Genomic DNA, 106,371 nt, shown 5'->3' with positions numbered 1-106,371 from the left:
TCGACTTGGTCGACAACCGACAATTTAAAAGTCAGCGTGTAATCGCGTTGACTGCGTTTTGCGCCCGAATCCATTGCACACTCCTGATAAGAAGCCAGAAGGTGTAAACCTTATTCAGGACGAGACAGCCGATACAAAAAAGCCCCTGTCACTGACGAAGTGACAGGGGCTTTTTCATGCCCGCCGATCAGGCCCGATCGCGGATCAACAGCGGCTTGAGGTAGTGCCCGGTGTGAGATTGCTTCATCTCGGCCACTTCCTCCGGTGTACCGGTGGCGATGATCTGCCCACCTTTCGAACCACCCTCGGGGCCGAGATCCACCAGCCAGTCGGCCGTCTTGATCACGTCGAGGTTGTGCTCGATCACCACCACGGTGTTGCCGTGGTCGCGCAGGCGATGCAGTACGTCGAGCAATTGCTGGATATCCGCGAAGTGCAGACCGGTGGTCGGCTCGTCGAGGATATACAGGGTCTTGCCGGTATCGCGCTTGGACAGCTCGCGAGACAACTTGACCCGCTGGGCCTCACCACCGGACAGCGTGGTCGCCGACTGCCCGAGCTTGATGTACGACAGGCCCACATCCATCAGCGTTTGCAGCTTGCGCGCCAGCGCTGGCACCGCGTCGAAGAACACCCGCGCTTCCTCGATGGTCATTTCGAGGGTTTCGTGGATGCTCTTGCCCTTGTATTTGATCTCCAGGGTTTCGCGGTTGTAGCGCTTGCTCTTGCACACATCGCACGGAACGTAGATGTCCGGCAGGAAGTGCATTTCCACCTTGATCAGACCGTCGCCCTGGCAGGCTTCGCAACGACCGCCCTTGACGTTGAACGAGAACCGCCCCGGGCCGTAACCACGGGAGCGGGACTCGGGAACCCCGGCAAACAGTTCGCGGATCGGCGTGAACAGCCCGGTATAGGTCGCCGGGTTGGAGCGTGGCGTACGGCCGATCGGGCTCTGGTCGATATCGACGACCTTGTCCAGATGTTCCAGGCCTTTGATGCTGTCGTGGGCTGCGGCTTCCAGGGTGGTCGCGCCATTGAGTGCCGTTGCGCTCAGCGGGAACAGCGTGTTGTTGATCAGCGTCGATTTGCCGGAACCGGAAACACCCGTCACGCAAGTCAGCAGGCCGATCGGGATTTCCAGGTCGACGTTGCGCAGGTTGTTGCCCCGCGCACCCTTGAGCGACAGCACCTGCTTCTTGTTGCGCGGTGTGCGCTTGGCCGGCACTTCAATCTTCACCCGGCCCGACAGGTACTTACCGGTCAGCGAGTCTGGATGCGCCATGACTTCGTCCGGCGTGCCTTCGGCGACGATCTGTCCGCCATGAACGCCGGCGCCCGGGCCGATATCCACTACATAGTCGGCCAGACGGATCGCGTCTTCGTCGTGCTCGACCACAATCACCGTGTTGCCGATGTCGCGCAGGTGTTTGAGGGTGCCGAGCAGGCGATCGTTGTCGCGCTGGTGCAGACCAATGGACGGTTCATCAAGGATATAGAGAACACCCACCAGGCCCGCGCCGATCTGGCTGGCCAGACGAATCCGCTGTGCCTCGCCGCCAGATAGCGTGTCGGCACTACGATCCAGCGACAGATAGTCGAGACCGACATTGACCAGGAATTGCAGGCGCTCGCGGATTTCCTTGAGAATCTTGTCGGCGATCTCGCCACGGCGCCCGGTCATCTTCAGCGCGCCGAAGTAATCGCAGGCGTCGCCGATCGGCAGGTTGGTCACCGCCGGCAGGGTTTTCTCGCCGACCCACACGTGCCGCGCTTCGCGACGCAGGCGGGTGCCACGGCAATCCGGGCAGGACTGAGTGCTGAGGAACTTCGCCAGTTCTTCGCGCACGCTCGCCGATTCGGTTTCGCGGTAGCGGCGCTCGAGGTTCGGCACGATGCCTTCGAACGGGTGCGAGCGTTTGACGATGTCGCCCCGGTCGTTGAGGTATTTGAAGTCGACGTTCTGCGAGCCGCTGCCGTGCAGGATGTACTTCTGCTGATCGGCCGGCAGCTCATTGAACGGCTGCTCCAGGCTGAAACCGTAGTGCGCGGCCAGTGAGCCGAGCATCTGGAAGTAATAGACGTTGCGCCGGTCCCAGCCGCGGATCGCGCCCTCGGCCAAGGTCAGCTCACCGTTGACCAGTCGCTTGATGTCGAAGAACTGCTTCACACCCAGACCGTCGCAGGTCGGGCAGGCGCCGGCCGGGTTGTTGAAGGAAAACAGCTTGGGTTCCAGCTCGCTGATCGCGTGGCCGCAGATCGGGCAGGCGAAGCGCGCGGAGAAAATCATCTCTTCGCCCGGCTCGTCGTCCATCGGCGCTACCAGCGCGATGCCGTCGGCCAGCTTCAGCGCGGTCTCGAAGGACTCCGCCAGACGCTGCTGCAGGTCGGCGCGAACCTTAAAGCGGTCGACCACGACTTCAATCGTGTGCTTCTTCTGTTTATCCAGTTTCGGCAGTTCGTCCAGCTCGCAGAGCCGGCCGTTGACCCGGGCCCGGACGAAGCCTTGGGCGCGCAGCTCTTCGAATACCGACAGGTGCTCGCCCTTGCGCTCGCGAATCACCGGCGCCAGCAGCATCAGCTTGCTGCCTTCCGGCTGGGCCAGCACCAGGTCGACCATCTGGCTGACGGTCTGGGCTTCCAGCGGAATGTCGTGATCCGGGCAGCGCGGCGTACCGACGCGTGCATAAAGCAGACGCAGGTAGTCGTAGATTTCGGTGATGGTGCCGACCGTGGAGCGCGGGTTGTGCGAGGTCGACTTCTGTTCGATGGAGATCGCCGGCGACAGGCCTTCGATGGTGTCGACGTCGGGTTTTTCCATCATCGACAGGAACTGCCGGGCATAGGCCGACAGGGATTCGACATAGCGGCGCTGACCTTCGGCGTACAGCGTGTCGAAGGCCAGGGACGACTTGCCGGATCCGGACAGGCCGGTGATGACGATCAGTTTGTCCCGTGGCAGGGTCAGGTCGATGTTCTTCAGGTTGTGGGTGCGGGCCCCACGAATCAGGATCTTGTCCAAAATGGCCTCGCTCGGCGGGCGTCGAAAACACAGGAGTATACGGCCAAATACTGGATGGATGCACACTATCAAATGAAGGGTTTTTTGCCTTACATGAAGAGAGTTTCATCTGTACGCGTCAAAGCGTCGCGATATACCCCGTCTCTCGATGGGACTGGTAGAATCGCCGCCGGTTCACACGAGGTTTTTCCATGCACGATCCCCACAGCGAACGCATGAGTGGCAGCGAGACCCGCGCGGCGAGCGGTCTGGCCCTGGTGTTCGCCTTCCGTATGCTTGGCATGTTCATGGTGTTGCCGGTACTGGCGACCTACGGCATGGATCTGGCGGGAGCGACCCCGGCCCTGATCGGGCTGGCGATCGGCGCTTACGGCCTGACCCAGGCGATTTTCCAGATTCCGTTCGGGATCATTTCCGACCGCATCGGCCGGCGTCCGGTGATTTACCTTGGGCTGATCGTCTTCGCCCTTGGCAGCGTGCTGGCGGCTCAGGCCGATTCGATCTGGGGCGTGATTGCCGGGCGGATCCTGCAGGGCGCCGGCGCTATTTCCGCAGCGGTCATGGCCTTGCTTTCCGACCTGACCCGCGAACAGCACCGCACCAAAGCCATGGCCATGATCGGCATGACCATCGGCCTGTCGTTCGCCGTGGCGATGGTCGTCGGCCCGCTGCTGACCCGTGCGTTCGGCTTGTCCGGCCTGTTCCTCGCCACCGGGGGCATGGCACTGGTCGGGATCGTGATCGTGATGTTCATGGTGCCGAAATCCACCGGGCCGCTGAGTCATCGGGAGTCCGGCGTCGCGCGCCAGGCGTTGATGCCGACGCTCAAGCACCCGGACCTGCTGCGGCTGGACCTGGGCATTTTTGTGTTACATGCGATGTTGATGTCGAGCTTCGTCGCACTGCCCCTGGCACTGGTTGAAAAAGCCGGTCTGCCCAAGGAGCAACACTGGTGGGTCTACCTCACCGCGCTGCTGATTTCTTTCTTCGCCATGATCCCGTTCATTATCTACGGCGAGAAGAAACGCAAAATGAAACGAGTTTTGCTCGGCGCCGTGATGACGCTGATGCTCACTGAGCTATTCTTCTGGCAGTTCGGTGACAGCCTGCGGGCTCTGGTGATCGGGACGGTGGTGTTCTTCACCGCGTTCAATCTGCTGGAAGCTTCGCTGCCGTCACTGATCAGTAAGGTTTCACCGGCAGGTGGCAAAGGCACGGCCATGGGCGTGTACTCCACCAGTCAGTTCCTCGGTTCGGCACTCGGCGGTATTCTCGGCGGCTGGATGTTCCAGCATGGCGGTCTGTCGGTTGTGTTCCTCGGATGTGCCGGGCTGGCTGCACTTTGGCTGGCCTTTGCTGTTACCATGCGCGAACCTCCCTACGTGACGAGCCTGCGCCTGCCGCTGTCGCCCGAAGCGATCCGCGAAGCGGGTCTGGTCGAGCGTCTCAAGGCCCTCGTAGGGGTAACTGATGCAGTGATAGTCGCTGATGAAGCGGCGATCTACATCAAACTGGACACCGAATTAATGGATCGCACCACTCTCGAACGCCTGGTGAACAACCCGGCGCAGACTGCGTGCGAAGCCTAGGAGAACGTTATGGCCCGTGGGGTTAACAAAGTCATTCTGGTCGGTACTTGCGGCCAGGATCCCGAAGTACGCTACCTGCCCAACGGTAACGCCGTGACCAACCTGAGTCTGGCGACCAGCGAGCAGTGGACCGACAAGCAGACCGGTCAGAAGGTCGAGAAGACCGAGTGGCACCGCGTATCGATGTTCGGCAAGGTTGCCGAGATCGCCGGCGAATACCTGCGCAAGGGTTCGCAGGTGTACATCGAAGGCAAGCTGCAGACCCGTGAGTGGGAAAAAGACGGTATCAAGCGTTACACCACCGAAATCGTGGTCGACATGCAAGGCACCATGCAACTGCTCGGCGGCCGTCCACAACAGGGCGACCAACAAGGCGGTGGCAACAACTATCAGCAGCAGGCGCCACGCCAACAGGCTCCGCGTCCGCAGCAGTCGGCACCTCAGCAGCGTCCGGCCCCGGCTCCACAGCAGGCCGCACCGCAACCGGCTCCGGATTTCGACAGCTTCGATGACGATATTCCGTTCTGATTCGCTGCTGTATCCGCGCTAAATAAAAAAGGCCCGTCGCTTAACACGACGGGCCTTTTTCATGCGCGCAGGTTTTTTCAGTCAAGAATCAGATGCGGCAGAAACCGGCTCGAATCCTTGGTAATCAGACTATTGTCTTCCCGCACACCAATCCCCGCCGCCTGATCACCGATTACCCACGAACCGATCAACGTGTAGCTGTCGTCGAACTTCGGCAAAGGGGCAAATTTCTGCAGGATGAAGGGCGCATCGGTGTAGGGCCCATCCTCTTTGACGATCAGACCTTCGGCGGTCTGCAACTCGATGTTGGCGCCTTCCCGGGAGAAGTACGGTTTGCGTACCCAGCCCTTGGGCACCGCACTGCCCGGGTTCGGATCGAGGTGCGCGGCCAGCAGATTCGGGTGGCCCTTGTGCAACTCCCACAGCAGGGGTAGGGCGCCCTTGTTGGAGAGGATCGACTTCCACGCCGGTTCGAAAAACTGGGTGTCGCATTCGGCAATTGCCGCGCCGAACGGTTCGTGGAAGATGAACTCCCAGGCGTGCAGTTTGAACAGGTGCGGGATCCAGCGATCCTCGAGATCCACGAAACGACCCTCAGCGCTCAGGCCGATGTCTTCGATGTCGATGTGCCGCGATTCGATGCCGACCTTCTCTGCGATCAACCGCAGGTAATCCGTGGTGCCCTTGTCTTCCACCGAGTCTTTCATCGAGGCGAAGTAAAACGGCCGCGTGAGTTTCAGTTGGGCAAAGGCTTCGTGCAGCCGGGTGTCGATGCTGTTGAACTGGTCTGCATGGCGCGGCAGCATCCCGCGCTCGATGCATTGTTCCAGCCAGCCCCACTGGAACGCCGACGCTTCGTAAAGACTGGTCGGCGTGTCGTAGTTGAGTTCGAGCAGCTTCGCCGGGCCGTTGCCGTTGTAGGAGAAGTCCATGCGCCCGTACAGATGCGGATGACCTTCCAGCCAGGACGTTCGGATCATGTCGTAGTACGGCGCCGGAATGCTCAGACGATCCAGCAGTTCTTCGCTGTGCACGACGCGGTCGACCAGGTCCATGCACATCTCATGCAGCTCGGTGGTCGGATCTTCCAGGTCGTTTTCGATCTGCGCGAGCGTGAACTGGTAGTAGGCGCGCTCGTCCCAGTACGGCTCGTCGTCGATGGTGTGAAACAGAAAACCGAGGCTTTCGGCGGTCTGTTTCCAGTCGTGGCGCTCGGCGCAGTGGATCTTCTTCATGGTCAGCTGCTCGAACGGCCCCAGCCGCCCCAACCGCTGCGTGCGCTGGACTGGCTGCCGAAACCGCCACGGGAGGTGGAGGAGGCGACGTTGACCGGTTTGCGGTAATCGCTGTCGTAGTCCCGCTGACTGCGGCTTGGTGCCGACTCGATCCGACGGTTCAGCGTCGAGGTGTCGTAGGTCTGGCGGGTATTGCGCTCGCGATAAACCGGCCGCGAGTCGCTCGCGCGGTTGTTGCTCATGGCATTGCCGATCAGCCATCCGGTGAGCCAGCCGTTGCCTGCACCGCTGGACGAGTGCGAAGTGCTGGTCTGATTGCTCTGTACGGCAGCCGCATCGCCGGCAGGCATCTGCGCATTGGCGATCGCATCGAGGTTCTGCGCCGGCTCACCGTCCTGCGGCACCTTGAAGCCACCGAGTTTCGGCACGAAACGGCCGGCGGAATTTTTCTGACACCAGTCAGCGGCAAAGTCCGCGTCGCAGGCAGCCTTGTCGTCGTAGGCCGGGGAGATCCGCCGGTGTTCGGCCAGGGCCGCGACGTACGCGTTCGAGCAGACATCCGGTGCCAGTTCGGCGTCGACGCATTGTTCGACGCTCTGGAAGTTGCGTTGCTGTTCCTGGGCGGCCACTTCACCGGAAATCGCCAGGGCCACCGAAGCGGCCAGCGACAGTTGAACGTACTTGCTTCGTTTCATCTCAGGCTTCCTGCCGATCAGTAGGACGGGGTCATGCACGCGGCGTTCAGCATGCCGACGCTGATCGCCACCGCCGCCACATAGATGCCCGCAGCGATTTCACCGTTGGCGATGCGCTGGGACGTGCCCTTGAGCACCAGCCCGGTGGCCAGGAAGGCCAACAATTGCACCACCGCTGCGATCACCGCCCAGAGGACGAAGTCGAGGACGTTGATCGAATGGGCGATCACGTTGCTCGCCGGAATCGCGAAACCGATGATTGCGCCGGACAGGGCAATGGCGGCGGCGACGTTGCCGGAACGGATCAGCTCGAATTCCTTGTGTGGCGTGACGCGGGTGTAGACGAACTGAAACAGCATGAACAGCAGCACGGCGCCGATCAGGTAGGCAACGAAACCGACCAGCGCGGCTTTGTTCAGGGAAATGGACAACGCTTCCAGCATGGAAAACTTCCTTTTAAATGGTGCTCAAATCGGTGGTGTACAGCGAGATGCCCAGCGACGTGCTCAGGCTGACAGTGCCTTCCTCGTCCTGTTCGACGGAGAACAGCAAGAGCTCGCGGCGATCGGTCAGGCCGGTCTCGCGGGCGTAGAGCATCGAGTGATGGTTGATGGTGTAGGACTCGTCCGGGTTGATCACCTGTTCGGTGAGCGGCACCAGTTCGGTCTGGCCGCGTTCGGTGCCCCATTCACGGGTGTATTCGACACCTTCGTGGCGATAGGTCGGCAGGCCGATCTGACTGTTCGGGCCGGCCAGGCGCTGCAGTTCGGCGTCACTGTTGACCGTCACGTAGCTGACGTAATTGAACAGCGTCACCGACTCGATCTGGTCGTCGCCCGTGACATGGATCTGTACCCAGAATTCTTCGTCGTTCAGGTAGTAGCGATGCAGTTTGTTCGACTGACCGAGGTCGATCCAGCCGGCGCTCCAGATGGCCTGGGCGTCGGGAACTCGCACCGAGGTGCTGCCGTCGAGCAACAGGCCGAGGGTCGTGTCGAAGCGGATCGCCTTGCCCTGCGCCAGTCCGAGCGGGCCGCCGGCAGACCCGGACGCCGGCGCGGCCGACTGCCAGTTGCTGGTGCCGAGCAAATCTTTGAACCATCCCATGGGTACATTCCTTGAAGCGGGTGGAGATATTCGTTGGCAAAACGCCGCTAGTGTACCGGCCTCGTGACAAACGAGCAGGCAAAAAAGAAGGGCACCCGGTGCCCTTCTTTTTTCTCGCCGCCGTTACTGGGCGGACTTCTGCTTCAGACGCTCAAGGATAGCGTTGGCGCTGCCTTCGTTCGGCGTGATGCCGGCTTCGCGCAGCTTGCGATCCAGGTCGTTGCCGGTCGACGCATCGGCCAGCTCGTCGGCAGCACTCAGCTCGGCAGCGCGTTGCTGCTGCTTGGCTTGCAGACGGTTCAGAGTGCCGACAGCGGTTTCCAGCTTGCCGTTGGCGCCGCCGCTGGCGATCGAGGCGCTGACCTGAGCCTTCTGCACGCTTTCACGGGCCTTGGCCATGTCCACTTGCTGGCGCAGGCTCTTGATTCGCGCTTCGGCCTTGTTGATGTCCTTGCGCATGTTGTCGGCGTAGGTGCCGAACTCGTCGCTCTGCTTCTTCTCGACGCCCAGGTCGTTGGTCAGGGTCGAGATCGCTTCGGCCACTTCCAGCGCCAGGTCTTCACGGCCGGCGTTCAGGGCGGAAACGGCCTTGGCTTCCAGGTCCCTGATCTTGGCTTCGTACTCGCTCACGCGGTCGGCGGAGAGTTTGTGCTTGGCCATGATGGTGACCAGTTCGCGACGGGCGTTGGACAGCGCGCTGTCGGCGTCACGGATTTCCTGATCGAGGATGCGCAGGGCCTGTTGGTCGGCGATCGCTTCGCCGACTTCGTTGGCGCCGCCGCGCAGCGCGGTGAACAACTTGCTCCAGATGGACTGAGTCATTGGATATTCCCTGTTGATTACTTGAAGAAGTGTTCGAAGGCTTCGCTGGCGCGCTGCACGTTGTCGACCAGGGTTTTCACCTCGGTGACCACGTTGGTCAGGCTCGAGTCGGCACTCAGTGCACCGAACATGTTGTAGACGGTCTGGCCGTTGGGCATGGTCTCGATGCCGATCGACGACAGCGGGAACATTTCCCGGCTGCGCAGTACGGCGTCGTTGAACGCGCGCACGTCGGTGATCGAATCGATGTCCACCAGCACGGTGTCGACGATGATCTGCTGACCGGCGAGGGCGATGTGAATCGGCAGACCGCCGAATTCGTTCATTTCCAGCTTGAGGCTGGGTTCGGAGCTCTGGATCAGAGACAGCGTGATCTCTTGCGAAGCCACCTCGTCCAGCGCCTTGAAAGCGTTGTAGAGGCTATCGATGTTCCAGTTGTTGCCTGCGCTCATGTAATTCTCCGACATGAATGAGCCAGCCAGAATCGGTTGGCGTAGCTGTTGCTCCATTTGCTTGAGCAAGCTTCGGTTTTCCGGAAGCACCCAAGTTTCGTGTTTCACATAACCGGCGGCAGCCAGGCCCGCGCGCATCTGCTTCATATAGAAGCTCGACGGTTTTTTTGCGGACGGTGTCGAGCGCACTCCCTTTGGGCTCTCTGACTTAGTGGCAGGGGAGCGGCTTTTCATGGCGATGACTCCGTTATGAACATCTCACGCGTGAGCAACACTACAACCAATTCAAAGTGCCATCAATGGCTCACGCGTGAGATTTTTATGACACGCGAAAAAACGCCCGCAGCGAGGCGGGCGCAGATTTTTCTGGTTGTATCAGAGCAGGGCTTAGCGGCTGGCAGCGAGGAACTCGTCGGTGGACACCACGCTGGCGTAGGCAAACCCCAGCGCCGACATGAATGCCGCATGCACGTGGGCGGCCGGCACGGTCAGGCCGTTGAATTCCAGGTCACGGCTGGCGCAGGCATCGTGAATCACCGTGACGCTGTAGCCCAGATCTGCCGCCGCACGGGTGATGCCGTCGACGCACATGTGGCTCATGCTGCCGACCACCACCAGCTCCTTGATGCCCTGTTCGTCGAGGATCGATTGCAGCTCGGTTTCGCGGAACGAGTTGACGAAATGCTTGAGCACCACCGGCTCGTCGGCGCGGTTGAGCACTTTCGGATGCAGCTTGGCGCCCTCGGAGCCCGGAGTAAAAAACGGCGCTTCGGGCGAGGTGAATTCGTGGCGGATGTGCACCACCGAATCACCGGCCTCGCGGAACGCCGCGATCAGCCGGGCGGCGTTGTCGGCGGCGGCGTCGGCACCGGCCAGCGGCCACTTGCCTTGGGGGAAGTAGTCGTTCTGGATATCGACTACGATGAGCGCTTGCTTGGCCATGGGTGTGTCCTCGAAGTGAACGTTGGGTGTGGGCTCAGTATTGGCGCCGACCACGTTTTCGAGGATTGGCCGCACCGACAATACACAGGGGAAAACTGACAATGGACGCGAAACCGGCAGTCGTCGAACTGGGTGTGCTGATCTATCCCGGCGCGCAGCTGGCGGCGGTGCATGGGTTGACCGACCTGTTCGCGGTGGCCAACCGGGTCGCTGCCGAGCACCAGAGTGCGCAGTTGCCACGCTTGCGGGTCAGCCATTGGCAGGTCGAGGGCGATCAATCGCCGGTGCGGGTCCACGACAGCGACCCTGGCGCCGAAGCGGGTCTGGTGGCGGTCGTGATTCCGCCGTCCATTGGCGGTTTTTCGGCAGCCCAGGTGCCCACCGGGCTGATTCACTGGCTGCGCGAGCAACACGCCCGCGGCGCCACCCTCGGCGGGGTGTGCGTCGGTTCTCTGCTGCTGGCCGAAAGCGGTCTGCTCGACGGTCGCAGCGCCACCACGCACTGGACGTCAGCCAAGGCGTTCGCGGAGCGATATCCACACATTAAACTCAAAGCCGACACACCGATTGTCGATGACGGCGACCTGATCACCACGGCCGGTTTGATGGCCTGGTCGGAACTGGGGCTACGGCTGGTCGATCGTCTGCTCGGGCCGAGCATCGCCAGCGCGACCGCGCGATTCCTGGTGGTGGAACACAGCGACAGCGCCAGTGCCTGCGGCAGCAATTTCGCCCCGATCCTCAATCATGGCGACGGGGCGATTCTCAAGGTTCAGCACTGGCTGCAAGGCAATGGCGCGACCGATGTCTCGCTGACGGCGATGGCCGAACGCGCGGGCCTCGAAGAACGTACTTTCCTGCGCCGTTTCCGCGCGGCGACCGGCCTGAAACCCACCGAATACTGCCAGCACCTGCGGGTCGGCAAGGCCCGGGAAATGCTCGAGTTCACCAACGGCACCATCGACAACATTGCGTGGACGGTGGGCTATCAGGATCCGGGAGCCTTTCGCGCGACGTTCAAGAAAATCACCGGGCTGGCGCCGAGTGAATACCGCACGCGATTCGGCGTCAGTCCGCCGCCGGCCGTGGCGAAGTAGTAAGCACCTGTCGTGCAAAATGCCGGAGCCCACAGTGCAGTCGTGCAGATTGAAACAGGCGCGGTGCCAGCACGGGTTTTTCAAGTGGCTGATTTGCAGGGCGTTTCAGGCAAGCCCCGGTTGGCCTGATCTCTGCACCCTCTGACCTACATTCAACCCGCCGTTGGAAGGGGGACGCATGACCCCGACATCCCGCAGGAAAGTGGTCGTCGCCCACTCGGTTCGACCCGGCGCGCCACAACATGAAGTGCAGACCAACAAAGCCCTCGCGCGATGGCTGGCGCAGATCCTTGGCCTCAAGTTCGGCGGCAGTTACGACGCCGAAAAGCATCGCGGCCGGGATATTTATCTGTTGCCGACCCAGACCCTCGTCGGCGCGGCGGCCCGCGAACTGGGCGTGAGCGGTCCGGATGATTTGTGGGGCGGTTTCGTCGAGCACGATTTCATCTGCACCAAAGCCATCAGCCACGGTTTGCGCAGCCATCAGGCCCATGCGCCGCAAGGCTGGTCGCCGCTGTTTTCCGAGCGGGTGCGCAGCGTGGTGCTGGACGGGCTCAGCGTCTTTGCGCTGGAGGATGCACGGCCCGCCGCCGAACATCTGTTGTACAGCGGACCGATCCGGATCAAGCCGATCCACGCCTGCGCCGGGCGCGGTCAGGAAGTAATCAAGAGCCTGGATGCGTTCGACGAAATCCTCGCCCGACCCGAGGCCGGAGAACTGTTCAGCGATGGCGTGGTGCTGGAGCAGGATTTGAGTCAGGTGGTCACCCACAGCGTCGGCCAGTCGTTCATCGGCGACCGGGTGCTGAGTTACTGCGGTGATCAATACTTGACCAAAGATGCCCACGGCGAGGAAGTGTACGGCGGCTCGAACCTGCTGGTGGTGCAGGGCGGTTATGAGGATCTGCTGACGCTGGATCTGCCCGACGACGTGCGTCTGGCGATCCAGCAGGCGCAGGTCTTCGACCGGGCGGCGGACGAAGCCTATCCGCGTTTTTATGCCTCGCGGCGCAATTACGACATCGCCCAGGGCCTGGACAGCGAAGGCCGGCCGCGCAGTGGCGTGCTCGAACAGTCCTGGCGCATGGGCGGCGCCAGCAGCGCGGAAGTGGCGGCGCTGCAAAGTTTCGTCAACGATCCCTCGATGCGCGCGATCCGCGTGTCGTCGGTGGAAACCTATATCGATCAGGCCCTGCCGGCGGATGCCATCGAGGTGTATCGCGGGCCGGCCGAGAACAGCGACTTTCTCCTCAAATATGTAACGGTTAAATCCTATGACGGCTAGAAGCGAAAGCATTCAAATCGACATTGATGATGAACAGATGAGCGGGACGTTCCTCAGTCCCAAATCGAAAGTCCCCGGCGTGTTGTTCGTGCACGGCTGGGGCGGCAGTCAGGAGCGGGATCTGGAACGGGCCAAAGGCATCGCCGGCCTGGGTTGCGTGTGCCTGACGTTCGACCTGCGCGGGCACACCGGCGGCACCGGCATTCCGCTGAGCCGGGTCACCCGTGAAGATAACTTGCGCGACTTGCTGGCGGCCTACGACCGACTGCTCGCTCATCCGGCGCTGGATACCTCGGCCATTGCGGTGGTGGGCACCAGCTATGGTGGATATCTCGCCTCGATCCTCACCTCGCTGCGCCCGGTGCGTTGGCTGGCGCTGCGGGTGCCGGCGTTGTACCGCGACGAGCAATGGCACACGCCCAAGCGAGATCTGGACAAGGCCGACCTGCGCGATTATCGCGGCACCCTGGTGCGCGCCGACAGCAACCGCGCCTTACACGCCTGCTCGCAATTCACCGGGGACGTGCTGCTGGTGCAATCGGAAACCGATGACTACGTGCCCCACGCGACGATCATGAGTTACCGCGCCGCGTGCCAGCAGACCCACTCGCTGACTCACCGCATCATCGATGGCGCCGACCATGCCCTGAGCGACCCGACCTCGCAGCAGGCCTACACCTCGATCCTGGTCGACTGGATCACCGAGATGGTGGTGGGCGAGCGGTTGAGCATCATTCAGTCGCGCTGATCAGGATTTGGGTTTCTTCTCGATCCGCAACGCCTTGGCCTTGGCTTCCACCACCAGGTACATCAGCACGGTGATCAGCAGCGGCAGCAGGAAATAGATCGCCCGATAGGCCAGCAATCCTGCCACCAGACTGCCCCGGGAAGCCTCGTGTTGCAGTAGCGCCACGAACACCGCTTCCAGCACGCCGAGCCCGGCGGGAATGTGGGTGATGACCCCGGCAATCGCGCTGATCAGCAGCACCCCGAGCACCAGTGGATAGTCGAGCTTGCTCGGCAGCAAGGTGAAAATCACCGCCGCCATCAGCGACCAGTTCAGCGCCCCGAGCAGTAATTGCAGGACCGCCATGCGCAGCGACGGCAGGTTGATTTCTACCCCGCGAATCGACCACTCGCGCCGCCGGGAAAACTGGCAGGCGACCAGATAGCCGACACTGACCAACAGCAGCAACACGCCAATGCCCTGCAACGCACCGCTGCTGATTTTCCAGCCCGGTGGCATCCGCACCAGCCCGCTAGCGAACACCACGCCGGCGATGGTCATGTAGCCGAACCAGTTGGTCGCCAGGCTCAGGCCGAGGATCTTGGCGATGTTGCTTTTGCTCACCCCGAGCCGCGAATACAGGCGATAGCGCATGGCGATCCCGCCGACCCATGCGCTCAAGTTGAGATTGAAGGCGTAGCTGATGACGCCCACCGGCAGAATCTGTTTCCAGGTCAGATCCTGACGAATGTAGGTGCGGCCGATCAGGTCGAAACTGGCGTACACCAGAAAGCTCAGCAGGGTCAGGCTGGAGGCAATGATCAGCGTGCGCACCTTGAAGTCGGCGAGAGTTTGCAGCACCTCGGCCCATTCGATGCGGCTGGCGAACATCGTCAGCAGCACGATCAGCGCGAGGAAAAACAGCAGGGTCAGCGGACGCTTCCAGCGGCTCCAGCGGGACTTGCCCGCCGGTGCCGGATGCACCGCCGCGTGGGCTTCGGATTGGCTCATGACGGATCGCTCCCGGCGGCGTGGGTGAAGGGTTTGAGCCGTGGCTTGTGCGCCGGCAGCCAGCCGGCCATCGCCGGGAAATGCCGCAGGAAGTGAAACACCAGAAAGCCCACGGTCATGTGCCAGATTCGCCCGCGCGGCGACTTCGCGGCGTCCATCGCCTTGCAATGGTTGTGGCTGAGGTCTTCGAGGCGCTCGAACAAGTGGCGATTGAAGGCGCGGTCGCGGATCAGCACGTTGGCTTCCAGGTTCAGCGACAGGCTCAGCGGGTCGAGATTGCTCGAACCGACGGTGCTCCATTCCTCGTCCACCAGCGCCACTTTGCCGTGCAGCGGCCGCTCGCAATATTCGTGAATCTGCACCCCGGCCTTGAGCAGGTAGTCGTAGGTCATGCGCGCGGCGAGTTTGGCCACCAGCATGTCCGGCTGCCCCTGCAGAATCAGCCGCACTTCGACTCCGCGCCGGGCCGCGTTGCGGATTTCGCGCAGCAGGCGATAGCCGGGAAAGAAGTAGGCGTTGGCGATCACCACCCGCCGTTGGGCGCGGCGCAGTACCTGCAAATAAACGTCTTCGATGTCGGTGTTGTGGCGATCATTGTCGCGGAACACCAGACGCACCTGACCGTCGTGGTCATCGAATGCCATCTCGGCGCGCCGCTGTCGACGGCGTTGCCACCAGAACCTCGCCCGCCCCGGACGGCCGCTTTGCAGCAGAGCGAAATGATGGATGTCGGCCACCGCCGGGCCCTGAATTTCCACCGAGTAATCCTGCTTCGCTTCGGGACCGAAATCGGCCAGGTGATCGCCGGAAAAATTGATCCCGCCGATGAACGCAACCAGCCCGTCGACTACCACAATCTTGCGGTGCAAACGGCGGAACCAGTTGGTGCGAATGCCCAAGCGTTTCGGGGCCGGATCGAAGATTTGCAAATGCACGCCGGCATCGCTCAGCGCGGTCAGATAACCGGTGCTCAGTTCGCCACAACCGAAGCCGTCGAGGCTGACGGTGGTGCGCACGCCACGCCGGGCGGCATCGATCAGGATTTCCTGCAATTCCATGCCGACCTTGTCTTCGAAGACGATGAAGGTCTCCAGCAGGATTTCGCTTTTCGCCGCGCGCATCGCTTCGAACACCCGGGGAAAATATTCCTCGCCGTTTTCCAGCAGCTCGAGCCGGTTGTTGCCCTGCCAGCGATACTCGACATCGACGGTGCCCGGCTCGCGCACGGGCGGGGTGATGCTGACTGGTTCCACGGCGGATTTCTCCAACGGTGCACTGCTCATAGTTCAATCTCCACCGATAGCGGTGCGTGGTCGGAAAGGTGTGACCAGGGACGGTTCGCCAGCACTTTGGGTTGACTGGCTTTTAGGTTGCGCACGTAGATCCGGTCCAGGCGCAGCAGCGGCATGCGCGCGGGAAAACTGCGCGCCGGTTTGCCGTGATGCGCCGCAAACACTTCACGCAGGCCACAGGGTTCAAGCAAGGCATCGGCGCGCTGGCGCCAGTCGTTGAAATCGCCGGCGACGATCACCGGCGCGTCACCGGGCAACTCGGAAAGGCGTTCTCGCAGCAAGCCCAGTTGATCGTTGCGATGGCTTTCGCGCAGGCCCAGATGGACGCAGATCGCATGTACTTCACGGTCGTCTCCCGGCAGGCGCAGCACGCAGTGCAACAGGCCGCGGTTTTCATGTCCGCTGATCGAAACGTCGAGGTTGTCATGGCGCACGATCTGGAATTTCGACAGCACTGCATTACCGTGATCGCCGTCCGGATACACCGCGTTGCGCCCATAGGCGAACTGCGGCCAGAGGCTGTCGGCGAGAAACTCATACTGCGGCATCGTCGGCCAGTTTTCGTAACGTTTGGGATGGTGCTCGTGGGTGCCGTGGACTTCCTGAAGAAACACCACATCGGCGGACACGCTGCGCACCGCTTCGCGCAATTCCGGCAGGATGAAACGCCGGTTCAGTGCGGTGAAACCCTTGTGGGTGTTGACCGTCAGCACGGTGAAACGGCGCACCGTGGTGATGACCGTGGACTGCTCGTCGGTGAAGCCGAGCGGCTCGGGAATGCTCATGCGAGTACCCCTTCGTCGGCCGGTTCACCGGGCATGGTTTCGAGGTTTTTATCCTGTTCGAAACGCTGCAACAGGCTGCGGGCATCGAACGGCGCGCGGACCTTGATGTCGTTGTCGAAGTAGCAGAAAACCTCGCGGGATTTACGGGCACGAGGCTTCAAGCGCGGCGCGATCAAATGGGCGTCGCCCGGTTGCCGGCCATGGTGCCAGGCGTCGATCCGTTCGGCCCAGCGTTGCAGCGCGGCACGGGTGTAACCGCTGGCGTAGAGCTCTTCGGCACCGTGCAGGCGCAGGTAGACGAAATCGCTGGTCAGGTCTTCGCGGTACGGCCATTTCCCGGCGGTGTCGGCGATCACCAGAGCGGTGTTGTAGCGTTTGAGCAGGCGCACGAAGTCGGGGTCGATGAAGCTGTCGTTGCGGATTTCCACGGCATGGCGCAGCGGTTTTTTGCCGTAGGCCTTCATGCTGGCGTGGCCGTGCAGGTGTGAATCGTGCTGGCGGGCGAGGGCGGCGGCAGCCTGGGTGTCGTGGGGCAACTGATCGAGAAAAGCTTCGAAACGCTCGGGGTCGAATGTGAAGTTGGGCGGGAACTGCCAGAGGATCGGGCCGAATTTTTCCTTCAATTCCAGCACCCCGGAGGCAAAGAAATTGGCCAGGGGTTTTTCGATATCGCGCAGGCGGCGGATGTGGGTGATGAAGCGCGGCGCCTTGATGCTGAACACGAAGTCGTCCGGTGTTTCGGCGTACCACTGGGCGTAGCGTTCGGGCCGTTGCAGGGCGTAGAACGATCCGTTGATTTCGATGCTGTTGACCGCCCGTGAGGCGAACTGCAATTCGCGTTTCTGCGCCAGCCCCTTGGGGTAAAAGTCCCCGCGCCACGGGGCGTAACGCCAGCCTGAAATACCGATATGAATCGTTGCCATGCCGCCCTCCCGTCGAAAGTCCCCGTACGGCCTCTGTCTGTGGATGACTGCGGGCGGTTCGGGAAAGTTTCGACAGGATTACGGACGGTCGGGTTGCGCCGGATTAGTGCCCGGTGACGATTCGGGTCGAGCCTTCGGCGGGTTCGGCGTACACCGGGCCCAGGCGATCGAGGCGACCGCTCCATACCGTCAGGGCCAATGCCACCAGCACTACCAGGCCGCCGATCCATGCAGTGTGAATCAGGCCGATGTGCTCGACGATCAAACCGCCACCCCACGCACCGCCGGCAATCCCGAGGTTGAACGCGGCAATGTTCAGGCCTGATGCCACGTCCACGGCGTGCGGCGTGTGATGTTCAGCCTGACGCACCACATACACCTGCAAGCCCGGCACATTGCCGAAGGCGACTGCGCCCCAGACCAGCACGGTGGCCAGCGCCAGCCATGGGTTGCCGGCGGTGAAGGTGAGCACGAACAGCACGGCGGCGAGCAGGGCGAAGATGATTTTCAGCGCGCTGATCGGCCCGCGTTTGTCCGCCAGTTTGCCGCCCCAGATGTTGCCGGCGGCCACCGACACGCCGTACACCAGCAACACCAGGCTGACGGTGCCGGCGCTGAAGCCGGAGATGTCCTGAAGGATCGGCGCCAGGAACGTGAAGGCGATGAACGAGCCGCCGTAACCGATGGCGGTCATGGCGTACACCAGCAACAGGCGCGGTTGCTTGAGCACCTGCAATTGCTGCAACAGCGACGCCGGTTTGCTGTGGGCAATGTTGTTCGGCACGTACAGCAGGCTGCCGATGAACGCGATGACACCCAGCGCCGACACGGCGAGGAAGGTTTCACGCCAGCCGAAGTGCTGACCGATGAACGTGCCCAGTGGCACGCCGGTGACCAGCGCCACGGTCAGGCCGGTGAACATGATCGCAATCGCACTGGCGGCTTTTTCCTTGGGCACCAGGCTGGTGGCGATGGTCGAACCGATGGAGAAGAACACGCCATGGGCCAGACCCGTGACGATTCGCGCCAGTACCAGCGATTCATAACTCGGCGCCAGCCAGGCCAGCAGGTTGCCGAGGGTGAACAGCACCATCAGCGACAGCAGCAACAGTTTGCGCGGGACTTTGCCGGTGAGGGCGGTCAGCACTGGCGCACCGATGGCTACGCCGAGGGCATACAGACTGACCAGCAGACCGGCGGACGGCAGGCTGACGCCGAGATCGGCGCCGATGGTGGGAAGCAGGCCAACGATGACGAACTCGGTCGTCCCGATGGCGAAAGCGCTGAGGGTCAGCGCGAGCAGGGCAATGGGCATGACGGCACTCCGGTTGAGGATTGAATGGAGCGCAGTGTCGGGGTTTGGCGGGGGTGGAAAAATACGGGGATGGGCATTTGATATTTGCGTGCGACGCAAATATCAGCCCTAACGCTGATCGTAAGGTGATCGTTCCCACGCTCTGCGTGGGAATGCCTCCGTGGACGCTCTGCGTCCGCTCTTCGAGACGCGGAGCGTCTCTGGCTGCATTCCCACGCGGAGCGTGGGAACGATCAACGAGGGGAGTGGAGCTTGGAAACGATCAACCGCAAAAACCGAACTTGCCGGGCCAAAACCGATCAGTTCCTTACAGGTTCAACCAAGGGAGCTCTGCGTTTTGACCAGGTTCAGGATCGCGATTCTATTGGGGGCATTGCTGTTGTTCGGCGGCAATGCAGTACAAGCCGCCAGCCTGCCGGGCGTTCCGGCGGCCAGTGAAGAGCCGGCCGAGCCGGAACCGATCGTGCAGGGCGGACTGCTCGGCGCCATCAGTTCCAGCATCGACGACGTGCAGGACAAACTCGATCTCAACGAGCATCTGGTCGACGCCTGGCGCCTGCGCGCCGACCGGGCGGCGGATGAAGTCGACAGGCTGGTCAACCAACCCTCGAACCGCTCCGGCTGGAGCGTGGCGGGGGATTTCCTGATGCTCTCCGGCGTGTGGCTGGGCACGTTTGCCGTGTTGACGGTGCTCGGCAGCGTGCTGGGCAAACGTCTGCGGGAAGGGCGCTGGCTGCGCACCCGCCAACGCAGTCAGGACCTGCTCGGTTACCTGTTGCCCTACACGCTGCCCGCGCTGATCTGCCTGCCGTTGACCCTGTACGTCAGCCATTTTCTGTCGGCCTCGGTCGGTCGCGCGCTGGCGCTGTGTTTTGCCTACGCCACCAGCAGCGGGATATTTTCCACGTCGATGCTGTTGTGCGTGGTGGTGATGTTCAACGTCGGCCACAAGCGCCGTGCGGTGCAGATCATCCGCGACTACTGCCCGAAACCGCTGTTCCTGATCGGCTTTCTCGCTGCCCTCAGCGATGCCCTGACCAGCCCGCAGATCGCCCGGCAACTGGGCGGCAACATCACCAGCAGCATCGCGGTGTTCACCGGTCTGCTGGCCTCGATCATCTTCGGTCTGCTGGTGATTCGCCTGCGTCGGCCGGTGGCGCACCTGATCCGCAATCGCCCGCTGGTCCAGCGTCTGAAACAGCCGTCGTTGCAGGAGTCGCTGCGGATTTTTTCCGGGCTCTGGTACTGGCCGATCGTGCTGATGGTGCTGGTCTCGGCGGTCAATCTGATCGGCATCGGCGAGGACAACCAGAAAGCCCTGCGCTGCGCGTTGCTCACCACGGTGTTGCTGATCGGCACGGTGTTTCTGAGCACCGTGCTGCAACACCTGTTCAAGTCGCGCAAGGCCGAGGCGATCCAGCGCAGCAGTGCCTACAAGGAACGCTTTCTCAGCCTGTTGCACGCCTTATTGCGGATCATCATCGCGATCGCGTTCATCGACATTCTCGGGCGGATCTGGGGCGTGTCGCTGCTCGACTTCGCCCAGAGCAGCACGGTCGGCCGGGCGATCAGCAATGCCCTGAGCAGCATCGGCCTGATCTTCCTCGTGACATGGCTGCTGTGGGTGGTGCTCGACACGGCGATTCAGGAAGCACTAAAACCGCCGGTCAGCAAACGCTCGGCGCGCCAGCCCAGCACCCGGGTGAAAACCATCCTGCCGCTGCTGCGCAACGCGATCAAAATCATCCTGGTGGTGATCTGTGCGATCACCACCATGGCCAATCTGGGGATCAACGTCGCGCCGCTGCTGGCCGGTGCCGGGGTGGTCGGCCTGGCCATCGGTTTCGGCTCGCAGCAACTGGTGCAGGACGTGATCACCGGGCTGTTCATCATCATCGAAGACACCCTGTCGATCGGCGATTGGGTGGTGCTCGATTCCGGGCACGCCGGCACGGTCGAAGGCCTGACCATTCGCACCTTGCGCCTGCGCGATGGCAAGGGCTTCGTGCACTCGGTGCCGTTCGGCCAGATCAAGGCGGTGACCAACCAATCGCGGCAGTTTGCGTTCGCGTTTTTCTCGGTGCAGTTCACCTACGACACCGATGTCGACAAGGCCATTGAGCTGATCCGCGAGGCGGGGGATTCGATTCGCGAAGACCCGTTCCTCAAGTACAACCTGCAAGGGCCGCTGGATGTATTTGGCGTAGACAAGATGGACCTGAACGGCGTGGTGCTGACCGCGCAATTTCGCACAGTGTCGGGCGGGCAATATGCGGTGAGCCGCGCGTTCAACCAGCGTTTGAAAAAGCTTGTGGATAACAGCCCGTGGGTGCATTTCGCCCAGACTTATCCACAGCAGGTTTTGCTGCCCAAACGCCAGGAAGAAGAGGTGGCGCCGGTGCATTCGTCGGTAGTGTTGCCGGAGCAATCGCCGACTCAATAGGCGTTCTTGTAGTGCATGTGCCGGCCCTTTCGCGGGCAAGCCCGCTCCCACAGTAATTGGGCGGTGCCTGCTATTTCGGCATCACAAAGAACCCTGTGGGAGCGGGCTTGGTCCGGGCGGCGATCCGACGAAGAGGCCAGACCGGTTTACATCAATGCCGGATCAGTTTGCTGCGCACCTGCTCCATGGAAACCTGATCCAGTTCCACCCAGAATTGCTGCTTGCCCGCGACCTCGGCAGCGACCGGCAGGCCGTCGCGATACACCAGCCGATTGCTCGCCAGCGCCGGCACTTTCGCCCCCGGCAACAAGGTGCCGGCGAGGTTCAGCGGATCGACGCCGCACACCGCAATCAGGCTGCCGTCATGGGGGCGACGGCGGACTTCGCGCAACAGCGGAATCGCCTCGGGCAGGGCGAATTGCTCGCCCGCCAGACCGCTGACAAACCGCCCGCCACGAATCTCGCCCCGGGCTTCCAGCCGATGGAATGTGCGCAGCAGTTCGCGCCAGCTCGGCAGCCAATCAGCCTCACGTTCCAGCAGGCGCCAGAACACCACGCCATAGCGACGCAACAAGGTCATGGCGACGTGTTCAAGCGTTTCGGGCGACGCTGTTTGACGGTTTTCCGCAACCGGCCCGCGACGCAATAACGCCCAGCGCCCGGCATCGTCCATGCCCCCGACAAACGCCCCGCGCCCGCGTCGACTGCTGCGCTGCTGGCGCTTGCTCGCCGGGGTGATCAGCGCCCGCAATCCGGCAAAGCTGTCGGCATTCACCAGGCCGGCGCCGACCAGTTCCTGCAAGGCGATTTCCAGCTCGGTGCGCAGCAGGCGCGCTTCATGGATCAGCTCATCGAAAAACAGCGCGCCGTGCTGGCTCAGTGCGTCGAAAACCTTGCGGGTCTTGGGCGACAGTTCACTGACCGGCGTCTGCTCGGCCAGTGCACTCCACAAGCCAACCTGACTGCGCGGCAACAACACGATCGGCGTGCTGCGCAATGCCGTGCCGCTGATGTTTTGTCGGGCGCTGAGTCGCGTCCACACGAGTTTTCCGCTGCGGCACAGATCATCCAGCCAGCTCGATGAATAGTCCTTGAGCCGCGCGGAAAGGAGGTCGCTATCCCACGCCGAAGCAGCAGCCGGATAGCCTTCGAACTGACCGACAATCGCCGGCAACACAGTGCTGCCCTGACCACGGGTTGACGGGGACAAGTGCTGCCAGTCGAACAGAAACCGCATGAATTCCTGCAACGCCACCGGCTCGATTTCCCGGCGCAGACGCTTGACCGTGTAGCGATGAATGCGCGCCAGCAGATGCCGCTCGCACCATTCCTCAACAGTCGACCCCGGCGTGAACTGGCCGCGCAGTACATAACCTTCGCGCTCCAGATGAGCGAGGGCTTGAAGAGCAGAGGCCGGCATCAAGGCCAGGGGTTCGGCAATCGCCGCCAGCGGTAGCGGACCGAATGCGCCGAGCCGCGCGCGGATCACTTCGATCAGTGCGTCATCGGCCGTCCATGCTTCGTCGAAACCGGGTAACGCGGGGAGTGCCGAATGCGCCTGTGGATAAAGCGCTTGCAGACAGGTCAGGCGTTCTCTTGCCTGCCACAGTGAATGCTCGGGATCGATCTGCAATCGGCAGGCTCGCCCGGTATTGGCCAGAGCATTCAGCCAATCGCGCCACTGCGGATTGGCCTCGACCTCGCGGTCGCTGATGCAGGCCAGGCTCATCAGCGCTTCGTGCATTTCATCGGCGCTGTTTGGTGTCGGCCAGGCTTCTTCGCGCACGGCGTTGATCGCGTCGGCGTCCAGCGCGCCGAGGTCATCAGTGGATTGCGGATCGCTCCAGCGGCGGTTGAGCACGGCCTGGGTGCGACGCTCTTCCAGCGGCGCATCGTCGAGAAAGGTGTAGGGGCGGGCGCTGAGGATTTCCGCCGCCAGCGGCGAGGGCGCCGGAAGGTCACGGGCGATCAGGCGCACTTCGCCGCGCTCCATGCGCCGCAGGAGTTCGAGCCAGCCTTCACTGTCCATCGCCTCGTGCAGGCAATCGTCGAGGGTCTGTTCCACCAGCGGATGCTCGGGGACTTCCCGTTCACCGGCGAGGTTTTCCAGGCAGGCGATCTGATCGGGAAACACGCTGGCGATCAGGTCTTCGCTTTTCATCCGCTGCAATTGCGGCGCGACCTTGCGTCCGCCGGTGTAGCGCGGCAGGGCCAGCGCCACGCCGGCATTCCAGCGCCAGCGCACGCCGAACAGCGGCGCATCCAGCACCGCTTGAATCAGAATGTGCTCGGCGCTGTTGCTGTGCAGGTAACGCCAGACCTCGTCGAGTTCGAAACTGTGGCTGGTGGACAGCGACAGCACGATCGCGTCTTCGCTTGCGGCGGCCTGCAATTCGAAGTTGAAGGTGCGGCAGAAACGCTTGCGCAGGGCCAGGCCCCAGGCGCGATTGATTCGGCTGCCGAACGGCGAATGAATGATCAGCTGGGTGCCGCCGGACTCGTCGAAAAACCGCTCCATCAGCAGCGTGTCGCGCGACGGCAAGGCGCCGAGGGCGAGGCGGGCGCGGGCCAGGTAATCCACCAGTTGTTCGGCGCTGGCCAGGTTCAGACCGAGGGTGTCGGTCAGCCAGTCGAGGGCCGGTTGCAGATTGCCGGGGCTGGCGCTGAGCAATTGATCGAGTTGCGCGTGCAGGCGCGCCACGGCCGCCGACAACTCATCGCTGCGTCCCGGTGCTTCGCCGAGCCAGAACGGAATGGTCGGCGGCTGGCCGTGGGCATCTTCGACCCGCACCTTGCCGGTTTCCACCCGCAGGATGCGATAGGAGGCGTTGCCGAGCTGGAACACGTCGCCGGCAATGCTTTCCACGGCGAAGTCTTCGTTGACGCTGCCGATGTTCAGGCCCTGAGGTTCGAGCAATACGCTGTAGTCGGCGTTGTCGGGGATGGTGCCGCCGCTGGTGACGGCGGTCAGCCGGGCGCCGCGTCGTCCGCGCAGGGTTCGGCTGACGGCGTCGCGGTGCAGGTAGGCGCTGCGGATGCCCTGGCGGCCGTTGTAACCCTCGGCGAGCATGCTCAGCAGCGCCTGATAATGTTTTTCGTCGAGGCGGGCGTAGGGTTCGGCCCGGCGGAACAGCGCGAGCAAATCGTCCTCGGCCCATTCCTGGCAACTGACCTCGGCGATGATCTGCTGCGCCAGCACATCCAGCGGCGCTTCGGGGATGTGCAGCGTATCGAGTTCACCCCGGCGCACGCAGTCGAGCAGCGCGGCGCATTCGATCAGGTCATCGCGGGTAGTGGCGAACAGGCGCCCCTTGGGCGTGCCGCCGACCTGGTGCCCGGAGCGGCCGACCCGTTGCAGAAAACCGGCAATCGAACGCGGCGAGGCGATCTGGCACACCAGGTCGACTTCGCCGATGTCGATCCCCAGTTCCAGCGACGCGGTGGCGATCAGCACTTGTAGCTCGCCACGCTTGAGCCGCTGCTCGGCGTCGAGGCGAAATTCCTTGGCCAGACTGCCGTGGTGTGCCGCCACCGCGTGTTTGCCGAGGCGTTCGCTCAGGTGCCGGCTCAGGCGCTCGGCCAGACGGCGGGTGTTGACGAAAATCAGCGTGGTGCGGTGTTCCCGGGCCAACGTGGCGAGACGGTCGTAGACCAGTTCCCAGACATCATTGGCCATCACCGCCGACAACGGCACCGGCGGTACTTCAATGCCCAGATCCCTTGGGCGCGCGTGGCCGATGTCGATGATTTCGCACGGGCGCTCATGACCCACCAGAAAACGCGCCACCGCATCGATCGGTTTCTGCGTGGCCGAAAGACCGATGCGGGTCAGCGGTTCAGGACACAGCGCCTGCAAGCGTTCGAGGCTCAAGGCCAGGTGACTGCCGCGTTTGCCGGCGGCGATGGCATGGATTTCATCGACGATCACCGTGCGCGTGGTGCCGAGTATTTTTCGGCCGGATTCCGAGCCGAGCAGCACGTAGAGCGATTCCGGGGTGGTCACCAGAATGTGCGGCGCGCTCTTGCGCATGGCGGCGCGGTCTTTCTGCGGGGTGTCGCCGGTGCGCACGGCGGTGGTGATTTCCAGCGCCGGCAGGTCCATTTGGCGTAACTGGTCGGTTATTCCGGCCAGCGGATTTTGCAGGTTGATGCGGATGTCGTTGGACAGCGCCTTGAGCGGCGAAACGTAGACCACCAGGGTTTCGTCCGGCAGACCGTCCGGGGTTTCCAGGCCACGGTGGACCAGATCGTCGAGCACGGCGAGGAATGCGGTGAGGGTTTTCCCAGATCCGGTGGGCGCAGCGATCAGCGTCGAGCGGCGCTGGCGGATCAACGGCCATGCGCGGGCCTGGGCGGCGGTCACCGTCGGGAATGTGCTGCTGAACCAGGCGCTGACGGCGGGGTGAAAGCCTGCCAGCGCCGCGTCCTTGGGGAGGGGCAGATTCATGGCTTCAGTTATGCGGGTGGGCGGGCGAAGTTGCAAGTACCGCTCGGGATCTACACTTTACGGGTGACGGTTGCGCACTAAACCCGCAAAATGCAACGATTCCGGCAATTATCGACGACGCTGTACCAAACATCGTCGCCAAAGCCATCGTTCCAATCAGACTGGGCCTGCTGACTCTATGCGAATGCGCCTTATGTTACTGGGCGGCGGAAATGCCCTTGGGCAGGCGCTGATTCGCCTCGGTGCAGAGGAAGACATCGGTTTCCTCGCCCCCCGCCCGCCCGAAGACGGCTGGGATGCCGCGAGCCTGACTCAACTGCTCGACGACACCCGTCCCGATGCATTGATCAACCTTGCCTACTATTTCGACTGGTTCCAGGCCGAGGCCGTCAGCGAAAGCCGTCTGGCCGGGCAGGAACGCGCCATCGAGCGACTGGCCGAACTGTGCCAGCACCACAACATCGTGCTGGTGCAGCCGTCCAGTTATCGGGTGTTCGACGGTTCCCGCGCCACCGCCTACAGCGAAAAGGACGAACCGGTGCCGTTGGGCCTGCGCGGTCAGGCTCTGTGGCGGATCGAGCAGAGCGTGCGTGCCACCTGCCCGCAACACGTGCTGCTGCGCTTTGGCTGGCTGCTCGACGACAGCCCGGAAGGCACCCTCGGGCGCTTCCTGGCCCGTGCCGAACAACCGGAAGAATTGCTGCTGGCCGATGACCGCCGTGGCAATCCGACCCCGGTCGACGATGCCGCGCGGGTAATCATCTCGGTGCTCAAACAACTCGATTGCGCCGCGCCGCTGTGGGGCACTTACCACTACGCCGGCCACGAGGCGACCACGCCGCTCGCGCTGGGCCAGGCGATTCTCACCGAAGCGCGCGGCCTGCACCCGCTGGCCATCGAAGCGCCGACCGCCCAGGCCCACGCCGCGCGGCCGGATGCCGCCGAAGAACCGCAACACGCGGTGCTCGCCTGCAAGAAAATTCTGCACACCTTCGGGATCAAGCCGCGCGCCTGGCGTGCCGCGCTCCCGGGCTTACTGGATAGGTTTTATCGCCATGGCTGACGGCCCTGTTTTAATCACCGGCGGCGCCGGTTTCATCGGCTCGCACCTGACTGACGCGTTGCTCGCCAACGGCCATTCGGTGCGGATCCTCGATGATCTGTCGACCGGCAAGCGCAGCAACCTGCCGCTGGACAACCCCAAGGTCGAACTGATCGTCGGCGATGTGGCCGACGCCGCTTTGGTCGCGCAGGCGATGCAGGGTTGCAGCGCTGTCGCCCACCTGGCTGCCGTTGCGTCGGTGCAGGCGTCGGTGGACGATCCGGTGAAAACTCACCAAAGCAATTTCATCGGCACGCTGAACGTCTGCGAAGCCATGCGCGAGGCCGGCGTCAAACGTGTGCTGTACGCTTCCAGCGCGGCGGTCTACGGCAACAATGGCGAAGGCGAGTCGATTGACGAAGACACGCCCAAGGCGCCGTTGACGCCTTATGCGTCGGACAAACTGGCCGGCGAGCAGTACTTCGATTTCTATCGCCGCCAGCACGCTCTGGAACCGGCGATCTTCCGTTTCTTCAACATCTTCGGCCCGCGTCAGGATCCGTCCTCGCCGTACTCCGGGGTGATCAGCATCTTCAGCGAACGCGCGCAGAAAGGCCTGCCGATCACCGTGTTCGGCGATGGCGAGCAGACCCGGGATTTCATGTACGTCGAAGATCTGGTCGATGTGCTGGTGCAGGCGATCGAAAAGCCGCAAGTGGACGTCGGTGCGGTGAACGTCGGCTGGAATCAGGCGACCAATCTCAAGCAGATGCTGGCCGCGCTCGAAGCGGTGGTCGGCGAATTGCCGCCCGTCAGCTACGGCCCGGCGCGCTCCGGTGACATCCGTCATTCGCGGGCGAACAACAGCCGGTTGCTTGAGCGATTCAAGTGCCCGACGCCAACACCGATGAACGTCGGCCTGGCCCGTTTGCTCGGCCGCTGAGCTTCTCGCAGACATGAAAAAGGCGCCTTTTGACAGGCGCCTTTTTCACGGCCGGAATTCGGGTTTCACACCGGTTTCCTGTAGCGAGGGAGCTTGCTCCCCGGTCGATGGCGTAACATCGCCGTCAGTTCTGAGCCTGCCCGCTACCAAGCCTCATTCACCACCACGTGAACGTTCTTTGATTGCTGCTTAGAACTTGTAGCCCAGACCGACCATGTACACAAATGGATCGACGTCGACATTCACTTTTGCGCGAGTGCCCGGAGCCACGGCGTTGTTCTCGACGGTGGCGCGGGTATCGATGTCGATGTAGCGCACCTGGGCGTTGAGCATGATATTGTCGGTCAGCATGTAGTCGGCGCCGACCTGCCAGGCCAGGCCCCAGGAGTTTTTCGCCTTGAAGTTGCTGAAGCCGTTGGACTGGGCTTCGCTGCCGACGTGCTCGTCGTAGATCCAGGTGTAGTTGATGCCGCCGCCGATGTACGGCTGGAAGGCCGATTTGGCGTCCAGCGGGTAGTAGACGACGCTCAGGGTCGGCGGCAAGTGTTTCAGAGTGCCGAGCTTGCCGTTGGCGGCTGGCAGGGCAGTGCCTTTGAGCTTCACGTCATGTTCGAACGGGGACGCGGCCAACAGCTCGATACCGATGTTGTTGGTCAGCATGTAAGCGAAGTTCAGACCCAGTTGGGTGTCGCTGCTCATGGTCGCCTTGCCGCCCAGGTTGGTGCCGCTCAACGGACCCTGATCGACCTTGACGCTGGAGCTGTCGGCCTTCGGGTTGACGGTGATCGCACCGGCACGAACGATGATGTCGCCGGCTTCGTGGGCGTGGGCGAGCGGGGCTGCGAGCGCGAGGGCAAACAGCGAGGCGCTGAGCAAGGACTTGTTCATGGAAGCTCCCAAAGGACGTTAAAAATGTTTGATGTCCTATGGTACGAATCCGTCTGATACGGTCTTTTGACTCAGCTCAATGAAACAGTGATGGCGGGTTTATTTGTGGAACCTTTGCCGGCCCCTTCGCGAGCAAGCTCGCTCCCACATTAGAGCTCGGTCAACTGTGGGAGCGAGCTTGCTCGCGAAGACAATGGGCCAAACAGTACAGAATTACCGGAGTTACTCCGGCAGTTCGTAGACGTAAATCTTGTCCGCATCCATCTGATACCCGGCATCGGCCAGTTCGCTGGTGGACTGCTTGACCTGCAATGGCCCCTCCACCCAGTACGGCTGATACAGCTCGTCGAGCTTCACGCCGAGTTCGCTTTTCACGTGCACGATCTGGTTCGACGGCGGTGGCGGCACGTGGATGCAGGCGCCGAAGTACGGCACCAGCAGGAAGTCCGTGGTGCGACCTTCCTCGCTGACTTCCAGCGGCACGATGTAGCCTGGCAGGCGAATGTTCTGGCCGTCGAGGCTTTGCACCACGGGGGCGTTGGGCATGTCCTGCTTGGCTGCCGGCGCCGATTCGGCGGACAGCGCATCGCTCATCTTCGACAGGTCGTGCAGCGGCGTCATGTTCGGCACTTCCGGCGCCGCGTCCGGCGGGATCATCTCCGACCAGGTCAGATCTTTCGGCGCCGCCGCCCACACGGGCAGGGCGACCAGCAACAGCAGCGCAAGCACGGCGCGGGGCATGGTGAACATCCTCATAAACGGATCGACAGGCCATCGGCCAATGATTGGCGATACGCGCGCCAGGCCGGTACGCTGCCCATCAGCAGCGCGGCAGCCAGAATGCCACCGAGCAGCGTCCATTCATACTCGCTTGGCCAGGCCAGCGGCAGATACAGCCCGTAATTGGCCTGCACATAACCCTGAGCAGCGGCGATGCCGAGGTACAGCAACGCCAGCCCGGCGATCACCCCGGTCAGCGCCAGAGCAAATGCTTCCAGCACCAGCAGGCTCGCGATGTGCCACGGCCGCGCGCCTACCGAACGCAGGATCGCCATCTCGCGACGGCGTTCGTTGAGGCTGGTGAGAATCGCCGTGAGCATGCCGATCAACCCGGTCAGCACCACGAACAGCGAGACTACGAACAGCGCTTTTTCGGCGGTGCTCATCAGACTCCAAAGTTCCTGCAGGGCCACGCCCGGCAGGATCGCCAGCATTGGCTCGCCACGGAATTCGTTGATCTCCCGTTGCAGCGCGAAGGTGGAAATCTTGCTGTTGAGGCCAAGCATGAACGCGGTGATCGCTTGCGGCGTCAGGTCCATGTTGCGCGCCTGATCGGCGCTGATCCGTCCGTTGCCACGGGCCGGCACACCGTTGTGCCAGTCGATGTGGATCGCCTCCATGCCGCCGAGGCTGATGTGCAGCGTGCGGTCCACCGGGGTGCCGGTGCGCTTGAGAATCCCGACCACGGTGAACGGTTTGTCATCGTGCTTGACCAGACTGATCGCCGCCACGCCGTGGGCCAGCACCAGTTTGTCGCCGAGCTTGTAATGCAGCGCCTCGGCCACTTCGGCACCGAGCACCACTTCGAACGGATCGGTGGCGAAGGCGCGGCCGTCGGCCAGTTCGAGATGCTGCTGGCGACCGTACTGGTAATGCTCGAAATAGGCTTCGGTGGTGCCCATCACCCGGTAGCCGCGATGGGAGTCGCCGAGGGACATCGGAATCGCCCACTTCACCTTCGGGTTGCTGGCGAAGTGTTCGAAGCTGTCCCAGCGAATGTTGTTGGTGGCGTTGCCTATGCGGAATACCGAGTACAGCAACAGGTTCACCGAACCGGAACGGGCGCCGACGATCAGGTCGGTGCCGCTGATGGTGCTGGCGAAACTGGCCTTGGCTTCGGTGCGCACCCGCTCAACCGCCAGCAGCAGGCAGACGGAAAGCGCGATGGCGAAAGCAGTGAGCAGGGCAGTGAAACGCCGGTTGGCGAGGCTGGCCATGGCCAGACGGAACAGATACATCTCAGACCTCGGCAGACGTGGCGGCGCGATTGAGTTCGGCCAGGGACAGGTGACGGTCGAACAGCGGCGCCAGACTCTGGTCGTGGCTGACGAACAACAGGCTCGAGCCGGCTTCGCGGCACTCGGCGAACAGCAGGCGAATGAAGTTTTCCCGGGCGTCGTAATCCAGTGCCGAGGTCGGTTCGTCGGCGATCACCAGTTCCGGTTGCCCGATCAATGCGCGCGCTGCGGCGACCCGCTGTTGCTGACCGATCGACAGCGAATCGGCGCGGCGACTCAGGATGCTTTCGTCCTTCAAACCCAGGTGGGCGAGCAGGGTGGCGGCAGCCTGATCGACGCTGCCATGACGCTGCTTCGCACGTTCTGCACGCAGCTTCGAAAAGTGGCACGGCAGCTCGACGTTCTCGCGCACCGAGAGAAACGGCAGCAGGTTGAACTGCTGGAAAATGTAGCCGGTGTGATCGACCCGAAAGCGATCACGGGCGCCGGCACCCAGTTCGGTCAGTTCCTGGCCGAGCAGGCGAATGCTGCCGCGACCGGGTTTCTGCACCCCGCCGAGCAGGCCGAGCAGGGTGGTCTTGCCGCTGCCGCTGGGGCCCTTGAGGAACAGGGTTTCGCCGGCTTCCAGGCGAAACGCCGGGATGTCCAGCAGCGGCGGGTGACCGGGCCAGTTGAAGCCCAGGTCGGACAGTTCGATGAGTGCTTGGGTCATGGCGCCGTTTCGTGTCAGAACTTCAGGGCGGCGGCCTTGGCCGTCACTTCCGTGCCTTGCTGGCCGCTCGGGCTGATCAGTTGTACCTGAATTTTCTGGGTGGCCGGGAAGGTATTGAACAGGTTCGCCAGATCCAGGGTTTTCAACGCACCCGGCGCCGCACAGCTGAACTGGTAGTGGGCGTGGATTTCGCTGTGGTCGTGATGATGCTCGTGACCGTCCTTGCCGGCTTCCTCTTCGTCGTGGTCGTCGGCATCCGGCTTGTCGCCGAACAGCGGACTTTCCAGTTCCTGGCTGGTGACCTTGCAACCGGCGGCGGCCGGCAGACTGAACAGCGCCAGCGGTTTTTCCAGCTGAGCACGCGCGGCTGCGACCTTGGCCTTGTCCGCATCGCTGGTGGCGACGTGCTCAAAACCCACGAGGTTCATCGCCGGGCTTTCCAGTTCCAGCTCCAGGGTCTGGCCGTCGAGGGCGGCGTTCAGGCGACCGACGCCATGTTCGTGGGCACCGAGGCTGCCGTGTTCATGATCGTGATCATGCTCATCGGCAGCCTGGGCGATGGCCAGCGGCAACAGGGCAAACGGCAAAGCGAGCAGCAGACGACGCATGGCGGTCTCCGGGAAGTAAAGTGAAGAGTTTGTTATGTAATCTTATAACGAAAGTGCGCAGAGTTTGCCCGCCCGCTTGGCGTTACACAAGTCCCATGGGAGCATGCGGGTCAGAAATGTGCGGGAGCGAAGCTTATGTTGCGGATACGCGGAACCGTCGGCGAGTTGCCGGTGGATTTGACCCTGGAACTGGATGAAAGCGACTGGGCGCGGCTCGGTGCGCAGTTTGGCGTGCAGGTGCAGACGGCCCAGCCGCAAGCAGCAGCGGCGGCGGCGCCGGTGGCGAAACCGGTGAATCAGGATGACGCGTTGTGGCAGGTCGCCAGGGATGTGTTGCGCAAGGCCGGACAGCTCAGCGGGCCGGAATTGCTGGATCAGCTCGAAGGGCTGACCGGCAGCGCGGCGGCGGGCAAGCGCCTGCTGGTGCGCCTGCGTCATTCATCCGATGTGAAAGTGCTGAGCGGCGGGGACACGCCGCTCTACAGCTGGGTCGAGTAGGCGCTTAGTACAGCGCCGCAAACACCTTGCGCCGGTAAGCGGTCACCAGCGGGTGATCGTTGCCCAGCAGTTCGAACACTTGCAGCAAGGTCTTGTGCGGCAGGCCTTCGCCGTAGCTGCGGTTGCGGATGAACAGCTTGAGCAGTGCGTCCAGCGCCGCTTCGTATTGCTGACGGGCCAGTTGCTGGATCGCCAGTTGATACACCGCTTCGTCGTCCTGCGGGTTTTGCGCCAGACGGCTCTTCAGGTCGGCGGCGTCCGGCAGGTCGCGGGCCAGACCAAGGAACTTGATCTGCGCCTTGGCACCGGCCAGTGCAGCCTTGTGCTCGTCGCTCTTGACCGCGTCGAGCACGGTTTGCGCTTCGCCCAGCTCACCGCGTTCGGTCAGGCAGCGAGCGTAGAGGATCAGCGCCTTGGCGTTGGTGTTGTCTTCGCCCAGCAGCGTAACCAGTGTCGCTTCAGCGTCGGCGTAACGGCCTTCGTCAAACAGTGCCTGAGCCTGTTCGAACGGATCGGCGGCGGACGGCGCCGGCATCTGTACATGCGGTTCGAGCAGGGCGCGCACGGCGGATTCCGGTTGCGCACCGGCAAAGCCGTCCACCGGTTGACCATCCTTGAACAGCACTACGGTCGGCAGGCTGCGGATGCCGAAGCGCGCGACGATGTCCTGCTCGATATCGCAATTGACCTTGGCCAGCAGCAACTCGCCCTGATAGCTCTCGGCGATGCCTTGCAGCATCGGCATCAGCGCCTTGCACGGCGCACACCATTCGGCCCAGAAATCCACCAGCACCGGTTTTTGAAAGGAAGCCTCGATCACTGACTGGTCGAAGTCGGCCGTCGTGGCGTCGAAGATGTACGGCGTTTGCTGACTCATGGGGTATCTCGTAAAAGCGTGAATGGGGCAACTATACGGTCAGGCGCGGGCCGCATGGTAGAGGCTGACATGGCGAAACTCTTCGGGCTCGGCCAGATCCGGCAGGGTCATGGCTTCAAGCATTTCGATGCGCCGGTACAGCGGATGACGGAAATCCCGGACCCGCGAATCCGCCACCAGCGCTTCGCGGCCACGGCTCAGGAAGGCGTCGAGCAGCGGCAGGTTTTCCCGGTCGTACAGAACGTCGGCCACCAGGATCAGATCGAAGCGATCCGCTTCGGCGAAGAAGTCCGTGGAATAGCTCATCTGCACATCATTGAGTTCGGCATTCGCCCGACAGGCGGCAATCGCCAGCGGGTCGAGGTCGCAGGCCACCACTTCCAGCGCTCCGGCTTTCACCGCCGCGATGCCAGCGATCCCGGAACCGGCGCCGAAATCCAGCACCCGCTTGCCTCGAACCCACTCGGGAAACTCCGCCAGATAGCGCGCCACCGCCAGACCGCTGGCCCAGCAGAAACTCCAGTACGGCGGTTCATGCAGGATTCGTTGGGTTTCTTCCTGGCTGAATTCGCGCGCCATGTTGTCGCCGTCGATCAGCCACAGCCGCAAATCGGTGTCCGGCAACGCACAGGCTTTCAGTCGAGCGTCGCCGAGCAATTCGCCCAGCGACTGTTGCAGGTCTGACGGTGCATTCATGGGGCTTTGACAAATTGCAGCTGGCCCAGCGCCTGGGTGGTCGGCTGAGTGATGGTCTGCGATGGCAGGTGCAGGATCAACTGGCCGGACTGGCTGGCGCGGCCGCGCAGTTCAACCCGCGCGCCCACCGGGAAGGATTCGGGGTTGAAGCGCAGGTGAAACGGCAGAATCTGGTTGTTGCCGATCAGGCTGGAACTGGCGAGCAATTGTTGCGGGCGGTCTTTTGCGTCGATCACCAGCAGTGCCAGTTCGACTTCGGCACCGGCCGGCACGCCTTGCAGGGTGCCGCTCAGTTCGCGCTGATAGGCCGGCAGCGGGCCGAGGTCGGCGGCTTCGCGGGCTTTTTTCTGCGCCTGTTGCGGCGCCGGGCCCGGCGTGGGCGGCTGAGGCTTGGGCGCATCGCTGCCACAGGCCACCAGCAGGCTGAAAACACTGAGCAAAACGAGCGGTCGTAGGGACATTGGCGGCTCCAGCAAAATGAAATCCATGGATCAAACGATCATGGCAGTCTGTATACCGCAAAGCCTATGGCTTGTCTTGCCACCGGGATGCGCTACCATGGCCCTCCCTTTTTTTGTTGCCAGCCACCATGCACTGTCCCTTCTGCGGTGCCAACGACACCAAGGTCATCGACTCGCGTCTGGTCGCCGAGGGCGAACAGGTGCGCCGCCGGCGTGAATGCCTGGCCTGCGGCGAGCGTTTCACGACGTTCGAGACGGCCGAACTGGTGTTGCCGCGCCTGATCAAAACCGACGGCAGCCGCCAACCGTTCGACGAAGAAAAACTCCGCGCCGGCATGCAACGCGCCCTGGAGAAACGTCCGGTGAGCGTCGAGCGCCTCGAATCCTCGCTGGTCCATATCAAACACAAGCTGCGCGCCACCGGCGAGCGCGAGGTCAAGTCTCTCGTGGTCGGCGAACTCGTGATGGCCGAGCTGCAAAAGCTCGATGAAGTCGCCTACATCCGTTTCGCTTCCGTGTACCGCCGCTTCCAGGACCTCAACGAATTCCGCGAAGAGATCGACCGCCTCGCCCGCGAACCGGTGAAAGAATGACCACCGCCGCCGAGCAGGCCATTCTCGACGCCCACTTCATGGCTCGGGCCCTGGAGCTGGCGCGCAAGGGGCATTACACGACGCACCCCAATCCACGGGTCGGCTGCGTGATCGTGCGCGACGGGCAGATTGTCGGCGAAGGCTGGCATGAACGCGCCGGCGAACCCCACGCCGAAGTCCACGCCCTGCGCGCCGCCGGTGAACTGGTCCGGGGCGCCACGGCTTACGTGACCCTCGAACCTTGCAGCCACCACGGCCGCACACCGCCGTGCGCCGATGCGCTGGTGAATGCCGGTGTCGGTCGGGTGGTCGCGGCGATGCGTGATCCGAATCCACAAGTCGCCGGACGCGGTCTGCAGCGCTTGAGCGATGCCGGCATCGCCACCGAAAGCGGCGTGCTGGAAGCTGAGGCGCGCAAGCTCAATCAAGGTTTTCTGAAGCGCATGGAACACGGCTTGCCGTTCGTGCGGGTCAAGTTGGCCATGAGCCTCGACGGCCGCACGGCGATGGAAAGCGGCGAGAGCCAATGGATCACCGGCCCTGCCGCGCGTTCGGCGGTGCAGCGTCTGCGCGCCCAGGCCAGCGTCGTGCTGACCGGCGCCGATACAGTGCTGGCCGATGGCGCACGCCTGACCGTTCGCGGCGATGAGCTGGGACTGGATGCCGAACAAACCGCGCTGGCCCTGAGCCGTCCGCCGCTGCGGGTGCTGATCGACGGACGTCTGCGAGTGCCGCTGGATGCGCCGTTCTTCAAGGCCGGCCCGGCGCTCGTCGCCACCTGCGTGGCCATCGAAGAACAGTACGCCCACGGTCCGGAATGCCTGATCGTGCCGGGCGATGACGGTCAGGTCGATCTGCACCAGTTGCTGATCGAACTGGCCAACCGTGGCGTCAACGAAGTGCTGGTCGAGGCCGGTCCGCGACTGGCCGGCGCGTTTGCCCAGCTCGGTCTGGTCGACGAGTTCGTGATCTTCATTGCCGGCAAGTTCCTCGGCTCCACGGCGCGTCCGCTTCTGGACTGGCCGCTGGCCTATATGAAGGATGCGCCGGAGCTGAAAATCACTGAAATTCGCGCGGTTGGCGATGACTGGCGAGTCACTGCAATCCCTGTCCCATCGGCGAGCGTATAATTCCCGGCCATCGCGTTAGCGCTGGCTTCGTTCTCAAGGAGAACCCCATGTTTACCGGCATCATCGAATCCATCGGCAGTATCCGCGCACTGACCCCAAAGGGCGGTGATGTGCGGGTGCATGTCGAAACCGGCAAGCTCGACCTGAGCGACGTCAAACTCGGCGACAGCATTGCAGTCAACGGCGTGTGCCTGACCGCGGTTGAACTGCCGGGCAACGGCTTCGCCGCCGACGTCAGTCGCGAAACCCTCGACTGCACCGCCATGAATGACCTGAAAAGCGGCAGCCCGGTCAACCTGGAAAAAGCCCTGACCCCGACCACCCGTCTCGGTGGCCATCTGGTCAGCGGTCACGTCGACGGTGTCGGCGAAGTGGTTTCGCGCAGCGACAATGCCCGCGCCGTGGAATTTCGCATCCGCGCGCCGAAGGAGCTGGCCAAGTACATCGCCCATAAAGGCTCGATCACCGTCGACGGCACCAGCCTGACCGTGAACGCGGTCGATGGCGCCGAATTCCTGCTGACGATCATTCCGCACACCCTGAGCGAAACCATCATGGCGTCCTACAAGCCAGGTCGCCGGGTGAACCTGGAAGTCGACCTGCTGGCGCGTTATCTGGAGCGTCTGCTTCTGGGCGACAGGGCCGCTGAGCCTGACTCTTCACAAAAGCCTGGCGGTGGCATCACTGAAAGCTTTCTGGCCGCCAACGGCTACCTCAAATCCTGACTGAAGGGGGTGCCTTGTGGCGCTCAATAGCATCGAAGAACTGGTTGAAGACATCCGCCAAGGCAAGATGGTCATCCTCATGGATGACGAAGACCGCGAGAACGAAGGCGACCTGATCATGGCCGCCGAATGCTGCAAGGCCGAGCACATCAACTTCATGGCCAAGCACGCCCGTGGCCTGATCTGCATGCCGATGAGCCGCGAGCGCTGCGAAACCCTGAAGCTGCCGCTGATGGCGCCACGCAACGGTTCCGGTTTCGGCACCAAGTTCACCGTCTCGATCGAAGCCGCCGAAGGCGTGACCACCGGCATCTCCGCCGCTGACCGCGCACGCACCGTGCAAGCGGCCGCTGCGAAGGACGCGAAAGCCGAAGACATCGTCAGCCCGGGCCACATTTTCCCGCTGATGGCCCAGGCCGGTGGCACCCTGGCCCGCGCCGGTCACACCGAAGCTGCCTGCGACCTGGCGCGCATGGCCGGTTTCGAGCCGAGTGGCGTGATCTGCGAAGTGATGAACGATGACGGCACCATGTCCCGTCGCGCCGAGCTGGAAGCTTTCGCGGCTGAACACAACATCAAGATCGGCACCATCGCCGACCTGATTCACTACCGGATGATCCACGAACGTACCGTTCAGCGGATTGCCGAGCAGCCGCTGGACAGCGAACTGGGCCAATTCAACCTGGTGACCTATCGTGATTCCGTGGAAGGCGACGTGCACATGGCACTGACCCTGGGCACCGTTTGCGCCGAAGAACCGACTCTGGTTCGCGTGCACAACATGGACCCGCTGCGCGACCTGCTGATGGTCAAGCAACCGGGCCGCTGGAGCCTGCGCGCCGCCATGGCTGCGGTCGCCGAGGCCGGCAGCGGTGTGGTGCTGTTGCTCGGTCACCCGCTGGATGGCGACGTGTTGCTGGCGCACATCCGCGAAACCGGCGATCAGGCGGCGGTGAAAAAACCGACCACCTACAGCATTGTCGGTGCCGGTTCGCAGATCCTGCGTGACCTCGGCGTGCGCAAAATGCGCTTGATGTCTGCGCCGATGAAGTTCAATGCGATATCCGGTTTCGATCTGGAAGTTGTAGAATACGTGCCCTCCGAATAATGACCGGTTGTTTCCGGCTCCGAATTCGCGGCAAATAAATCACTGAGGGACGCGAAACAGACGCGTCCCGGCTCTTTAAGAGATCTGACGAATGACCCTGAAGACCATCGAAGGTACCTTCATCGCCCCTAAAGGCCGCTACGCTTTGGTAGTGGGCCGCTTCAACAGCTTCGTGGTTGAAAGCCTGGTCAGCGGTGCAGTTGATGCCCTGGTTCGCCACGGCGTGAGCGAAAGCGACATCACCATCATCCGCGCACCTGGCGCCTTCGAAATCCCGCTGGTTGCGCAGAAAGTCGCCCAGAAAGGCGAGTTCGCAGCAATCATCGCCCTGGGCGCGGTCATTCGTGGCGGTACTCCGCACTTCGAATACGTGGCTGGCGAGTGCACCAAGGGCCTGGCCCAGGTGTCCATGGAGTTCGGCGTACCGGTCGCTTTCGGCGTCCTGACCGTTGATTCCATCGAGCAAGCCATCGAACGTTCCGGCACCAAGGCCGGCAACAAAGGTGCTGAAGCTGCCCTGTCCGCTCTGGAAATGGTCAGCCTGCTGGCGCAGTTGGAGGCCAAGTGATTAGCGACGAAAGCGATCGTTTCAACCCGCGCGATCCGAAACCTGCGGATGCCGGCAAGCCATCGAAAAGCGCCAAGCGCCGCGAAGCCCGTCAGCTCGCGACCCAGGCCCTGTATCAGTGGCACATGGCTCGGCAGTCGTTGAACGAGATCGAAGCGCAGTTCCGGGTCGATAACGATTTCACCGATGTCGACGGTGCTTACTTCCGCGAAATCCTGCACGGGGTTCCGCAGTTCAAGACCGAAATCGACAACGCGCTCACGCCTTGCCTGGACCTGGCGATCGAAGAGCTGGACCCGGTTGAACTGGCGGTTCTGCGCCTGTCGACCTGGGAACTGCTCAAGCGCGTCGACGTGCCGTACCGCGTTGTGATCAACGAAGGTATCGAACTGGCCAAAGTGTTCGGTTCGACCGACGGCCACAAGTTCGTCAACGGCGTGCTCGACAAGCTGGCTCCGCGCCTGCGTGAAGCTGAAGTGAAGGCGTTCAAGCGCTGATCCGCGCTTGAATACTTTTTCTCGGCCATGGGCGAGTTTGAGCTGATCCGCAATTTCTTCGCCGCCGCGCCTTGTGCGCAGGGCGGTGAAGGCGTTGCACTGGGGATCGGCGATGACTGCGCCTTGCTGGCGGTTCCTTCCGGGGAACAGCTGGCGGTTTCCACCGATACGCTGGTGGCCGGCGTGCATTTCGCCGATCCTTGCGATCCGTTTCTGCTCGGTCAGCGCTCGCTGGCCGTGGCGGTCAGCGACCTCGCTGCCATGGGCGCCACGCCCGTCGCCTTTACCCTTGCCCTGACTCTGCCGACGGTGACTGCCGATTGGCTGCAAGCCTATGCCCGCGGTTTGAACCGCATGGCGCAGGGCTGCGGCGTGGCACTGGTCGGCGGCGATACGACGCGCGGGCCGTTGAGCCTGACCGTCACCGTGTTCGGCCGCGTCCCGGCCGGCAAAGCGTTGACCCGCAGCGGCGCACAACCGGGCGATCTGCTGTGTGTCGGCGGCGAACTGGGCAATGCCGCCGGCGCTTTGCCGCTGGTGCTGGGCCAGCGTGACGCCGAACCCCATATCGCCCAGCCGCTGCTCGATCATTACTGGTCGCCGCAACCGCAACTCGCCCTCGGTCAGGCCCTGCGTGGCAAGGCCACCTCGGCGCTGGACATCTCCGATGGCCTGCTCGCCGATTGCGGTCACATCGCACTGGGTTCGAAGGTTCGCCTCGAAGTCGAGCGCGAGCGTGTTCCGCTGTCGGATGCGCTGGTGGCGTTTCTCGGTCAGCGCGGTGCCGAACGTGCGGCGTTGAGCGGTGGCGATGATTACGTGCTGGCCTTCACTCTGCCGTCCGTCGAGTTGCCGGCGCTGCTCGCCGACGGCTGGCCGATCCATGTGATCGGCCGCGTGACGCAGGGCCAGGGCGTGGTGCTGCTGGATCGCGACGGGCACGACATCACCCCGCAAATCCGGGGTTATCAACATTTTCAGGAGTCACCGTGACAGATCACCCGAAACAGGTTCCGGCCGAATTCGTTCCGCCGTCGGTCTGGCGCAATCCCTGGCATTTCCTCGCGTTCGGCTTCGGCTCGGGCACCTTGCCCAAGGCGCCGGGCACCTGGGGCTCGTTAGTTGCGCTACCCTTTATCCCGTTGTGGCAGATGCTGCCCGACTGGGGGTACTGGCTGATGCTCGGAATCACCATGCTGTTCGGCTTCTGGCTGTGCGGCAAAGTGGCCGACGATCTGCGGGTGCACGACCACGAAGGCATCGTCTGGGACGAAATGGTCGGGATGTGGATCACCCTGTGGCTGGTGCCGGAAGGCTGGTACTGGTTGCTCGCCGGGTTCCTGGTATTCCGCTTCTTCGACATTCTCAAGCCGTGGCCGATCCGCTGGATCGACCGGCATGTTCACGGCGGCGTCGGCATCATGCTCGACGACGTGCTGGCCGGCGTGTTCGCCTGGCTGGCAATGCAGGGACTGGTGTGGATTTTCGCCTGATTTCCAGGCGTGGATGAGGGACACAGGGATGACTCGACGCTGGTTGGCGATAGTGGCTTTGACCTTGCTTGGCGCCGTGGCCCAGGCACAGGACGCACCGCCGTCGGTCATTCACCTGGCCAGCGAAGACTGGGAAGACTACACCGCCGCCGATGGCCATGGCCTGGGCTGGGACGTGTTGCGCAAAGTCTTCGAGCCGGCCGGCGTGACCCTGGATATTCGCACCGTGCCCTACACCCGCTCGGTCGGGCTGGTGCAGTTGAAGGAAGCAGACGCACTGGTCGGTTCCTATCGCGGTGAAGCCGAGCAGGTGCTGTACCCGAAATGGAATTTCGATTCCGACCACATCTACGCGCTCGGCCTGGCCAGCAATCCTTCGCCGACCCAGGCGACGCTGGGCAAATACCGACTGGCCTGGGTGCGCGGCTATCGCTACGAAACCTACCTGCCGAACGTCAAACGCTTCAATCAGATCGAGCGCCGCACCGGCATCCTGTCGATGCTCAAGCAGGGGCGGGCGGATTACTACATCGATGCGCTGACGGAAATCGAAGCGGTGGTGAGAAACGCCGCCGACCCGTCGCAGTACCGTTATTCGCATCTGGCGGAATTGCCGCTGTACCTCGGTTTCGCCGACACCCCGCAAGCCCGCGCACTGATGTCGATCTACGACCAGCGCATGGAGCAGTTGGTGAAAAGCGGCGAGTTGAAGCCGATCTTCGAGCGCTGGAAACAACCATATCCCTTCGAATGAACGCGATAAGGGCGAGCCTGTTATCAAACTTTTTGATCGTTATGGCCGATAATTCAGCCTAAGCGCCTGCGGGAACCTGCTGTTACAATGCCGCCCAGCGAATCTTCAGACTTTTCAGATCAGGAGCACACCGGTGCCTGTCGTTTTTGTCGCCGCTTCCAAGCTGCCAACGCCTTTTGCGCAATTCACCATGCACGGTTTTCTCGATGAAGCCACCGGCCGCGAGCACGTCGTGCTGAGCCTGGGTGAGATTGCCGATGGTGCCCCGGTACTCGGCCGTCTGCACTCCGAATGCCTGACCGGCGATGCCTTGTTCAGCCAGCGTTGCGACTGCGGTTCGCAACTTGAGGGCGCCCTCAAAGCCATCGCTCGCGAAGGTCGTGGCGTGTTGCTGTACCTGCGTCAGGAAGGACGCGGCATCGGTCTTTTGAACAAGATCCGTGCCTACGAATTGCAGGACGGCGGCGCCGACACCGTGGAAGCCAACGAGCGTCTGGGCTTTGCCGCCGACCAGCGTGACTACGCCATGTGCCTGCCGATGCTGGAGCATCTGGGCGTCAAATCCCTGCGTCTGATGACCAACAACCCGCGCAAGGTCAAAGCCTTGACCGACATGGGTATCGTCGTCGCCGAGCGCGTGCCGTTGCACACCGGCCACAACCCGCACAACAAACTCTATCTGGCGACCAAGGCCAGCAAGCTCGACCACATGATGGGCAACGAGCATCAGGGCGAGGTAGACCGGGCGTGACCCGCGGGCAAGTGCGGCGCCGTCTGTCGATCGCCTGGTGGAAATACCTGGCGCTGGCGCTGGTGCCGCTGTTCGTGATCAACGCTGTGTTCGGCCAGGGCGAGGCGATTCTGCCGGTGCTGGCGATGCCTTTCTTTATCGCTGGCGTGGCCTCGATGTTTGTCAGCCTGAAGTTTTTCGGGCGCTACAAACATGCGCTGATCGCCACGCAAAAAGCCCTCGATACCCCTGAAGAACCCGCTGCCTGGATCGCCCTGGCGGCCTGCCTTCGCAGTGCATTCGTGGTCGCGGCGCTGCCGGCATGGATTGGCGCGCTGGCGGTGTTCGTCGGCCTTGAAGCGGTGCCGCTGATGTTGCTGGCGCTGTCCACGGCGGTGCTGTTCTACCTCTACCGTATCCCGCGTCAACTCGCTTGATGCGGCGTCTCTGGCTGGCGGTTCTGCTGCTGGCCGTCAGCGGTGAAACGCTGGCCGCCCTGCGGGTGGTCAGCCTCGCGCCATCCCTGTCTGAAATCGTGGTTGAACTGGATTCGGCGGATCTGCTGGTCGGCGTGCTGGATGCCGGTGAGCGCCCGTCTGCAATCAAGGACGTGCCTTCGGTGGGCCGTTACGGCCAGCTCGACATGGAACGGTTGCTGAGCCTCAAACCTGACTTGTTGCTGTTGTGGCCCGGCAGCGTCGGCCCGGCCCAGCGCGATCAGCTCAAGCGTTTGAACATCCCGACGTTCGTTGCCGAGCCCCACAGTCTCGAACAGCTGACTGCGCAGATTGAGGCCATCGCGACACAGCTCGGTCGTCCTGAGCGTGGGATCGAACGAGCTAGTGAGTTGCGACAAAACCTCTATGAGCTGCGCCAGCGCTACCGCCGTGAAGCGCCGCTGCGGGTGTTTTATCAGGTCTGGGACAAGCCGCTGTACACCGTCGGCGGCGGGCAGATCATCAGCGATGCGCTTGAAGTGTGCGGCGCGCGCAATGTGTTTGCCGACCTGAGCCTGCCGGCGCCGCAGGTGAGCATCGAAGCGGTTTTACAGCGTGATCCCGAGGTAATTCTGGCCAGCGATCAGCCGCAACTGGATGCGTGGCGCGCGTGGCCGCAGGTGGCAGCGGTCAAACACGGGCAATTGCTGCTGGTCACCGATAAAGGCCTGGAGCGCCCCAGCGGGCAGATGATCGAGGCGACCGCCAAGCTCTGCCAGCTGATTGCGCCAGATCGTTAGAGCTGCGGCGTCCAGGTCACGCCGAACATGAACGCCCGACCTTCCTCGCGATAGCCATACTGACTGCCGTCATGGCTGTACAGCGCCCGGCTGTAACCCTTGTCCAGCAGGTTATCGACCTTGAAATCCAGTTTGATTTCACGGTTCAGCGCCCAGCTGCTGCGCAGTCCGAGCAGCGCATAACCACCCAATGGTTGTTGATTGTTCAGATCGTCGTAACTGCTGCTGACGGCCTGCCAGCTGGCGCCGAGGCCAAGGCGATCGAACTGTCGATCCAGATCCCAACTCAAGGTGCGCCGGGCACGCCGCGCCAAAGTGTGGCCGGTGTCGCGGTCGCGAGGATCGATGATCGCCACGCCGAGGTTGCTCTGCCAGCCGAACAGCTCCTGTTTCAGCGCTGCTTCGAAGCCGTTGATTCGCGCCGAGGCGACGTTTTCCGGGCGTGAGTTGCTGCCGAAGATGATCGCGTCTTCCAGATCGGTCCGGTACAGCGAGGCTTCGAGGCGAGTGCTGTCGCTCAACTGGCTGCGCCATTGCAGCTCGTAGCTTTTCGAGGTTTCCGGTTTCAGGTCGGGGTTGCTGAAGTCCGGGTAATACAGATCGTTGAAGGTCGGCGCGCGGAAGCCTTCGCTGTAGCTGAGCAGCAGATCGTTGTCCGGGTTGACCGGCAATGTCAGCGTGCCGCTCCAGCTGTTCTGGCCGCCGAACTGCTGGTTGTCATCGCGACGCAGACCCAGTTCGGTGGAGAAACTGTCGGCCTGGAAGCGATGCTGGATGAAGGCTGCGCGGTTCCAGCGACTGTCTTCGTCGAACGCGGTGCTGCTGTTGATGCGGTCTTCGTACCAGTCGCCACCAAGGATCAGGCTGTTGCGCGCATCGAGGGTCAGGTCGTTCTGCCAAGTCACCGAGTCGCGATAGGTGTTGAACACCGAGCGTTCGTCGCTGAGCTTGTCGAAGGACCTCTCGCGGTTTTCGCTGTGGCCGAGTTCCAGGCGCGACTTCCAGCGCTCGTTGATCCGCGCATCGATGTAGCTGCTGAAACTGCTGACGGTGAAATCGCTGTAGGGCTGCTGCTGAATGGAGTCGAAGGTCACCGGGTCGAAGCGCCCGAACGGGTTGTCGAACTCGCTTTTGCCACGGTTATCCAGCAGGTTGGCGCCGACTTCGATGTCATCGCTCAGCGCATGGCTGAGGCTCAGGCTGATGGATTTATTGCGGTAGGCATCGTGGTCGCTGTCGCTGGGATACGACTCGTGGGTGCGGTCGATCCCAGCGGTTTCATCGAGGCTGGCGCCGAGGTTGAAACGGGTTTTCTCATCGCCGCCGGACAGGCCGACACTGCGCTCCCAGGTCTGATTGCTGCCGAAACCCCCATGCATCCGGGGCTGCAAGCCTTGTTCGTCGCCGCGCCGGGTGAAGATCTGAATCACCCCGCCAATTGCATCGCTGCCATAAATCACCGAACGCGAACCGCGCAGCACTTCAATCCGTTCGATCTGCTCGATGTTCAGGTGTTGCAGGTTGCTGTCGCCGGAGGTGGAGTTGCCGATGCGCTGACCGTCGACCAGCACCAGGCTCTGTGCCGATTGCGTGCCGCGAATGTAGATTCCCGGCAGGCTGCCGCGTCCGCCGGTTTGTGCGACTTGTACGCCTGGTACCCGTTGCAGCAGATCGGTGACGCTGCGCGGTTGCAGACGCTCGATGTCTTCGCGGGTGAACACGGTGTTGGCGGCGCTGCTGTCGTTGCGCGCTTCGACCTGGCGGTTGGCGCTGATCAGCACGTCCGGCAGCTTCAGGGCCTGATCGCGTTCGAAGGTGTCGGCGAAGGTGTTGGCGGATGGCAGCAGCAGGAGGGGCAGGGCGAGGCGCGAGAGGTTCATCGGTATTCCGTAGGTCTTTCAGGTGTACACAAATCAAATGTGGGAGCGAGCCTGCTCGCGATTGCGGTGTTTCAGTCGGCATTTAAGTGACTGACAGTGCGCTATCGCGAGCAGGCTCGCTCCCACATGGGCATTGCGTTTTACTTGTTAAGCAGTTCCAGGCGCTCCCGCACCGCCGCTTCGATCCCGACTTCATCCAGCCTGCACTCGGCCAGCATCTGCGCCGGTTTGGCGTGCTCGACGTAAACGTCCGGCAAGCCCAGGTGCAGCACCGACTTGAGGATGTTCTCGCGGGCGAGGAATTCGCTGACTGCGCCACCGGCGCCGCCCATGATCGCGTTCTCTTCGATGGTCACCAGCAGGTCGTGGCTGCTGGCGATCTCGCGTACCAGCGCTTCGTCCATCGGTTTGACGAAACGCATGTCGACCACGGTCGCGTCCAGCGTCTCGGCGACTTTCAGGGCTTCGGCCATTTGCACGCCGAACACCAGCAGGGCGGCCTTGCTGCCCTGACGACGGACCACACCCTTGCCGATCTCGATCGGTTCGAGGTCTTTCTCGATGGTCGCGTTCGGGCCGGTGCCGCGCGGGTAACGCACCGCCGCCGGGCCGTTGTACAGGTGGCCGGTGGTGAGCATTTTGCGCAATTCGTTCTCATCGCTCGGGGTCATGATGACCATGCCCGGGATGCAGCGCAGGAACGACAGGTCGAAGCTGCCGGCGTGGGTCGGGCCGTCTTCGCCCACCAGACCGGCACGGTCGATGGCGAACAGCACATCGAGGTTCTGCACCGCGACGTCATGCACCAACTGGTCGTAACCGCGTTGCAGGAACGTCGAGTAGATCGCCACCACCGGTTTTGCGCCTTCGCAGGCCATGCCGGCAGCGAGGGTCACGGCGTGTTGCTCGGCAATCGCCACGTCGAAGTAGCGCAGCGGGAAACGTTCGCTGAACGCCACCAGATCCGAGCCTTCCTTCATCGCCGGGGTGATGCCCACCAGACGCGGGTCGGCAGCGGCCATGTCGCACAGCCATTCACCGAACACGCCGGAATACTTCGGCCCGCCGGCCTTTTTCGGCGCAGCGGCCGGGGCGTCCAGCGGTTCAAGCTTGGTGATGGCGTGGTAACCGATCGGGTCGACTTCCGCCGGGGCGAAGCCTTTGCCCTTCTTGGTGACGATGTGCAGGAACTGCGGGCCTTTCAGATCGCGCATGTTGCGCAAGGTGGCAATCAGGGTCGGCAGATCATGGCCGTCGATCGGGCCGATGTAGTTCCAGCCCAGTTCTTCGAACAGGGTGCCTGGAACCAGCATGCCTTTTGCGTATTCTTCGGTGCGACGAGCGATTTCCCAGGCGCCAGGCAGGCGCGACAGCACTTTCTTGCTGCCTTCACGCATGCTCGCGTAAGTGCGGCTGGAAAGGATCTTCGCCAGATAGTTCGACAGCCCGCCGACGTTGCGCGAGATCGACATGTCGTTGTCGTTGAGGATCACCAGCATGTTGGCGTCGACTTCCGGCGCGTGGTTCAGCGCCTCGAACGCCATGCCGGCGGTCAGAGCGCCGTCGCCGATCACCGCAATCGCCTTGCGATCACTGTTCTGCAGGCGGGCGGCGATAGCCATGCCCAGCGCGGCACTGATCGAGGTGCTGGAGTGGCCGACGCCGAAGGTGTCGTACTCGCTCTCGGAACGGCGCGGGAAAGCCGCGATGCCGTCCTTCTGGCGCAAGGATTCCATGCGCTCGCGACGACCGGTGAGGATCTTGTGCGGGTAGGCCTGATGACCGACGTCCCACACCAGCCGGTCGTCCGGGGTGTCGAAGACGTAATGCAACGCGATGGTCAGCTCGATGACGCCCAGGCCGGCACCGAAATGCCCACCGGTCTGGCCGACCGTGTAGAGCAATTCCAGGCGCAACTCATCAGCCAGGGTTTCCAGCTCGGCTTCGCCTAACCGGCGCAGGCCGTCCGGCGTGTTCGCGCGGTCGAGCAGGGGCGTGGTCGGGCGCTTGCGGGGAATCTCATGAAACGTCGTGGGCATCAGGCGAATCGTTATAGGTATAAAAGATGCGGCAGTTTACCTGATGCATCGCCCCCTGCCCACGCGTTGGTCTTTTTTGGCTGATTAGCCTTCAGTTACGCCGATCGACGATATACCGGGCCAGATCGCGCAACGGCTCGGCAGCCGCGTCAAACGGTCGCAGCGCGTGCAGGGCCTGATCGCGCAGTTCCAGCGCGTAAGCCTTGGCCGCGTCCAGACCGAGCAGCGCCGGGTAGGTTGGCTTGTCGCGGGCAATGTCGGCGCCCTGGCGTTTGCCGAGGGTTTCGGTATCGCTTTCGACGTCGAGAATGTCGTCTTGGACCTGGAATGCCAGGCCGATGGCCTGTGCATAAGTCTGCAGGGACTTGAGTTCATCCTTCTCCGCACGGCCGCTGGCCAGGGCGCCGAGCTTGACGCTGACTTCGATCAGCGCGCCGGTCTTGTGCCGGTGCATCTGTTCCAGCGCTTTCTGATCAAGCTTGAGGCCGACCGAACCGAGGTCGATGGCCTGACCGCCGACCATGCCGGCCGGGCCCGCCGCGTGCGCCAGCGCCGTGACCTGTTGCAGGCGGATGTCCGCACTCAGGTCGCTCAGGCGCGGGTCGAGCAGGGCGCTGAACGCCAGGCTCTGCAAGCCGTCGCCGGCCAGAATCGCGCAAGCTTCATCGAATTTCTTGTGAGTGGTCGGCTGGCCGCGACGCAGATCGTCGTCGTCCATCGCCGGCAAATCGTCGTGCACCAGCGAATACGCGTGGATCAGCTCAACCGCACACGCCGCGCCGTTGGCCTGTTCGGCCTTGCCGCCAAGGGCTTCGCACGCCGCGTAGGCCAGCAGCGGACGCACGCGTTTGCCGCCGTTCATCACGCTGTAGCGCATGGCTTCATAGAGGCGCGCCAGTTCTGGCAGCGGGGCGTTGAACAGGGTTTCCAGTGCCGCGTTGACCCGCGCCTGGCTGGTGGCCGAATACGCTGCAATCATTCTGGCTGATCCGCGTCGAAGGGGTCCTCGGCGAGTTCGCCATCGCGCTCCAGCAACACCTGGACCTTCTGCTCGGCCTGGGCCAGCGCCGCCTGGCAGTCACGGGTCAGGCCGATGCCCTGCTCGAAAGCGGTCAGCGAGTCTTCCAGCGACAATTCACCGTTCTCCAGACGCTCCACCAGCGTTTGCAGGTCGGCGAGGGACTGTTCGAAATCCAGTGCAGCTTTTTTGCGGGCCATGGCGGCTAATTCCGGTTGACGTTAAACCGGCGCGACACTAGCAGATAGGGGGGGTATGGGCAAATGAGCGGGGCTTGGATCACTCTACGGATTTGCCTGGAAAACTGATCTGATAGCGCGTGCTGCGCCCACCGCCGGGCAGGCGTTCGAGACAACCTTTTTCCAGCAGCTCCGCCAGATGTCGGGTCGCCGTCGCCTTGGAGACTTTTGCCACGGCCTGATACTGCGCCGCACTGATACCGTGCTCGAAACCACGCTCACCACCGTCGAGCAAGCGGTTGAGCACTTTGATCTGCTCCACTGACAGCTCGGATTCCCGGTGCGTTTGCCAGAAGCGTGACTTGCCCAGTACGCCTTCAATCCGCGCAATCGCCTGTTGCAGGCTGCGCAGCAGGGTTTGCAGGAACCATGTGAGCCAGTCAGTGATGTCCAGCGTGGCTTTCTGACTGGATTCTAGAATCCGGTAGTAGCCCGCGCGGTCATCGAGAATGCTGGCCGACATCGCATAAAAACGAATCGCCTGCGCTTCGCCTTGAGCCAATGCCAGATCGGTGAGGGTGCGAGTCAGGCGCCCGTTGCCGTCGTCGAACGGATGCAAGGTGACGAACCAGAAATGCGCGATACCTGCTCGCAGTAAAGGATCGAGGCCTGCCTGATGCTGACTGGCGTCGAACCACTTGAGAAAACTGTCGAGTTGTCGCTCAAGCCCTTGTCGCGGTGGCGCCTCGAAGTGCACGGTCGGGCGGTCGATTCGCCCGGAAACCACCTGCATCGGCTCATCGCCGCGTAAAGCGCCGACATTGATCGCGCGTGAAAAGAATCCGCTCTCCTGTTCCGGAAACAGCCACGAATGCCATTCCAGCAATCGCTCCAGCGTCAGCGGTTCGGCGAAGCGCCGGGTCGCATCAAGCATGAGCTGCGCCAGCCCCTCGCTGCGTTGACTGACTTTGTCGTCATCAGGGGATTCCAGCCCCAGGCGCCGTGCCAGCGAAGATCGCACGGATCCGACATTCAACTGCTCACCCTCGATGGCCGAGGAGGTCACGATGTTTTGCAGCAAAGCGTCCAGCTCTGTCTGCGCACTCAGTGAATGGCTCACGGATCCCGCCATGCCCATCAATTGACCTTGTGCCTGAACACACTGGCGCAACAACGGTGTCAGACGTTCCGCCTGCCAGTTGAAGTCGGGCCAATCAGGTTGCTGCCAGATCCAGTGAGTCGCCATTGATTGCTGATCCTGAGTGCGTGAGCCGATTAAAACCGCTATTCGGCTCATTTCGTGAGCCGAATATGACGCCTATTCGGCTCATCGTCCACTGGACGCCGTGATTCCCACCGCAAATCCAGATGTATCCGATTGTTAAAAAACTGCCGAATCGCTAACCTTCGCGCCTTCTACGACCCGACAGTCACGGGTCTTTCAGACGAAACGCAGTTTTCACCGCTGTGAAGTACCGAGGATCGGGTGCAAGGTTTCGTTCAGGCATGGCAGGAGGCATCACATGCGTTCACTTCTTTTGCTGCTGATCGGGTTGGCCTGCGCGCCCGCGCTGCTGGCGGCGCCGAGCGCGGAGCTGTCGGAGCCGGTGGGCGGCTGGCGCTATCACGGGCTGCTCGATCGCACGGAAAACCCGCAAGTCGCTTATCCCACGCCGCCCATCGATCGCGGCATCCAGCGCAATCGCACGATGATCGAGGGTCAGCTCAAGGCCATCGGGCATCTGCGCCCGCCTCATAGCCTGGCGGTGAATGGCAATCCACTGAATCTGTACACCGACGACCAGGGCCGTTTCGCCCGGCCGTATGCGTTCGGCGCCGGTTCCAACAGCGTCGAGGTGATCAGCGCCGACGGCCAGTCGCTCAAGCGCGTTCAATTCTACGAAGCCAACAATTTGCGCACGCCGGCGCGGATTCGCGTGGTGCTCGGTTGGGACGACCCTAAAGCCGAACTCGACCTGCACGTCATTACGCCTGACGGCCAGCACGCCTTCTGGGCGCGTCCGGCGATGAGCAACGGCGGCGGCCTCGATCCGGACGGCGTCGATGGCCCAGGCCCGGAAATGTTCACCATGACTGCGCCGCTGCACGGCACCTATCTGGTTTACGTCAACTATTGGGGCAACTTCGGTAACGGCGGCTATAACTTCGAGGAGACCAGCAACCAGAACGAGGTCATCACCTCGCAGATCACGCTGGTGCTCAACGAAAACACCGTCGACGAAAAACGCGAAACGTTCATCGTGCCCCTGCGGGCCATCGGTGATCTGCTGCTGGTCAAGACTTTCAACTATTAAGCATCCCGCCACGGATGAACTCGGGTTCTGGAAAGATGAGCGATAACACTGCTACACCGGCCGCCGTAACACCTGCGGGCAAACCTTCCCGGCGCTGGCCGTTGCTGGCGGTCGGGCTGTGCCTTGTGGCCGGCGTGGCGGGCGGGCTCGGCTGGCTGATGCACAAACCGAAGGCGCCGCCGGCGGAATTGGCCAGCGACAAGCTCGGCCTCAGCCGCCCGGACGCGCTGCTGGAAACCCGCTCCCTGGGCCAGTTGCCCAAGGACCTGCTGACGGTGCCGTTCCTCAAGGCCACGCTCACCGAGGATTTCGTCTTCTATTACGAAACCCACGCCGACCGACTCGGGTTGATCGGCAGTTTGCGACGGATCATCTACGAGCATGACCTGAAGCTGCAGGACAGCCTGATCGAGCAGCTCTTCGATCAACCGGCGGACGTAGCGTTGTGGCGTGGCGCCGATGGTCGGCTGAAGGATTTTCTGTTGGTGATGGATCGCGGCGGGCTGGCCAAAGTGCTGGAGCCGCTGGCGAAAGTCGCGCTGGATGATTCGCAGTTGAGCGTGTTCAGCACCCTGAAAGTCGGCGGCGATGAAGTGCCGCTCTATCAATTGACCTACAACGCCGGCAAATCCCTGTTGTTTGCCTCCCGTGGCGACAAACTGGTGGTGCTGTCCAACCCGACCAAATTCTACGACCCGGAAAGTGGCGCTTCCGAAGAGTCCGGCCATGTTTCGCCGCAAGCGCTGGCGGCGCTGCTCAACGGCGAAAAACTGTTCCCCGAAGCATTCGGGCTCACGGCCAAGACACCTGAAACCAAACAGCGTCTGTCGGTCAACTCCAGCGTTCTGGCCATGGGTTACCAGCGTTTCATCCCGAACTTCGCCGGCCTGCGTTTCGACATGGACGACAAGGGCTGGCACAGCTATCTCGCCATGGATGAGCTGGAGAATCAGCCGGACTTCGATTTCAAACCGGTCTGGCAAGCCATGCCGCTGGGCGCCAGTGCCTGTGTGACCTTGCCGGTGGCGGCCGAGCCGCAAAAAACGCTGCTGGTGAAACTCGGCGCCGAAGAAGCCGTGGCGCAGAAACTCACCGAACACGTGGCCGGCGCGGCGGGCCTGTGCTGGTACGCCGATTCGCGGCTGTACACGCCATTGCTGGTGGCCAGTCTGAACGACGAAGACAACGGCAAACTCGACGCTGATATCGGCACGCTGTTCGATTCGATGGTCGGCGCCTACGAAGGCAAGGTCGACGAACACGCGTTCCCGGTGGTCGAGAAACAGGAAGGCCAGAGCCACCTCTGGCAGCGTCAGGTCAGCTCCAACTTCGGCCCGTACGCGGCCAAGGATGCCGAGAATCCGGACGCGATCACCGGCCGCGCCTTCATGAAGGTCAGCCTGGCGCGCCACGGCTCGACGCTGCTGTTTTCCCTCGACGACAAACTGGTCGACAAGGCCCTCGGCACCCTCGACAAGCGCTTCCCGCCGATGGCTGACGTACTGCCGAAAGACGTGCTGATGCCGATCTACTTCGGCCCGGATTCGATGGCGCAACTGATCCAGCAGGAAACCCTCGACAGCCTGCCGCAGGACATGGAGCCGGTGTTCTACAACGCCGCGCAAACCTACCTGATCCCGAAACTGCGCACCCTCGGCGGCATGGGCAAATACGCCCTGACTTTGCCTGAAGGCAGCGAGCCTGACGGTCACTGGCAATGGCTGCCACTGGAGTGGAAAGCGCTGTGACCGGACTGATTCGCAGCCTTGGCCTTCTGGCGCTGTTGCTCAGCGCCGGTGCCCGAGCCGTTGAGGCGCCGGCCCTCGATCCGCAGCAATCCCAGGTGTTTCGCGCCTGGTTCGTGCGCATCGCTCAGGAGCAATTGAGCAAAGGCCCGAGCCCGCGCTGGTATCAGCAGGACTGCGCGGGGCTGGTGCGCTTCGCCGCCAACGAAGCGCTGAAAGTCCACGACGATAAATGGCTGCGCAGCAATGGCGTGTCCAACCGCTACCTGCCGCCGGAGCTGGACCTGAGCGCCGATCAGCGCAAGCTCGCCCAGCAATGGCAGCAGGGCGGCGGCAAGGTCGGGCCCTACGTCAACGCGATCAAACTGATTCAGTTCAACAGCCATCTGATCGGCCGCGACGTGTCCCAGGCACGGCCCGGCGATCTGATGTTTTTCGATCAGGGCGACGACCAGCACCTGATGATCTGGATGGGCCGCTACATCGCCTATCACACCGGCACGACCACCCCAACCGACAACGGCATGCGTTCGGCAAGCCTGCAGCAACTCATGACATGGAAGGACACCCGATGGATACCCGACGCAGCCAACCCCAACTTCATCGGCGTCTATCGACTGAACTTTCTCTCCCAATGACCGGTGCCCGCATGCTGCGTTTACTGCCTTTTCTGTTGCTGTTAGCCCTGCCGTTTTCGGCCGTGAATGCCGAAGATACCGTGGAGCCAAGCGGCTACACGCCGGTCTCCGGTGAGAGCTTTTTCCTGCTGGCCGACAGCAGTTTCGCCGCCGACGAACAGGCGGTGGTGCGCCTCGAAGCACCGGGCCGCGACTACCGTCGTTTCCGTATGGAACCGTACGGCGGCGCCGACATCCGCGTGTACAAGATCGACAAGCCGCTGGACTTCCTCAAGCGCCAGAAAAACCTGCACCGCGTGGTCAGTGACGGCCAGTTCAAGGGCGAAGGCCTGTCGAACACCCTCGCGTACCTGTGGGACAACTGGTACCGCAAATCCCGTCGCGTAATGCAGCGTGCGTTCTCCTACGAGTCACGTCAGCAAGTCACCGAAGAAGTGCCGGAACTGAAGATGGGCAACGCCATCGCCGCACCGACACCGTACGACGCGCAACCGCAGTTCGCCCTGATTCCGGGCCTGCCGGTGGTCAGCCAGTTCCGCTATCCGCTGTGGCAGGCCAAGCCGATCCAGCCGCCGACAGGCGTCAATCTGGCCGGGTCTTCCAGCGAGTTTGTCAGCGTTGCGCCGGGGAATGTCTACATCCCGCTGGGCAATCTGAAACCGGGCCTCTATCTGGTCGAAGCGCTGATCGGCAAGTACCGCGCAACCACCATGGTGTTCGTTTCCAACACCGTCGCGGTGAGCAAGATTGCCGGTGATGAATTGCTGGTGTGGGCTGCGCGCAAGCACGAAGGCAGCTCGGTGCCGAAGGTCAATGTGCTGTGGACCGACGGCCTCGGCGTGATGAGCAGCGGCGCCACCGACACCGATGGTCTGCTGCGCCTGAAACACGTCAGCCCGGAGCGTTCGTTCGTGATCGGCGAGGACGAAGAGGGCGGTGTATTCGTCTCGGAAAACTTCTATTACGACAGCGAAATCTACGACACCAAACTCTACGCCTTCACCGACCGGCCGCTGTATCGCCCGGGCGATTGGGTGTCGCTGAAAATCGTCGGTCGCGAGTTCAAGAACGCGCGTGATTCGGTGCTGCCGGGCGCGGCGGACGTCAATGTCAGCGTGCTCGATGCGACCGGCACCGAGCTGCAGCGGCTTGATTTGAAACTTGATTCGAAGGCCGGCACCCAGGGCCGTTTCCAGTTGCCGGACAACGCGGTGGCCGGTGGTTATGAGCTGCGTTTCAACTACAAGGATCAGGCCTACAGCAGCGCGTTCCGTGTGGCGGAGTACATCAAGCCGCACTTCGAAATCTCGCTGAACCTGGCCAAGCAGGATTACCGCACTGGCGAGCCGGTGAAGGGCAGCCTGGTGCTGCTGTACCCGGACGGAAAACCGGTGGCCAACGCCAAACTGACCCTGAGCCTGCGCGCCCAGCAACTGTCGATGGTCGACAACGAGCTGCAATACCTCGGGCAATTCCCGGTGGAGCTGACCAGCACCGAACTGACCACCGACAGCAAGGGCAACGCGACCCTCGACCTGCCGGCCGCCGACAAGCCGAGCCGCTACATGCTCACCGTGTTCGCCAGCGATGGCGCTGCGTATCGGGTCAAGACCACCAAGGAAATCCTCATCGACCGGGGCGCCGCCAGCTTCCGCCTGACCGCGCCGCAGCGTTTCAGCGCAGTCGGTGACAAGGTCGCGTTCAGCTACGCCAACGAGGGCGGCAGCCAACAGGCGCAGGCCGTTGTGCCGAGCAGCTACAGCTGGGTCCGTCTGGAAGACCAGACCACCGGCGAAGGCAAACTGACAGCGAAAGACAAAGGCTTCAGCGTGGCCTTCGAGCGTCCGGGCACCTACAACCTGTCGCTGAAAGATCAGCACGGCCGGGTGCTTGGTGCGACCGGTCATTCGGTCACCGGCGACGGCGTCAAGGCTGTGCCGGGTACCGTGGAAATCGTCCTCGACAAACCCGAGTACAAGGCCGGCGACGAAGCGCTGGCGCTGATCACGTTCCCGGAGCCTGTCAGCGATGCACTGCTGTCGCTGGAGCGCGACAAGGTCGAAGCCACCGCGCTGCTGGCCAAGGGCGGCGACTGGCTGAAACTGGAAAAACTCAGCGAAACCCAATACCGCGCACGCATCCCGGTGAAGGACAACTTCGCGCCGAACCTGACGTTCTCTGTGCTGTTCACCAAGGGCGGTCAGTACAGCTTCCAGAATGCCGGGATCAAGGTCGTCGCGCCGCAGATCGACGTGGCGATCAAGACCGACAAAGACACCTATCAGCCGGGCGATACCGTGACGGTCGACCTGACCACGCAGTTCGCCGGCAAGGCTGTGCCGGCGCACCTGACGGTCAGCGTCGTGGATGAAATGGTTTACGCGCTGCAACCGGAAGTCGCGCCGACCATCGACCAGTTCTTCTACCACCCGCGCCGCAACAACGTGCGCACCAGCGCCAGCCTGTCGTTCATCAGCTACGACGTGGCATTGCCCGGCAGCTCCGGCGCACCGGGCAAGGCCAACCGCAGCGAACGCGGGGTGAAAGTGCTGGAGCGGCCGCGTCGCGAAGACGTCGACACCGCCGCGTGGCAGCCAGAATTGCTGACCGATGCCGACGGCAAAACCCGCTTCACCTTCAAGATGCCGGACTCGCTGACCCGCTGGCGCATCACTGCGCGGGCGATTGCCGATTACGGTCAGGTCGGGCAGAAGAAACAGTTCGTGCGCTCGGAAAAACCGCTGTACCTGAAGTGGAGCGGGCCGAGCAAATTCCGCAAGGGCGATCAGCCGCAGCTCGGCGTATTCGCCTTCAGCCAGGCCGAGAAACCGGTCAAGGCTGAACTGGTGACGCACTACGCCGGCGCCGAACAGCGCCTGCCGGTGACGCTCAACAACGGCATCAACTACCTGCCGCTTCCGGCCTTCGCATTGACCACCGGCGAATGGACCGCCGAGCTGGTGCAGGACGGCAAGACCGCCGACGCCCTCGCTGTGCGCCTGACCGCAACCGGCGAAGGCTGGCAAGTGACGCAGACCCAGAGCCTTGATGTGGCCAACGGCGACACACCGCTGAGCCTGCCGGCAGACGCCACCGACATTCGCCTGCGTCTGGATGACAGCCCGCAAGCGCTGTTCCGTTCGGCCCTCGACGATCTGCTCAGCTATCCGTACGGCGGCGTCGAGCAGACCGCCAGCCGTTTGCTGCCGCTGAGCATCGCTTATCCGTCGCTGGCGTCGAGCCCGCAGATCCGCGACCGCTTGCGCCTGATCATGCAGAACAGCCGTCTGCGGCTGGTGCAAATGGCCGGGCCGTCAGCGAGCTTCACCTGGTGGGGCTTTGATGGTGAGCCGGATGCGTTCCTCACCGCTTACGCCTATTACGCCGACTGGAACGCCAGCCAGGTGCTGGATCTGACTCTGCCGCCGGAGCATTGGCAGCGGGTGCTGGAGGTCTACGCCAAGCAGGCGCCGAACACGCCGTTGCTGCAACGGGCGCTGATTCTGTCATTCGCCAAGCAAATGCATCTGCCGGTTAACACGCTGCTCAGCGGCTTGATGGAGGATCTGGCCAAGGCCGGGGAAGGCAATGCCGAAACCCTGATGGACGATGGCGAAGACAGTCTGGTGATGGGCGATCCGGATTCGGCGCTCGGTCTCGCGGCGGCGCGGGTCTTGACCGCATCGTTGGCCACCCAGTCGAAAGTCGCTTTGCCGGATGCATTCAATCGTCAGCTGGGCGCTGCGCAACAGCGCTTGTCGGTCAGTTCGCAGCCGTTTGCCGAAGCGCTGAACCTGTCGCTGCAACCGTTCGATCAGGCTCGCGCGACAGCGTTGTTGCAACGTCTGTTGCCGCAGCAATCTACCCTCGAGCGTGCACTGGCGCTGACCTGGCTGCAACGCAGCATCGCTCAGGCGTCGCCGACCATCGCGCTGGCACCGGGTGAAGGCTGGAAGAAAAACTACGGCGCGACCGGCGAGATGTTCTGGACGTGGCAAGGTGCTGCGCCGGTGCCGAGCGTGTTGACGGTGTCGGGCACTCAGGAGCGTCCGTTGCGTGCCGCGCTGAGCTTCCAGACCCAGCAACCGGCGGTCGATCCGATGGCGGTGACCATCACTCGTCGCCTGTCGCGTCTGGTGCCGGGTGACGAAGCCTTCACCTTCAAACTGGAACCGGTCGGCACTAAACCACTGTCCAGCGACAGCCTGTACTTGGACGAAGTGATCCTCACCAGCAAGGCACCGAAACCGCTGCGCTACGGCATGCTCGAAGTGTCGCTGCCGCCGGGTGCGGATGTCGAGCGCACCACGTGGGGCATCAAGTTGCAGGGCAAGGACGGCACTGAGCCGACTGCGCTGGAGAAGGCGCGTTTCGAACCGGGTCAACTGGCCTACGCGGTGCCGGTGGATGCGTTGAGCGGTGAATTGCGTCTGCGGCATCTGGTGCGCTTCTCGCAGAAGGGCCAGTTCAACCTGCCGCCGGTGCGTTTCACTCAGGTCTACGCGCCGCAGCATCAGGCCCGGGAAGCGAAGGCCGCCCTTGGTCAGGTCACGGTCAACTGACATGACCCGGCCGCTGGTCTGGCTGCTGATGTGTGTGATTCCTGCGCTGGCGACGGCGCAGGATGAACCGTTGCGCGTGGCCTACAAGGGCGAATTGCTGTCGCTGAACACCACGCAACTGACCGCCCGCGAGCCATTGCCTTCGTCGCTTGATACGCCGCTGGGCAGTTTGTGGAAGGTGTTCGTCTACGCGTGGCTGGTGGATACCGGCGCGCAGGAACCGGCTTATGAATGTCGCGGGCAGTCGAAGGAAGAGGTTTATTGCTGCACGGCGGGCGGGAGGATCGAGCGTGATCAGGCGCTGGTAAAATCCTGCGGGCTGTATTTCGAGCCGGCGCGGTTGGGCATAACCGCTGGCGATTGGAAAACCTATTGGCAGGCGCGACAGGCGCCGTCGTGGTTGCTGGATTTGCCATCGGTGCAACCGGCTACTCGGGTTTCCGTGGCTGACTTGTTGAAAGTTTTATCTTGGCTGCCGGCTCAGGATCAGATGCGCCGTGTGCTGCTTGATGTCGTTCTGAACGCGGCAGACGGCAATGTCGTCGGTGAACTTGGCGGACGCTTGCGGGTGAAAACCTGGAGCTGGCTCGGTGATCAGGACCCGCAATCACGACAGGGCGGATTCGCTGGCTGGACGGCGGACGGCTCGCCGATCTGGGCCGGTGGCCGGGGTACCAGTCAGATGGTTTTGCGGCATTACGGTTCGGCGTTGGCGACGGTGTTGCCTGCATCCTGGCCGGCGGAGGCTGGGCGATGCGTTGAGGTCGGATTGTTCTCGCGTTATCCGGTTTCGCGGGTTCTGTCGGGTGAGCGCGTTGCCGGTTCCGGCCCGTTGCAGGGCGATTTCCGTGTCGAATTCGCCAATGGCAATGCGCTGGATATCCACAGCGATGGCGAACTGTTTCTGCTCAACGACAAACTGGTCGCCCGGCTGGATCGCGAAGAGTACGTCGCCCGTGTGCTGGAGCGTGAAGCCAAACCCGAACCTGCCGAAGCCGCCAAAGCGTTGGCCGTGGCGATCCGGACGTACCTGCTGCAAAACGCCACGCGCAACGGCGAATGTTTGAGCATCGATGACAGCAGCACCCGCCAGCGCGTCGCCCCGCGTCCGGCCTCCGCCGAATCCCGCAACATAGCGGCGTGGACGGCGGATCTGGTGTTGGCCGGCAGCACCGTCACCTATCACTCCGATCAACCCGGGCCCGACAAACTCGCCTGGCAACAAGCCGTCGAACAAGCCAATGCCGGCCAGCGTTACGACGCGATTCTGCTGCACGCTTATCCACGCGCCAGCCTCAGTCGCTGGGACAACCCGGTGGCGTCCTGCGAAGCGCTACCCGCCGCGCAAGATTGGCTGCAAAAGCAGCGGCGCGGCTGGCGTCCGAGGCTGGAAAGCGAAACCGGCTACAACGAAGTCAGCACGTTCGCCGTCTGCAAACTCGCCTTCGGCCGCCCCTTCGTCGACCGCGAACGCCAGCGCATCTATGTGCGCGGCGTGCTGTCCTTGCAGGACCGCCTCGACCTGACTCACGAATACCTGCACCTGGCCTTTGAAGCACATCCCAACGGCCAGGATGAAACCTATATCGAAGGGCTCGCCCGTCACCTTTTGCTGGAATAGACCATGACACTCCGTTATCCACAGGTCTTGCTGTTGCTCTGCGCGCTTAATGCATTGCCAATGGCGATGGCCGCCGACAGCGTCAAACTCGACACCCCGGTCGGCGGCTGGCGCAGCGGCGCGCCTGAAGGCGAGGGCGAAAGCTTCCGCCAGACCGTCAACTACCCGGCCTCCTCGGTAAACACCCCGCTCGGCCAGGCCAACACCGCCCGCATCAGCGGCGAAATCAAAGCCACCCCGAAAAACAAAGAGCCCGGCCGCCTGATCGTCAACGGCGTCAGCATGCCGCTGAAAATCGACGAAAGCGGTCGTTTCGATCGCCCTTTCTCGTTCCCCAACGGCAGCAACAGCGTCGAAGTCCGCAGCCCGGACGGCCAGCAACGGCACCGCACGCAGTTTCTCAACACCAGCGGCGGCGCTACTCCGGCGAAACTGCGGGTGTTGCTGGCGTGGGACAGCGATGGCACTGACCTCGACCTGCACCTGATCACACCCGACGGCGCGCACATCTGGTACGGCGATCGCGTCGCGCCCAATGGCGCGGCTTTGGATGTCGACGTGACCACAGGCTACGGCCCGGAAATCTTCGCCATGCCGGCGCCGATCAAGGGGCAGTATCTGGTGTATGTGAACTACTTCGGCGGTGGTTATCGCGGGGATGATGAGGGTGGGGAAGAGGCGGTGCAGCCGTTGACCACGGCGCAGGTTACGGTGATTACGGAAGAGGGGACGCCTAGCGAGAAGATGGAGACTTTCATCGTGCCGATGCGGGCGGTGGGGGAGTTGACGTTGGTGAAGTCGTTTAGTTATCCCTGAGCAGAAGCCTGCTCAGGGTTGCATTAGAAGCCGGGTGGAATATAGCCGGGCACGAACGGGACGTTGATGCACTTCCCGTGAATGATCTTCCCGTCTTCAATCCTGAACAGCACGATCTTCTTGGCTTTATTGACGGTGGCCTCCAGTTTGCAATCCGAACTGTGACCGACTGTCTCGTAGTACTCGGTGTAAACCATGCCGTTGCCGGTATGGTTCATTGAAGTCCCGGCCGCTTCTGTAGTGGTCCAGCTGGAGGATTTGAACCAGGTGAGAACCGCCAGATTCTCACCGTTGGCACCGGTCTGTTTTTTCATCGAGTCGGGTTTGCCGAATAAATCGAGTGCTTCCTGGACATCGCGCCCTTCCCATCGAGACTGAGCAATCAGGTGGCAGCCATGCAGTAGCAATAGTGTAGGTGTCAGCAGGACCGCCAGTAACGTTTTAGTCCATTGATTCATCATGCGTTCCGCCGCTTACTTGTTACCGAGGATCGAATCCAGGTTGTCCATCATCTGCCCCTTTTCCTGAATCGGTGCCAGCTTGAAGAACATCTGCTGCATGCCCTGAATCATCTGCAAGGGCTCCATCTTGCCCAGCGCGATCATGTCTTTCTTGGCGGGGGAGCAAACAAACTCGGCGGCGCGCTGTACCCAGAACTCCTTCGGCTGCTGCCATTGGTCGTTAACTTTCAGGTGCCGCATCATGTAGGCAATGCGATCTATAGATTGCCCATTAAGAAAGCGGACCTTGTTCGTGGTGCACTGCACTTCGAGGTTGTAGGCATCGATCATCGGTTTGCCGGGTTCTTCATACACCAGCGTCACGGCTACCAATTTCGCACCCTTGGTATGGTTCGACGGCACGACTGAAGTGCTGTCGGCTACATACATGATGTTCTTGTTGGGAATGCCGTTGCCGTAAATGATCCACCAGTCACCGACGGGGTTCGGTTCTTCTGCCTGCGCGCAAGTGGTGGCGGTCAGAAGTGCGGTTACTAGAACAAGGGATTGTTTGAGTTTGAAAAACGACGACATGGTGTTGCTCCATTCCTTGGTGCTTTTGCAATGCACAAAAACAGAATGGAAATTTAGTGGCGAGGTTGGGTGAGGGGCAATTAGGGCGGATGTGCTAATGGCTTATTGCGATGGTTGAATAATCAAATGAAAGTGTTGGGAAGGGAAAGGGTAAACCGCTTCGTCGTGGTCGCCATCACTCCGGAAAAACGCCGCAAAGCGCGTTGCCTTGGTAACCGTGGACGATCGGTCCCAACATCATGAATGGGCCACAAGCGTATAGCGGAGATGACACTTTTTGTTGTGTGTTGAGCAGAACGGCTTCGTTCCCGAACTCGTCTTTGCCGAAGGATTGCTCGGAGTACGACGTGCACACCGGCAGCTTCAATGGCACCGGAACTACCAGCGCCCAGACAGTAATTCCGCACCATTCTCGGACGGGTGTCGATTTTGCTGTTCTGGTGATCTGTGGGGGAGTCGAGCGGTAGCTTTGTGCTTTGTATGCGTCGGTTTTGAGTGTGGTTTTTTCAGGGAGGGAAACGCCTACTCCCACGCATGCTGTCAGGCAGAGGCTTATGGTCGAAACCAGTCCGACGGATTTCAGGCTTGAATTCAGGGCAGATGGGAGCAATCTAGAACGTCCTTGTAGTGCTTTAAGCATCGAAATTGCCAAGAGCTTTTTTGCTGAACAATTGTGCAAGTAGCGCCTGCACAATTTGTGTGATCATCAGCAATTGGCTGAACGGCTCTCGAAAACCATTTTTCCGACAGGCATTAAAAAGCCGGCTTGTGGCCGGCTTCTCGGGGACTGGCTTGGTTTATTTTTGGTAAACCGCGCCAGCCTTCAAAACGTACATCCGGATCTTGCGTCCGGCTGTGGGACTTGGTCAGACAGTGGTCTGCCGCGTCAGGCGTCATCTGGGCCGCTTGGCGGGTCGATGCGCGAATGTGGGGCGCAGGATACTGAGTTTTGTTGGGGATTCCCAGTCTCAAGTGCGGAATAGAGCGATTTCTGCGGCAGAAAGCAGGGATTTGTACCGGGTATCCGGGCCTCTTCGTCGAATCGCCGCCCGGACCAAGCCCGCTCCCTCCAAGTTCTGTGCAGGGGCCGGGAGTGACGGCGGCTCAGAGAAACGGCACCACCGGCCGCCGCTTGCCCAGCGTCGACCACCAGAACACCCACCCCAATACATGAATCCTCTGCTCTTCAATTTGCGAGGCCCGGAAGATCTCGTCCGGGTATTCGGCGCTGTTGTGGCTGCGCAGGCGCAGGGCGTTGCCTGGCATGCGATGCAGGTATTTGATGCGCAGCATGCCGTCGTGTTCGATGGCGTAGATTTCGCCGTCCACCACCTGCGTGAGGCCGCGGTCGATGGCGAGGGTGGAGCCGTCTTCGATTTTCTCGGCCATGCTGTTGCCGATCATGTGGGTGCAGATGGCGTCAGTGTGGCGGATTTCCAGTGTTTCGAGGTGGCTGCGGGGCAGGCGGATGGTTTGTTCCGGGTCCTTGATGACGTGGGTCTTGCCGGAGCCGGGGGCGGTCGGGGTTTCCTTGTAGAGGGGCAGTTCGATGTCGTTGGTGTCTAGCACCGTGTACACGCCGCGAATGGCATGGGCATCGAGGATGTCGCCCGACTCTGTATGCAGGTGCGGGGCGTCTTTCGGGCCTTCGCCGGTCTTCAGCCATTGGCTGTTGACGGACAGCAGGCGCGCAACTTCTTCCATGCGGTACGCGGGTACGCCCCGGGTGTACCAGTTATGAACGTTTTGGGCTTCCGTGCCCCAGAACTTTGCGAATCCCGTGGTGGTGATGTTCGCAGCTTCCAGGAGTGCCTTGAATCTTGGACCGCTAGTGTTCTTTCTCATAAACACGAGTCTACGGCCGGCCTAGAGCGGTTTGAATAAACCTTGCGTTCAAAATCAGGGCAAATTTTGCGACGGGATGTAAGACGTCCTTGTGGGAAATTACACACACCAAAACTTTTCTGTAGGTCGCTATAAACAAGCTGTTTAAGCACCTATCGGGCAGGCACAAAAAACCCCGGATCAACCGGGGTTTTCTTCAAGCGTGTCGCAGGTCGCGAGGCTTAGCCTTTGTAGGCAGCAACCGACTTGGTGATCGCTTCGCGGGCGGCGTCTGCACCGGCCCAGCCTTCGATTTTCACCCATTTGCCTTTTTCGAGATCTTTGTAGTTCGCGAAGAAGTGCTCGATCTGCTGGATCAGCAGGGCTGGCAGGTCAGTGTATTCCTTCACGTCCACGTACAGCTGGGACAGCTTGTCGTGTGGGACTGCGATGACTTTGGCATCGCCGCCGCCGTCGTCGGTCATGTTCAGGATGCCGACCGGACGCGCGCGGATCACCGAACCTGGAGCAACCGGGTAAGGGGTTACAACCAGCACGTCGAGGGGATCACCGTCGTCAGCCAGGGTGTTCGGGATGTAACCGTAGTTGGCCGGGTAGAACATCGGGGTGGCCATGAAACGGTCAACGAACAGGCAATCGCTGTCTTTGTCGATTTCGTATTTGATCGGCGCGTGGTTGGCCGGGATCTCGATCGCGACGTAGATGTCGTTCGGCAGGTCTTTGCCAGCCGGAATCTTGCTGTAGCTCATTGGGCGTTGCCCCCGTTAGTTGACCAAAAACACTTGGCCGGATTGACCAAAAAGTGGCGGCGATTATAGGCATATTCTGCCGTGGACGCCACGTACCGGAAGTCGTGCAGACCTTTACTCGTGAGCCTGATAGACCGGGTCGGTGGCCTGAAGTTGCTTCAGGCGCGCCAACGGATCCTGGCGGTAGAAAAGCTGCAACTGCGCATACACCTGTGGATAAGCCTCGTGCAGCAGATCCGGAGCGCTGAAGAAGTACTCGCTGGTGACGGCGAAGAACTCGGCCGGGTTCTCGGCGGCATAGGGATCGATGGCGGTTTCCGCCTCCGGGTTGCGGTCGAGCTGGCGGTTGAGATCGTCGTACGCCGCCTGCATCACCTCGGCCCAGTCGCTGACCCGCATGTCGGCGTGCAGCGGCGGCAGGCCGTTGGCGTCGCCGTTGAGCATGTCGAGCTTGTGCGCCAGTTCGTGGATCACCAGGTTGTAGCCTTCCCAGCCACCACTGGCCATCACGCCGGGCCAGGCGAGGATGATCGGCCCTTGCTGCCACGCCTCGCCGCTGTGTTCGCCGTCCCACTCATGTTCGACGCCGCTGGCATCGCGATGGCGCTGGGGACTGAGGAAGTCGTCGGGGTAGAGGACGATTTCATGAAAACCCTGATACCAGTTCAGATCGCCGAGATGCAAAAGCGGCAGTTGCGCCTGGGCGGCGAGCATCAGGCGTTGTTCCTGATGCAATTCGACACCGGGCAGGGCGGTCAGGTGTTTGTCTTCGAGGAACAGCACGCTGGCTTCGCGCAGCCACTGGTCTTCAGTGGCACTGATGCCATCGAGAAAACTCAGATGATGGCGCACCCGCTGCCACAGTTCGTCGGCAATCGGGTGCCGGGCCAGAATGCGCCGGCGGCGCCAGGCGCTCAGCGACCACATCGGCTTAATGCGATTGGGCTTTGGCGCCGCCGAAACGGCTGCGAACTACGCCGATGATCATCGGGATCAGCGACAGCAGGATGATGCCCACCACCAGCAGCGACAGGTTCTTCTTGATGAATGGCACGTTGCCGAAGAAATAGCCCAGCGTCACCAGACCGCCGACCCACAGGACGGTGCCAAAAACGCTGAACCCGAAGAAGCGCGGGTAAGGCATTTTCGCGACACCGGCCACGAACGGAGCAAAGGTGCGGATGATCGGCAGGAAGCGCGCCAGGGTCACGGTTTTGCCGCCGTGCTTGTCGTAGAAATCGTGAGTCTGTTGCAGGTAATCGCGGCGGAAGATTTTCGAGTTCGGGTTGCTGAACAGCTTCTCGCCCGCCGTTCGTCCGATCACATAGTTGGTGCTGTCGCCGAGGATCGCCGCCAGCATCAGCAGGCCCGCCAGCAACACCGGGTCCATGCCGCCGCCCGCGGCCACTGCACCGGCGATGAACAGCAAGGAATCACCCGGCAGGAATGGCATCACCACCAGACCGGTTTCGCAGAAGATCACCAGAAACAGGATGGCGTAGATCCATGGCCCGTAATTATTTACCAGCAGGTCGAGGTAAACGTCGAGATGCAGGACAAGATCGAGCGGGTTGAAATCCATGGAGGCACCTGTGGTGACGGCCTGACTCGGCAGACCTGTGCGGATGACTTCGTGTAAGCCTACAAGCGTGTGTAGTTTTTCTTACAAGCCGGAAAGATCGGGATTATACGGGCTGAGGGGTGAAAAGCGCGTTGGTTTTGTAGCGGGGGATGTCGGTGTGAACAAATGTCGGGTTGGCATTCATTTTGGGGAGGGAGTCTGCTCCCTCCCCGCAAGGCACTCCGCAATCAGAGCTCGTCGCTGATCGGCAGCACGTAGTTCTTGAACTCGGTATCTTCCTTGAATCCGATGGATTCGTAGGTTTTCTGCGCCACTTCGTTGTCGGCACTGGTGGAGACGCGCATGCGCACGGCCTGGGTTTCTTTGGCCATTTTCTTGGCGGTGCGGATCAGGTTGTCGGCTACCAACTGGCGGCGGGCGTCTTCGGCGACGTAGATGTCGTTGAGGATCCACACGCGCTTGAGCGACAGGGAGGAAAAGCTCGGGTAGAGCTGGCAGAAACCCATGAGCTTCTTGTCGTCGTCATCGGCCAGGGCCAGGTAGATCACCGATTCCTTGCGTCGCAGGCGCTTTTCGAGAAAGGCCCGGGACGAGTCCGGATAGGGCAGGGAGCCGTAGAACTCGCGGTACTTAACGAACAACGGGGTCAGCAAATCCAGGTGTTCGAGGGTCGCTTGGATAATCCGCATGGTAGGTCTCGTCCTTCAATTGGCTGTCTTCACGTGGGGCTGACGGCATCGGGAAACCTTGGGCGGCCGTTCGTCGATCCTGCCTCAAACCGGCGCAGAAAGGCAATGCGGAAACGGTTCAGGCTGGGGGCGGATCGAGTAGGAAATTACTCTTCATGTCTGCACCGGCTTCCGATTCCAGCGTCTGAACCTGCGCTTCATCCTTCAGATTGACGCCCGACAGCTGGCGCCGACAGGCTTCGCGCATCAGATACAGCAAGCGATGCGCCGCCATGCCGTAGCTGAGCCCTTCCAGCCGCACATTGGAGATGCAATTGCGGTACGCATCCGTGAGGCCGACTTTTGGATTGTAGGTGAAATATAAACCCAGGCTGTCCGGCGAACTGAGGCCCGGACGCTCTCCAATCAGCATCACAACCATTTTGGCGCCCAGCAACTGGCCGATTTCATCGCCAATTGCCACTCGACCCTGTTCCACCAGCACTACAGGTGCGATCGACCATTCGTCGGCGCTCATCTGTTCTTCCAGACGGGTGAGAAACGGCAGGGTATGCCGATGCACCGCCAGCGCCGAGAGACCGTCCGCCACCACAATCACCAGATCCACGCCGCCCGGATGCGCCTGAGCGTATTCGCGCAGGGCCTGCGCCGATTGATCGCTCAACTTGCGCCCCAGATCCGGGCGTTGCAGATAGCTGTTGCGATCCACCGCCGCGCTGTGCAGCAGCAGACTGTCGCGCTGGCGCTCGGTCAGTTGGGCGCTGAGCCCGGCGTGATCGAACGGCAAATGCACCGCGTCCCGGGCCTGGGCGTGGGCGTACTGGAAGTCCAGCTGTGCGCTGGTCGGCAGGCTGGTGCCGGTGCGGCCGAGGGCAATGCGCGCCGGGGTCAGACGACGCAGCTCCAGCCATGGGTTTTGTGGATCGACGGGCGGTTTTTCCATCTGACTCATCCCAGTTGGGCCAAGGCCTGGCGGAAGGCCGGCGGCAGATTGTTGCCGAAGCGGACCTTGCCGTCCGCCTGGGTGAAGATGCCCATGTTCGCCAGCCACTGCTCGAACTCCGGCGCCGGTTTCAGGCCCAGAGTCTGCCGCGCGTAGAGTGCGTCGTGGAACGAAGTGGTCTGGTAGTTGAGCATGATGTCGTCGGAACCGGGGATGCCCATGATGAAGTTGATCCCGGCCACGCCGAGCAGGGTCAGCAGGGTGTCCATGTCGTCCTGGTCGGCCTCGGCGTGGTTGGTGTAGCAGATGTCGCAGCCCATCGGCACGCCGAGCAACTTGCCGCAGAAATGATCTTCGAGGCCGGCGCGGATGATCTGTTTGCCGTTGTAGAGGTATTCCGGGCCGATAAATCCTACGACGGTGTTCACCAGAAACGGCTTGAAATGGCGCGCCACGGCGTAGGCCCTTGTCTCGCAGGTCTGTTGATCGACGCCGTGGTGGGCGTTGGCTGACAGCGCACTGCCCTGGCCGGTTTCGAAATACATCAGGTTCTGCCCAAGCGTGCCGCGATTGAGGCTCAGGCCCGCTTCATAACCTTCCTGCAAGATGTTCAGGTTGATGCCGAAACTGGCGTTGGCCGCTTCGGTGCCGGCAATCGACTGGAACACCAGATCCAGCGGTACTCCACGGTTGATCGCTTCTATAGAGGTGGTGACGTGGGTCAGCACGCAGGCCTGGGTCGGAATGTCGTAGCGCTGGATGATCGCGTCGAGCATTTCCAGCATCGCGCAGATCGAGGCGATGCTGTCGGTGGCCGGGTTGATGCCGATCATCGCGTCGCCGTTGCCGTACAGCAGACCGTCGAGAATGCTCGCGGCGATGCCGGACGGTTCGTCGGTCGGGTGATTGGGTTGCAGCCTTGTGGATAACCGCCCACGCAGGCCGAGGGTGCCGCGAAACTTTGTGACGACGCGGATCTTCTGCGCCACCAGCACCAGATCCTGCACGCGCATGATCTTCGACACGGCCGCGACCATTTCCGGCGTCAGACCGGGGGCGAGGGCGCGCAGGTTGGACTCGTCGGCCGCTTCGCTCAGAAGCCAGTCGCGAAAGCCGCCAACCGTAAGATGGCTGACGACCGCAAAGGCCTGTTTGTCATGGCTGTCGATGATCAGCCGGGTGACTTCATCGGATTCGTAGGGGATCAGCGCTTCCTGCAGGAAATGCGTGAGCGGGATGTCGGCCAGCGCCATTTGCGCGGCCACCCGCTCGCCATCGTTGAGCGCGGCGACGCCGGCCAGGAAGTCCCCGGAACGCGCGGGGCTGGCCTTGGCCATCACGTCCTTGAGGCTGTCGAAGCGGTAGGTCTGGGCGCCGACGGTATGGGCAAATGCGGCCATGGGGCGCGTTCCTCCTGAATGAATGCTTTTAGTGCGGGCACCGAGCCCGAGGCCCGATGCCGGTGCAGCTCAGTTAGCGTTTAGATACCTTCGAGCATAGCGTCTGCCGGGGCTTCGGAGCGTTGCTTGGCGGTCAGCTGGAAGTACAGGTAGCCGGCGGCCATGAAACCGAGGAACACACAGCCGATCAGCGTGTTGAACCAGGCCATCGCCACCAGGCACACCACCGCCAGAAACAGCGCGATGGCCGGCACCACCGGATAGCCCGGCGCGCGGAAGGTGCGCTCCAGATTCGGCTCGGTTTTGCGCAGTTTGAACAGGCTGAGCATGCTGATGATGTACATCACGATGGCGCCGAACACCGACATGGTGATCATCGCCGCCGTCAGGGTCATGCCTTGCAGATTGACCAGTCCGTCGCTGTAGATCGCCGCGATGCCAATTACGCCGCCGGCCAGGATCGCCCGGTGCGGGGTCTGGAAGCGCGAGAGTTTGGCCAGGCCTTTCGGCAGATAACCGGCCCGGGCCAGGGCGAAGAACTGCCGCGAGTACCCGAGGATGATCCCGTGGAAACTCGCCACCAGCCCGAACAGGCCGATCCACACCAGCATGTGCATCCAGGTCGAATTGTTGCCGACCACCGCTTTCATCGCCTGTGGCAGCGGGTCGTTGATGTTCGACAGTTGACGCCAGTCGCCGACGCCGCCGGCCATCACCATCACACCGATGGCCAGGAACACCAGGGTCAGGATGCCGCTGACGTAGGCCCGTGGAATCGTGCGTTTCGGATCTTTGGCTTCCTCGGCCGCCATGGCCGCGCCTTCGATGGCGAGGAAGAACCAGATCGCGAAGGGAATCGCCGCGAAAATGCCCGGAATCGAGCCCATCGTGAACTCATTGGCGCCCGACCAGCCATTGAGTACGAAGTTGCTGAAGCTGAAGCCCGGCGCGACCACGCCCATGAACACCAGCAGTTCGGCGACGGCGAGCACGGTGACCACCAGCTCGAAGGTTGCGGCGATGCTGACGCCAAGGATGTTCAGGGTCATGAACACGAAATACGCGCCGACCGCTGCGAGTTTGGGGTCGAGTCCCGGATATTGCACATTCAGATAGGCGCCGATGGCCATGGCAATGGCCGGCGGGGCGAACACGAATTCGATCAGCGTGGCGATGCCGGCGATCAGTCCGCCTTTCTCGCCGAACGCCCGACGGCTGTAGGCAAACGGCCCGCCCGCGTGAGGAATCGCGGTGGTCAGTTCGGTGAAACTGAAGATGAAGCAGGTGTACATGGTCGCGACCATCAGTGCCGTGACCAGGAAACCCAGGGTTCCCGCCGTGCCCCAGCCGTAACTCCAGCCGAAGTATTCGCCGGAAATCACCAGGCCGACGGCAATGCCCCAGAGGTGCAGGGTGCCGAGTGTGGGTTTGAGCTGTGTGGTGGAAGTCATAAGTCCTCTCTGTCTTTTTTATTGTTCGATCTGTTGGACTTTCGGGTGCAGCGGTTGAGTGGGTGGATGCTGTTCACGCAGCGGCAGTGTTCACGCAAATCCTGAATGACGGGTACGCAAGGCCCGTGCCAGAGCGGCCAGGCTTTGTGTCGTGTCATTAAGGACGCCTTCGCGAGCAAGCCCGCTCCCACATTGGATTTGTGCAGAATCCAATAATGTGGGCCGACGCAAGTCCCTGTGGGAGCGGGCTTGCTCGCGAAGGCCATTGAACAGGCAACACAGAATCATCTGTGTTGCCCCGAGGTTTTAGAAGAAGCCCAGCGGGTTGATGTCGTAGCTCACCAGCAGGTTCTTGGTCTGCTGGTAGTGGTCGAGCATCATCTTGTGGGTTTCACGGCCGACGCCGGATTTCTTGTACCCGCCGAACGCGGCGTGCGCCGGGTACAGGTGGTAGCAGTTGGTCCATACACGGCCGGCCTTGATGGCGCGGCCCATGCGATAGGCGCGGTTGATGTCGCGGGTCCAGAGGCCGGCGCCGAGGCCGAACTCGGTGTCGTTGGCAATCGCCAGGGCTTCGGCTTCGTCCTTGAAGGTGGTGATGCTCACCACCGGGCCGAAGATTTCTTCCTGGAACACACGCATCTTGTTGGTGCCCTTGAGCAGCGTCGGCTGGATGTAATACCCGGTCGCCAGGCTGCCCTCGAGTTTTTCCACCTTGCCGCCGGTCAGCAGCTCAGCGCCTTCGCCCTTGGCGATTTCCAGGTACGACAGGATCTTGTCGAATTGCTGCTCGGACGCCTGGGCGCCGACCATGGTGTCGGTGTCGAGCGGGTCGCCACGTTTGATCTGGCTGACTTTCTTCATCACCGCTTCCATGAACTGCGGATAGATCGACTCCTGGACCAGTGCACGGGACGGGCAGGTGCAGACTTCGCCCTGGTTGAAGAACGCCAGTACCAGGCCTTCGGCGGCTTTTTCAATGAAGCTTGGCTCGGCCTGCATGATGTCTTCGAAGAAGATGTTCGGCGACTTGCCGCCCAGTTCAACGGTGGACGGAATGATGTTTTCGGCGGCGCATTTCATGATGTGCGAGCCGACCGGGGTCGAGCCGGTGAAGGCGATCTTGGCGATGCGCTTGCTGGTGGCCAGGGCTTCGCCGGCTTCTTTGCCGAACCCTTGCACCACGTTGAGCACGCCCGGCGGCAGCAGGTCGCCGATCAGTTCCAGCAGCACGCTGATGCCCAGCGGGGTTTGCTCGGCAGGTTTGAGTACCACGCAGTTGCCGGCGGCAAGAGCTGGCGCGAGTTTCCACGCAGCCATCAGGATCGGGAAGTTCCACGGGATGATCTGGCCGACCACGCCCAGCGGTTCATGGATGTGATAAGCGACGGTGTTGCCGTCGATCTCGGCGGCGCTGCCTTCCTGGGCGCGCAGGCAACCGGCGAAATAGCGGAAGTGGTCAGCGGCCAGCGGGATGTCGGCGTTGAGGGTTTCGCGGATGGCTTTGCCGTTGTCCCAGGTTTCGGTGATCGCCAGGGTTTCGAGGTTCTGTTCGATGCGGTCGGCAATTTTCAGCAGGACCAGCGAGCGCGCCTGGGCGGAAGTGGAACCCCAGGCATCGGCAGCGGCGTGGGCGGCGTCCAGGGCTTTTTCGATGTCTTCGGCCGTGGAACGCGGGAATTCGGCAATCGGTTGGCCATTTACTGGCGAGGTGTTGGTGAAGTACTGACCTTTGACAGGCGCGACGAACTCGCCGCCGATGTAGTTACCGTACTTGCTCTTGAACGAGACTTTGGCGCCTTCAGTACCGGGGTGAGCGTAACGCATGATGTTCTCCTTGGCTGTTGTACTTATCAGAGAGACGCGCATGAGCGCTTGCTATAAGCGTAGAGCAAAGGTCGGGCCACTGCCGTGCAGGTCAGGCAAATCAAGGCCTTGCGTGATTTCCGTCGGACAAATGGCAAGCGTCTGTGACGGTATCGGTACAGCCCGGGTGACAGTTTGTACCGCTTCTGGCACAACCCGTGACCGGGCGGTCTTGCCAGCATTGCAAAGACCGGTTGGCTGGAGGATGCTGGGCACCACTTCACGCATGGGCCGATGAGCCTCGGGGAGAATAATAAGAAATGCACGACAACCATTTGAGTCGCCATGCCCAACAGGTACTCACCGTCACCCAGGGCAAGCCGCACCTGCATGGCCCCGGTGCCGACCCGTCGATCGCCCGCTCGTGGCTGCGTTGTCTTGAGGACTATCACCTCGACCCGGCCCTGACCATGGCGCCGACCGTGCTCGAACACGGTCGAGTTCTCGAAAGCCGCGAACGGCTGCAACAGGTGTTGCAGATCGCCGGCAATGAAATGAGCAGCCTGCATCAACAACTCTCCGGCGCCGGCCACGCGGTTTTGCTGACCGACGCGCGCGGGGTGATCCTCAACTGCGTCACCGCACCCGCCGAACGCAAGATTTTTGAACGCGCCGGCCTGTGGCTGGGCTCCGACTGGAGCGAGGCCTGCGAAGGCACCAACGGCATCGGCACCTGCCTGGTGGAACGTCAGGCCCTGACGATTCATCAAGACGAACACTTTCGCGGCCGCCACACCGGCCTGACCTGCTCGGCGAGCCCGGTGTTCGACCCGCACGGCGAACTGCTGGCGGTGCTCGACGTTTCTTCGGCTCGGCATGACGTCTCGCGCCAGAGCCAGTTCCACACCATGGCGCTGGTCAATCTGTCGGCGAAGATGATCGAGAGCTGCTATTTCCTGCGTTGCTTCGATAACCAATGGTTGTTGCGTTTCCATCTCCAGGCCGAGTCCGTCGGGCTGTTCAGCGAAGGGCTGCTGGCGTTTGACGGGGAAGGGCGTATCAGTGCGGTCAACCAGAGCGCCTTGAACCTGCTCGGGCACATTCGTGGCGGCTTGCTCGGTAAACCGGTTGAGGCATTTTTCGATTGTTCGCTGGATGAGTTGCTCGGGCGCGCCAGTGCCAATGCCAGCGCCAGTTGGCCGCTGCGTACTCGCGATGGGCGGCATCTGTTTGCGGTGCTGCGCGGCGAAACCCGTCGGCCGCTGCCAGCAGTACCGGCTCCGGCGCCTGTGGAAGCGCCGCGTCTTGCGGGCATTTGCCTTGGTGATGCGGCGTTGCAGGCGGATTTCCGTAAGTCATTGCGAGTGTTCGAGCGTGACGTGCCGCTGCTGATCAACGGCGAAACCGGCTCCGGCAAGGAAGCATTCGCCAAGGCTGTGCACAATGCCAGTCAGCGCGCCGGCAAAGCATTCGTTGCTCTCAACTGCGCGGCAATTCCCGAAAGCCTGATCGAGAGCGAACTGTTCGGTTATCGCGGCGGCAGTTTCACCGGTGCGCGCAAGGACGGCATGCGCGGCAAGTTGCAGCAGGCCGATGGCGGCACGCTGTTCCTCGATGAAATCGGCGACATGCCGCTGGCACTGCAAACCCGGCTTTTGCGGGTGCTCGAAGACCGGCAAGTGGTGCCGATCGGCGGCGAGCCGGAAGCGGTCAACGTGCGGATCATCAGTGCCACCCACCGCAATTTGCTGGAGCGGGTCGGCGATGGCAGTTTCCGTGAAGACCTTTATTACCGGCTCAACGGGCTGGAAGTGGCGCTGCCGCCGTTGCGCGAGCGCAGTGACAAGTCGCAGCTGCTGGATTTCCTGCTGGCCGAAGAGGCGGGCGGGGAAACGATCCTGATCGACGAACCGGCGCGTCAGGCGTTGCTCGGGTTCAACTGGCCGGGCAATGTGCGGCAGATGCGCAATGTGCTGCGCACGCTGGCGGCGTTGTGCGATGAAGGGCGGATCGGGCTGGATGATCTGCCGGCGATGTTTCGGCAGGTGCAGCCGTTGCTGGTAAAAACCGATGAATCGTCATCTGAACATCCGCTGGAAGATGCCGAGCGGCTGACTTTGCTCAATGCGCTGGAACACGCGCGCTGGCACATGACCCACACGGCGCAGCAACTGGGTGTCAGTCGCAATACGCTTTATAGAAAACTGCGCAAGCACGGGATTGCCCGAACCGCCTGAATACTCCTGCCGATCGTTCCCACGCTCTGCGTGGGAACGCCTCCCCGGACGCTCCGCGTCCGCTTTTGGACGCAGAGCGTCCTGTGCTGCATTCCCACGCAGAGCGTGGGAACGATCATGTCGTGTGATCAGCTAAAGAGTGCGATTTCCCCCTCCCTGCGCTAACCTGCGGCCATGTTTTACGAGGTCGACTATGCACATTCATATTCTGGGTATCTGCGGGACTTTCATGGGCTCGATGGCGGTTCTGGCCAAAGAGCTGGGCCATCACGTGACTGGCTCCGATGCCAACGTCTATCCGCCGATGAGCACCCAGCTCGAAGCCCAGGGCATTCAGCTGACCCAGGGTTACGACCCGGCGCAGCTTGATCCGGCACCGGATCTGGTGGTGATCGGCAACGCCATGTCCCGCGGCAACCCGGCAGTGGAATATGTGCTGAACAAAGGCCTGCCGTACGTTTCCGGCCCGCAATGGCTGGCCGACCATGTGCTGCAAGGTCGCTGGGTGCTGGCGGTTGCCGGTACGCACGGCAAGACCACCACCAGCAGCATGCTCGCCTGGGTGCTGGAACATGCCGGCATGAGCCCGGGTTTCCTGATCGGCGGCGTGCCGCAGAATTTCTCGGTGTCGGCACGTCTGGGCGGCACGCCGTTCTTCGTGATTGAGGCCGACGAATACGACAGTGCGTTCTTCGACAAGCGTTCGAAGTTCGTCCACTACCGTCCGCGTACCGCGATCCTCAACAACCTTGAGTTCGATCACGCTGACATATTCCCCGATCTGCCGGCCATCGAACGGCAGTTCCATCACTTGGTGCGAACCATCCCGAGCGAAGGCCTGGTGATTCATCCGACCACCGAACCGGCCTTGCAGCGTGTGATCGAGATGGGCTGCTGGACCCCGGTGCAAACCACCGGTGCCGGCGGTCAGTGGCAGGTCAAGTTGCTGAAAGACGACGGCTCGGCATTCGAAGTGATGTTCGAAGGCGTGTCCCAAGGTGTGGTCGAGTGGGAACTGACCGGTCAGCACAACGTTGCCAACGCCTTGGCGACTTTGGCCGCCGCGCGTCACGTCGGTGTTGTACCGTCGATGGGCATCGCCGGGTTGAGCGCGTTCAAGAGCGTGAAGCGCCGGATGGAGAAAGTCGCTGAAGTGCGCGGCATCACCATTTACGACGATTTCGCCCACCACCCGACCGCGATTGCCACCACCCTCGACGGCCTGCGCAAGCGCATCGGCGATGCGCCGCTGATCGCGATCATCGAGCCGCGCTCCAACTCGATGAAGCTAGGCGCCCACCGTGACGGTCTGCCGGACAGCGTGGTCGATGCCGATCAGGTGATCTGGTACGCCCCGGCCAACCTCGGTTGGGATCTGGCAGGCACCGCCGCGTTGTGCACCGTGCCATCGATCGTCAGCGATTCGCTGGAAGGCATCATCGAACGCGTGAAGAGCCAGGCTCAGCCCGGCACCCACGTGGTGATCATGAGCAACGGCGGCTTCGGCGGCCTGCACGGCAAACTCGCCGAGGCGCTGAAATGAACACGCGTCTGGCGAGCAATGGCCCGGAACGCATCACGCTGGCGATGACTGGCGCGTCCGGCGCCCAGTACGGCTTGCGCCTGCTGGATTGTCTGGTGCGCGAGGATCGCGAGGTGCACTTTCTGATCTCCAAGGCCGCGCAACTGGTGATGGCCACCGAGACGGACGTGTCGCTGCCGGCCAAGCCGCAAATGATGCAGGCGTTCCTCACCGAATACACCGGCGCGTCCGCCGGGCAAATCCGCGTGTACGGCAAGGAAGACTGGATGTCGCCGGTGGCCTCGGGCTCCGGTGCTCCGGCCGCGATGGTGGTGGTGCCGTGCTCGACCGGCACCTTGTCGGCCATTGCCACCGGCGCCTGCAACAACCTGATCGAACGGGCGGCGGACGTCACCTTGAAGGAACGTCGCCAGTTGATTCTGGTGCCGCGCGAAGCGCCGTATTCGAGCATTCACCTGGAGCACATGCTCAAGTTGTCGAACATGGGCGTGACCATCCTGCCGGCCTCGCCAGGCTTTTATCACCAGCCGCAGACCATCGATGACCTGATCGATTTCGTGGTGGCGCGGATTCTCAATCTGTTGGGCATTCCCCAGGACATGCTGCCGCGCTGGGGCGAACACCATCTGAGCAGCGATGAATAAGCTGCTGGCGATCCTGCTGGCGCTGCAACTGACCGGCTGCGCCACGGCGCGCACGCTGGATGCCGCCAAGCCCGGCGCGCCGGTGGTGTATTCCGGCACCCGGCTGGATCTGTATGCGATGAATGGCGGATGTTGCGCGATGGATCGATTCGGCGCCGAGGCACCGAGCTATCCCGGTGTGGATCTGCCGGCCAGCGCATTGCTCGATACGCTGCTGTTGCCGTTGTCGTTGCTGACGGTGATCGGTGTAGGGTTTCAGGCGACGGGCGGGTTATGAAAATCAATGGCACGACCCCGCAGGGGCGTGCCATTGAAGTTCCCTACAACGTGATCGTTTCGGGCGGAAAGACGATGTCGTCGGAGAATATGTCCTGTCCTGCCGGCAATTCGATAACGCGTTTGCCGGCATTCGCCACTTCATCGATCAACCCGTCATATTCGTCCCGGTTCAATTCTCCTGCCCGTGTGCGGGCTTCGATGACGTCGGCAGGGTTCTGATCTGATCCCGTGGCGTGTGTCAGCGCCTGCAAATGGATATCTTCCACTGTCGCCGCGCGGGTCATGCCTGAGTTGACCAGCCAGACGCGCCTCGACGTGAAACCGATCGATGACATCGAAACATGCCCCTCCATTTTCATGCTCGGGAACCACGTTTTGCCGTCCGCGGGGCTTCGTTCGAGCCGCGTCGGGTTGTAGACGCGATTGTCCTGTCCCGCAACGACTTCCACATTGCGGGTATCGAGCAGGTAGCAAAACCGGATGCGTTGAGCGGGGGGCGTCGAAGTGCCGCGGGTTGTCTGGTGCGCCTCTATGCCCGTCACTCCTCTGGTTTCATTCGCAAAATCCATGGCGGTCTTCAGGCTGAACATTGCACTGACGGGTGTCTCACTTGTGGCGCCCACGGCCGATACCACGCGTGGGACCATGGCCCCGGGCCGGGCTATTTCGAAAGGTGTCCGGTCATCCACTTTGAACACGGCAGGAATGTCGGTTCTGTACAGATAATTGTGCGTGTTGCACTTGAAGCCGCTGAGCCGCAACAGCTCCTGAAAGAAGGGTTCGGTCAGACTCGCCTTCAGCAGGCTGGTGCCTTCTCCCTGATTTCTCAGCTGGATGATTTCAGCATCGATTTCCGGCAGAAACGGTTCGAAGAGTTTTTCGTTGGTTACCAGCCGGGTGCGTTCCTGATAGGTTTTGACCCATCCAGGCATTTCGTCATTGATCAGGTTCTTGAACTGCCCTGTCGGCGACAGCTCTTTGCACAGTCGTATTAGTTGCTGGACGGAAAGATTGTAGGGCTGGAACCGGGCGAGGATTTGCTCTCGTGTTTTGAGCGGAGAATCAGGGTTGGTCCACAGCCGCAGGTAGTCGATCAGTTGTTCACGCTGGGAAGGGTATTCCCGTTGTTTGACCCAGGCAGGCGGTTTCTGATGGAGCGCAACCTCCCGACGAAAGCGCACGATGTCGGGTCCTTCGATCCTGTAAAGATTCCAGATGTCGATGTCCCGCCAGAACGGGCGCAGAACATTCTCTTTGTAGATCGGATAATCGGTGGCTTTGACGACAATCAGGCTGGCGCCTTCACGAAACGCCAGTTGGGTGAGAGGTCCATGATTGTCATTCAGGCCAGGCTTGCGCTGCATTTCGACATAACCATGGAAATTCGACTTGTCGAGATCCCAGGTGTAGTGGCGCTGATCACCGTAGGCAAGCGTGGCGTCCGCAGTCCTGGACGTGTCGGGTGTTGATGGGCGTGTAGAGGGCGAGTCGGGTTCCGGCGGGCTTGGCAACGGCGTTTGCGGGCCAGATGGGCTGCGGTGCAAGGTGACGGACTGGAGGTGTTCTGCCCATTGGGCTGGCGTGCGGTTCTGATGGTTCAGGAGGCTGTTGAACAGGTCGCGATCCATGTCCATGCCAGACCAGCGGTACAGCTCGTCAAACAGGTAGGCGTTTTCCATCCGTTGTGTCCGAACGGTAGCCCATAGAGGTTTCTTGCCGGTGCTGTGCGCTTCGCTGCGGAAACGGGTGATTTCTGCGCCCTGTATCCCGTAGAGATCCCAGATATCGCGGTCTGTCCAGGCTGTCAACAGTTCGGCTGGCTGATCGATTCGCGAGGCGGAAGGCTCGACACTGACAAACGAGCCGCTTTCGCCCATGAATGCATGATGCAGCGGCGGCCCGACCTCGTCGGTCCGGCGCATTTTTCGGTGCAGGACCACATAGCCATGGTGATTGTTGGCCTTCTCGTTCCATACGTAATGTTGGGTGTCGACGTAAATCGGTGCAGTGTTCGGCTGCGTCCTGGCCGGTCCCGGCAGGTGGGGCTGTGCTGCGTTATCGTCGGTATTGTCTGCCTGCCGGTGTACCGTGGACTCGAGGGGCTGACTGATAATCCGCGGCTCAGCGACCCGCCAGGTATTGCTTTCGGAGTCGAATTGCAGGACGGGGCCCGAGGGCTGCGCTTCCTGTGACCGCATGGCTCGGTAGGTGCCGAGGCCTTCGTCCCAGGCCACCATGACCGTCGTGGTCGTGGTGTATTGCACCTCGGCATAAATGCGCCCCCTGTGAACCCGCAACCCTTCGGTGTTGACGGCAGGCAATAGCGTTCGCAATTGCGTCGGCAACTCGTACTGACGGATCGATCCGCTCGCGTGTGGGTTGCTGGGTGATCCTCCTTCGGTGTCTCCAGCCGGGTGGGTCAGATCCTGAATCTGTATCGCGGGCAATGTGTCACTTGAAGAGTGGGGTGCAGGCGCCTCCGTGGGGCGGCTGACGCTGTCTGTTTCCGGGAATCGAATCGAACCCGGGAAATCATGACGCTGAGTCAACGACGTTTCCGGAGTCCTGTCGAGGGTGGGGGTATTTTTGCTGGTGCCTTTCGACGTTTTTGTTTGCGGTGCCATCAAGGAATCCTTTCATTGATTGCCTGACGTGCTGTGGTGTCATCCCGTGGCGGAATGGCCGTAGACGCAGGTGTGCTGGAGGGCACGTTATCCATGAAAGGGAAGGGGCACGTAGTAGATAGTTACTACACGCGGGTTGATTCGATTCACTTCATTTCGAATGTCGGCCAGTTCACGCAAGATCCTCGGGCTTCATTGGAAATGGTTACCCGGGACCCGCGTTGAACCGCTGTGGCGAGTGAGCTTACTTGCCGAGTTTTCTCAGTTCGTCCGACTCGACAATCCGCACGCCATCCTGCTCCTCCAGCGCCAGGCGCCACATGGCACGGGCCAGTTGGCAGGCTTCGATGCCACGGTATTTGCCGGGAATCAATTTAGAGAATGGCGCGGCGAGCTGTTCGCCCAGGCGGGGCTCGCTGCGTTCGCCGAGCAACAGCGATGGCCGGCAAATGGTCAGTTGCGGCCAGTCCTGCGCGCGCAATGCGTATTCCATCTCGCCTTTGACCCGGTTGTAGAACACCGAGGACCGGCGATCGGCCCCCAGGGCGCTGATCACGATCAGGTGCCGTGCGCCCATCTCCCGGGCGCGCTTGGCGAACGCCACCACCATGTCCAGATCCACGGCGCGAAACGCCTCTTCGGAGCCGGCCTGTTTGATCGTGGTGCCGAGGCAGCAATAGGCGATGTCGACCCGACCGGCCAGTTGCGGCAGGAAGGTCTGCGGATCACCGACCGGGTTTTCCAGATGCGGGTGTTCAGCCAGCGGCCGGCGTGAGGGGGCAAGGACGCGGCTGATCGTCGGCTCGTTGAGCAGGCGGTCGAGCAGATGTTCACCGGTCAATCCGGTGGCTCCGGCAAGCAAGACATGCTGAGGCGTCAAGTACATAGTGTCTCTCCCTTGATACTGTTCAGCTTAGTTGCTCTTTGTCGCTCCGTCGTTCAACGCAGTACTTTGCAATGCTTTTCTCGCTTGCTGTTTACGCAGCAATTGCCAGTGCGCAAGCACGGTTTTCGGCGCCCAGATCTGCGGTTCAGAGGCTTCGAAATTGTCCGCCAGTTCGCGCTCGGCGACGGTGGCCTTGGCCAGTTTGAAGGCTTGTTCCAGGTCGTCGGTCTGGTTCAGCGCCTGTGCAAACAGGGCGTCGCCGAAGTAGGTGAAGTTGGCCTCCTCGGAGCATCCGAACGACACTCGATCGGCGCGCGAGGCGGTCATGATCAGCGTGCGTTCATCCTTCAACGCCGGAATGAAGCCCCCGGAATAGCACGAGGAAATGACAATGATCTTGTCGCGATTCTTCAGCGGCGCGAGCACGGCGGCGAGTTCGTCGGCGGGCAGGTCGGCCAGTTCCATGCGCGGCTGGTCGAGCACCAGCTCGTGTTCGGCAGTGCCGTGGCTGGTCAGGTAGATGAACACCAGATCTTCCGGGCCACTGCGTTCGGCGAGGGTCAGGGCTGCGCGGCGCAGGTTTTCGCGGGTGGCCATCGGCCGGTCGCCGAGGTGGTCGCGATGGTTGACCAGGCGGATCTGGCCAAACGCGCCGAAACGGCTGGTGAGCATGTTGGCCACGTAATCGGATTCACGCAGGAAAACGCTCTGTTTGCCGTCGCCGCCGAGGGTCAGGGTGTACAGCTCCACCGCCGGGGTCGAGGCCGGCACATTCGCCAGTGCCTCGTCGAGCAGGCGACCCTGGGCCAGCAGGCCGAGTTCGAGGGTGTCCGGCAGCAACTTGCCGTCGGCATCGCGTACGCGCTGGCCGTTGATCCAGGTACCGCTGAGCACGCTGCCATCGGTGAGCACCAGGGTGCCGCGTCCGGAATAACTGTCGCTGTCGAATCCACCGACGTAGAAGCTGCCATCGGACAGGTTCAGGCGTCCCTGACCGCTGAAGCGCCAGTCATTGAAATAGCCGATGTAGTGGCTGCCGTCGGCGCCGATCAGTTCGCCCTTGCCGGTCAGCGCGCCTTCCTTGAACTGCCCGAGCCAGACATCGCCATCGGCGTTTTCGTAGCGACCCTTGCCGTGCAGTTGATTGTTCTTGAAGCCGCCGACGTAGATGTCGCCGTCGGCACTGTTGAAGGTGCCGTTGCCTTCGAGCTGGCCGTTGACGAAGTGGCCGGTGAACTGATTGCCGCTGGCATCGCCGCGCTGGCCTTCGCCGTTGGGTTTGCCGTGGGCGAACTGGCCCTGGTAGGAGCTGCCGTCGTCCAGCTCGAGGCGACCGAGCCCGGAATACTGGTCGGCCTTGAATTCGCCGCGATAGGTCATCGCGTTTTCTTTGAGGGTGCCTTCGCCGTCGCGCCGGCCCAGCTTGAAGCCGCCGGAGTAGCTGCCGGCCGTGGTGGTCAACGTGCCCTGGCCGTCGAACAGCCCTTGCTGGAAGTTGCCGCGATAGACCTCGCCATTGCTGCCGTGCCATTCGCCCTGGCCATGCCATTGCCCCTTGTCGAACGCCCCGGCGTACCAGCTGCCGTTGGGGTAGTCGACCCGCCCCTGGCCTTGCAGCAAGCCATCGACCAGTTCACCGCGATAGCGGCCGCCGTCGGGCAGGCGCGCATCCGGCGGCAACAGCGATTCGCCGTCGCCACACGCGGCCAGCAACAGGGTCAAGGCAAGGGGAGCAAGAGGAGCGAATGAGCGCATAGCGGGATCCGGGCAATTAGGCGACCGAGTATGCCGCAGCTATGTGACCTTATACAGCCGGCAGGGAGGAGCGGATGCGAAACAGCGTGAGCCGCTTCGCATCCAGGCGCTTAAACGAAGCAGAGCGACAGCGGTTCGGCGATGTAGGCCGGTTTGTCCGAGCCTTCGATCTCCAGGGTGGCGGTGGCCTTGAGCAGCCACTGGCCAGGCTTTTTCTCGGTCACTTCACCGAGGTCGACCTTGAGCCGGACCTTGGAATTGACCTTGACCGGCTGGATGAAACGCACGCTGTCCAGGCCGTAGTTGACCACCATCTTCACGCCTTGCGGCAGGATCAGGATGTCTTCCATCAGTTTTGGGATCAGCGACAACGACAGGAAACCGTGTGCAATGGTGCTGCCAAATGGCGTTTGCGCGGCTTTGACCGGGTCGACATGGATGAACTGGTAATCCCCGGTGGCTTCGGCGAACAGGTTGATGCGCTCCTGATCGATGGTGAGCCATTCGGAACGTCCGAGTTCCTTGCCGACATAATCTTTGAGCTCTGCAACTGGAACATAGGGCATTGAGACTCTCCTTGGGTTCATCGGTTTTATAGTTTTTCAGGTGGGGGATTTGACCGCCCTGCGAACCACTGTAGATCATCATGGCGATTTGCTCAGGTCAACCGACCATGCTTTTGGCGAATGCCGATCCATAGCGCAGGCGTGCTTATAATGCCCGGCCCGTGCTTGTCGGGAAGTCGGACGGAGATGACGGATGTTGCTACGCGGCCTGACCATGCTGGTGCTGTTTCAATTGCTCGGCACGGCCCTCAATCATTTGCTGTTGCCGGTACTGCCGGGGCCGATCATCGGCCTTTTGCTGTTGCTGGTATTTCTGATCGTGCGCGGTGAAGTCGGCGAGCCGTTGAACCTCGCCGCCGGCAGTCTGCTGCGTTATCTGCCATTGCTGCTGGTGCCGCCGGCGGTGGGCGTGATGGTCTACGCCACGGCGATAGCCGCGGATTTCTGGGCCATCGTCGGTGCGCTGGTGGTCTCGCTGATTCTATCGATGGCCTTCGCCGGCGTGCTGATGCAACGGCTGGTCAAGCGTCACGCGCCGCATTCGGAGGAGTCCTGATGCTGTTCGACTGGCAAGGTGCCTGGGCGTCGGTGATTCACCATCCGCTGTTCGGCATCGGCATCACCCTCGGGGCTTATCAACTAGTGCTGGCGGCGTTCGAGAAAACCCGCTGGATCTTTCTGCAACCGGTGCTGGTCTCGATGCTGTTGGTGATCGGCGTGCTGGTCGGCTGCGGCCTGACCTACGCCGAGTACCGCAAGAGCACCGAGATCCTCAGCATTCTGCTGGGCCCGGCGACCGTTGCGCTGGCGGTGCCGCTGTATCTGAATCTGCGACGCATCCGCCAATTGTTCTGGCCGATTTTTACTACGCTGGTGATAGGCGGCGTGGTTGCCACGGGCATGGGCGTGGCGCTGGGCTGGTGGTTCGGTGCCGATCACATGATCCTGATGACCATGGCGCCCAAATCGGTGACCTCGCCGATCGCCATGCTGGTGGCCGAGCAGATCGGCGGTGTCGCAGCATTGGCGGCGGTGTTTGTGTTGATCACCGGGGTGATCGGAGCGATCTTCGGTCCGGCGCTGCTGACCCGCCTCGGCGTGCACAGCCCGGAGGCGCGCGGCATGGCGCTGGGCATGACGGCGCATGCGGTCGGCACGTCGGTGGCGTTGCAGGAAAGCGATGAGTGCGGCGCCTTCGCGGCGCTGGCGATGAGTCTGATGGGCGTGGCCACGGCGGTGTTCCTGCCGTTGGCGGTGTCGATGGTGGTGTAAGGAAATGTCTATGAGTCTGCCGCTTTTTCCGCTGAACACGGTGCTGTTTCCCGGCTGCAATCTGGATTTGCAGATCTTCGAGGCGCGCTACCTGGACATGATCGGCCGCTGCATGAAACAGGGCGGCGGGTTCGGCGTGGTGTGCATCCTTGAGGGCAGCGAAGTCGGCGTCGCGCCGGAAGGTTTCGCCATGGTCGGCTGCGAAGCGAGGATCACCGATTTCCAGCAGCAGGACAACGGACTGCTGGGTATCCGGGTGCAGGGCGGGCGCCGGTTCATCGTGCAGCGCACCGACGTGCAACGCGATCAACTGATCATGGCCGAGGTCGAGTGGCTCGACGAAGAACCCGAGCAACCGCTGCAGGATGAAGACGCCGATCTGGTGGCGTTGCTCAAGGCCCTGGCCGAACACCCGATGGTCGAGGCGCTGAACATGGGCATCGAAGCAGCGGGGCAGCAATCGCTGGCCAATCAGCTGGCGTATCTGCTGCCGTTCGCCGAGGAAGACAAGATCGATTTGCTGCAACTCGACGACCCGCAGCAGCGACTGGATGCGATCCAGGCGCTGCTCGATGAGTTGCAGGGCGAGTTGTTCGCTTAAGACTCAGCCCGGTTATTCCGGCCAGACGATGTCGTTGGCGAACCAGTCCTTGCCGCTCGGCAATGAAAGGATCGGCTTGCCGGCCTTGGCCACCGCATCGATCAAAGCGTCGTATTCATGTTGATTGGAAACGCCACTGTGGGTCCGCGCTTCGATGTCATTGCCGATGTAGCTGCTTTGAGCGAGGGCGGCAACGTCGTCGACCTTCGCGGCGCGGGTGAACGTCGAGTCGAGCAGCCACAGGAGTTCTGATTCGATGCCTCGCCTGGACGTTGAAATCAGGGCTTCGAGTTCGTCCTCGGGAAACCAGGCGTTCTTTTCCCGTGCCGCCAGATTGAGCAAATGGTTCTCTTCATTGAGGACCACCTCCATCCTTCGCGTATCGATGACGTAAGAGAAGATGAACTGCTGATCGTGGCGGATCGTCTCGTAATTGCGTTCGGTGTCCAGTTCCACGTCCGATGCATCGGACCAGTCGTTGTCGGAGTTCCCCGACTCGTTGTCCGATTCACCCGGTTTTTTGCCGGGGTATTTGTTTCTCTGACTGTTGTAGCGCAGGTACTCCGGATCGGGAGCCTTGGTGCCCCTGGCGCCATACCTCTTGACCAGCTTGTGGCTGACCGTGGCACTGATCGGTTTTTCGGTCGTTGCGCCGCGCGGGTGTTTCAAGCGCGGCAGCATGCGTCCGTCGTTGTAGAGCTCGAAAGGCGTGCGTTCATCGGCCCTGAACAGGCCCGGAATATCCGTGCGGTACAGGCAGTCGCTGCTGTTGCGCAGGTAACCGAGTCGGGTCAGAAAAGCATCGAGAAATTCGCGGGTGACGCTTTTGTCGAAGTCGACCAGATCGCTGCGCAGTGTTCCGTTCCTCACGGGTAGGAGCAGTGGTTCGATTTCCTCCTGCAGTTGATCGAAGCGGGTCGGATCGTTCTCGTCCCGGGAGCGTAAGTGATGCTGCTCGGCCCACTCCGGCATCACCCGGGGATTGGCGGTCAGATCACTGTGCAACCGGATGTGTTGGCGTGGCGACAGGTTATAGGCGCGCAAAAATTCGACGCGCTGGCCGAACGTCATCAGCGGATACATCTTGAGCAGTGAGTCGTTCAGCAATCGGGTAGTGGCTTCATGTGCCGACAGTGGCGAAGTCAGCGGATGTTTGGCTGGTACGTGTGTATCGGTGTCACCGGCCTGTGGGTAGGGGCGTTTCACGGGGTTGTTTGAGGCCGGGCTCCAGGTCGATTCACCGGTATTTCTGTAGAGCGCCGGCCCGGGAGACAACTTTTTGTACAGATCCATTACCCGATAGGTGCCCAGGTTCGCATCGAACTCCACATAGACCGTGCCGCTGTCTTTCACATCGACGAATGCGCGTCCGACGATGTAGCGCAGACCCTCCTCGTTGGCCGGTTGCAGGTTGCGCAGCAATCCGGAGTTCAAACGGTAACTGTCCAGTCCGGTCGACGTTTCACGAGAAGCGACCGGCAGGTCAGACACTTCGATTTTCGGCAATCCGGGTGTGTCCGCGAGAGGCGGGGTGTGTCCCGGGTTTCGTTGATGCGCGGCCGTCTGGTCTGGCAACGAATGCGGTAGCTGCGGGTCTGGAGCTTGCGGTCGCAATCGTGTGAGTTCAGCGAGCGAGTCAGCGGCCGTATTACCTTTGGAAAAACCTGGCGGCGAGGGTGTTTTTGGTCGCATGGTGTCATTCCTTGATGATGATCAGGTGCTCGGCAGATATCGAGCGGAACGCAGTGGTTTCGCTGCTCCAGACGTTGGTGGCAACGTTGTAGGAGATCTTGCCGGCAGCGGTTTCGCTCAGGCGAATGTGGTGAACCGACACTTCGTCGGACTCAAGCTCTTCACGCCGTTGATGCTCATGAACGTCCTGGGCGATGGCCTGAACCGATGGGTAGGCTCGGGCATCGATGGCGCACAGACCGATCACCTCGAACAGTGCATTGATCCGATAACGGTTTCCCGAGGAGACCACGACTTCAATGGTTTCCAGTGGCAGCAGCGGATCGTTGCTATCCGGCAGTTGAATCCGGATGCTGCCGATTCTGAGCAGGTTGTCTTTGATGGCGAGGTCGCGGTGGCTGATCTGCTCCTCCAGATGTTGTGTGTGAATGAGCCAGGTGGAAGAACCCGAGATCTGGGCATCTGCGTCTGCGGTGGACAGCCGGATGGACGTTGCGCTGGCGGGAAACAGTTCATAGCTGGACGATCGTCCCTCCAGCCAGTAGGTCGCGTTGTGCTCGGCTGCCTGAAAGTCGACCCGCTGCGGGGTTGCCTTCAACGTGCGTTTCTCCACAGAGGGTCGGACGAACATATACCGACCGGCTCGCTCGCGCAGCGCGGTGCGGCTTTGCACAACCGTATAACCCGGGTTCCTTGCGTCGTTTAGATACGCGGGACGTGGAAAGTCGAGGTGATAGGAAATCCCGTCTCGCATGACCAGCGTCATCGGATGAATCATCTGCCAGCCAGAGGCCAGGATTCCGGCTCCCATGTCGCGTTTCTTGCCCGGAGTTTCTCTTGCAGCACCGTGCAACGAGAGCAGGCCACCACCTTCGTGGAACGTGAGGGTGTGGTGAATGTCCGTGTAGCTGAGCTGCGTGAATGCATTTGGCCGTGTTTTTGTAACGGTATAAATCGCCCGGACTTCATCGATCTCCGTGCTGTCGCGGTCGACGTACAGAGTGCTTCGGGTCGGATTTTCGTGTGGTGTTGCCATCAGGATTGCGTGACGGATCTGGCGCGAGATGAAGTAATACGAGTGCGGTTTGTTCGAGATCCTGAAGGGATGATCGTTGACCGGCACCGGCGAGGTTTTCGTCGTGCCGACGGTCAGAACGGTAACTTTCACGGTCAGGTCGGCCAGGTCCGGGGTATCGGCAGGCCACGCCGGCTGCAAGTGGTAGCCGTCCTGTGTAATGAATGTCCATTTGTCGTTGCGCAGGGTGCGTTTGCCATCGACCGTCCGGTACACCGCCTCCAGCACCAGTTCCCGCCTTGGCGACCGGATGTCGTCGTCGCGCAGGGATTCAATGACCAGCGCGTCATTGCGTACGTACCAGCGCTGGATGGCTTCGAGTGTCACGCCCAGATAGACCTTGCTCGGCTCCTGGCCATCTTCGTGGAGGGAGACCTTGAGACAGTCAGGGGCAATTTCATAGGTATCGCTACCGCTGCCGCCATCGACCGTGCCATGAAGTCCACGGACAGAGATGCGGTCATCGCCGGCCCCGGCATCGACGCGGTCATCGCCATTGGCGGCAATGGTGTCGGCGCGATCGGAACCGGTCACGCGGTTGAGCGCGCCGGCCAGTGTCTCGACCTTTTCGATGGACCTGAAGGTTGAATGCAGCACCGGCTCACGCGACGGGTCCACAGGGCGCACTGCCAGCCTGCCGCTTTTAAGGTCGACATCAAAACCGATATGGCGCGGCGGGTTGGCAACAGGGTCTTGGTTTTTGTGTTTGCCTTGCAGCCAGAGCAGATCGGTGCCGTCACCGCCGGACAGCTCACTGACGGTGGTCGGGTCGTCAGACAGCGCGTCTGATGCCGACTGAAACAGAAAGGAGTCATCCTTGTTGCCACCGTCCAGGGTTTTGCGGCCGCTGGCATAGCTGAAGAAATTCGGCTTGTCCTCGACGCCTTGAACCGTGTCGTGGCCGCCGCCCAGGTTCCAGAAGACCCCTTTCGCCGGGGCGCTTTTCGCACTGGCGATGACAGCGTCCGAGTCGGGTAATCCCTTCCTGGCGTCGTAGGTGTCATCCGTATCGCTGATGACAGGGCGGTTTTCGCTGGTATAGGGCGTTTCGCCTTTGCTTTCATCCCATTGGAAACGATAGAGGCGAGTCGGCTGCAACGTAACCTCGAAACGGCCATTGACGATCACGTCGACACTTTCCTTGAATTCATTGTCGAGCCAGCCAAGGCTGCGGGTTTTCAAGGCTTTGGCATAATCGCCCGTGGTCTTTGCAACCAGGTAGCGATCCATCAGCGCCTTGTCCTGGCTTTGTCCGGTGAACGCGAACCAGCCGGCACGCCAGCGTTCGTGCACGGTCAGCTCGATGTAATCGTCGATGTCGTCGACCATGCGCGCGGCACCGTAGATTCGGGCACCGACAATCATGATCGCCGCCGCTGCAATCCCCACCGGGCCCGCCGCCTGAAAACCCATCAGGGCTGCGCAGCCAAGGGCAATGGACAATGCGCCGCTGAACACGCTCAAGCCGCCGGTGACGTACAGATCCTGAGCTTCCTTGCCTTGGGCCTTGGCGGCATCGTTGAAGGATTTGATGGCGGTGTAGATGTCGAAGGGCAGCGTCAGCACGCTGGCGATCAGACCCGCGCCCCGGCTCAGCCATTTGCCCATGGTGGTCTTGCCGAATTGTTCGAGGGCCATGGATCCCTGACGGATCATCTGTTCGCCGGTCTTGTTCAGCGCGTATTCGAGGCCCAGTGAAGTGATCTCGGCGAGAGCACCCCCCGCATTGATCAGCAATTCGCCCATCTGACCTTTCTTGAGGCCGTCGATGGCGCCCATGTAGGCGCTGTACAAACCGTAGGCCTGCAGCCCGGCGCCCATACTGGTCATGCCGCGACTTTTAGCCTTGTCTACCCAGCCCGGCAGGTGTTCGGGCAGCGGGCTTCTGTGGATATCCAGCTGTTGAGTGGCGGTCAGCAGTTTGCCGATTTTCTGCAGGGGATGCTCAGCATCACTGGCGGATATTTCGCGCAGAAGCGGTGCTGCTTCGGGGGAGCGCAGAGTGACGATTTCGTAGAGTAATTCCGGTACATGTTGGTGCTCCTGACCATCGACTGACTTGATCCGCTGCTCAACCTGGGCGGGATCGAATTGCAGCCCATCGATAAAGGCCTGATCGGGCTCGGGGAAGTACGTGTTGGCCGCTGTAATGGCCTCGCCGTTGACCCGGGCACCCAGCGCCTGAAGTGTCTGGCGGCTCACGGTCAGTTCGCCAAATCGCATGGGCCCGAACAGTTTGTCCAGGTGATTCAGGTCGGGAACTTTGCCGGGCGTTGTATCGGTTTCGGCCGTCGTTGAATTTGATGGAATGTTAATGTCGGAAATTGTTATGGGGGCTGTAAGAATAGTTTCAGGATTGATGTTAAAAGGTTTGGCCAAAATCAATGCTCGCTTGTGAAGTGTCGAAAGACTTTGGCATGGCGGGTGGTTGTGTTCAGTTGTTATTGTTTTGCCGATTGTATTGTTGTTTTTTGTATTGCCTTTGAAGTGGTCTGTCGGGTGTTTTTGATTTAGCGTTGAATCCGACTCGCAGGAAGCGGGCTTCATGAACAAGGAGAACGGTATGACAATTTATGAAGATGAGTGGGCGTTCTGGGATGATATTGCCGGAAAGTATATTTTCAAACATGCGGGCGTTGATCTGAATACCGAGATTGTCCTGAAGGCTGCCGGTTACTACGCGGATTCCATGGTGCTTGAGCGCCGCAAGCGCAAACGTGTGAAGAACGAGCCGGCCCAGGCTGCCGATAAATGAAATCCTGTCTGTTGTTCAGTCCGTTCTTAACAAGAAGAGAATCTGCACATGTCTGATGCCAATAATATTACCTTCACGGGGCAACTGTTCGCGGATGGACTTCCGCTGGTGCTCAATTATCAAGTCATGGAGCAGCGTTTGAAGCAACCGCGAATCACCACTGGGCAGAGGTTGAATGCGGAGATTTCCCTGAATGATGAAATCAGTTCGCCAATCGTGACGCTTGCGGATCATGATGATGCCGAGCCGCTGTTATTGGAGTTTGTTCCGGATTATCAGGGACGATATGCCCTTAATGTCAAAACGGCCGGTCGTTACTTTAATTGGCAGCTGCGACTTGATCAAAGTACAAGGCATCTTCTGGCCGCGAAAAGTGGCGGCAGTTACTTTGAGCTGGAAACGTATGCCGGAAAGCTCAAGTCGTTTGGTGACCTGCCGTCCAATCCGGTTTCTGTGGCGCTTTTCAGCGTAGAGAAGAAGATGCGCCTGTTTCAGCATGAGACAAAGGAAGGGCTCACCTACTTCCTGGACAAGAATCCGAACGACACCGGGCACAATGCCTACAACCCTTCGTCGGTATCGTTCGTCTTGAGGACCAATCCTTCGCTGCTGTCTGCCGTCGCCTAGTACGAGTAGCGCAGCAGGGTATGCGGCAAGTGTCGCAGCACGAAGAAACCGAACAGGGCGATCAGCGCTGGCAACACCAGCCACCAGACTCTCTGCGGCATGGCGCCGAGCGGTGATTGCCGCTGGCTGAGCCAGAGCCCGGCGGCGCACACGCACGCGGCGAGCATGGCGCCGGCCAGCACATCCGTCGGCCAGTGTGCGCCCAGATACACTCGCGACAAGGCAATCGCCAGTGCCGGAATGCAGCCGATCAGCAACCAGGTCAGTCGCAGCCTCGGCGGTTGCCCGCGTCCGGCGAGTACGGCCAAGGTCAGGAACAGCGCGAACGATCCCGACGCATGACCGCTGGGCATGCTGTAACTGGTGAGCGGATCGGTCAGCACTTCCGGGCGCACCCGGGCGAAAAACATTTTGGTGCCGGTGTTGGCCAGGGCCGTGACGAGCAGCGTGCCGCCCACGAAGATCGCGTGGCGCCACTGACGGCACAGCAACAGCAGCGCAGTCAGCAGGGCACTGAACAGCAGCATGTTGCGGAACTCACCGATCAGGGTGAAGACCACTGCCACCTCATCCAGTGCCGGGCGGCGGTGTTCCTGCACCAGGGTCATGACGCCCTGATCGAGGGCGGTCAGGTACGGGTAACCGATGAACAGGCCGATCAGGATCAGCAGGCTCATGCTGCTGATCCAGATCGTCGCCCGGCGATGGCGGCGCAGGCTGCTGTTGGCGCTCAGGCCGACCATCACCGCAATGCTGCCGGCGACGATCCCGGCCTGCAGCCAGAAACCCTCCGGCAACGGCAGTCGAATCGCCGCCCCGGTGGCCCAGCCCGGCAGCAGGTACGCGAGGCTCCAGCCGGCCGCTGCCAGCAGACTCACGGCGGCGAAGCGCGGGAAGGGCATGTCGCACATCCCGGCGACCATCGGCAGCATCGGCCGCAACGGGCCGATGAAGCGTCCGACCAGCAGGCTGGCGATGCCATAACGCTGGAAGTAGGTTTCCGCGCCGGCCATCCATTCCGGGTGATGGCGCAACCCCGGCAGACGCCGGATGTTCTGGTGGAAGTGGCGGCCGAGGAAATACGAAATCACATCGCCGAGAATCCCGCCGAGGAAACCCAGCAACAGGGTTTCACTCAGCGACAGGGCGCCGCTGCCGGCCAGCACCGCCACGGCAAACAGCAGCACCGTGCCGGGCACGATCAAACCGGCAATCGCCAGGCATTCCACGCAGGCCACGACAAACACTGCAGCGGCCAGCCACTGCGGATTGGCGGCCAGCCACCCGGTCACGCTATCGAGCCATGGGCCCATACAAACCACTCCATTTCATTGATGTCCCTGATCGGCGAGCCGAAGGGTGTGCATTCACAGCAGAAAATAATCGCGACCTTCGACCTGACCCCTGCGCAGCGGGTTCCGCGTGCACCACTGGGCATAGGCGGCATCGACAAAGCGATACATCAAGTGTTCGTCACGGCCATGGGGAATGCCCAGGCGGGTGGTCTGAATCACATGAGTTGGCGCAGGGCCGGTGTCTTCCACCAGCAGAATTTCGTGGTCGAAGCGCTTGGCATCCCACACCGGCACTTTCAGCCCCAGCGCCTTGCACAGCAGCGTCTGCCCTGCACAGAGTTTCTGCGACGGGCGCGGTCGGCCTTGGGCGTCGGGGTTGTTCAACAGCATCTGCGCCAGACTGGCCGGGCCGCTGATCTCGTCGACCCACGGATAGGCCGATTTGATCAGCACCGCATTGCCCGGACCCTGTGCGCTGAAGTTCAGCGAATCGCCGCCACGGGCGTAGTACATATAGATGTGGCCGCCGTCCAGAAACAAAGCCTTACGCTTTTCTGTGTAGCCGAGGGACGCGTGGCTGCCTTTTTCTTCGCAGTAATACGCTTCGGTTTCGATGATTCGGGCGCTGAGCCACAAATCGCCGACGCGGTGGCGGATGACTTTGCCGAGCAGATCACGGGCCAGTGTCTGGGCGTCGCGGTCGAAAAAGGCGTCCGCAAGGCCGACAGGCTGGCGCGCGGAGGTGGCGCGAACGGTCAGGTTGGACATGGCAAACAGGGTTTATCCAGGCGGAGGAGGTCGTGATGATAACAATTCGCGGCTTAATCCCGGCTGAACGTCGGCAAATCACCGTCCATTTCGACCATCCGCCCGTCACCGCTGTTAGTCCCGGGACGCGACAGCTATAATCTGCCGCTTTCCTCTTTGCCAAGACCCCAGCAGACCATGACTGAGTCCGTTCTTGACTACATGACCCGATTGGGTCGCGCCGCCCGCGAAGCCTCCCGCGTCATCGGTCGTGCCAGTACCGCGCAGAAAAACCGCGCCCTGCTGGCTGCCGCCAATGCCCTGGACGCCGCCCGCGCCGAGCTTGCGGCAGCCAATGAACAGGATCTGGCCGCCGGTCGCGCCAACGGTCTGGAGCCGGCACTGCTGGAGCGTCTGGAACTGACCCCGGCGCGCATCGATGGCATGATCGTCGGCCTGCGCCAGGTCGCAGCGCTGCCGGATCCGGTCGGTGCGATCCGCGACATGAGCTTCCGTCCGTCGGGCATTCAGGTCGGCAAGATGCGCGTACCGCTGGGCGTGATCGGGATCATCTACGAATCCCGTCCCAACGTGACCATCGATGCCGCGAGCCTGTGCCTGAAGTCCGGCAACGCGACCATCCTGCGCGGCGGTTCCGAAGCGATTCATTCCAACCGCGCGATTGCCGCCTGCATTCAGCGCGGTCTGGCCGAAGCCGAACTGCCGGCTGCCGTGGTGCAAGTGGTGGAAACCACCGACCGCGCCGCAGTCGGCGCGCTGATCACCATGCCGGAGTACGTCGACGTGATCGTGCCGCGCGGTGGTCGGGGCCTGATCGAGCGCATCAGCCGTGATGCCCGGGTGCCGGTGATCAAGCATCTGGACGGCATCTGCCACGTTTATGTCAGCGAACACGCCGACCTGCCGAAAGCTCAGCGCATCGCCTTCAATGCCAAGACCTATCGCTATGGCATCTGCGGTGCGATGGAGACCTTGCTGGTCGATCAAAGTGTTGCGAAGGATTTCCTGCCGTCGATGGCGAAGCAGTTCCGCGAAAAAGGCGTCGAACTGCGTGGTTGCGAACGCACCCGGGCGATCATCGAGGCCGTAGCGGCGACCGAAGAAGACTGGAGCACCGAGTACCTGGCGCCGATTCTGTCGATCCGCGTGGTGGATGGTCTGGATCAGGCCATCGAGCACATCAACCATTTCGGCTCCCATCACACCGACTCGATCGTCAGCGAAAACCTCGCCGACACCCGCCAGTTCGTGGCTCAGGTCGACTCGGCGTCGGTGATGATCAACACCCCGACCTGCTTCGCCGACGGATTCGAATACGGATTGGGTGCCGAGATCGGCATTTCTACTGATAAGCTGCACGCCCGTGGCCCGGTGGGCCTCGAAGGGCTGACCTGCGAGAAGTACATCGTGGTCGGTGATGGCCAGTTGCGCGGCCAGGCGACGGTCTGACTTGTCCGACCTCGACCTGAAAGCGCCGAAACCCGGCAAGAAATCCCGTCCCCGGCGCATTGGCGTACTGGGCGGGACGTTCGACCCGGTGCACGTCGGCCATTTGCGCGGCGCGCTGGAAGTGGCCGAAGCGCTGGAGCTCGATGAGCTGCGCATGATGCCCAGCGCCCGGCCGCCGCACCGCGATACACCGCAGGTGTCGGCGCAGGACCGGCTGGCAATGGTTGAATGTGCGGTGGCCGGTGTGCCGCCGCTGGTGGTGGACGCCCGCGAATTGCAGCGGGACAAACCGTCCTGGACCATCGATACCCTGGAGTCGCTGCGCGCCGAAATGGCCGCCGAGACCCAGGTTTTTCTGCTTCTGGGCTGGGACGCATTTTGCGGCCTGCCCACTTGGCACCGCTGGGAAGAGTTGCTCCAGCATTGCCACATCCTGGTGCTACAGCGCCCGGACGCCGACAGCGAACCGCCGGATGCCTTGCGCAACCTGCTGGCAGCGCGTTCGGTGAGCGACCCGCTGGCCCTGAAGGGGCCGAGCGGACAGATTGCATTCGTCTGGCAGACACCGCTCGCGGTTTCCGCCACCCAGATCCGTCAACTGCTGGCCAGCGGTAAGTCGGTACGTTTCCTGGTGCCCGACGCGGTCCTGGCCTACATCGATGCGCACGGTCTGTACCGTGCGTCGAACTGAACAAGGCGTGCTTCACTGATACGAATCCACGTGTCGCCAAGCCGCCGAAAATATGAGCAAAACGAGTTTTATATGACTGACAAAGACCAAACCAAAGTAAAGCGCAAAGGCACATTCAAGAGCGCCCCGCTGCCAGAGCCGGTCAACACCAATGAACCGCTGAAGGGCGACGAGCTGGTCAAGGTGGCCGTTGCAGCCCTGGAAGACGTCAAGGCCCAGGACATCCAGATCATTGATGTGCGCGACAAGCAGAGCATCACCGACTACATGATCATCGCCACCGGTACTTCCAACCGCCAGATCAACGCGATGCTGGACAAGGTTCGCGAAGAGGTCAAAAAGAACGGCGCCAAGCCGCTGGGCGAAGAAGGCAAGGGCGACAGCGACTGGGTGCTGCTGGACCTGGACCTGGTGATCGTGCACATGATGACCGCCTCGGCACGTCAGTTCTACGACCTGGAGCGCCTGTGGGCCGGTGCCGAGCAAAGCCGTGCGGCGGACGCCAAGCACCACAGCCCGGAAAACACCCACGAGCATTTCACCAAGCTCAACAAAGACCAGCTGTAAGGGATTGCTGTGCGACTGCGACTGATCGCCGTCGGTTCACGCATGCCCAAGTGGGTGGAGGAAGGCTGGCATGAATATGCCAAGCGTCTTCCGTCCGAGCTGGCGCTGGAACTGGTGGAAATTCCGCTCAATACCCGTGGCAAGAACGCCGACGTGGCCCGCTTCATCCGTCAGGAAGGCGAAGCCATGCTGGCCAAGGTCGGGCCGAACGAGCGGATCGTCACTCTCGAAGTTCATGGCAAACCGTGGAGCACCGAGCAACTGGCGGTCGAACTCGATCGCTGGCGCCTGGACTCGCGCACGGTCAACTTCATGGTCGGTGGCCCGGAAGGACTGGCGCCGGAAGTCTGTGCCCGCGCGGATCAGCGCTGGTCGTTGTCGCCGCTGACGCTGCCGCACCCGCTGGTGCGCATCCTCATCGGCGAGCAGTTGTATCGTGCCTGGACCGTGCTGTCCGGCCACCCTTACCACAAGTAATCCGCCCTCATGTCTCAGCCGATCCGCATCAAGGACCACGAAAAAGACGCCCGTCTGGTGCGTGGTCGCGTCGTGTTCGGCGCAATTGCGGTGGTGGCGCTGATCTGCGTGCTGATTGCGCGCCTGTACTACCTGCAGGTGATTCAGTACGAATATCACTCGACCCTGTCGGAAAACAACCGGGTGCATGTGCAGCCGATCCCGCCGACCCGTGGCCTGATTTTCGACCGCAACGGCGTGGTGGTGGCGGACAACCGTCCGAGCTTCAGCCTGAGCATGACCCGCGAGCGCTCCGGCGACTGGCAGCAGGTGCTCGACGTGATCGTCGAGGTCTTGCAGCTGACGCCGGAAGACCGGGTGATCTTCGAGAAACGCATGCGTCAGGGCCGCCGGCCGTTCGAGCCGGTGCCGATCCTGTTCGAGCTGAGCGAAGAGCAGATCGCCCGGATCGCGGTGAACCAGTTCCGCCTGCCGGGTGTTGAGGTGGTCGCGCAACTGGTGCGTCATTACCCGCAGGGCGCGCATTTCGCGCACTCGGTGGGTTACATGGGGCGGATCAACGAGAAAGAGCTGAAGACCCTCGATCCGGTCAACTACAGCGGCACCCACCACATCGGCAAGACCGGCATCGAGCGCTTCTATGAAGCCGAGCTGCACGGTCAGGTGGGTTACGAAGAGGTCGAGACCAACGCCCGTGGCCGCGTCCTGCGCGTGCTCAAGCGTACCGATCCGGTGCCGGGCAAGGACATTGTCCTGAGCCTCGACATCAAGTTGCAGGAAGCCGCCGAGGCTGCGCTGGGTGGCCGGCGTGGTGCGGTGGTGGCGCTCGATCCGAAAACCGGCGAAGTGCTGGCGATGGTCAGCCAGCCGAGTTTCGACCCGAACCTGTTCGTCACCGGCATCAGCTTCAAGGCGTACGCCGAGCTGCGTGATTCGATCGACCGACCGCTGTTCAACCGCGTGCTGCGCGGTCTGTACCCGCCGGGCTCGACGATCAAGCCGGCGGTGGCGATTGCCGGTCTCGATGCGGGCGTGGTGACGGCGTCGAGCCGGGTGTTCGACCCCGGTTACTACATGCTGCCCAACTACGATCACAAGTACCGCAACTGGAACCGCACCGGGGACGGCTTCGTCGACCTCGACACGGCGATCATGCGGTCCAACGACACCTACTTCTATGACCTGGCACACAAGCTGGGCATCGACCGGTTGTCGGCCTACATGAACAAGTTCGGCATTGGCCAGAAGGTCTCGCTGGACATGTTCGAAGAATCCCCAGGCCTGATGCCGTCCCGCGAGTGGAAACGCGCGACCCGGCGTCAGGCGTGGTTCCCCGGTGAAACCCTGATTCTCGGGATCGGCCAGGGCTACATGCAATCGACCCCGCTGCAACTGGCCCAGGCGACTGCGCTGGTGGCCAACAAGGGTGTGTGGAATCGCCCGCACCTGGCCAAATCTCTCGAGGGCGTGAAACCGGTGGATGAGAATCCGATGCCGGACATCATCCTGCGCGATCCCTCGGACTGGACCAAGGTCAACCATGGCATGCAACAGGTGATGCACGGTGCACGGGGTACGGCGCGTAAAGCGGCCATCGGCGCGCAATACCGGATCGCCGGCAAGTCCGGTACGGCGCAGGTCGTGGCGATCAAGCAAGGTGAGAAGTACGACCGCTCCAAGGTTCAGGAGCGCCACCGCGACCACGCCCTGTTCGTCGGTTTCGCGCCGGCGGATGACCCGAAAATCGTGGTGTCGGTGATGGTCGAGAACGGTGAGTCCGGTTCCGGCGTCGCGGCGCCGGTGGTGCGGCAGGTCATGGATGCCTGGCTGCTGGATCAGGACGGACGGTTGAAGGCCGAATACGCCAGCCCTATCAGTGCGGAGGCTACGGCCCGTGATGAATAATTTCGATCGCATGCTTTCCAGCGAGGATGTGATGCGTCGCCGGGCGACGCTGTTGCAACGTTTGCATATCGACGGCCCGTTGCTGGTGCTTCTGTTGATTCTCGCGGCCGGCAGCCTGTTCGTGCTGTATTCGGCCAGCGGCAAGAGCTGGGATCTGCTGGCCAAACAGGCCACGTCGTTCGGCATCGGTCTGGTGTCGATGATCGTCATCGCCCAGTTCGAACCAAGGTTCATGGCGCGCTGGGTGCCGCTGGGCTACGTGATCGGGGTGGTGCTGCTGCTGGTGGTGGACATCATGGGCCACAACGCCATGGGCGCGACCCGCTGGATCAATATTCCCGGGGTGATCCGCTTCCAGCCCTCGGAATTCATGAAGATCCTGATGCCGGCGACCATCGCCTGGTATTTGTCCAAACGCACGCTGCCGCCACAGCTCAAGCATGTCGGCATCAGTCTGCTGTTGATCGGCGTGCCGTTCGCCCTGATCGTGCGTCAGCCGGATCTGGGCACTTCGCTGCTGATTCTGGCCGGCGGCGCCTTCGTACTGTTTATGGGCGGGTTGCGCTGGCGCTGGATTCTCAGCGTACTGGCGGCGGCGATTCCGGTGTCGGTCGCGATGTGGTTCTTCATCATGCACGACTACCAGAAACAGCGGATCCTGACGTTCCTCGACCCGGAAAGCGATCCGCTCGGCACTGGCTGGAACATCATCCAGTCGAAAGCCGCCATCGGTTCCGGCGGGGTATTCGGCAAGGGCTGGCTGCTGGGCACCCAGTCGCATCTGGACTTCCTGCCGGAAAGCCACACCGACTTCATTATCGCCGTGCTCGGCGAAGAGTTCGGGCTGGTGGGCATCTGCGCACTGTTGCTGATCTATCTGTTGCTGATTGGCCGTGGTCTGGTGATTACCGCCCAGGCCCAGACGCTGTTCGGCAAATTGCTGGCCGGCGCTCTGACCATGACGTTTTTTGTTTACGTTTTCGTCAACATCGGTATGGTCAGTGGCCTGTTGCCGGTGGTGGGGGTGCCGTTGCCGTTCATTAGCTACGGCGGAACTTCGCTGGTGACGCTGCTGTCAGCGTTTGGGGTTTTGATGTCGATCCATACCCATCGCAAGTGGATCGCACAGGTTTGAATAAGGTGAAGAGTTCAATGCAAGTAATGCGTGACTGGGCGACACGATACGCACCGTGGCTCGGCCTGGTAGGCATCCTTGGCAGCGCGCAGGAAGCGTTGGCCGGCGATTACGAAGGCTCGCCCCAGGTGGCCGAATTCGTCGGTGAAATGACCCGCGACTACGGTTTCGCCGGCGAACAGCTGATGGCCGTGTTCCGCGAGGCCCAGCGCAAGCAGGCGATTCTCGACGCCATTTCCAAACCCGCCGAACGGGTCAAGCAGTGGAAAGAATACCGTCCGATGTTCATCACCGACGCGCGCATCGCCCGCGGTGTGGACTTCTGGCGTCAGCACGAGGCGACTCTGGCCCGCGCCGAGCAGGAATACGGCGTTCCGGCCCAGGTGATCGTGTCGATCATCGGCGTTGAGACCTTTTTCGGACGTAATACCGGCAATTACCGGGTGATCGATGCCTTGTCCACGCTGGGTTTCGACTATCCTCCCCGTGCCGAATTTTTCCGCAAGGAGCTGCGTGAGTTCCTGCTGCTGGCGCGCGAAGAGCAGGTCGACCCGCTGACCCTCAAGGGTTCCTACGCCGGGGCGATGGGCTTGCCGCAGTTCATGCCGAGCAGTTTCCGCGCCTACGCGGTGGATTTCGACGGCGACGGCCACATCAATATCTGGAACAACCCGGATGATGCGATCGGCAGCGTCGCCAGCTATTTCAAGCGTCACGGCTGGGTCGCCGGCGAGCCGGTGGTCAGTCGCGCGGATGTACGGGGAGAGCAGGTGGATGAAGGCCTGACCACCGGCATCGAGCCGACGAAAACCGTCGGGGAGTTGCGAGCGCTGGGCTGGTCGAGTCATGATGCGCTGCGCGATGACATGCCGGTCACCGCATTCCGCCTCGAAGGCGACAATGGCCCGGAATACTGGATGGGCCTGAAGAATTTCTACGCGATCACGCGTTATAACCGCAGCGTGATGTACGCCATGGCCGTACATCAACTGTCTGAACAGCTGGTACAAGCACGGGGCGTCAAGTAATGCGGGCATTGCCTATCAATAAACCCCTGAAGCTGGTGGCTTTCGCTGCGTTGGCGGTGCTGGTCGCCAGTTGTTCGACCAGCCGTTCGCCGAGCCAGAAACCGACCACCGCCGTTCGTTCGCAGCCGGGTCTGGACATCAACCGGGCCCACAAGGACGGCGCGCCGTGGTGGGACGTCGACGTATCGCGCATCCCGGATGCCACGCCGACCCTGCACACCGGCCCGTACAAGGCCAACCCGTACACCGTGCTGGGCAAGACCTACTTCCCGCTGCAGGAATCCAAGACCTACGTGGCCTCCGGCACCGCGTCCTGGTACGGCACCAAGTTCCACGGTCAGAACACCGCCAACGGCGAGGTCTACGACCTGTACGGCATGAGTGCCGCCCACAAGACATTACCGCTGCCGAGTTACGTTCGGGTGACCAACCTGGACAACAACAAGAGCGTGATCCTGCGGGTCAATGACCGCGGGCCGTTCTACTCGGACCGGATCATCGACCTGTCCTATGCCGCCGCCAAGAAGCTCGGTTATGCCGAAACCGGCACCGCGCGGGTCAAGGTCGAAGGCATCGACCCGCAACAATGGTGGGCCGCCAAGGGCCGTCCGGCGCCTTTGATGCTCAACGAGCCGCAAGTCGCGCAGAATAGCGCCCCGGTGATCACGGCTTCGGCCGGCACCGTCGAGCAATGGACTCCGCCGCCGCAGCAGCACGCCGCGGCCGTCGTGCCAGTTCAGCTTGATGCAAAAAAAAACGCTTCTGCACCAGCGTCTGGCCAGTATCTGCAGGTGGGCGCGTTCGCCAACCCGGACGCTGCAGAGCTCCTGAGGTCGAAGCTCAGCGGGATGGTGAGCGCTCCGGTGTTCATCAGCTCGATCGTGCGCAATCAGCAGACCCTGCACCGGGTTCGCCTGGGACCGATCGGTTCGCCGGGTGAAATTGCCCAGGTACAGAACAGCGTGCGCCTGGCCAACCTGGGTTCGCCAAGTGTGGTCACCGAGTAAACGTAGGACTTGATTGACGGTTCACCAGCGATTGGGGGGTGAACCAGGTTGTTGGCTCGTCGAAGAACAAAAGCCCGGCAAGGGTGACTGGAGTGAGCAACTGAACACGCGATGCTCGTAGGGTTTGCTCGAAAGCTCGCCGAGCGGCGATCAGGCAAGGCAAAAACAGGTGAGGAAGCGGAGTGTAGGGGACCTACATGAGCATTTCGAATCTGTTTTTAACGCAGCATGATCGTCGCGCAGGCAGGTTTCGGGCAAAACCTGAAAGACATCTGATTAAATTTTGTCCGCCAGGACAGTTTCCATTAGCGATTTCGAGAGACGGATGAACATCACCACCTTTGCCAAACGCCTGTGTCTGCTAGTCCCGCTGCTCCTCTCGCCAGCCGCCTTCGCGGCCGAGATGATGCCGTCGCCACCACAACTGGCCGCCAAATCCTACGTGCTCATGGATGCCAACAGCGGCAACGTGCTGGTGGAGAACAACGGTGACCAGCGTCTGCCACCGGCCAGCCTGACCAAACTGATGACCGCGTACATTGCCACGCTGGAAATCCGTCGCGGCCAGATCGGTGAAAACGACCCGGTGACCGTCAGCGAAAACGCCTGGCGCACCGGCGGTTCGCGGATGTTCATCAAGGTCGGCTCGCAAGTCACTGTGAGCGACCTGCTGCACGGCATCATCATCCAGTCCGGCAACGACGCCAGCGTCGCGGTGGCTGAACACATCGCCGGCAGCGAAGATGCGTTCGCCGACCTGATGAACAAGACCGTCGCCGATCTGGGCATGACCAATACCCACTTCATGAACCCGACCGGTCTGCCGAACCCTGAGCACTACTCGTCGGCTCACGACATGGCGATCCTGGCTCGCGCGATCATCCACGAAGACCCGGCTCACTACGCGATCTACTCGCAGAAAGAGTTCTTCTGGAACGGCATCAAACAGCCTAACCGCAACCTGCTGCTGTGGCGCGACAAGACCGTCGACGGTCTGAAAACCGGTCACACCGACGAAGCCGGCTACTGCATGGTGTCCTCGGCCGTACGTGACGGCATGCGCCTGATCGCCGTGGTGTTCGGCACCAACAGCGAAGTGGCCCGCGCCGCCGAGACCCAGAAGCTGCTGACCTACGGTTTCCGCTTCTTCGAAACCCAGACCTTCTACCAGAAGGGCACCGAACTGGCTCAGGCCCCGGTGTGGAAAGGCACTACCAGTCAAGTCAAGGCCGGCTTGGCACAAGACCTGACCATGACCCTGCCGAAAGGCCAGCTGAAGAAGCTCGCTGCCAGCATGACCATGAACCCGCAACTGACCGCGCCAATCGCCAAGGGCGACGTGATCGGTAAAGTCGAAGTGAAACTGGACGACAAGGTGGTGCACAGCGCCGACCTGATCGCTCTGGACGCTGTCGAGGAGGGTGGTATCTTCCGCCGCATGTGGGATAGCATCCGTCTATTCTTCTACGGCTTGTTCAACTGATTTGAGTTGACCTGCATGGCCCCGTTCCGATCCGGAGCGGGGCCTTGTTCGTTACCGGGCTTACGCTTACGAGGCCGTTACGCCATGACCGATACCGAAGTAAAGGCGCCAAAGATCGAATTTCCCCAGGTTGATTATCCGGTTAAGGTGATCAGCGATACGGGCGTCGGCAACAAAGACAAGATCATCGACATCGTCAAGAAACACGCCAAGATCAACGATGAGCGTGTCGATGAGCGTCAAAGCAGCAACGGCAAGTACACCACCATCCAGTTGCACATCGTCGCGACCGACCAGGATCAGCTGTACAACATCAACAGCGAACTGCGGGCTACCGGTTTCGTGCACATGGTGCTGTGATGCCGGGCACGTTGGGCTTTCGCGAGCTTGGCCAGATGGCTTACGAGCCGGTCTGGCAGGCCATGCAGCGTTTTACCAACGAGCGTGGCACCACGGCCCCGGACGAAATCTGGCTGGTTGAACACCCGCCGGTGTTCACCCAGGGCCAGGCCGGCAAGGCCGAGCACCTGTTGCTGCCGGGGGATATTCCGGTGGTGCAGGTCGACCGCGGCGGTCAGGTGACCTACCATGGCCCCGGCCAGCTGGTGGCGTACCTGCTGCTGGATGTGCGCCGACTCGGATTCGGCGTGCGCGATCTGGTCAGCCGCATGGAGCGCTGCCTGATCGAACTGCTGGCCAGCTACGGCGTGACCGCCGTGGCCAAACCGGATGCTCCCGGCGTCTACGTCGACGGAGCGAAGATCGCTTCTCTGGGTTTGCGGATTCGCCACGGTTGTTCCTTTCATGGCCTGGCCCTGAACGTGGACATGAACCTGGAGCCGTTTCGACGGATTAATCCCTGCGGCTATGCCGGGCTGGCGATGACCCAGCTGAGCGAGCACGCAGGATCGATTGAATTTGCCGAGGTAAGTGCCCGGCTGCGCGCGCAGCTCGTCAAACACCTCGACTATGCTGAGCAGACGACCCTGACGGGCGGAATCGACTGATATGACTACTGATGCAGTGCAAACCATGATCCCGACGCTCGACGTGACCGAGCGCCCGGCCCCGCGTCCCAAGGTTGAAGCCGGCGTCAAGCTGCGCGGCGCCGAGAAGGTTGCACGCATCCCGGTGAAGATCATTCCGACCACCGAACTGCCGAAGAAACCCGACTGGATCCGCGTGCGCATCCCGGTTTCGCCGGAAGTCGACCGCATCAAGAGCCTGCTGCGCAAGCACAAGCTGCACAGCGTCTGCGAAGAAGCGTCCTGCCCGAACCTGGGCGAGTGCTTCTCCGGTGGCACCGCGACCTTCATGATCATGGGTGACATCTGCACCCGTCGTTGTCCGTTCTGCGACGTTGGTCACGGTCGTCCGAAGCCACTGGACGTCAACGAGCCGGAAAGCCTGGCCATCGCCATCGCCGACCTGAAACTCAAGTACGTGGTGATCACCTCGGTTGACCGCGACGACCTGCGTGACGGCGGTGCCCAGCACTTTGCCGACTGCATCCGCGAAATCCGCAAACTGTCGCCGAACGTGCAGCTCGAGACTCTGGTCCCGGACTACCGTGGCCGCATGGACATCGCCCTGGAAATCACCGCGGCCGAGCCGCCGGATGTGTTCAACCACAACCTGGAAACCGTACCGCGTCTGTACAAGGCTGCGCGTCCGGGTTCGGACTACCAGTGGTCGCTGACCCTGCTGCAACGCTTCAAGCAGATGATGCCGCACATCCCGACCAAATCCGGCCTGATGCTGGGTCTGGGCGAGACCGACGACGAAGTCATCGAAGTCATGAAGCGCATGCGCGAACACGACATCGACATGCTGACCCTGGGCCAGTACCTGCAACCGTCCCGCAGCCACTTGCCGGTGCAGCGTTTCGTGCACCCGGACACCTTCGCCTGGTTCGCCGAGGAAGGTTACAAAATGGGCTTCAAGAACGTCGCGTCCGGCCCGTTGGTGCGTTCTTCGTACCACGCCGACGAGCAGGCGAAACTGGTCAAGGCCGAGCTGCTCGGTTCCTGATTCAGCGCTGAATAAAAAATGCCCGCCGGGGTTTATCACCCGGCGGGCATTTTTTTGCCTGGCTTACACTCGTTACTGACTTTTCCTGCAATCTGCGGCGCGGCTTAGCCTCTTCTGTTTGTCGCCGTTCCTGACTACTGTGTGAGCATGACTTCACGCAGGGAGATCCATGGATGACCGTTCGACCGACCCACACCCTTTTTCCGCACAAGCCTGTGCCTGCACTGCCGTCGGAAGGACTGATAGGCGTGATTGCGCCCGCCGGCCCTGGCACGCTGGATACCGAAAAGGCCGTTCAGTGGATGCGCGCCCGGGGTTATGGTTTGCGAGTGTTCCCTGGCGTCTACGAGAAGGAGGGTTATCTGGCCGGCAGCGACGAGGTACGGCTCAACGATCTGCACGCGGCGTTCGCTGACGAAGAGGTGGATGCAATCATTTGCCTGCGCGGTGGCTACGGCACGCCAAGGTTGCTGGACCGGATCGACTACGACTTGCTGAGCCGCCATGCCAAGCCCTTCGTCGGTTACAGCGACATCACCGCGCTGCACCTGGCCATCAGTCGCTACGCCGGGTTCGTGACCTTTCATGGGCCGTTATTGAATGCCGATCTGCTGGGGGACAAGGAACCGCCGACGGTGACGTCGTTCTTCGCCATGTTGCGCGGTCAGTTGAAGGCCGGCAGTGTGCTGAGTCATCCGGCGGCTTATCCATTGACCACCGTGGAGCCCGGCATTGCCCACGGGCGTCTGCAGGGTGGCAATCTGGCGATGATCGCTGCGACCTTGGGCACGCCCTACGAAATCGACGTCGAAGGTGTGATTCTGCTGATCGAGGACATCAACGAGCCGCTGTACCGGATCGACCGCTTGCTGACCCAGATGCGTCTGGCGGGCAAATTGGCCAGGTTGCGAGGCGTGTTGGTCGGGGATGTGGCTGGCGTGGATATCGAGGCTTTGAACCGCTTGCTCAAGCAGACCTTTGAACCGCTGCGGATTCCGGTGCTGTCCGGCTGGCGCAGTGGGCACTGCGATCCGAACCTGACGCTGCCGCTGGGGGCGCTGGTTCGACTGGACGCAGGGAAGAAGGAGTTGATGCTGGAGCAAGACGTAGTGATTCGCTGACCGAGCCACAAAAAAAGACCGCCGCCTGAAGAGGCGGCGGTCTTTTTGTTTTTACTGGTTACGCAGGCTTTCCAGCAGCTTGTGCGTCGGATAACCGTCCGCCGGCCAGCCGAATGACTGCTGTGCACTGCGGATCGCCTTACGCGTATTGGCGCCGATGATCCCGTCTGCCGCACCGGCGTCATAGTTGCGCGCGGTGAGCAGGTTTTGCAATTCGATCCGTTCGGTGCGGCTCAACGGCAGATCGTCTTTTGGCCAGCTGCCATTGATCAGGCCGGCACCGTTGAAGCGCTCGGACAACAGGCTGACGGCCAGTGCGTAGGACGACGAATTGTTGTACTTGAGGATCGCCCGGAAGTTATCGAGGATCAGGAACGCCGGGCCACGATAACCGGCCGGCAGCAGCAGGGCGGCGGACAGTTGCTCGGAACCGGTCGGCACCTGGCCGCCGTTTGGCAGAATCACGCCCAGTTGCCGCCATTCGGCGACGCTCTTGCGAATTGCGCCGTCGGCCAGGGTGTAGTTGAAACCGCTCGGCAGTTGCACTTCGAAGCCCCACGGCTGGCCACGCTGCCAGCCGGAGCTCTGCAGGTAATGCGCGGTGGAGGCCAATGCGTCAGCCGGGCTGCCCCAGATGTCGCGACGACCGTCACCGTCGAAATCCACGGCGTGGGTGTTGTAGGTGGTCGGGATGAACTGGGTCTGGCCCATGGCACCGGCCCAGGAACCGAGCATTTTCTCCGGCGTGATGTCGCCCTGTTGCAGGATCTGCAGCGCCGCGATCAGCTGCGCATGGGCAAAGCCCGGACGGCGGCCTTCATAGGCCAGGGTCGCCAGCGAGTTGATCACCGACTTGCTGCCCTGGAATTGGCCGAAGTTGCTTTCCATCCCCCACACCGACACCAATGCCTGACGATCGACGCCATAACGCTGTTCGATGCTTTGCAGAATATCGGCGTACTGGCTGATCAGCGCCTGGCCTTTGCGCACGCGCAAGGGCGAAAGGGCGCCGTCCAGGTATTCCCACACCGGCCGGGCAAATTCCGGCTGGCTGCGGTCGGCGCGAATCACGCTGGCATCGAAACTGACATTGGCGAACGCGCGGTCGAACAGGTCGGCACGAATGCCGGCGGCCAGAGCTTCCTTGCGGAAACCGGCCTGCCATTCGGCAAAGGTCTGGGTCGGTTGCAGATCGAGGTTGTCACCGGACGGCACTACCGGCGGGATGACCGCTGGGGCTGGGGCTGGGGC

At 61.8% G+C, this 106,371-nt stretch carries 96 protein-coding genes; 49 read left to right on the top strand and 47 right to left on the bottom strand.

All coding sequences use genetic code 11. The annotated features are described in order from the left end of the window. Positions 1–187: 187 nt before the first annotated feature. Entirely contained in the window at positions 188–3,022 is a 2,835-nt protein-coding gene (uvrA, locus tag K5E37_RS22195; protein WP_085609137.1) for an excinuclease ABC subunit UvrA, read from the bottom strand. Between the two features lie 191 nt (positions 3,023–3,213). Between uvrA and K5E37_RS22190 the strand changes: the two genes are divergently transcribed. Together K5E37_RS22190 and K5E37_RS22185 are read left to right on the top strand one after the other, a co-directional pair. Then, positions 3,214–4,611, top strand: a complete 1,398-nt coding sequence (locus K5E37_RS22190) for an MFS transporter (RefSeq protein ID WP_007955631.1) — start codon at positions 3,214–3,216, stop codon at positions 4,609–4,611. Between the two features lie 9 nt (positions 4,612–4,620). Further along, positions 4,621–5,139: a single-stranded DNA-binding protein gene (locus K5E37_RS22185; RefSeq protein ID WP_007966163.1), complete on the top strand. Its 519-nt coding sequence runs from the start codon at positions 4,621–4,623 to the stop codon at positions 5,137–5,139. Between the two features lie 77 nt (positions 5,140–5,216). Here the strand turns inward: K5E37_RS22185 and K5E37_RS22180 are convergent, their stop codons facing one another. The 7 genes from K5E37_RS22180 to K5E37_RS22150 all read right to left on the bottom strand — a co-directional run bounded on the left by K5E37_RS22180 (position 5,217) and on the right by K5E37_RS22150 (position 10,392). After that, positions 5,217–6,374 carry a glutathionylspermidine synthase family protein gene (locus tag K5E37_RS22180; RefSeq protein WP_221535151.1) on the bottom strand — a complete coding sequence of 386 codons (1,158 nt, stop codon included), beginning with the start codon at positions 6,372–6,374 and terminating at the stop codon, positions 5,217–5,219. A 2-nt stretch (positions 6,375–6,376) separates the two neighbouring features. Then, positions 6,377–7,069 (bottom strand): DUF1190 domain-containing protein, encoded by a 693-nt coding sequence (locus K5E37_RS22175; RefSeq protein ID WP_085609134.1) that lies wholly within the window; start codon positions 7,067–7,069, stop codon positions 6,377–6,379. Positions 7,070–7,086: 17 nt separating this feature from the next. Continuing rightward, on the bottom strand, positions 7,087–7,512 hold the full coding sequence (locus K5E37_RS22170; protein ID WP_007955627.1) for a DUF350 domain-containing protein: 426 nt from the start codon (positions 7,510–7,512) through the stop codon (positions 7,087–7,089). 13 nt (positions 7,513–7,525) lie between these two features. After that, entirely contained in the window at positions 7,526–8,176 is a 651-nt protein-coding gene (locus tag K5E37_RS22165; RefSeq protein WP_085609133.1) for a DUF2491 family protein, read from the bottom strand. A 123-nt stretch (positions 8,177–8,299) separates the two neighbouring features. After that, positions 8,300–8,998, bottom strand: a complete 699-nt coding sequence (locus tag K5E37_RS22160) for a PspA/IM30 family protein (RefSeq protein WP_103385518.1) — start codon at positions 8,996–8,998, stop codon at positions 8,300–8,302. A gap of 17 nt (positions 8,999–9,015) precedes the next feature. Further along, positions 9,016–9,684 carry a YjfI family protein gene (locus tag K5E37_RS22155; protein ID WP_007955624.1) on the bottom strand — a complete coding sequence of 223 codons (669 nt, stop codon included), beginning with the start codon at positions 9,682–9,684 and terminating at the stop codon, positions 9,016–9,018. 153 nt (positions 9,685–9,837) lie between these two features. Then, positions 9,838–10,392 (bottom strand): cysteine hydrolase family protein, encoded by a 555-nt coding sequence (locus tag K5E37_RS22150; RefSeq protein ID WP_085609130.1) that lies wholly within the window; start codon positions 10,390–10,392, stop codon positions 9,838–9,840. A 101-nt stretch (positions 10,393–10,493) separates the two neighbouring features. Here K5E37_RS22150 and K5E37_RS22145 point away from each other — a divergent pair, with 101 nt between their 5' ends. The 3 genes from K5E37_RS22145 to K5E37_RS22135 all read left to right on the top strand — a co-directional run bounded on the left by K5E37_RS22145 (position 10,494) and on the right by K5E37_RS22135 (position 13,522). Beyond that, a complete protein-coding gene (locus tag K5E37_RS22145) occupies positions 10,494–11,489 on the top strand; it encodes a GlxA family transcriptional regulator (protein WP_221535150.1) in 996 nt (331 codons plus the stop codon). 178 nt (positions 11,490–11,667) lie between these two features. Next, positions 11,668–12,774, top strand: a complete 1,107-nt coding sequence (locus K5E37_RS22140) for a DUF3182 family protein (RefSeq protein ID WP_221535149.1) — start codon at positions 11,668–11,670, stop codon at positions 12,772–12,774. After that, on the top strand, positions 12,764–13,522 hold the full coding sequence (locus tag K5E37_RS22135; RefSeq protein WP_007955615.1) for a S9 family peptidase: 759 nt from the start codon (positions 12,764–12,766) through the stop codon (positions 13,520–13,522). The genes K5E37_RS22140 and K5E37_RS22135 overlap by 11 nt, the downstream gene beginning before the upstream one ends. On the opposite strand, the gene K5E37_RS22130 is transcribed toward K5E37_RS22135, so the two are convergent. The 5 genes from K5E37_RS22130 to K5E37_RS22110 form a co-directional block, all read right to left on the bottom strand. Next, a complete protein-coding gene (locus K5E37_RS22130) occupies positions 13,523–14,512 on the bottom strand; it encodes a lysylphosphatidylglycerol synthase domain-containing protein (RefSeq protein ID WP_221535148.1) in 990 nt (329 codons plus the stop codon). Further along, on the bottom strand, positions 14,509–15,795 hold the full coding sequence (gene clsB, locus K5E37_RS22125; RefSeq protein WP_221535147.1) for a cardiolipin synthase ClsB: 1,287 nt from the start codon (positions 15,793–15,795) through the stop codon (positions 14,509–14,511). Before clsB ends, K5E37_RS22130 begins: the two co-directional genes overlap by 4 nt. Next, the gene (locus K5E37_RS22120) at positions 15,792–16,589 is read right to left on the bottom strand and encodes an endonuclease/exonuclease/phosphatase family protein (protein ID WP_221535146.1); all 798 of its coding nucleotides are present in this window, start codon (positions 16,587–16,589) and stop codon (positions 15,792–15,794) included. Before K5E37_RS22120 ends, clsB begins: the two co-directional genes overlap by 4 nt. After that, positions 16,586–17,512: a DUF72 domain-containing protein gene (locus K5E37_RS22115; protein WP_221535145.1), complete on the bottom strand. Its 927-nt coding sequence runs from the start codon at positions 17,510–17,512 to the stop codon at positions 16,586–16,588. Before K5E37_RS22115 ends, K5E37_RS22120 begins: the two co-directional genes overlap by 4 nt. 103 nt (positions 17,513–17,615) lie before the next feature. Then, positions 17,616–18,827, bottom strand: coding sequence for an MFS transporter (locus K5E37_RS22110; protein ID WP_221535144.1), 1,212 nt, complete (start codon positions 18,825–18,827; stop codon positions 17,616–17,618). 337 nt (positions 18,828–19,164) lie between these two features. On the opposite strand from K5E37_RS22110, the gene K5E37_RS22105 reads away from it, so the two are divergent. Then, the gene (locus tag K5E37_RS22105) at positions 19,165–21,270 is read left to right on the top strand and encodes a mechanosensitive ion channel family protein (protein WP_221535143.1); all 2,106 of its coding nucleotides are present in this window, start codon (positions 19,165–19,167) and stop codon (positions 21,268–21,270) included. A 151-nt stretch (positions 21,271–21,421) separates the two neighbouring features. On the opposite strand, the gene K5E37_RS22100 is transcribed toward K5E37_RS22105, so the two are convergent. Further along, a complete protein-coding gene (locus K5E37_RS22100) occupies positions 21,422–25,717 on the bottom strand; it encodes a DEAD/DEAH box helicase (protein ID WP_221535142.1) in 4,296 nt (1,431 codons plus the stop codon). A 178-nt stretch (positions 25,718–25,895) separates the two neighbouring features. Here K5E37_RS22100 and K5E37_RS22095 point away from each other — a divergent pair, with 178 nt between their 5' ends. After that, positions 25,896–26,780, top strand: coding sequence for a sugar nucleotide-binding protein (locus K5E37_RS22095; protein ID WP_045121788.1), 885 nt, complete (start codon positions 25,896–25,898; stop codon positions 26,778–26,780). After that, positions 26,773–27,702: an NAD-dependent epimerase/dehydratase family protein gene (locus K5E37_RS22090; RefSeq protein ID WP_221535141.1), complete on the top strand. Its 930-nt coding sequence runs from the start codon at positions 26,773–26,775 to the stop codon at positions 27,700–27,702. The genes K5E37_RS22095 and K5E37_RS22090 overlap by 8 nt, the downstream gene beginning before the upstream one ends. A 189-nt stretch (positions 27,703–27,891) precedes the next feature. Here the strand turns inward: K5E37_RS22090 and K5E37_RS22085 are convergent, their stop codons facing one another. The 5 genes from K5E37_RS22085 to K5E37_RS22065 all read right to left on the bottom strand — a co-directional run bounded on the left by K5E37_RS22085 (position 27,892) and on the right by K5E37_RS22065 (position 31,928). Continuing rightward, a complete protein-coding gene (locus tag K5E37_RS22085) occupies positions 27,892–28,590 on the bottom strand; it encodes an OmpW family protein (RefSeq protein WP_007955593.1) in 699 nt (232 codons plus the stop codon). A gap of 222 nt (positions 28,591–28,812) precedes the next feature. Beyond that, complete coding sequence (locus K5E37_RS22080; protein ID WP_085688098.1) at positions 28,813–29,331, bottom strand: DUF3299 domain-containing protein; 519 nt, start codon at positions 29,329–29,331, stop codon at positions 28,813–28,815. A gap of 11 nt (positions 29,332–29,342) precedes the next feature. After that, positions 29,343–30,608 carry an ABC transporter permease gene (locus K5E37_RS22075; protein ID WP_074691637.1) on the bottom strand — a complete coding sequence of 422 codons (1,266 nt, stop codon included), beginning with the start codon at positions 30,606–30,608 and terminating at the stop codon, positions 29,343–29,345. 1 nt (position 30,609) lies between these two features. Beyond that, positions 30,610–31,320 carry an ABC transporter ATP-binding protein gene (locus tag K5E37_RS22070; RefSeq protein WP_007955587.1) on the bottom strand — a complete coding sequence of 237 codons (711 nt, stop codon included), beginning with the start codon at positions 31,318–31,320 and terminating at the stop codon, positions 30,610–30,612. 14 nt (positions 31,321–31,334) lie between these two features. After that, positions 31,335–31,928 carry a DUF2796 domain-containing protein gene (locus tag K5E37_RS22065; protein ID WP_221535140.1) on the bottom strand — a complete coding sequence of 198 codons (594 nt, stop codon included), beginning with the start codon at positions 31,926–31,928 and terminating at the stop codon, positions 31,335–31,337. A 135-nt stretch (positions 31,929–32,063) separates the two neighbouring features. Here K5E37_RS22065 and K5E37_RS22060 point away from each other — a divergent pair, with 135 nt between their 5' ends. Further along, entirely contained in the window at positions 32,064–32,426 is a 363-nt protein-coding gene (locus tag K5E37_RS22060) for a hypothetical protein (RefSeq protein WP_221535139.1), read from the top strand. 4 nt (positions 32,427–32,430) lie between these two features. On the opposite strand, the gene trxA is transcribed toward K5E37_RS22060, so the two are convergent. The 3 genes from trxA to K5E37_RS22045 are packed head-to-tail and all read right to left on the bottom strand — an operon-like array spanning position 32,431 to position 34,460. Further along, on the bottom strand, positions 32,431–33,303 hold the full coding sequence (gene trxA, locus K5E37_RS22055) for a thioredoxin (protein ID WP_007955581.1): 873 nt from the start codon (positions 33,301–33,303) through the stop codon (positions 32,431–32,433). A 39-nt stretch (positions 33,304–33,342) separates the two neighbouring features. Then, entirely contained in the window at positions 33,343–33,999 is a 657-nt protein-coding gene (locus K5E37_RS22050; protein WP_085609115.1) for a methyltransferase, read from the bottom strand. Further along, positions 33,996–34,460 (bottom strand): YbaY family lipoprotein, encoded by a 465-nt coding sequence (locus K5E37_RS22045; RefSeq protein ID WP_085609144.1) that lies wholly within the window; start codon positions 34,458–34,460, stop codon positions 33,996–33,998. Before K5E37_RS22045 ends, K5E37_RS22050 begins: the two co-directional genes overlap by 4 nt. Before the next feature lie 128 nt (positions 34,461–34,588). On the opposite strand from K5E37_RS22045, the gene nrdR reads away from it, so the two are divergent. The 12 genes from nrdR (at position 34,589) to K5E37_RS21985 (ending at position 43,295) form a co-directional block, all read left to right on the top strand. Further along, on the top strand, positions 34,589–35,053 hold the full coding sequence (gene nrdR / locus K5E37_RS22040) for a transcriptional regulator NrdR (protein WP_003228656.1): 465 nt from the start codon (positions 34,589–34,591) through the stop codon (positions 35,051–35,053). Further along, the gene (gene ribD / locus K5E37_RS22035) at positions 35,050–36,183 is read left to right on the top strand and encodes a bifunctional diaminohydroxyphosphoribosylaminopyrimidine deaminase/5-amino-6-(5-phosphoribosylamino)uracil reductase RibD (protein ID WP_085609114.1); all 1,134 of its coding nucleotides are present in this window, start codon (positions 35,050–35,052) and stop codon (positions 36,181–36,183) included. The genes nrdR and ribD overlap by 4 nt, the downstream gene beginning before the upstream one ends. 47 nt (positions 36,184–36,230) lie before the next feature. Further along, on the top strand, positions 36,231–36,908 hold the full coding sequence (locus K5E37_RS22030; protein ID WP_085609113.1) for a riboflavin synthase: 678 nt from the start codon (positions 36,231–36,233) through the stop codon (positions 36,906–36,908). A 16-nt stretch (positions 36,909–36,924) separates the two neighbouring features. Next, a complete protein-coding gene (gene ribBA / locus K5E37_RS22025; RefSeq protein ID WP_065259547.1) occupies positions 36,925–38,016 on the top strand; it encodes a bifunctional 3,4-dihydroxy-2-butanone-4-phosphate synthase/GTP cyclohydrolase II in 1,092 nt (363 codons plus the stop codon). A 91-nt stretch (positions 38,017–38,107) separates the two neighbouring features. Next, positions 38,108–38,584, top strand: a complete 477-nt coding sequence (gene ribE, locus K5E37_RS22020) for a 6,7-dimethyl-8-ribityllumazine synthase (RefSeq protein ID WP_003228649.1) — start codon at positions 38,108–38,110, stop codon at positions 38,582–38,584. Further along, a complete protein-coding gene (nusB, locus tag K5E37_RS22015; RefSeq protein WP_007955566.1) occupies positions 38,581–39,081 on the top strand; it encodes a transcription antitermination factor NusB in 501 nt (166 codons plus the stop codon). The genes ribE and nusB overlap by 4 nt, the downstream gene beginning before the upstream one ends. A gap of 27 nt (positions 39,082–39,108) precedes the next feature. Further along, positions 39,109–40,074 (top strand): thiamine-phosphate kinase, encoded by a 966-nt coding sequence (thiL, locus tag K5E37_RS22010; protein ID WP_221535138.1) that lies wholly within the window; start codon positions 39,109–39,111, stop codon positions 40,072–40,074. Beyond that, on the top strand, positions 40,071–40,574 hold the full coding sequence (locus tag K5E37_RS22005; RefSeq protein WP_007910933.1) for a phosphatidylglycerophosphatase A: 504 nt from the start codon (positions 40,071–40,073) through the stop codon (positions 40,572–40,574). The genes thiL and K5E37_RS22005 overlap by 4 nt, the downstream gene beginning before the upstream one ends. Before the next feature lie 28 nt (positions 40,575–40,602). Further along, positions 40,603–41,328: an ABC transporter substrate-binding protein gene (locus K5E37_RS22000; protein WP_221535137.1), complete on the top strand. Its 726-nt coding sequence runs from the start codon at positions 40,603–40,605 to the stop codon at positions 41,326–41,328. Between the two features lie 133 nt (positions 41,329–41,461). Continuing rightward, on the top strand, positions 41,462–42,079 hold the full coding sequence (ribA, locus tag K5E37_RS21995; protein ID WP_007955551.1) for a GTP cyclohydrolase II: 618 nt from the start codon (positions 41,462–41,464) through the stop codon (positions 42,077–42,079). Continuing rightward, the gene (locus tag K5E37_RS21990; RefSeq protein ID WP_064382213.1) at positions 42,076–42,495 is read left to right on the top strand and encodes a hypothetical protein; all 420 of its coding nucleotides are present in this window, start codon (positions 42,076–42,078) and stop codon (positions 42,493–42,495) included. The genes ribA and K5E37_RS21990 overlap by 4 nt, the downstream gene beginning before the upstream one ends. Further along, positions 42,495–43,295 (top strand): cobalamin-binding protein, encoded by an 801-nt coding sequence (locus K5E37_RS21985; protein ID WP_221535136.1) that lies wholly within the window; start codon positions 42,495–42,497, stop codon positions 43,293–43,295. The genes K5E37_RS21990 and K5E37_RS21985 overlap by 1 nt, the downstream gene beginning before the upstream one ends. Here the strand turns inward: K5E37_RS21985 and K5E37_RS21980 are convergent. The 5 genes from K5E37_RS21980 to K5E37_RS21960 form a co-directional block, all read right to left on the bottom strand. Further along, positions 43,292–45,175, bottom strand: coding sequence for a TonB-dependent receptor domain-containing protein (locus K5E37_RS21980; RefSeq protein ID WP_221535135.1), 1,884 nt, complete (start codon positions 45,173–45,175; stop codon positions 43,292–43,294). The genes K5E37_RS21985 and K5E37_RS21980 overlap by 4 nt on opposite strands. Before the next feature lie 140 nt (positions 45,176–45,315). Further along, positions 45,316–47,214 carry a 1-deoxy-D-xylulose-5-phosphate synthase gene (gene dxs / locus K5E37_RS21975; RefSeq protein WP_221535134.1) on the bottom strand — a complete coding sequence of 633 codons (1,899 nt, stop codon included), beginning with the start codon at positions 47,212–47,214 and terminating at the stop codon, positions 45,316–45,318. A 91-nt stretch (positions 47,215–47,305) separates the two neighbouring features. Further along, positions 47,306–48,193, bottom strand: a complete 888-nt coding sequence (gene ispA, locus K5E37_RS21970; RefSeq protein WP_064599720.1) for a (2E,6E)-farnesyl diphosphate synthase — start codon at positions 48,191–48,193, stop codon at positions 47,306–47,308. Next, positions 48,190–48,432, bottom strand: coding sequence for an exodeoxyribonuclease VII small subunit (locus tag K5E37_RS21965; RefSeq protein ID WP_221535133.1), 243 nt, complete (start codon positions 48,430–48,432; stop codon positions 48,190–48,192). Before K5E37_RS21965 ends, ispA begins: the two co-directional genes overlap by 4 nt. 79 nt (positions 48,433–48,511) lie before the next feature. Then, entirely contained in the window at positions 48,512–49,657 is a 1,146-nt protein-coding gene (locus K5E37_RS21960; RefSeq protein ID WP_221535132.1) for a Fic family protein, read from the bottom strand. A 277-nt stretch (positions 49,658–49,934) separates the two neighbouring features. Between K5E37_RS21960 and K5E37_RS21955 the strand changes: the two genes are divergently transcribed. Genes K5E37_RS21955 through K5E37_RS21930 form a run of 6 tightly spaced genes read left to right on the top strand, consistent with a single transcriptional unit; the run spans position 49,935 to position 60,108 of the window. Further along, positions 49,935–50,726 (top strand): YfaP family protein, encoded by a 792-nt coding sequence (locus tag K5E37_RS21955; protein ID WP_102716662.1) that lies wholly within the window; start codon positions 49,935–49,937, stop codon positions 50,724–50,726. 35 nt (positions 50,727–50,761) lie between these two features. Continuing rightward, positions 50,762–52,474: a DUF2138 domain-containing protein gene (locus tag K5E37_RS21950; RefSeq protein ID WP_221535131.1), complete on the top strand. Its 1,713-nt coding sequence runs from the start codon at positions 50,762–50,764 to the stop codon at positions 52,472–52,474. Beyond that, on the top strand, positions 52,444–53,109 hold the full coding sequence (locus K5E37_RS21945; protein ID WP_127800134.1) for a DUF1175 domain-containing protein: 666 nt from the start codon (positions 52,444–52,446) through the stop codon (positions 53,107–53,109). Before K5E37_RS21950 ends, K5E37_RS21945 begins: the two co-directional genes overlap by 31 nt. Next, positions 53,106–57,671: an alpha-2-macroglobulin gene (locus K5E37_RS21940; RefSeq protein WP_221535130.1), complete on the top strand. Its 4,566-nt coding sequence runs from the start codon at positions 53,106–53,108 to the stop codon at positions 57,669–57,671. The genes K5E37_RS21945 and K5E37_RS21940 overlap by 4 nt, the downstream gene beginning before the upstream one ends. A gap of 1 nt (position 57,672) precedes the next feature. Further along, on the top strand, positions 57,673–59,292 hold the full coding sequence (locus K5E37_RS21935) for a DUF2300 domain-containing protein (protein ID WP_085608782.1): 1,620 nt from the start codon (positions 57,673–57,675) through the stop codon (positions 59,290–59,292). Positions 59,293–59,295: 3 nt separating this feature from the next. Further along, the gene (locus K5E37_RS21930; protein WP_221535129.1) at positions 59,296–60,108 is read left to right on the top strand and encodes a YfaP family protein; all 813 of its coding nucleotides are present in this window, start codon (positions 59,296–59,298) and stop codon (positions 60,106–60,108) included. A gap of 23 nt (positions 60,109–60,131) precedes the next feature. On the opposite strand, the gene K5E37_RS21925 is transcribed toward K5E37_RS21930, so the two are convergent. The 11 genes from K5E37_RS21925 to K5E37_RS21875 all read right to left on the bottom strand — a co-directional run bounded on the left by K5E37_RS21925 (position 60,132) and on the right by K5E37_RS21875 (position 71,628). Then, positions 60,132–60,566, bottom strand: a complete 435-nt coding sequence (locus tag K5E37_RS21925; protein ID WP_039772002.1) for a hypothetical protein — start codon at positions 60,564–60,566, stop codon at positions 60,132–60,134. A gap of 15 nt (positions 60,567–60,581) precedes the next feature. Beyond that, positions 60,582–61,142, bottom strand: a complete 561-nt coding sequence (locus K5E37_RS21920) for a hypothetical protein (RefSeq protein ID WP_221535128.1) — start codon at positions 61,140–61,142, stop codon at positions 60,582–60,584. 1,104 nt (positions 61,143–62,246) lie between these two features. After that, the gene (locus tag K5E37_RS21915) at positions 62,247–62,987 is read right to left on the bottom strand and encodes a helix-turn-helix transcriptional regulator (protein ID WP_221535127.1); all 741 of its coding nucleotides are present in this window, start codon (positions 62,985–62,987) and stop codon (positions 62,247–62,249) included. Between the two features lie 221 nt (positions 62,988–63,208). Continuing rightward, positions 63,209–63,736, bottom strand: coding sequence for an inorganic diphosphatase (gene ppa / locus K5E37_RS21910; protein WP_007990564.1), 528 nt, complete (start codon positions 63,734–63,736; stop codon positions 63,209–63,211). A gap of 114 nt (positions 63,737–63,850) precedes the next feature. After that, entirely contained in the window at positions 63,851–64,663 is an 813-nt protein-coding gene (locus K5E37_RS21905; protein ID WP_221535126.1) for a zinc-dependent peptidase, read from the bottom strand. Positions 64,664–64,667: 4 nt separating this feature from the next. After that, positions 64,668–65,318, bottom strand: coding sequence for a DedA family protein (locus K5E37_RS21900; protein ID WP_221535125.1), 651 nt, complete (start codon positions 65,316–65,318; stop codon positions 64,668–64,670). Between the two features lie 227 nt (positions 65,319–65,545). Beyond that, entirely contained in the window at positions 65,546–66,007 is a 462-nt protein-coding gene (locus K5E37_RS21895; RefSeq protein WP_007958617.1) for an N-acetyltransferase, read from the bottom strand. Between the two features lie 118 nt (positions 66,008–66,125). After that, positions 66,126–66,959: an ethanolamine ammonia-lyase subunit EutC gene (gene eutC, locus K5E37_RS21890; protein ID WP_409348069.1), complete on the bottom strand. Its 834-nt coding sequence runs from the start codon at positions 66,957–66,959 to the stop codon at positions 66,126–66,128. Further along, a complete protein-coding gene (locus K5E37_RS21885) occupies positions 66,956–68,350 on the bottom strand; it encodes an ethanolamine ammonia-lyase subunit EutB (RefSeq protein WP_221535124.1) in 1,395 nt (464 codons plus the stop codon). The genes eutC and K5E37_RS21885 overlap by 4 nt, the downstream gene beginning before the upstream one ends. A gap of 80 nt (positions 68,351–68,430) precedes the next feature. Next, entirely contained in the window at positions 68,431–69,801 is a 1,371-nt protein-coding gene (eat, locus tag K5E37_RS21880; protein WP_085608773.1) for an ethanolamine permease, read from the bottom strand. A gap of 306 nt (positions 69,802–70,107) precedes the next feature. Beyond that, on the bottom strand, positions 70,108–71,628 hold the full coding sequence (locus K5E37_RS21875; RefSeq protein WP_221535123.1) for an aldehyde dehydrogenase family protein: 1,521 nt from the start codon (positions 71,626–71,628) through the stop codon (positions 70,108–70,110). Positions 71,629–71,927: 299 nt separating this feature from the next. Here K5E37_RS21875 and K5E37_RS21870 point away from each other — a divergent pair, with 299 nt between their 5' ends. The 4 genes from K5E37_RS21870 to K5E37_RS21855 all read left to right on the top strand — a co-directional run bounded on the left by K5E37_RS21870 (position 71,928) and on the right by K5E37_RS21855 (position 76,308). Then, positions 71,928–73,844, top strand: a complete 1,917-nt coding sequence (locus tag K5E37_RS21870) for a sigma-54-dependent Fis family transcriptional regulator (RefSeq protein ID WP_221535122.1) — start codon at positions 71,928–71,930, stop codon at positions 73,842–73,844. Between the two features lie 193 nt (positions 73,845–74,037). After that, positions 74,038–75,387, top strand: a complete 1,350-nt coding sequence (gene mpl / locus K5E37_RS21865; RefSeq protein WP_007958628.1) for a UDP-N-acetylmuramate:L-alanyl-gamma-D-glutamyl-meso-diaminopimelate ligase — start codon at positions 74,038–74,040, stop codon at positions 75,385–75,387. Further along, a complete protein-coding gene (ubiX, locus tag K5E37_RS21860; protein WP_007958630.1) occupies positions 75,384–76,031 on the top strand; it encodes a flavin prenyltransferase UbiX in 648 nt (215 codons plus the stop codon). The genes mpl and ubiX overlap by 4 nt, the downstream gene beginning before the upstream one ends. Continuing rightward, entirely contained in the window at positions 76,024–76,308 is a 285-nt protein-coding gene (locus K5E37_RS21855; RefSeq protein WP_064382190.1) for a YceK/YidQ family lipoprotein, read from the top strand. Before ubiX ends, K5E37_RS21855 begins: the two co-directional genes overlap by 8 nt. A gap of 43 nt (positions 76,309–76,351) precedes the next feature. Here the strand turns inward: K5E37_RS21855 and K5E37_RS21850 are convergent, their stop codons facing one another. The 4 genes from K5E37_RS21850 to K5E37_RS21835 all read right to left on the bottom strand — a co-directional run bounded on the left by K5E37_RS21850 (position 76,352) and on the right by K5E37_RS21835 (position 82,141). Continuing rightward, positions 76,352–78,934, bottom strand: a complete 2,583-nt coding sequence (locus tag K5E37_RS21850; protein WP_221535121.1) for a hypothetical protein — start codon at positions 78,932–78,934, stop codon at positions 76,352–76,354. Positions 78,935–79,178: 244 nt separating this feature from the next. Next, positions 79,179–79,820 carry an oxidoreductase gene (locus K5E37_RS21845; protein ID WP_007958634.1) on the bottom strand — a complete coding sequence of 214 codons (642 nt, stop codon included), beginning with the start codon at positions 79,818–79,820 and terminating at the stop codon, positions 79,179–79,181. Between the two features lie 27 nt (positions 79,821–79,847). Then, positions 79,848–81,575 carry a C13 family peptidase gene (locus K5E37_RS21840; protein ID WP_221535120.1) on the bottom strand — a complete coding sequence of 576 codons (1,728 nt, stop codon included), beginning with the start codon at positions 81,573–81,575 and terminating at the stop codon, positions 79,848–79,850. A gap of 110 nt (positions 81,576–81,685) precedes the next feature. Further along, positions 81,686–82,141 (bottom strand): MaoC family dehydratase, encoded by a 456-nt coding sequence (locus K5E37_RS21835; RefSeq protein ID WP_007909575.1) that lies wholly within the window; start codon positions 82,139–82,141, stop codon positions 81,686–81,688. 193 nt (positions 82,142–82,334) lie between these two features. Here K5E37_RS21835 and K5E37_RS21830 point away from each other — a divergent pair, with 193 nt between their 5' ends. Genes K5E37_RS21830 through K5E37_RS21820 form a run of 3 tightly spaced genes read left to right on the top strand, consistent with a single transcriptional unit; the run spans position 82,335 to position 84,014 of the window. Next, positions 82,335–82,697: a CidA/LrgA family protein gene (locus K5E37_RS21830; RefSeq protein WP_007958636.1), complete on the top strand. Its 363-nt coding sequence runs from the start codon at positions 82,335–82,337 to the stop codon at positions 82,695–82,697. Next, positions 82,697–83,413 (top strand): LrgB family protein, encoded by a 717-nt coding sequence (locus K5E37_RS21825; RefSeq protein WP_007958637.1) that lies wholly within the window; start codon positions 82,697–82,699, stop codon positions 83,411–83,413. The genes K5E37_RS21830 and K5E37_RS21825 overlap by 1 nt, the downstream gene beginning before the upstream one ends. A gap of 10 nt (positions 83,414–83,423) precedes the next feature. Beyond that, positions 83,424–84,014 (top strand): LON peptidase substrate-binding domain-containing protein, encoded by a 591-nt coding sequence (locus K5E37_RS21820; RefSeq protein ID WP_085608768.1) that lies wholly within the window; start codon positions 83,424–83,426, stop codon positions 84,012–84,014. Positions 84,015–84,026: 12 nt separating this feature from the next. Here the strand turns inward: K5E37_RS21820 and K5E37_RS21815 are convergent, their stop codons facing one another. Next, complete coding sequence (locus K5E37_RS21815) at positions 84,027–85,505, bottom strand: hypothetical protein (RefSeq protein WP_311776191.1); 1,479 nt, start codon at positions 85,503–85,505, stop codon at positions 84,027–84,029. 205 nt (positions 85,506–85,710) lie between these two features. Then, the gene (locus tag K5E37_RS21810; RefSeq protein WP_260404403.1) at positions 85,711–89,160 is read right to left on the bottom strand and encodes a calcium-binding protein; all 3,450 of its coding nucleotides are present in this window, start codon (positions 89,158–89,160) and stop codon (positions 85,711–85,713) included. Between the two features lie 166 nt (positions 89,161–89,326). Here K5E37_RS21810 and K5E37_RS21805 point away from each other — a divergent pair, with 166 nt between their 5' ends. Both K5E37_RS21805 and K5E37_RS21800 read left to right on the top strand, forming a co-directional pair. Further along, positions 89,327–89,536, top strand: a complete 210-nt coding sequence (locus K5E37_RS21805) for a hypothetical protein (RefSeq protein WP_260404402.1) — start codon at positions 89,327–89,329, stop codon at positions 89,534–89,536. Positions 89,537–89,584: 48 nt separating this feature from the next. Continuing rightward, positions 89,585–90,163: a hypothetical protein gene (locus K5E37_RS21800; protein WP_085747648.1), complete on the top strand. Its 579-nt coding sequence runs from the start codon at positions 89,585–89,587 to the stop codon at positions 90,161–90,163. Here the strand turns inward: K5E37_RS21800 and K5E37_RS21795 are convergent. After that, on the bottom strand, positions 90,160–91,476 hold the full coding sequence (locus tag K5E37_RS21795; RefSeq protein ID WP_221535118.1) for a bifunctional DedA family/phosphatase PAP2 family protein: 1,317 nt from the start codon (positions 91,474–91,476) through the stop codon (positions 90,160–90,162). The two genes, K5E37_RS21800 and K5E37_RS21795, sit on opposite strands and share 4 nt — an antisense overlap. A 54-nt stretch (positions 91,477–91,530) precedes the next feature. After that, positions 91,531–92,226: a DNA-3-methyladenine glycosylase gene (locus K5E37_RS21790; RefSeq protein WP_007958648.1), complete on the bottom strand. Its 696-nt coding sequence runs from the start codon at positions 92,224–92,226 to the stop codon at positions 91,531–91,533. A 177-nt stretch (positions 92,227–92,403) separates the two neighbouring features. Here K5E37_RS21790 and K5E37_RS21785 point away from each other — a divergent pair, with 177 nt between their 5' ends. From K5E37_RS21785 to K5E37_RS21725, 13 genes are all read left to right on the top strand, one after another. Then, complete coding sequence (locus K5E37_RS21785) at positions 92,404–93,675, top strand: glutamate-5-semialdehyde dehydrogenase (RefSeq protein WP_007958650.1); 1,272 nt, start codon at positions 92,404–92,406, stop codon at positions 93,673–93,675. After that, positions 93,644–94,366 (top strand): nicotinate-nucleotide adenylyltransferase, encoded by a 723-nt coding sequence (gene nadD / locus K5E37_RS21780; protein ID WP_085608763.1) that lies wholly within the window; start codon positions 93,644–93,646, stop codon positions 94,364–94,366. Before K5E37_RS21785 ends, nadD begins: the two co-directional genes overlap by 32 nt. A gap of 72 nt (positions 94,367–94,438) precedes the next feature. After that, positions 94,439–94,933 (top strand): ribosome silencing factor, encoded by a 495-nt coding sequence (gene rsfS / locus K5E37_RS21775; RefSeq protein WP_007958654.1) that lies wholly within the window; start codon positions 94,439–94,441, stop codon positions 94,931–94,933. Between the two features lie 9 nt (positions 94,934–94,942). After that, positions 94,943–95,410, top strand: coding sequence for a 23S rRNA (pseudouridine(1915)-N(3))-methyltransferase RlmH (rlmH, locus tag K5E37_RS21770; protein ID WP_003185785.1), 468 nt, complete (start codon positions 94,943–94,945; stop codon positions 95,408–95,410). Positions 95,411–95,419: 9 nt separating this feature from the next. Then, a complete protein-coding gene (gene mrdA, locus K5E37_RS21765; RefSeq protein WP_007958656.1) occupies positions 95,420–97,315 on the top strand; it encodes a penicillin-binding protein 2 in 1,896 nt (631 codons plus the stop codon). Between the two features lie 31 nt (positions 97,316–97,346). Continuing rightward, positions 97,347–98,450 (top strand): rod shape-determining protein RodA, encoded by a 1,104-nt coding sequence (gene rodA / locus K5E37_RS21760; protein ID WP_052026248.1) that lies wholly within the window; start codon positions 97,347–97,349, stop codon positions 98,448–98,450. A 17-nt stretch (positions 98,451–98,467) separates the two neighbouring features. Continuing rightward, entirely contained in the window at positions 98,468–99,478 is a 1,011-nt protein-coding gene (gene mltB, locus K5E37_RS21755; RefSeq protein WP_007958658.1) for a lytic murein transglycosylase B, read from the top strand. Then, on the top strand, positions 99,478–100,485 hold the full coding sequence (locus tag K5E37_RS21750; protein ID WP_221535117.1) for a septal ring lytic transglycosylase RlpA family protein: 1,008 nt from the start codon (positions 99,478–99,480) through the stop codon (positions 100,483–100,485). Before mltB ends, K5E37_RS21750 begins: the two co-directional genes overlap by 1 nt. A gap of 325 nt (positions 100,486–100,810) precedes the next feature. Then, entirely contained in the window at positions 100,811–101,968 is a 1,158-nt protein-coding gene (locus tag K5E37_RS21745; RefSeq protein WP_011336095.1) for a D-alanyl-D-alanine carboxypeptidase family protein, read from the top strand. Positions 101,969–102,052: 84 nt separating this feature from the next. Continuing rightward, positions 102,053–102,328, top strand: coding sequence for a DUF493 domain-containing protein (locus K5E37_RS21740; RefSeq protein WP_007958664.1), 276 nt, complete (start codon positions 102,053–102,055; stop codon positions 102,326–102,328). Beyond that, a complete protein-coding gene (gene lipB / locus K5E37_RS21735; protein ID WP_039771855.1) occupies positions 102,328–102,975 on the top strand; it encodes a lipoyl(octanoyl) transferase LipB in 648 nt (215 codons plus the stop codon). The genes K5E37_RS21740 and lipB overlap by 1 nt, the downstream gene beginning before the upstream one ends. A gap of 25 nt (positions 102,976–103,000) precedes the next feature. Further along, positions 103,001–103,999, top strand: coding sequence for a lipoyl synthase (gene lipA, locus K5E37_RS21730; RefSeq protein ID WP_162130488.1), 999 nt, complete (start codon positions 103,001–103,003; stop codon positions 103,997–103,999). Positions 104,000–104,172: 173 nt separating this feature from the next. After that, the gene (locus K5E37_RS21725; protein WP_221535116.1) at positions 104,173–105,120 is read left to right on the top strand and encodes an LD-carboxypeptidase; all 948 of its coding nucleotides are present in this window, start codon (positions 104,173–104,175) and stop codon (positions 105,118–105,120) included. Between the two features lie 51 nt (positions 105,121–105,171). Here the strand turns inward: K5E37_RS21725 and K5E37_RS21720 are convergent. Next, positions 105,172–106,371 (bottom strand): lytic murein transglycosylase (locus K5E37_RS21720; protein WP_221535115.1); only part of this gene is annotated, 1,200 nt, incomplete at its 5' end.

The sequence above is a fragment of the Pseudomonas sp. RIT778 genome (assembly GCF_019718735.1).
Taxonomy (GTDB): Bacteria; Pseudomonadota; Gammaproteobacteria; order Pseudomonadales; family Pseudomonadaceae; genus Aquipseudomonas; species Aquipseudomonas aphyarum.
This window is presented reverse-complemented; position numbering and strand designations above follow the sequence as displayed.

Bases quoted from the DNA above. Each gene is read 5' to 3' on its own strand.
- K5E37_RS21800 (WP_085747648.1), top strand. From the start codon at position 89,585: ATGTCTGATGCCAATAATATTACCTTCACGGGGCAACTGTTCGCGGAT.
- K5E37_RS22130 (WP_221535148.1), bottom strand. From the start codon at position 14,512: ATGAGCCAATCCGAAGCCCACGCGGCGGTGCATCCGGCACCGGCGGGC.
- K5E37_RS21740 (WP_007958664.1), top strand. From the start codon at position 102,053: ATGACCGATACCGAAGTAAAGGCGCCAAAGATCGAATTTCCCCAGGTT.
- K5E37_RS21885 (WP_221535124.1), bottom strand. From the start codon at position 68,350: ATGGCCGCATTTGCCCATACCGTCGGCGCCCAGACCTACCGCTTCGAC.
- K5E37_RS21790 (WP_007958648.1), bottom strand. From the start codon at position 92,226: ATGTCCAACCTGACCGTTCGCGCCACCTCCGCGCGCCAGCCTGTCGGC.
- dxs (WP_221535134.1), bottom strand. From the start codon at position 47,214: ATGCCCACGACGTTTCATGAGATTCCCCGCAAGCGCCCGACCACGCCC.
- K5E37_RS22080 (WP_085688098.1), bottom strand. From the start codon at position 29,331: ATGCCCCGCGCCGTGCTTGCGCTGCTGTTGCTGGTCGCCCTGCCCGTG.
- K5E37_RS21845 (WP_007958634.1), bottom strand. From the start codon at position 79,820: ATGTACTTGACGCCTCAGCATGTCTTGCTTGCCGGAGCCACCGGATTG.
- K5E37_RS22065 (WP_221535140.1), bottom strand. From the start codon at position 31,928: ATGCGTCGTCTGCTGCTCGCTTTGCCGTTTGCCCTGTTGCCGCTGGCC.
- mpl (WP_007958628.1), top strand. From the start codon at position 74,038: ATGCACATTCATATTCTGGGTATCTGCGGGACTTTCATGGGCTCGATG.
- clsB (WP_221535147.1), bottom strand. From the start codon at position 15,795: ATGAGCAGTGCACCGTTGGAGAAATCCGCCGTGGAACCAGTCAGCATC.
- K5E37_RS21925 (WP_039772002.1), bottom strand. From the start codon at position 60,566: ATGAATCAATGGACTAAAACGTTACTGGCGGTCCTGCTGACACCTACA.
- K5E37_RS22030 (WP_085609113.1), top strand. From the start codon at position 36,231: ATGTTTACCGGCATCATCGAATCCATCGGCAGTATCCGCGCACTGACC.
- K5E37_RS22170 (WP_007955627.1), bottom strand. From the start codon at position 7,512: ATGCTGGAAGCGTTGTCCATTTCCCTGAACAAAGCCGCGCTGGTCGGT.
- K5E37_RS22190 (WP_007955631.1), top strand. From the start codon at position 3,214: ATGCACGATCCCCACAGCGAACGCATGAGTGGCAGCGAGACCCGCGCG.
- K5E37_RS21965 (WP_221535133.1), bottom strand. From the start codon at position 48,432: ATGGCCCGCAAAAAAGCTGCACTGGATTTCGAACAGTCCCTCGCCGAC.
- K5E37_RS21930 (WP_221535129.1), top strand. From the start codon at position 59,296: ATGACACTCCGTTATCCACAGGTCTTGCTGTTGCTCTGCGCGCTTAAT.
- K5E37_RS22050 (WP_085609115.1), bottom strand. From the start codon at position 33,999: ATGAATGCACCGTCAGACCTGCAACAGTCGCTGGGCGAATTGCTCGGC.
- ubiX (WP_007958630.1), top strand. From the start codon at position 75,384: ATGAACACGCGTCTGGCGAGCAATGGCCCGGAACGCATCACGCTGGCG.
- K5E37_RS21840 (WP_221535120.1), bottom strand. From the start codon at position 81,575: ATGCGCTCATTCGCTCCTCTTGCTCCCCTTGCCTTGACCCTGTTGCTG.
- K5E37_RS21960 (WP_221535132.1), bottom strand. From the start codon at position 49,657: ATGGCGACTCACTGGATCTGGCAGCAACCTGATTGGCCCGACTTCAAC.
- K5E37_RS22120 (WP_221535146.1), bottom strand. From the start codon at position 16,589: ATGAGCATTCCCGAGCCGCTCGGCTTCACCGACGAGCAGTCCACGGTC.
- K5E37_RS22110 (WP_221535144.1), bottom strand. From the start codon at position 18,827: ATGCCCATTGCCCTGCTCGCGCTGACCCTCAGCGCTTTCGCCATCGGG.
- K5E37_RS22180 (WP_221535151.1), bottom strand. From the start codon at position 6,374: ATGAAGAAGATCCACTGCGCCGAGCGCCACGACTGGAAACAGACCGCC.
- lipB (WP_039771855.1), top strand. From the start codon at position 102,328: ATGCCGGGCACGTTGGGCTTTCGCGAGCTTGGCCAGATGGCTTACGAG.
- K5E37_RS21750 (WP_221535117.1), top strand. From the start codon at position 99,478: ATGCGGGCATTGCCTATCAATAAACCCCTGAAGCTGGTGGCTTTCGCT.
- K5E37_RS22100 (WP_221535142.1), bottom strand. From the start codon at position 25,717: ATGAATCTGCCCCTCCCCAAGGACGCGGCGCTGGCAGGCTTTCACCCC.
- K5E37_RS21795 (WP_221535118.1), bottom strand. From the start codon at position 91,476: ATGGGCCCATGGCTCGATAGCGTGACCGGGTGGCTGGCCGCCAATCCG.
- ribD (WP_085609114.1), top strand. From the start codon at position 35,050: ATGACCACCGCCGCCGAGCAGGCCATTCTCGACGCCCACTTCATGGCT.
- K5E37_RS22070 (WP_007955587.1), bottom strand. From the start codon at position 31,320: ATGACCCAAGCACTCATCGAACTGTCCGACCTGGGCTTCAACTGGCCC.
- K5E37_RS22185 (WP_007966163.1), top strand. From the start codon at position 4,621: ATGGCCCGTGGGGTTAACAAAGTCATTCTGGTCGGTACTTGCGGCCAG.
- K5E37_RS22175 (WP_085609134.1), bottom strand. From the start codon at position 7,069: ATGAAACGAAGCAAGTACGTTCAACTGTCGCTGGCCGCTTCGGTGGCC.
- K5E37_RS21920 (WP_221535128.1), bottom strand. From the start codon at position 61,142: ATGTCGTCGTTTTTCAAACTCAAACAATCCCTTGTTCTAGTAACCGCA.
- K5E37_RS22095 (WP_045121788.1), top strand. From the start codon at position 25,896: ATGCGAATGCGCCTTATGTTACTGGGCGGCGGAAATGCCCTTGGGCAG.
- K5E37_RS22150 (WP_085609130.1), bottom strand. From the start codon at position 10,392: ATGGCCAAGCAAGCGCTCATCGTAGTCGATATCCAGAACGACTACTTC.
- ispA (WP_064599720.1), bottom strand. From the start codon at position 48,193: ATGATTGCAGCGTATTCGGCCACCAGCCAGGCGCGGGTCAACGCGGCA.
- K5E37_RS21895 (WP_007958617.1), bottom strand. From the start codon at position 66,007: ATGCGGATTATCCAAGCGACCCTCGAACACCTGGATTTGCTGACCCCG.
- K5E37_RS21805 (WP_260404402.1), top strand. From the start codon at position 89,327: ATGAACAAGGAGAACGGTATGACAATTTATGAAGATGAGTGGGCGTTC.
- K5E37_RS22045 (WP_085609144.1), bottom strand. From the start codon at position 34,460: ATGTCCCTACGACCGCTCGTTTTGCTCAGTGTTTTCAGCCTGCTGGTG.
- K5E37_RS21820 (WP_085608768.1), top strand. From the start codon at position 83,424: ATGAGTCTGCCGCTTTTTCCGCTGAACACGGTGCTGTTTCCCGGCTGC.
- K5E37_RS21940 (WP_221535130.1), top strand. From the start codon at position 53,106: ATGACCGGTGCCCGCATGCTGCGTTTACTGCCTTTTCTGTTGCTGTTA.
- K5E37_RS21875 (WP_221535123.1), bottom strand. From the start codon at position 71,628: ATGCGTTACGCTCACCCCGGTACTGAAGGCGCCAAAGTCTCGTTCAAG.
- K5E37_RS22075 (WP_074691637.1), bottom strand. From the start codon at position 30,608: ATGTATCTGTTCCGTCTGGCCATGGCCAGCCTCGCCAACCGGCGTTTC.
- mltB (WP_007958658.1), top strand. From the start codon at position 98,468: ATGCAAGTAATGCGTGACTGGGCGACACGATACGCACCGTGGCTCGGC.
- K5E37_RS21950 (WP_221535131.1), top strand. From the start codon at position 50,762: ATGAGCGATAACACTGCTACACCGGCCGCCGTAACACCTGCGGGCAAA.
- K5E37_RS22085 (WP_007955593.1), bottom strand. From the start codon at position 28,590: ATGAACAAGTCCTTGCTCAGCGCCTCGCTGTTTGCCCTCGCGCTCGCA.
- K5E37_RS22115 (WP_221535145.1), bottom strand. From the start codon at position 17,512: ATGGCAACGATTCATATCGGTATTTCAGGCTGGCGTTACGCCCCGTGG.
- K5E37_RS21980 (WP_221535135.1), bottom strand. From the start codon at position 45,175: ATGAACCTCTCGCGCCTCGCCCTGCCCCTCCTGCTGCTGCCATCCGCC.
- mrdA (WP_007958656.1), top strand. From the start codon at position 95,420: ATGTCTCAGCCGATCCGCATCAAGGACCACGAAAAAGACGCCCGTCTG.
- ppa (WP_007990564.1), bottom strand. From the start codon at position 63,736: ATGAGCTACAGCAAGATTCCGGCTGGCAAAGACCTGCCGAACGACATC.
- K5E37_RS21745 (WP_011336095.1), top strand. From the start codon at position 100,811: ATGAACATCACCACCTTTGCCAAACGCCTGTGTCTGCTAGTCCCGCTG.
- lipA (WP_162130488.1), top strand. From the start codon at position 103,001: ATGATCCCGACGCTCGACGTGACCGAGCGCCCGGCCCCGCGTCCCAAG.
- K5E37_RS22135 (WP_007955615.1), top strand. From the start codon at position 12,764: ATGACGGCTAGAAGCGAAAGCATTCAAATCGACATTGATGATGAACAG.
- nadD (WP_085608763.1), top strand. From the start codon at position 93,644: ATGGCCAGTTGCGCGGCCAGGCGACGGTCTGACTTGTCCGACCTCGAC.
- K5E37_RS21850 (WP_221535121.1), bottom strand. From the start codon at position 78,934: ATGGCACCGCAAACAAAAACGTCGAAAGGCACCAGCAAAAATACCCCC.
- K5E37_RS21830 (WP_007958636.1), top strand. From the start codon at position 82,335: ATGTTGCTACGCGGCCTGACCATGCTGGTGCTGTTTCAATTGCTCGGC.
- nrdR (WP_003228656.1), top strand. From the start codon at position 34,589: ATGCACTGTCCCTTCTGCGGTGCCAACGACACCAAGGTCATCGACTCG.
- K5E37_RS21855 (WP_064382190.1), top strand. From the start codon at position 76,024: ATGAATAAGCTGCTGGCGATCCTGCTGGCGCTGCAACTGACCGGCTGC.
- K5E37_RS22000 (WP_221535137.1), top strand. From the start codon at position 40,603: ATGACTCGACGCTGGTTGGCGATAGTGGCTTTGACCTTGCTTGGCGCC.
- K5E37_RS21935 (WP_085608782.1), top strand. From the start codon at position 57,673: ATGACCCGGCCGCTGGTCTGGCTGCTGATGTGTGTGATTCCTGCGCTG.
- K5E37_RS22165 (WP_085609133.1), bottom strand. From the start codon at position 8,176: ATGGGATGGTTCAAAGATTTGCTCGGCACCAGCAACTGGCAGTCGGCC.
- K5E37_RS21955 (WP_102716662.1), top strand. From the start codon at position 49,935: ATGCGTTCACTTCTTTTGCTGCTGATCGGGTTGGCCTGCGCGCCCGCG.
- K5E37_RS21785 (WP_007958650.1), top strand. From the start codon at position 92,404: ATGACTGAGTCCGTTCTTGACTACATGACCCGATTGGGTCGCGCCGCC.
- K5E37_RS22145 (WP_221535150.1), top strand. From the start codon at position 10,494: ATGGACGCGAAACCGGCAGTCGTCGAACTGGGTGTGCTGATCTATCCC.
- K5E37_RS21725 (WP_221535116.1), top strand. From the start codon at position 104,173: ATGACCGTTCGACCGACCCACACCCTTTTTCCGCACAAGCCTGTGCCT.
- K5E37_RS22140 (WP_221535149.1), top strand. From the start codon at position 11,668: ATGACCCCGACATCCCGCAGGAAAGTGGTCGTCGCCCACTCGGTTCGA.
- trxA (WP_007955581.1), bottom strand. From the start codon at position 33,303: ATGAGTCAGCAAACGCCGTACATCTTCGACGCCACGACGGCCGACTTC.
- ribE (WP_003228649.1), top strand. From the start codon at position 38,108: ATGACCCTGAAGACCATCGAAGGTACCTTCATCGCCCCTAAAGGCCGC.
- eat (WP_085608773.1), bottom strand. From the start codon at position 69,801: ATGACTTCCACCACACAGCTCAAACCCACACTCGGCACCCTGCACCTC.
- eutC (WP_409348069.1), bottom strand. From the start codon at position 66,959: ATGAGTCAGATGGAAAAACCGCCCGTCGATCCACAAAACCCATGGCTG.
- K5E37_RS21915 (WP_221535127.1), bottom strand. From the start codon at position 62,987: ATGAGAAAGAACACTAGCGGTCCAAGATTCAAGGCACTCCTGGAAGCT.
- K5E37_RS21900 (WP_221535125.1), bottom strand. From the start codon at position 65,318: ATGGATTTCAACCCGCTCGATCTTGTCCTGCATCTCGACGTTTACCTC.
- K5E37_RS21835 (WP_007909575.1), bottom strand. From the start codon at position 82,141: ATGCCCTATGTTCCAGTTGCAGAGCTCAAAGATTATGTCGGCAAGGAA.
- K5E37_RS21985 (WP_221535136.1), top strand. From the start codon at position 42,495: ATGCGGCGTCTCTGGCTGGCGGTTCTGCTGCTGGCCGTCAGCGGTGAA.
- K5E37_RS22060 (WP_221535139.1), top strand. From the start codon at position 32,064: ATGTTGCGGATACGCGGAACCGTCGGCGAGTTGCCGGTGGATTTGACC.
- K5E37_RS21825 (WP_007958637.1), top strand. From the start codon at position 82,697: ATGCTGTTCGACTGGCAAGGTGCCTGGGCGTCGGTGATTCACCATCCG.
- K5E37_RS22160 (WP_103385518.1), bottom strand. From the start codon at position 8,998: ATGACTCAGTCCATCTGGAGCAAGTTGTTCACCGCGCTGCGCGGCGGC.
- K5E37_RS21870 (WP_221535122.1), top strand. From the start codon at position 71,928: ATGCACGACAACCATTTGAGTCGCCATGCCCAACAGGTACTCACCGTC.
- K5E37_RS21905 (WP_221535126.1), bottom strand. From the start codon at position 64,663: ATGTGGTCGCTGAGCGCCTGGCGCCGCCGGCGCATTCTGGCCCGGCAC.
- K5E37_RS22155 (WP_007955624.1), bottom strand. From the start codon at position 9,684: ATGAAAAGCCGCTCCCCTGCCACTAAGTCAGAGAGCCCAAAGGGAGTG.
- rodA (WP_052026248.1), top strand. From the start codon at position 97,347: ATGCGTCGCCGGGCGACGCTGTTGCAACGTTTGCATATCGACGGCCCG.
- K5E37_RS21945 (WP_127800134.1), top strand. From the start codon at position 52,444: ATGGCTGCCACTGGAGTGGAAAGCGCTGTGACCGGACTGATTCGCAGC.
- rsfS (WP_007958654.1), top strand. From the start codon at position 94,439: ATGACTGACAAAGACCAAACCAAAGTAAAGCGCAAAGGCACATTCAAG.
- K5E37_RS22090 (WP_221535141.1), top strand. From the start codon at position 26,773: ATGGCTGACGGCCCTGTTTTAATCACCGGCGGCGCCGGTTTCATCGGC.
- thiL (WP_221535138.1), top strand. From the start codon at position 39,109: ATGGGCGAGTTTGAGCTGATCCGCAATTTCTTCGCCGCCGCGCCTTGT.